At 68.9% G+C, this 111,898-nt stretch carries 118 protein-coding genes and 4 tRNA genes (2 of these 122 running past the window's edge); 38 read left to right on the top strand and 84 right to left on the bottom strand.

The annotated features are described in order from the left end of the window. The 8 genes in view from J4E04_RS03390 to J4E04_RS03355 are tightly spaced (at most 56 nt apart) and all read right to left on the bottom strand, a layout consistent with a single transcriptional unit that may run on beyond the window. Nucleotides 1-746, bottom strand: partial view of an MCE family protein gene (locus tag J4E04_RS03390; protein WP_027504572.1) — the 5' portion only. Its footprint begins 517 nt before the window's first position; 746 of the gene's 1,263 nt are visible here — the first part of the coding sequence; the start codon lies at nucleotides 744-746; the stop codon falls past the left edge of the window. A gap of 2 nt (nucleotides 747-748) precedes the next feature. Continuing rightward, nucleotides 749-1,978, bottom strand: coding sequence for an MCE family protein (locus J4E04_RS03385; protein WP_261781554.1), 1,230 nt, complete (start codon nucleotides 1,976-1,978; stop codon nucleotides 749-751). Between the two features lie 56 nt (nucleotides 1,979-2,034). After that, nucleotides 2,035-3,054: an MCE family protein gene (locus J4E04_RS03380; protein ID WP_490149880.1), complete on the bottom strand. Its 1,020-nt coding sequence runs from the start codon at nucleotides 3,052-3,054 to the stop codon at nucleotides 2,035-2,037. Further along, nucleotides 3,051-4,115 (bottom strand): MCE family protein, encoded by a 1,065-nt coding sequence (locus J4E04_RS03375; protein ID WP_222639268.1) that lies wholly within the window; start codon nucleotides 4,113-4,115, stop codon nucleotides 3,051-3,053. The genes J4E04_RS03380 and J4E04_RS03375 overlap by 4 nt, the downstream gene beginning before the upstream one ends. Continuing rightward, nucleotides 4,112-5,443: an MCE family protein gene (locus J4E04_RS03370; protein ID WP_027504568.1), complete on the bottom strand. Its 1,332-nt coding sequence runs from the start codon at nucleotides 5,441-5,443 to the stop codon at nucleotides 4,112-4,114. The genes J4E04_RS03375 and J4E04_RS03370 overlap by 4 nt, the downstream gene beginning before the upstream one ends. Then, nucleotides 5,440-6,300 (bottom strand): MlaE family ABC transporter permease, encoded by an 861-nt coding sequence (locus J4E04_RS03365; RefSeq protein ID WP_027504567.1) that lies wholly within the window; start codon nucleotides 6,298-6,300, stop codon nucleotides 5,440-5,442. Before J4E04_RS03365 ends, J4E04_RS03370 begins: the two co-directional genes overlap by 4 nt. 3 nt (nucleotides 6,301-6,303) lie before the next feature. Continuing rightward, nucleotides 6,304-7,098, bottom strand: coding sequence for an MlaE family ABC transporter permease (locus J4E04_RS03360; RefSeq protein ID WP_027504566.1), 795 nt, complete (start codon nucleotides 7,096-7,098; stop codon nucleotides 6,304-6,306). Between the two features lie 9 nt (nucleotides 7,099-7,107). Further along, entirely contained in the window at nucleotides 7,108-8,331 is a 1,224-nt protein-coding gene (locus tag J4E04_RS03355) for an ABC transporter ATP-binding protein (protein WP_490149879.1), read from the bottom strand. Nucleotides 8,332-8,786: 455 nt separating this feature from the next. Here J4E04_RS03355 and J4E04_RS03350 point away from each other — a divergent pair, with 455 nt between their 5' ends. Genes J4E04_RS03350 through J4E04_RS03340 form a run of 3 tightly spaced genes read left to right on the top strand, consistent with a single transcriptional unit; the run spans nucleotide 8,787 to nucleotide 13,761 of the window. Then, a complete protein-coding gene (locus tag J4E04_RS03350; protein WP_307108257.1) occupies nucleotides 8,787-10,493 on the top strand; it encodes an MFS transporter in 1,707 nt (568 codons plus the stop codon). Continuing rightward, nucleotides 10,490-12,124: an MFS transporter gene (locus J4E04_RS03345; protein ID WP_056441696.1), complete on the top strand. Its 1,635-nt coding sequence runs from the start codon at nucleotides 10,490-10,492 to the stop codon at nucleotides 12,122-12,124. The genes J4E04_RS03350 and J4E04_RS03345 overlap by 4 nt, the downstream gene beginning before the upstream one ends. After that, nucleotides 12,121-13,761 (top strand): NAD-dependent epimerase/dehydratase family protein, encoded by a 1,641-nt coding sequence (locus J4E04_RS03340; RefSeq protein WP_490149878.1) that lies wholly within the window; start codon nucleotides 12,121-12,123, stop codon nucleotides 13,759-13,761. Before J4E04_RS03345 ends, J4E04_RS03340 begins: the two co-directional genes overlap by 4 nt. A 6-nt stretch (nucleotides 13,762-13,767) precedes the next feature. On the opposite strand, the gene J4E04_RS03335 is transcribed toward J4E04_RS03340, so the two are convergent. Beyond that, nucleotides 13,768-14,274 carry a DUF2505 domain-containing protein gene (locus tag J4E04_RS03335; RefSeq protein WP_307091273.1) on the bottom strand — a complete coding sequence of 169 codons (507 nt, stop codon included), beginning with the start codon at nucleotides 14,272-14,274 and terminating at the stop codon, nucleotides 13,768-13,770. 4 nt (nucleotides 14,275-14,278) lie between these two features. Then, complete coding sequence (locus J4E04_RS03330; RefSeq protein ID WP_261775725.1) at nucleotides 14,279-15,565, bottom strand: aminotransferase class I/II-fold pyridoxal phosphate-dependent enzyme; 1,287 nt, start codon at nucleotides 15,563-15,565, stop codon at nucleotides 14,279-14,281. Nucleotides 15,566-15,864: 299 nt separating this feature from the next. Between J4E04_RS03330 and J4E04_RS03325 the strand changes: the two genes are divergently transcribed. Next, nucleotides 15,865-17,040 carry an acyl-CoA dehydrogenase family protein gene (locus J4E04_RS03325; protein ID WP_231476216.1) on the top strand — a complete coding sequence of 392 codons (1,176 nt, stop codon included), beginning with the start codon at nucleotides 15,865-15,867 and terminating at the stop codon, nucleotides 17,038-17,040. A 9-nt stretch (nucleotides 17,041-17,049) separates the two neighbouring features. Here the strand turns inward: J4E04_RS03325 and J4E04_RS03320 are convergent, their stop codons facing one another. Continuing rightward, nucleotides 17,050-17,649 (bottom strand): class F sortase, encoded by a 600-nt coding sequence (locus tag J4E04_RS03320; protein ID WP_490149877.1) that lies wholly within the window; start codon nucleotides 17,647-17,649, stop codon nucleotides 17,050-17,052. A gap of 13 nt (nucleotides 17,650-17,662) precedes the next feature. Then, on the bottom strand, nucleotides 17,663-18,364 hold the full coding sequence (locus tag J4E04_RS03315; RefSeq protein WP_490149876.1) for a CHRD domain-containing protein: 702 nt from the start codon (nucleotides 18,362-18,364) through the stop codon (nucleotides 17,663-17,665). Nucleotides 18,365-18,423: 59 nt separating this feature from the next. On the opposite strand from J4E04_RS03315, the gene J4E04_RS03310 reads away from it, so the two are divergent. After that, entirely contained in the window at nucleotides 18,424-19,095 is a 672-nt protein-coding gene (locus tag J4E04_RS03310) for a sigma-70 family RNA polymerase sigma factor (protein WP_261782389.1), read from the top strand. Beyond that, nucleotides 19,095-19,793, top strand: a complete 699-nt coding sequence (locus J4E04_RS03305; RefSeq protein WP_490149875.1) for a hypothetical protein — start codon at nucleotides 19,095-19,097, stop codon at nucleotides 19,791-19,793. The genes J4E04_RS03310 and J4E04_RS03305 overlap by 1 nt, the downstream gene beginning before the upstream one ends. A 79-nt stretch (nucleotides 19,794-19,872) precedes the next feature. On the opposite strand, the gene rplL is transcribed toward J4E04_RS03305, so the two are convergent. Together rplL and rplJ are read right to left on the bottom strand one after the other, a co-directional pair. Continuing rightward, nucleotides 19,873-20,259: a 50S ribosomal protein L7/L12 gene (gene rplL, locus J4E04_RS03300; protein ID WP_027504561.1), complete on the bottom strand. Its 387-nt coding sequence runs from the start codon at nucleotides 20,257-20,259 to the stop codon at nucleotides 19,873-19,875. 105 nt (nucleotides 20,260-20,364) lie between these two features. After that, nucleotides 20,365-20,919: a 50S ribosomal protein L10 gene (gene rplJ / locus J4E04_RS03295; RefSeq protein WP_027504560.1), complete on the bottom strand. Its 555-nt coding sequence runs from the start codon at nucleotides 20,917-20,919 to the stop codon at nucleotides 20,365-20,367. A 428-nt stretch (nucleotides 20,920-21,347) separates the two neighbouring features. On the opposite strand from rplJ, the gene J4E04_RS03290 reads away from it, so the two are divergent. The 3 genes from J4E04_RS03290 (at nucleotide 21,348) to J4E04_RS03280 (ending at nucleotide 24,591) form a co-directional block, all read left to right on the top strand. Beyond that, the gene (locus tag J4E04_RS03290; RefSeq protein ID WP_490149874.1) at nucleotides 21,348-21,545 is read left to right on the top strand and encodes a hypothetical protein; all 198 of its coding nucleotides are present in this window, start codon (nucleotides 21,348-21,350) and stop codon (nucleotides 21,543-21,545) included. Nucleotides 21,546-21,657: 112 nt separating this feature from the next. Then, nucleotides 21,658-23,631 carry a CocE/NonD family hydrolase gene (locus tag J4E04_RS03285; protein WP_285184344.1) on the top strand — a complete coding sequence of 658 codons (1,974 nt, stop codon included), beginning with the start codon at nucleotides 21,658-21,660 and terminating at the stop codon, nucleotides 23,629-23,631. A gap of 114 nt (nucleotides 23,632-23,745) precedes the next feature. Next, complete coding sequence (locus J4E04_RS03280; protein WP_374197722.1) at nucleotides 23,746-24,591, top strand: alpha/beta fold hydrolase; 846 nt, start codon at nucleotides 23,746-23,748, stop codon at nucleotides 24,589-24,591. Between the two features lie 60 nt (nucleotides 24,592-24,651). On the opposite strand, the gene rplA is transcribed toward J4E04_RS03280, so the two are convergent. The 11 genes from rplA to J4E04_RS03225 form a co-directional block, all read right to left on the bottom strand. Then, on the bottom strand, nucleotides 24,652-25,371 hold the full coding sequence (rplA, locus tag J4E04_RS03275; protein ID WP_027504557.1) for a 50S ribosomal protein L1: 720 nt from the start codon (nucleotides 25,369-25,371) through the stop codon (nucleotides 24,652-24,654). Nucleotides 25,372-25,457: 86 nt separating this feature from the next. After that, entirely contained in the window at nucleotides 25,458-25,892 is a 435-nt protein-coding gene (rplK, locus tag J4E04_RS03270; protein WP_027504556.1) for a 50S ribosomal protein L11, read from the bottom strand. A gap of 77 nt (nucleotides 25,893-25,969) precedes the next feature. After that, nucleotides 25,970-26,815 (bottom strand): transcription termination/antitermination protein NusG, encoded by an 846-nt coding sequence (gene nusG / locus J4E04_RS03265; protein ID WP_056442340.1) that lies wholly within the window; start codon nucleotides 26,813-26,815, stop codon nucleotides 25,970-25,972. Nucleotides 26,816-26,885: 70 nt separating this feature from the next. Next, entirely contained in the window at nucleotides 26,886-27,344 is a 459-nt protein-coding gene (secE, locus tag J4E04_RS03260) for a preprotein translocase subunit SecE (protein ID WP_027504554.1), read from the bottom strand. Between the two features lie 80 nt (nucleotides 27,345-27,424). Continuing rightward, nucleotides 27,425-27,500: transfer RNA gene (locus J4E04_RS03255), tRNA-Trp, on the bottom strand. 132 nt (nucleotides 27,501-27,632) lie between these two features. After that, on the bottom strand, nucleotides 27,633-28,061 hold the full coding sequence (gene hadB, locus J4E04_RS03250) for a (3R)-hydroxyacyl-ACP dehydratase subunit HadB (RefSeq protein ID WP_027504553.1): 429 nt from the start codon (nucleotides 28,059-28,061) through the stop codon (nucleotides 27,633-27,635). Further along, entirely contained in the window at nucleotides 28,051-28,605 is a 555-nt protein-coding gene (gene hadA, locus J4E04_RS03245) for a (3R)-hydroxyacyl-ACP dehydratase subunit HadA (protein ID WP_051613161.1), read from the bottom strand. The genes hadB and hadA overlap by 11 nt, the downstream gene beginning before the upstream one ends. 190 nt (nucleotides 28,606-28,795) lie before the next feature. Further along, nucleotides 28,796-28,963, bottom strand: a complete 168-nt coding sequence (gene rpmG, locus J4E04_RS03240; RefSeq protein WP_027504552.1) for a 50S ribosomal protein L33 — start codon at nucleotides 28,961-28,963, stop codon at nucleotides 28,796-28,798. Between the two features lie 98 nt (nucleotides 28,964-29,061). Continuing rightward, nucleotides 29,062-29,134 (bottom strand) — tRNA-Met (locus J4E04_RS03235). 35 nt (nucleotides 29,135-29,169) lie between these two features. Beyond that, nucleotides 29,170-29,242 (bottom strand) — tRNA-Thr (locus J4E04_RS03230). 171 nt (nucleotides 29,243-29,413) lie between these two features. Continuing rightward, nucleotides 29,414-29,496, bottom strand: a tRNA-Tyr gene (locus J4E04_RS03225). 144 nt (nucleotides 29,497-29,640) lie between these two features. Between J4E04_RS03225 and J4E04_RS03220 the strand changes: the two genes are divergently transcribed. Next, entirely contained in the window at nucleotides 29,641-30,132 is a 492-nt protein-coding gene (locus tag J4E04_RS03220) for a YajQ family cyclic di-GMP-binding protein (protein ID WP_056441678.1), read from the top strand. Between the two features lies 1 nt (nucleotide 30,133). Here J4E04_RS03220 and htpX read toward each other — a convergent pair whose 3' ends face one another. Both htpX and J4E04_RS03210 read right to left on the bottom strand, forming a co-directional pair. Further along, a complete protein-coding gene (gene htpX / locus J4E04_RS03215) occupies nucleotides 30,134-31,000 on the bottom strand; it encodes a zinc metalloprotease HtpX (protein WP_027504550.1) in 867 nt (288 codons plus the stop codon). A gap of 72 nt (nucleotides 31,001-31,072) precedes the next feature. Further along, the gene (locus J4E04_RS03210; protein ID WP_051613090.1) at nucleotides 31,073-32,107 is read right to left on the bottom strand and encodes a polyprenyl synthetase family protein; all 1,035 of its coding nucleotides are present in this window, start codon (nucleotides 32,105-32,107) and stop codon (nucleotides 31,073-31,075) included. Between the two features lie 82 nt (nucleotides 32,108-32,189). On the opposite strand from J4E04_RS03210, the gene J4E04_RS03205 reads away from it, so the two are divergent. Then, a complete protein-coding gene (locus J4E04_RS03205; protein ID WP_490149873.1) occupies nucleotides 32,190-33,467 on the top strand; it encodes a geranylgeranyl reductase family protein in 1,278 nt (425 codons plus the stop codon). A gap of 32 nt (nucleotides 33,468-33,499) precedes the next feature. Here the strand turns inward: J4E04_RS03205 and J4E04_RS03200 are convergent, their stop codons facing one another. From J4E04_RS03200 to J4E04_RS03185, 4 genes are all read right to left on the bottom strand, one after another. Beyond that, nucleotides 33,500-34,483 carry a hypothetical protein gene (locus J4E04_RS03200; RefSeq protein ID WP_490149872.1) on the bottom strand — a complete coding sequence of 328 codons (984 nt, stop codon included), beginning with the start codon at nucleotides 34,481-34,483 and terminating at the stop codon, nucleotides 33,500-33,502. A 61-nt stretch (nucleotides 34,484-34,544) separates the two neighbouring features. Continuing rightward, on the bottom strand, nucleotides 34,545-35,249 hold the full coding sequence (locus J4E04_RS03195) for a demethylmenaquinone methyltransferase (RefSeq protein ID WP_027504546.1): 705 nt from the start codon (nucleotides 35,247-35,249) through the stop codon (nucleotides 34,545-34,547). A gap of 30 nt (nucleotides 35,250-35,279) precedes the next feature. Beyond that, complete coding sequence (locus J4E04_RS03190; protein WP_027504545.1) at nucleotides 35,280-36,425, bottom strand: glycosyltransferase family 4 protein; 1,146 nt, start codon at nucleotides 36,423-36,425, stop codon at nucleotides 35,280-35,282. 87 nt (nucleotides 36,426-36,512) lie between these two features. Continuing rightward, nucleotides 36,513-36,962, bottom strand: a complete 450-nt coding sequence (locus J4E04_RS03185; protein WP_051613160.1) for a DUF3592 domain-containing protein — start codon at nucleotides 36,960-36,962, stop codon at nucleotides 36,513-36,515. 117 nt (nucleotides 36,963-37,079) lie between these two features. Here J4E04_RS03185 and J4E04_RS03180 point away from each other — a divergent pair, with 117 nt between their 5' ends. Then, nucleotides 37,080-37,580, top strand: a complete 501-nt coding sequence (locus tag J4E04_RS03180; protein ID WP_027504543.1) for a DUF2505 domain-containing protein — start codon at nucleotides 37,080-37,082, stop codon at nucleotides 37,578-37,580. On the opposite strand, the gene menD is transcribed toward J4E04_RS03180, so the two are convergent. Beyond that, nucleotides 37,577-39,187, bottom strand: a complete 1,611-nt coding sequence (gene menD, locus J4E04_RS03175) for a 2-succinyl-5-enolpyruvyl-6-hydroxy-3-cyclohexene-1-carboxylic-acid synthase (protein ID WP_490150496.1) — start codon at nucleotides 39,185-39,187, stop codon at nucleotides 37,577-37,579. The genes J4E04_RS03180 and menD overlap by 4 nt on opposite strands. An 83-nt stretch (nucleotides 39,188-39,270) precedes the next feature. On the opposite strand from menD, the gene J4E04_RS03170 reads away from it, so the two are divergent. Together J4E04_RS03170 and J4E04_RS03165 are read left to right on the top strand one after the other, a co-directional pair. After that, complete coding sequence (locus J4E04_RS03170; protein ID WP_490149871.1) at nucleotides 39,271-39,864, top strand: flavin reductase family protein; 594 nt, start codon at nucleotides 39,271-39,273, stop codon at nucleotides 39,862-39,864. Beyond that, nucleotides 39,861-40,925: an AbrB family transcriptional regulator gene (locus tag J4E04_RS03165; protein ID WP_307108244.1), complete on the top strand. Its 1,065-nt coding sequence runs from the start codon at nucleotides 39,861-39,863 to the stop codon at nucleotides 40,923-40,925. Before J4E04_RS03170 ends, J4E04_RS03165 begins: the two co-directional genes overlap by 4 nt. Here the strand turns inward: J4E04_RS03165 and J4E04_RS03160 are convergent. The 4 genes from J4E04_RS03160 to J4E04_RS03145 form a co-directional block, all read right to left on the bottom strand. Further along, entirely contained in the window at nucleotides 40,922-43,126 is a 2,205-nt protein-coding gene (locus tag J4E04_RS03160) for a glycoside hydrolase family 3 C-terminal domain-containing protein (protein ID WP_490149870.1), read from the bottom strand. The two genes, J4E04_RS03165 and J4E04_RS03160, sit on opposite strands and share 4 nt — an antisense overlap. A 73-nt stretch (nucleotides 43,127-43,199) precedes the next feature. Next, nucleotides 43,200-43,643, bottom strand: coding sequence for a DUF6918 family protein (locus tag J4E04_RS03155; protein ID WP_037184699.1), 444 nt, complete (start codon nucleotides 43,641-43,643; stop codon nucleotides 43,200-43,202). 102 nt (nucleotides 43,644-43,745) lie between these two features. Next, nucleotides 43,746-44,729, bottom strand: a complete 984-nt coding sequence (locus tag J4E04_RS03150) for an o-succinylbenzoate synthase (protein ID WP_490149869.1) — start codon at nucleotides 44,727-44,729, stop codon at nucleotides 43,746-43,748. Continuing rightward, nucleotides 44,726-45,337: a PaaI family thioesterase gene (locus J4E04_RS03145; RefSeq protein ID WP_027504536.1), complete on the bottom strand. Its 612-nt coding sequence runs from the start codon at nucleotides 45,335-45,337 to the stop codon at nucleotides 44,726-44,728. Before J4E04_RS03145 ends, J4E04_RS03150 begins: the two co-directional genes overlap by 4 nt. Before the next feature lie 51 nt (nucleotides 45,338-45,388). Here J4E04_RS03145 and J4E04_RS03140 point away from each other — a divergent pair, with 51 nt between their 5' ends. The 4 genes from J4E04_RS03140 (at nucleotide 45,389) to J4E04_RS03125 (ending at nucleotide 49,101) form a co-directional block, all read left to right on the top strand. Further along, entirely contained in the window at nucleotides 45,389-46,297 is a 909-nt protein-coding gene (locus J4E04_RS03140) for a 1,4-dihydroxy-2-naphthoyl-CoA synthase (protein WP_373425200.1), read from the top strand. Nucleotides 46,298-46,310: 13 nt separating this feature from the next. Next, complete coding sequence (locus J4E04_RS03135; RefSeq protein ID WP_056441662.1) at nucleotides 46,311-46,709, top strand: VOC family protein; 399 nt, start codon at nucleotides 46,311-46,313, stop codon at nucleotides 46,707-46,709. Further along, nucleotides 46,702-47,865, top strand: coding sequence for an o-succinylbenzoate--CoA ligase (gene menE, locus J4E04_RS03130; RefSeq protein WP_490149868.1), 1,164 nt, complete (start codon nucleotides 46,702-46,704; stop codon nucleotides 47,863-47,865). The genes J4E04_RS03135 and menE overlap by 8 nt, the downstream gene beginning before the upstream one ends. A 114-nt stretch (nucleotides 47,866-47,979) precedes the next feature. After that, complete coding sequence (locus J4E04_RS03125; protein ID WP_490149867.1) at nucleotides 47,980-49,101, top strand: GAF domain-containing protein; 1,122 nt, start codon at nucleotides 47,980-47,982, stop codon at nucleotides 49,099-49,101. Between the two features lie 23 nt (nucleotides 49,102-49,124). On the opposite strand, the gene J4E04_RS03120 is transcribed toward J4E04_RS03125, so the two are convergent. Beyond that, nucleotides 49,125-49,319, bottom strand: coding sequence for a hypothetical protein (locus tag J4E04_RS03120; RefSeq protein WP_037184696.1), 195 nt, complete (start codon nucleotides 49,317-49,319; stop codon nucleotides 49,125-49,127). Between the two features lie 199 nt (nucleotides 49,320-49,518). On the opposite strand from J4E04_RS03120, the gene J4E04_RS03115 reads away from it, so the two are divergent. After that, nucleotides 49,519-50,388 (top strand): 1,4-dihydroxy-2-naphthoate polyprenyltransferase, encoded by an 870-nt coding sequence (locus J4E04_RS03115; protein WP_490149866.1) that lies wholly within the window; start codon nucleotides 49,519-49,521, stop codon nucleotides 50,386-50,388. Between the two features lie 59 nt (nucleotides 50,389-50,447). Continuing rightward, on the top strand, nucleotides 50,448-50,930 hold the full coding sequence (locus J4E04_RS03110; protein WP_490149865.1) for an FBP domain-containing protein: 483 nt from the start codon (nucleotides 50,448-50,450) through the stop codon (nucleotides 50,928-50,930). 18 nt (nucleotides 50,931-50,948) lie between these two features. Here the strand turns inward: J4E04_RS03110 and J4E04_RS03105 are convergent, their stop codons facing one another. Beyond that, nucleotides 50,949-51,341, bottom strand: coding sequence for a phage holin family protein (locus J4E04_RS03105; RefSeq protein ID WP_027504529.1), 393 nt, complete (start codon nucleotides 51,339-51,341; stop codon nucleotides 50,949-50,951). A gap of 75 nt (nucleotides 51,342-51,416) precedes the next feature. Between J4E04_RS03105 and pepN the strand changes: the two genes are divergently transcribed. After that, complete coding sequence (gene pepN / locus J4E04_RS03100; protein WP_490149864.1) at nucleotides 51,417-53,894, top strand: aminopeptidase N; 2,478 nt, start codon at nucleotides 51,417-51,419, stop codon at nucleotides 53,892-53,894. Here pepN and J4E04_RS03095 read toward each other — a convergent pair. Further along, the gene (locus tag J4E04_RS03095) at nucleotides 53,874-54,191 is read right to left on the bottom strand and encodes a DUF4229 domain-containing protein (protein WP_027504527.1); all 318 of its coding nucleotides are present in this window, start codon (nucleotides 54,189-54,191) and stop codon (nucleotides 53,874-53,876) included. The genes pepN and J4E04_RS03095 overlap by 21 nt on opposite strands. A 168-nt stretch (nucleotides 54,192-54,359) precedes the next feature. Here J4E04_RS03095 and J4E04_RS03090 point away from each other — a divergent pair, with 168 nt between their 5' ends. Both J4E04_RS03090 and J4E04_RS03085 read left to right on the top strand, forming a co-directional pair. Further along, nucleotides 54,360-54,569 carry a BldC family transcriptional regulator gene (locus J4E04_RS03090; protein ID WP_042574081.1) on the top strand — a complete coding sequence of 70 codons (210 nt, stop codon included), beginning with the start codon at nucleotides 54,360-54,362 and terminating at the stop codon, nucleotides 54,567-54,569. A 172-nt stretch (nucleotides 54,570-54,741) separates the two neighbouring features. Next, entirely contained in the window at nucleotides 54,742-54,951 is a 210-nt protein-coding gene (locus tag J4E04_RS03085) for a hypothetical protein (RefSeq protein WP_490149863.1), read from the top strand. 39 nt (nucleotides 54,952-54,990) lie between these two features. Here the strand turns inward: J4E04_RS03085 and J4E04_RS03080 are convergent, their stop codons facing one another. The 8 genes from J4E04_RS03080 to J4E04_RS03045 form a co-directional block, all read right to left on the bottom strand. Next, complete coding sequence (locus J4E04_RS03080) at nucleotides 54,991-55,986, bottom strand: MinD/ParA family ATP-binding protein (protein WP_490150495.1); 996 nt, start codon at nucleotides 55,984-55,986, stop codon at nucleotides 54,991-54,993. 87 nt (nucleotides 55,987-56,073) lie between these two features. Continuing rightward, nucleotides 56,074-57,051: a c-type cytochrome biogenesis protein CcsB gene (ccsB, locus tag J4E04_RS03075; RefSeq protein WP_056441651.1), complete on the bottom strand. Its 978-nt coding sequence runs from the start codon at nucleotides 57,049-57,051 to the stop codon at nucleotides 56,074-56,076. Nucleotides 57,052-57,053: 2 nt separating this feature from the next. Next, nucleotides 57,054-58,697, bottom strand: coding sequence for a cytochrome c biogenesis protein ResB (gene resB, locus J4E04_RS03070; protein ID WP_490149862.1), 1,644 nt, complete (start codon nucleotides 58,695-58,697; stop codon nucleotides 57,054-57,056). A gap of 16 nt (nucleotides 58,698-58,713) precedes the next feature. Continuing rightward, nucleotides 58,714-59,505 carry a cytochrome c biogenesis CcdA family protein gene (locus J4E04_RS03065; RefSeq protein ID WP_027504522.1) on the bottom strand — a complete coding sequence of 264 codons (792 nt, stop codon included), beginning with the start codon at nucleotides 59,503-59,505 and terminating at the stop codon, nucleotides 58,714-58,716. Then, entirely contained in the window at nucleotides 59,498-60,106 is a 609-nt protein-coding gene (locus J4E04_RS03060) for a TlpA disulfide reductase family protein (protein WP_222638080.1), read from the bottom strand. Before J4E04_RS03060 ends, J4E04_RS03065 begins: the two co-directional genes overlap by 8 nt. Continuing rightward, nucleotides 60,103-60,708 carry a histidine phosphatase family protein gene (locus tag J4E04_RS03055; protein ID WP_051613157.1) on the bottom strand — a complete coding sequence of 202 codons (606 nt, stop codon included), beginning with the start codon at nucleotides 60,706-60,708 and terminating at the stop codon, nucleotides 60,103-60,105. The genes J4E04_RS03060 and J4E04_RS03055 overlap by 4 nt, the downstream gene beginning before the upstream one ends. Before the next feature lie 95 nt (nucleotides 60,709-60,803). After that, entirely contained in the window at nucleotides 60,804-62,141 is a 1,338-nt protein-coding gene (gene hemL, locus J4E04_RS03050) for a glutamate-1-semialdehyde 2,1-aminomutase (RefSeq protein WP_056441647.1), read from the bottom strand. Nucleotides 62,142-62,207: 66 nt separating this feature from the next. Then, nucleotides 62,208-62,702: a GNAT family N-acetyltransferase gene (locus J4E04_RS03045; protein ID WP_056441643.1), complete on the bottom strand. Its 495-nt coding sequence runs from the start codon at nucleotides 62,700-62,702 to the stop codon at nucleotides 62,208-62,210. 96 nt (nucleotides 62,703-62,798) lie between these two features. Between J4E04_RS03045 and J4E04_RS03040 the strand changes: the two genes are divergently transcribed. Both J4E04_RS03040 and J4E04_RS03035 read left to right on the top strand, forming a co-directional pair. Then, entirely contained in the window at nucleotides 62,799-63,056 is a 258-nt protein-coding gene (locus tag J4E04_RS03040) for a hypothetical protein (RefSeq protein WP_027504517.1), read from the top strand. Nucleotides 63,057-63,098: 42 nt separating this feature from the next. Beyond that, nucleotides 63,099-65,108, top strand: a complete 2,010-nt coding sequence (locus J4E04_RS03035; RefSeq protein ID WP_082544307.1) for an acyl-CoA dehydrogenase family protein — start codon at nucleotides 63,099-63,101, stop codon at nucleotides 65,106-65,108. Nucleotides 65,109-65,248: 140 nt separating this feature from the next. Here the strand turns inward: J4E04_RS03035 and J4E04_RS03030 are convergent, their stop codons facing one another. The 14 genes from J4E04_RS03030 to J4E04_RS02965 form a co-directional block, all read right to left on the bottom strand. Beyond that, the gene (locus J4E04_RS03030) at nucleotides 65,249-65,524 is read right to left on the bottom strand and encodes a metal-sensitive transcriptional regulator (RefSeq protein WP_027504515.1); all 276 of its coding nucleotides are present in this window, start codon (nucleotides 65,522-65,524) and stop codon (nucleotides 65,249-65,251) included. Between the two features lie 36 nt (nucleotides 65,525-65,560). Next, nucleotides 65,561-65,800, bottom strand: a complete 240-nt coding sequence (locus J4E04_RS03025) for a hypothetical protein (RefSeq protein ID WP_490149861.1) — start codon at nucleotides 65,798-65,800, stop codon at nucleotides 65,561-65,563. Further along, nucleotides 65,797-66,294, bottom strand: a complete 498-nt coding sequence (locus tag J4E04_RS03020) for a hypothetical protein (RefSeq protein ID WP_027504513.1) — start codon at nucleotides 66,292-66,294, stop codon at nucleotides 65,797-65,799. Before J4E04_RS03020 ends, J4E04_RS03025 begins: the two co-directional genes overlap by 4 nt. Beyond that, complete coding sequence (locus J4E04_RS03015; protein WP_490149860.1) at nucleotides 66,291-66,758, bottom strand: hypothetical protein; 468 nt, start codon at nucleotides 66,756-66,758, stop codon at nucleotides 66,291-66,293. The genes J4E04_RS03020 and J4E04_RS03015 overlap by 4 nt, the downstream gene beginning before the upstream one ends. 52 nt (nucleotides 66,759-66,810) lie before the next feature. Next, nucleotides 66,811-67,020, bottom strand: coding sequence for a hypothetical protein (locus tag J4E04_RS03010; RefSeq protein ID WP_027504511.1), 210 nt, complete (start codon nucleotides 67,018-67,020; stop codon nucleotides 66,811-66,813). 57 nt (nucleotides 67,021-67,077) lie between these two features. Further along, nucleotides 67,078-67,215: a hypothetical protein gene (locus tag J4E04_RS03005; RefSeq protein ID WP_155956937.1), complete on the bottom strand. Its 138-nt coding sequence runs from the start codon at nucleotides 67,213-67,215 to the stop codon at nucleotides 67,078-67,080. A gap of 89 nt (nucleotides 67,216-67,304) precedes the next feature. Further along, nucleotides 67,305-67,970, bottom strand: coding sequence for a DUF5336 domain-containing protein (locus J4E04_RS03000; protein WP_222631898.1), 666 nt, complete (start codon nucleotides 67,968-67,970; stop codon nucleotides 67,305-67,307). Beyond that, nucleotides 67,967-68,941, bottom strand: coding sequence for a porphobilinogen synthase (gene hemB / locus J4E04_RS02995; RefSeq protein WP_490149859.1), 975 nt, complete (start codon nucleotides 68,939-68,941; stop codon nucleotides 67,967-67,969). The genes J4E04_RS03000 and hemB overlap by 4 nt, the downstream gene beginning before the upstream one ends. A 69-nt stretch (nucleotides 68,942-69,010) precedes the next feature. After that, nucleotides 69,011-70,573 carry a bifunctional uroporphyrinogen-III C-methyltransferase/uroporphyrinogen-III synthase gene (locus tag J4E04_RS02990; protein ID WP_027504509.1) on the bottom strand — a complete coding sequence of 521 codons (1,563 nt, stop codon included), beginning with the start codon at nucleotides 70,571-70,573 and terminating at the stop codon, nucleotides 69,011-69,013. Then, a complete protein-coding gene (locus tag J4E04_RS02985; RefSeq protein WP_155956936.1) occupies nucleotides 70,570-70,779 on the bottom strand; it encodes a hypothetical protein in 210 nt (69 codons plus the stop codon). Before J4E04_RS02985 ends, J4E04_RS02990 begins: the two co-directional genes overlap by 4 nt. After that, nucleotides 70,772-71,770, bottom strand: a complete 999-nt coding sequence (hemC, locus tag J4E04_RS02980) for a hydroxymethylbilane synthase (protein ID WP_027504508.1) — start codon at nucleotides 71,768-71,770, stop codon at nucleotides 70,772-70,774. The genes J4E04_RS02985 and hemC overlap by 8 nt, the downstream gene beginning before the upstream one ends. Nucleotides 71,771-71,799: 29 nt before the next feature. Beyond that, a complete protein-coding gene (locus J4E04_RS02975) occupies nucleotides 71,800-73,194 on the bottom strand; it encodes a glutamyl-tRNA reductase (protein WP_056441625.1) in 1,395 nt (464 codons plus the stop codon). Then, entirely contained in the window at nucleotides 73,191-74,072 is an 882-nt protein-coding gene (locus J4E04_RS02970; RefSeq protein WP_037184687.1) for a redox-sensing transcriptional repressor Rex, read from the bottom strand. The genes J4E04_RS02975 and J4E04_RS02970 overlap by 4 nt, the downstream gene beginning before the upstream one ends. Nucleotides 74,073-74,272: 200 nt before the next feature. Further along, the gene (locus J4E04_RS02965; protein ID WP_027504505.1) at nucleotides 74,273-74,533 is read right to left on the bottom strand and encodes a glutaredoxin family protein; all 261 of its coding nucleotides are present in this window, start codon (nucleotides 74,531-74,533) and stop codon (nucleotides 74,273-74,275) included. 180 nt (nucleotides 74,534-74,713) lie between these two features. Between J4E04_RS02965 and J4E04_RS02960 the strand changes: the two genes are divergently transcribed. Beyond that, entirely contained in the window at nucleotides 74,714-75,679 is a 966-nt protein-coding gene (locus J4E04_RS02960; RefSeq protein WP_222631034.1) for an HAD family hydrolase, read from the top strand. Nucleotides 75,680-75,756: 77 nt separating this feature from the next. Continuing rightward, nucleotides 75,757-77,247, top strand: a complete 1,491-nt coding sequence (locus tag J4E04_RS02955; RefSeq protein ID WP_490149858.1) for a phytoene desaturase family protein — start codon at nucleotides 75,757-75,759, stop codon at nucleotides 77,245-77,247. Here J4E04_RS02955 and J4E04_RS02950 read toward each other — a convergent pair. The 10 genes from J4E04_RS02950 to J4E04_RS02905 form a co-directional block, all read right to left on the bottom strand. Then, nucleotides 77,244-78,350: a lysophospholipid acyltransferase family protein gene (locus J4E04_RS02950; RefSeq protein WP_222638074.1), complete on the bottom strand. Its 1,107-nt coding sequence runs from the start codon at nucleotides 78,348-78,350 to the stop codon at nucleotides 77,244-77,246. The two genes, J4E04_RS02955 and J4E04_RS02950, sit on opposite strands and share 4 nt — an antisense overlap. Further along, a complete protein-coding gene (locus J4E04_RS02945) occupies nucleotides 78,347-79,456 on the bottom strand; it encodes an NAD-dependent epimerase/dehydratase family protein (RefSeq protein WP_155956935.1) in 1,110 nt (369 codons plus the stop codon). Before J4E04_RS02945 ends, J4E04_RS02950 begins: the two co-directional genes overlap by 4 nt. Before the next feature lie 193 nt (nucleotides 79,457-79,649). Further along, nucleotides 79,650-79,751 carry a 30S ribosomal protein bS22 gene (locus tag J4E04_RS02940; protein ID WP_003402602.1) on the bottom strand — a complete coding sequence of 34 codons (102 nt, stop codon included), beginning with the start codon at nucleotides 79,749-79,751 and terminating at the stop codon, nucleotides 79,650-79,652. 263 nt (nucleotides 79,752-80,014) lie between these two features. Next, nucleotides 80,015-80,260: a helix-turn-helix domain-containing protein gene (locus J4E04_RS02935; protein ID WP_027504502.1), complete on the bottom strand. Its 246-nt coding sequence runs from the start codon at nucleotides 80,258-80,260 to the stop codon at nucleotides 80,015-80,017. A 123-nt stretch (nucleotides 80,261-80,383) separates the two neighbouring features. Then, complete coding sequence (gene proC / locus J4E04_RS02930) at nucleotides 80,384-81,199, bottom strand: pyrroline-5-carboxylate reductase (RefSeq protein WP_056441616.1); 816 nt, start codon at nucleotides 81,197-81,199, stop codon at nucleotides 80,384-80,386. 61 nt (nucleotides 81,200-81,260) lie between these two features. Further along, nucleotides 81,261-82,112, bottom strand: a complete 852-nt coding sequence (locus tag J4E04_RS02925) for a thioesterase family protein (protein ID WP_027504500.1) — start codon at nucleotides 82,110-82,112, stop codon at nucleotides 81,261-81,263. Further along, entirely contained in the window at nucleotides 82,109-82,783 is a 675-nt protein-coding gene (locus tag J4E04_RS02920) for a MerR family transcriptional regulator (RefSeq protein WP_490150494.1), read from the bottom strand. The genes J4E04_RS02925 and J4E04_RS02920 overlap by 4 nt, the downstream gene beginning before the upstream one ends. Nucleotides 82,784-82,871: 88 nt before the next feature. Then, nucleotides 82,872-83,726, bottom strand: a complete 855-nt coding sequence (locus tag J4E04_RS02915) for a sugar phosphate isomerase/epimerase family protein (protein ID WP_231476212.1) — start codon at nucleotides 83,724-83,726, stop codon at nucleotides 82,872-82,874. Continuing rightward, a complete protein-coding gene (locus J4E04_RS02910) occupies nucleotides 83,723-84,739 on the bottom strand; it encodes a Yip1 family protein (protein ID WP_222649795.1) in 1,017 nt (338 codons plus the stop codon). Before J4E04_RS02910 ends, J4E04_RS02915 begins: the two co-directional genes overlap by 4 nt. After that, complete coding sequence (locus tag J4E04_RS02905) at nucleotides 84,736-85,692, bottom strand: Ppx/GppA family phosphatase (protein WP_027504497.1); 957 nt, start codon at nucleotides 85,690-85,692, stop codon at nucleotides 84,736-84,738. Before J4E04_RS02905 ends, J4E04_RS02910 begins: the two co-directional genes overlap by 4 nt. A gap of 154 nt (nucleotides 85,693-85,846) precedes the next feature. On the opposite strand from J4E04_RS02905, the gene J4E04_RS02900 reads away from it, so the two are divergent. Both J4E04_RS02900 and J4E04_RS02895 read left to right on the top strand, forming a co-directional pair. Beyond that, nucleotides 85,847-86,647: a DUF3109 family protein gene (locus J4E04_RS02900; protein WP_027504496.1), complete on the top strand. Its 801-nt coding sequence runs from the start codon at nucleotides 85,847-85,849 to the stop codon at nucleotides 86,645-86,647. Between the two features lie 182 nt (nucleotides 86,648-86,829). After that, entirely contained in the window at nucleotides 86,830-87,699 is an 870-nt protein-coding gene (locus J4E04_RS02895) for a type IV toxin-antitoxin system AbiEi family antitoxin (protein ID WP_490149857.1), read from the top strand. 80 nt (nucleotides 87,700-87,779) lie between these two features. Here the strand turns inward: J4E04_RS02895 and J4E04_RS02890 are convergent, their stop codons facing one another. The 3 genes from J4E04_RS02890 to J4E04_RS02880 all read right to left on the bottom strand — a co-directional run bounded on the left by J4E04_RS02890 (nucleotide 87,780) and on the right by J4E04_RS02880 (nucleotide 90,510). After that, complete coding sequence (locus tag J4E04_RS02890) at nucleotides 87,780-88,463, bottom strand: response regulator transcription factor (protein ID WP_027504494.1); 684 nt, start codon at nucleotides 88,461-88,463, stop codon at nucleotides 87,780-87,782. A 16-nt stretch (nucleotides 88,464-88,479) separates the two neighbouring features. After that, entirely contained in the window at nucleotides 88,480-89,649 is a 1,170-nt protein-coding gene (locus J4E04_RS02885) for a sensor histidine kinase (RefSeq protein ID WP_027504493.1), read from the bottom strand. Nucleotides 89,650-89,754: 105 nt separating this feature from the next. Further along, nucleotides 89,755-90,510, bottom strand: a complete 756-nt coding sequence (locus tag J4E04_RS02880) for a phosphoglyceromutase (protein WP_027504492.1) — start codon at nucleotides 90,508-90,510, stop codon at nucleotides 89,755-89,757. A 125-nt stretch (nucleotides 90,511-90,635) separates the two neighbouring features. Here J4E04_RS02880 and J4E04_RS02875 point away from each other — a divergent pair, with 125 nt between their 5' ends. Continuing rightward, nucleotides 90,636-91,454 (top strand): esterase/lipase family protein, encoded by an 819-nt coding sequence (locus tag J4E04_RS02875; RefSeq protein ID WP_222631915.1) that lies wholly within the window; start codon nucleotides 90,636-90,638, stop codon nucleotides 91,452-91,454. On the opposite strand, the gene J4E04_RS02870 is transcribed toward J4E04_RS02875, so the two are convergent. The 4 genes from J4E04_RS02870 to mshA form a co-directional block, all read right to left on the bottom strand. Then, nucleotides 91,451-92,917, bottom strand: coding sequence for a carboxylesterase/lipase family protein (locus tag J4E04_RS02870; RefSeq protein ID WP_490149856.1), 1,467 nt, complete (start codon nucleotides 92,915-92,917; stop codon nucleotides 91,451-91,453). The genes J4E04_RS02875 and J4E04_RS02870 overlap by 4 nt on opposite strands. Nucleotides 92,918-93,015: 98 nt before the next feature. Further along, entirely contained in the window at nucleotides 93,016-94,617 is a 1,602-nt protein-coding gene (locus J4E04_RS02865) for an AMP-binding protein (protein ID WP_027506349.1), read from the bottom strand. Between the two features lie 130 nt (nucleotides 94,618-94,747). After that, on the bottom strand, nucleotides 94,748-95,302 hold the full coding sequence (locus J4E04_RS02860; protein WP_490149855.1) for a type III secretion system chaperone family protein: 555 nt from the start codon (nucleotides 95,300-95,302) through the stop codon (nucleotides 94,748-94,750). Further along, nucleotides 95,299-96,678 carry a D-inositol-3-phosphate glycosyltransferase gene (gene mshA / locus J4E04_RS02855; RefSeq protein ID WP_490150493.1) on the bottom strand — a complete coding sequence of 460 codons (1,380 nt, stop codon included), beginning with the start codon at nucleotides 96,676-96,678 and terminating at the stop codon, nucleotides 95,299-95,301. The genes J4E04_RS02860 and mshA overlap by 4 nt, the downstream gene beginning before the upstream one ends. A gap of 144 nt (nucleotides 96,679-96,822) precedes the next feature. Here mshA and J4E04_RS02850 point away from each other — a divergent pair, with 144 nt between their 5' ends. Beyond that, a complete protein-coding gene (locus tag J4E04_RS02850; RefSeq protein ID WP_490149854.1) occupies nucleotides 96,823-98,325 on the top strand; it encodes a DUF222 domain-containing protein in 1,503 nt (500 codons plus the stop codon). A gap of 19 nt (nucleotides 98,326-98,344) precedes the next feature. Here the strand turns inward: J4E04_RS02850 and J4E04_RS02845 are convergent, their stop codons facing one another. Continuing rightward, entirely contained in the window at nucleotides 98,345-99,172 is an 828-nt protein-coding gene (locus J4E04_RS02845; protein ID WP_490149853.1) for an alpha/beta fold hydrolase, read from the bottom strand. Nucleotides 99,173-99,261: 89 nt separating this feature from the next. Between J4E04_RS02845 and J4E04_RS02840 the strand changes: the two genes are divergently transcribed. Further along, nucleotides 99,262-100,485 carry an alkane 1-monooxygenase gene (locus J4E04_RS02840; protein WP_307091186.1) on the top strand — a complete coding sequence of 408 codons (1,224 nt, stop codon included), beginning with the start codon at nucleotides 99,262-99,264 and terminating at the stop codon, nucleotides 100,483-100,485. Here the strand turns inward: J4E04_RS02840 and J4E04_RS02835 are convergent, their stop codons facing one another. Then, complete coding sequence (locus tag J4E04_RS02835) at nucleotides 100,486-101,214, bottom strand: mycothiol-dependent nitroreductase Rv2466c family protein (RefSeq protein WP_056441587.1); 729 nt, start codon at nucleotides 101,212-101,214, stop codon at nucleotides 100,486-100,488. Between the two features lie 22 nt (nucleotides 101,215-101,236). Continuing rightward, nucleotides 101,237-102,565 (bottom strand): ROK family transcriptional regulator, encoded by a 1,329-nt coding sequence (locus J4E04_RS02830; protein WP_307108224.1) that lies wholly within the window; start codon nucleotides 102,563-102,565, stop codon nucleotides 101,237-101,239. 319 nt (nucleotides 102,566-102,884) lie between these two features. Here J4E04_RS02830 and J4E04_RS02825 point away from each other — a divergent pair, with 319 nt between their 5' ends. Continuing rightward, nucleotides 102,885-103,772, top strand: a complete 888-nt coding sequence (locus J4E04_RS02825) for a TauD/TfdA dioxygenase family protein (RefSeq protein WP_307091179.1) — start codon at nucleotides 102,885-102,887, stop codon at nucleotides 103,770-103,772. A gap of 20 nt (nucleotides 103,773-103,792) precedes the next feature. Beyond that, complete coding sequence (locus tag J4E04_RS02820; protein WP_222631935.1) at nucleotides 103,793-104,560, top strand: SDR family NAD(P)-dependent oxidoreductase; 768 nt, start codon at nucleotides 103,793-103,795, stop codon at nucleotides 104,558-104,560. Between the two features lie 22 nt (nucleotides 104,561-104,582). On the opposite strand, the gene J4E04_RS02815 is transcribed toward J4E04_RS02820, so the two are convergent. Both J4E04_RS02815 and J4E04_RS02810 read right to left on the bottom strand, forming a co-directional pair. After that, nucleotides 104,583-105,764, bottom strand: coding sequence for a L,D-transpeptidase (locus J4E04_RS02815; RefSeq protein ID WP_490150492.1), 1,182 nt, complete (start codon nucleotides 105,762-105,764; stop codon nucleotides 104,583-104,585). 37 nt (nucleotides 105,765-105,801) lie between these two features. Continuing rightward, nucleotides 105,802-106,824: a UDP-N-acetylmuramate dehydrogenase gene (locus tag J4E04_RS02810; protein ID WP_490150491.1), complete on the bottom strand. Its 1,023-nt coding sequence runs from the start codon at nucleotides 106,822-106,824 to the stop codon at nucleotides 105,802-105,804. A gap of 169 nt (nucleotides 106,825-106,993) precedes the next feature. Here J4E04_RS02810 and J4E04_RS02805 point away from each other — a divergent pair, with 169 nt between their 5' ends. Genes J4E04_RS02805 through J4E04_RS02790 form a run of 4 tightly spaced genes read left to right on the top strand, consistent with a single transcriptional unit; the run spans nucleotide 106,994 to nucleotide 110,485 of the window. Next, nucleotides 106,994-108,586, top strand: coding sequence for a Rieske 2Fe-2S domain-containing protein (locus J4E04_RS02805; protein ID WP_490149852.1), 1,593 nt, complete (start codon nucleotides 106,994-106,996; stop codon nucleotides 108,584-108,586). A 9-nt stretch (nucleotides 108,587-108,595) separates the two neighbouring features. Next, on the top strand, nucleotides 108,596-109,114 hold the full coding sequence (locus J4E04_RS02800; RefSeq protein ID WP_056441577.1) for a DUF2505 domain-containing protein: 519 nt from the start codon (nucleotides 108,596-108,598) through the stop codon (nucleotides 109,112-109,114). Nucleotides 109,115-109,136: 22 nt separating this feature from the next. Further along, nucleotides 109,137-109,640 carry a DUF2505 domain-containing protein gene (locus J4E04_RS02795; RefSeq protein WP_027506337.1) on the top strand — a complete coding sequence of 168 codons (504 nt, stop codon included), beginning with the start codon at nucleotides 109,137-109,139 and terminating at the stop codon, nucleotides 109,638-109,640. Between the two features lie 53 nt (nucleotides 109,641-109,693). After that, nucleotides 109,694-110,485, top strand: a complete 792-nt coding sequence (locus J4E04_RS02790) for a class I SAM-dependent methyltransferase (protein ID WP_490149851.1) — start codon at nucleotides 109,694-109,696, stop codon at nucleotides 110,483-110,485. On the opposite strand, the gene pabB is transcribed toward J4E04_RS02790, so the two are convergent. After that, nucleotides 110,444-111,898, bottom strand: the 3' portion of a protein-coding gene (gene pabB / locus J4E04_RS02785; protein WP_490149850.1) for an aminodeoxychorismate synthase component I. Its footprint extends 618 nt past the window's final position; the window shows 1,455 of its 2,073 coding nt (coding positions 619-2,073); the start codon falls outside the window, past its right edge — the gene reads right to left on this strand; its stop codon occupies nucleotides 110,444-110,446. The genes J4E04_RS02790 and pabB overlap by 42 nt on opposite strands.

Here is a 111,898-nt window from a genome sequence, read left to right as displayed (position 1 = left end):
TGTGTCAGCTGCGGACGCTGCTGTTCGAGCACCTCGGTGGCGACCGGCAGATCGACGAGGATCCGGTCGATCTTCTCGGTCTGCTGGTTGAGCGTGCCGGTGAGGACGTCGAGACCGTCGATCGCGCGCGTGATGTCGGCCTTCTGATCCTCGAGGCCGCCGATGAGCGAGTTGGCCTCCTCGAGCAGGTTCCGCACCCGGTCCTCGCGGCCGCCGAGCGCGGTGTTCAGCTCCTTGACGATCGGAGCGAGCTGCGCGACGCCGCCGCCGTTGAGCAACATCGACAGCGCGCCGAGCACCTGCTCGATGTCGGTGGCGTGGCGGGTCCGCTCGACGGGGATGGTGTCGCCCGAGGCGAGGCGCGCGGACGCCGCGTCGTCGGCCGGAACGCTGAGCTGGACGAACTTCTCGCCGAGCAGGTTGGTCTGCTGGACGGACGCCATGGCGTTGGCCGGCAGGTCCACGGACGAGTCGACCTCGACCTCGACGTCGGCGATCCACGAGTCGTTCGGCACGGAGACCGAGGTGACTCGGCCGACCTGGACACCGTCGACTTTGACGGTCGACTGCGGAACCAGGTCCAGCACGTCGTCGAACTGCAACGTCAACCGGATCGGATCCGATCCGACGTCGGCACCGCCGGGCAGCGGGATCCCGTAGATACCGCTGGATCCGCAGGCACTGAGCGTCACGGCGACGACGCAGGCACCGGAGGCGGCCATCAGGCCACGCGAGCGCACTCTCATCGTCACTCCCCTTCCGCAGGAATGTTCAGGCCCGGAAGCTGCAGGTCGTCGACCCGCGGCGATTCGACACCGGGCACGGTGCCGGGCTCGACGTTGCGCTGGATGTTGTCCGCGCTGAGCAACCCGAACGGCAGGACCAGCGTCGGCGTCTTCACACCGGCGACGGCCTGGTCGATGATCGCGCCGCAGTTGTCGACGATCGGCTGCATCTGACGGCCGAGCGCCTCGAACTGCGGATCGCCCGGGCGCAGCTTCTGCAGATCGATGAGATTGCAGAAGAACGTCTTCGGATCCTGGAACTCCTGGAAGATCAGGCGCGCGTCCAACGATCCGGACTCGGCGTTGTAGGAGTTCGCGACGTTCGCGACGGCCAGCGGCAGCAGCGTCAACGTGTCCGCCAGGTTCTGGCGGTTGTCGGCGAGCAACTGCGTGGTCGGAGCGAGGTCGTCGAGATCGTTGGACAGCTGGTCCCGGTTGTCCCGCACGAAGGTCGCGACGTCACCGAGCGTGACCGAGAGCTGGTTCAGCGCGAGACCGAGGTTCTCCCGCTCCCCCGCCAGGAAGCTCGTCAGCGAGGACAGCTGATTGTTGAAGGCACGCACCTGCTGGTCGTTCGCCGACAGTGCACTGACGAACGTCTGCAGATTCTGGATCGTGCCGAACAGATCGCCGCGGTACGAGTCGAGCGTCTCGACGGCACCGGAGAGCTGGGTCAGCGAATCGTTCAGCGCCTCGCCGTTTCCGGCCAGGTTCTGCGCGCCGGTGGTCACGAGGTCGGAGACGGCGCCGTTCTGGTTGGCACCGTTCGGTCCCAGCGCGGCCGACAGCTCGTCGATGCTCTTGTACAGCTCGTCGACCTCGACGGGAGTGGCCGTGCGCTCGCGTGGGATCACGGCACCGGACTCCATCTTCTCGCCGCCGGTGTACGCCGGCGCGAGCTGGACGTAGCGGTCCGCGACGACGGACGGCGCGAGCTGGACGGCGCGGGCATCGGCGGGGATGTCGACGCCGCGATCGACGCGCATGTCGACCTGCACCTGATCGCCCAGGCCCTCGACCTTGGTGACGGTGCCGACCTTGACGCCGAGGACGCGAACCTCGGTGCCCTCGTACACGCCGACCGTCTTGTCGAAGTACGACGTGATGGTGGTGGTGCCGAGGCGGGTGAAGGCCCACCACAGCGCGAACACGACCAGCACCACGACAGCGACGACGGCAGCGATGATTCCCAGGTTGCGCTTGCTGAAGAAGCCGCCGTTCGACGGGGCTTCCTGGTCGGTGGATGCGGTCACTGGCCTGCTCCCGGACTACGGACGGGATCCACACCGAGGGTGCGAATCGGCTCACGGTATCCCGGAATGTCCGGGAGACCGGGCGGGAAGGTGTTGACGATGACCTGATCGAACCAGCGGCCGTTACCGACGATGTTGGTGTACAGCCGGACGAACGGCGAGTACAGCTTGATCGCCTCGGCGATGTTCTGGTTGTTGGTCTTCAGGGTGTCGATGACCTGACCCAGCGACTGGAGCGCGGGCCCGATCTGTGCCTCGTTGTCGCGGATCAGACCGGTCAGCTGAGAGGACACCCGCTGCGTGCCGATGAGCAGCTGCGAGATGGACTGCTGCCGATTGTTCAACTCCTGCAACAGGACCGAGGCGTCACCGATCAGCTTGGTGAACTCCTGGTTGCGGTCGGCGAGGACCTGCGTCGTCTTGTCGGTCGCGGCGAAGAGCTTGCTCAGCTCGTCGTCACGCGAGGAGATGGTCTCGGACAACCGCGTGACGCCGTCGAGCGAGGCGCGGATGTTCTCCGGCGTCTCGGAGAACGCCTGCGACAGCGTCTCCATGCTCGTCGCGAGCTGCGTCGTGTCGATGTCGCCGGTGGTGCGGGCGGCGTCGGAGAACGCGTCGATGACGTCGTAGGGGGCCGTCGTGCGGTCGATCGGGATCGCGTCGCGCGGGTTCAGCCGCTCCTCGCCCTTGGGCTCGAGCGAGAGGAACTTCTGGCCGAGCAGCGTCTTGATCTGGATGGACGCCGACGTCTTGTCGCCGACCCACGCGTCACTGACCGTGAACTCGACCTTCACCTTGTCGCCGTCGAGGGCGACGTCGGTGACCTTGCCGACCTTCACGCCGGCGATCCGCACCTCGTTGCTGGCGCGCAGACCGGCCGCTTCGGAGAAGTTCGCGGTGTACTTCGATCCGGCACCGATGATCGGCAGCGAGTCGAGGAAGAACGCGGACAGCGTCGCCATCAGGATGATGAAGATGCCGAGGGCACCCAGCACCGCGGGCTTGCGTTTCGTCACGAGATACCTCCCGCGGCGCAACGCTTCGCGGAGTTGGTGTACAGCGGCTGATTGATGGTGGGCAGTCCTGTCGGGAGGTTGAGCTGCGGCGCGTAGCCCGGCCCGGCGACGATGTCGATGCCGCACAGGTAGAACTGGAACCACGAGCCGTAGCTGGCGACGCGGATCAGCTTCTCGAGCTTGACCGGAAAGTTCGACAGGATGTTGTCGAAGTCCTGCTGCCGGTTGTTGATCTTGGTCGACAGTCCGTCGATCGACGAGATGGCCGACTGGATGGACGGACGGGTCGGCTCGAGCAGATCCGCTGTCGCGTCTGTCAGACCGGCCAGCGAGGTGACCGCCGAGCCGACGGTGTCACGATCCGCCGACAGCCCCGACACCAGCGCCTGGGTGTTCACGATCAACTGGTCGAGTTCCTTGTCGTGCTGGTTCACCGTGTCGAGGACCCCGTTGAGGTTGTCGATGACCGCCCCGATGACCTGATCCTTGTCCGCGACCGTGTTGGTCAGGCTCGCGGTGTCGCGCACCAGATCGCCGATGGTGCCCGACTCACCCTGGAAGACCTGGATGATCTCGTAGGACAGCTTGTTCACGTCGTCGGCCGTCAGCGTCTGGAACAGCGGACGGAAGCCGTTGAACAGTGTCGTCAGGTTCACCGCGGGGGACGTCCGATCGAGCGGGATGGTGGCTCCGCTGGTGATCTTCTCGCCCTGGTCGCCCGTGCCCTGCTCGAGCGCGATGTAGCGCTGCCCGATCAAATTCCGGTAGCGGATGGTCGCGGTGGTGGAGGCCGGCAGCCATTCACGCTCGGTCAGCGCGAAGTCCACCTGAGCCAGGTCACGCTCGTGGATCTCGATCTTCTCCACCTGGCCGACGCGCACGCCGGCGATGCGCACCTCGTCGCCCTCGTTGAGCGAGGAGACGTCGGTGAAGATGGCCGAGAACTTGGTCTTGCCGGACCCGGCCCCGTTGGCGATGGTCAACGCCAGGGCGGCCGTCGCCAGAATGGTCACCACCGCGAAGATGATCAGCTTGATCAGCGGTGCCGCTAGGCCTCTCATCGCACACTCACTTCCGTGCCGCGGAGCGCCGGAGCGCCCACCAGGGTGGTCCACGCGGGAACCTGGTCCGGGGAGATGCCGGAGCCTCCGCCGTAGACCACGGCCAGCGTGTCCCGTTCGATGTCCGATCCGGCGTAGGCCGCCGGGACGGGCGACTGCAGCGGGTTGGGCAGCGCGCCGGGGTCGACCGCGGGGCCCGGGTTGCGCGACGGCACCTGGTAGGAGCCGTCGTTGACGCCGCTGCCCGGGTACTGCGGGAAGAACTTGCCGGGTGTGGTCACGTTCTCGAAGCACGACGGGCCACGGGTGTCGAACAGTCGCGGCTCGTCCTGGTTGGGGATGTAGCGCCCCTTGGGGTTGACGAAGTTGATCGATGCGCGGACGCCGGGATACGCGTCGTCGACCGAGAGGATCTTCTTCGCCTCGTCGGCGACACGGACGAACTCGGTGAACGTGCAGCCGAACGACGGGGAGAACTCGGCGAGCAGTTCGAGCGCCTCGCGGGAGTCCGCCGCGATGGACACGATGGACTCGGCGTTGGTCTGCACCAGGTCGGCCAGCGAGCCCGACGACGCGGTGGCGCTCGCCAGGAGCGTGGTGACGTCGTTCTGCTTCTCCACCACCGTGTTCCCGGTGACGCGTAGGTTGTCGAGCGCGTCGATCAGATCCGGAGCGGCGGTCGAGTACGTCTCCGACAGGTCCGCGATGCCGACGAGATCCTGCTGGATGTTCGGCAGCTCGTCGTTCAGACCCGAGAAGATCTCCTCGAGCCGGTCGAGAGTCAGACCGAGCCGCTCGCCGTTGCCCTCGAGAGCCTGCGACAGCGCACCGAGCGTGTTGGCGAGATCCTGAGGCGGGATGGCGTCGAGGAGCGGGAGCAGCGAGTCGAGCAGCTGCCCGACCTCGACCGCGTTGCCGCTGGTGTCCTGACGGATCACCGCGCCCTCGGCGAGAGGGCTGGCGCCGGCGGAGTTCTCGGGGATCTGGAGCGCGACGTAGCGCTCGCCGAAGAGCGTCTTCGGCAGCAACCGGGCGGTGACGTTGGAGGGGATGGTGCCCACGAGACCGGGATCGAGTGCCAGCTCGGACGTGACCTCACCGTTCTCGGTGGTGGCGGACCGCACCTCGCCGACGATCATCCCGCGCGCCTTCACGTCCGCGTTGGCGGGCAGCGCGTTGCCGACGGTGTCGGTGATCAGGTCGACCATGACGACGTCCTTGAACGTCTTGTTGAAGGTCGTGATGCTCCAGGCGACGAAGAGAACGACGACGAGCAGGAATCCGATTCCGAGGAGGCGACGACGTGTCGCCGACGGAGCGTGGTTCATCCGGCGACCCTCACCGTCGTCGTGGTGCCCCAGATGGCGAGGCTCAGGAAGAAGTTCAGCACCGCGACCGTGACCAGTGCGGCACGCACGGCACGACCGACGGCCACCCCGACGCCGGCGGGTCCGCCCGACGCGGTGTAGCCGTAGTAGCAGTGGATCATGATGAGCACGAAGGCGAAGACCAGCACCTTGGCAAAGGAGTAGAGCACGTCCTCCGGGGGCAGGAAGAGCGTGAAGTAATGGTCGTACGAGCCCGGTGACTGACCGTTGAAGACGGTGCTCACCAAGCGGGACGCGAGATAGGCGGACAGCAGGCCGACGATGTACAGCGGAATGACGGCGATGAATCCGGCGATCATGCGCGTCGACACCAGGAACGGCACGGACGGAACGGCCATGACCTCGAGTGCGTCGATCTCCTCGGAGATGCGCATGGCGCCGAGCTGGGCGGTGAAGCCGCAGCCGACGGTCGCGGACAGCGCGAGGGACGCCACGATGGGCGCGATCTCACGGGTGTTCACGTACGCCGACAGGAAGCCCGTCAGCACCTGGCTGCCGAGCTGTTCGAGCGCCGCGAAGCCCTGCAGACCGACGACGACACCGGTGAACCCGGACATCATCAGGATGACGCCGATGGTGCCGCCGATGACGGCGAGAGCGCCGGAACCGAACGTCACCTCCGCGAGCAGGCGGAGGGTCTCCTTCTTGTAGTGCACGGCCGTCTTCGGGATCCACCCGATCGCGCGTCCGTAGAACGACATCTGTTCACCGGCACGGTCCAGCACACCGAGCGGAGCCGAGGCCGCGCTACGGAGCCGGAGCAGGGTGCGGTCTCCACGACCACGAGCGATGGTCATCGCTCACCCTCCCTTCGCAGGGACGACCTGCAGGTAGACCAACGTCATGATCAGGTTGGCGAAGAACAGGATCAGGAACGTGATGACGACGGTCTGGTTCACCGCTTCACCCACGCCCTTCGGACCGGGATTGGGATGCAGCCCCTTGTAGGACGCGATGACGCCGGCGATGAGACCGAACACGACGGCCTTGAGCTCACCGACCCACAGGTCGGGCAGCTGCGCCAACGTCGAGAACGACGCCAGGTACGCGCCGGGCGTTCCGTCCTGCAGGATCACGTTGAAGAAGTAACCACCGGCGATGCCGATGACCGACACCAGGCCGTTCAGCAGCAGCGCGACGAGAATCATCGCGAGCACGCGGGGAACGACCAGGCGCTGCACCGGATCGATGCCGAGCACCCGCATGGCGTCGATCTCCTCGCGGATGGTGCGTGAACCGAGGTCGGCCGTCACGGCCGATCCCGCCGCACCCGCGATGAGCAACGCCACCACGATGGGACTGCCCTGCTGGACCACCGCCAGCACGCTGGCGGCACCGGTGAAGGACTCGGCGCCGAGCTGCTTGATCAGCGACCCGGTCTGCAGGGAGACCACCGCGCCGAACGGAATGGCGACCAGCGCGGTCGGAAGAATGGTGACGCTGGCGATGAACCAGGCCTGTTCGATGAATTCGCGGAATTGGAAGGGGCGCCGGAAGGTGTTGCGCGCGACATCGACGAGAAGTTCGACGATGTTTCCTGCCTGGGCCAGCGCTGCAGTGCCCGACTTGAGAATCGGGTTCTTCGTTTTAGCCATTGTTTTCGGTCAGCCCCGCGAGCCACTGGAAGGGAGACCGTCGTTCCGGTCCTGGCCGGGCTCACTCCACCCCTGGTTGCTGTAGCCCTGATTCTGGTCGTACGTCTGACCCTGGTCGTAGCTCTGGCCCTGGTCGTAGCTCTGGTTGCCGTAGGCCGGCTGCTGGTCGTGGCCCGACTGCTGACCGTACGACTCCTGGTAGCCCTGCTGAGCACCCGCGTACGCCGGCTCCGCCTGACGGCCGTCCTGGCCGTCCGCCTCGTCGAGGCTCTGCTGGATGGCGTGCTGTGCGTGCTCGGGCAGTGTGTGCATGATGCTGCGCACCCGGTCGCGACGACGATCCACGGCCTGACGACGCGGCATGCCGGGCGTGGGATCCATCTGCGGCATGATGCCCTCCACGTCCTCGACACCGCCGAGGTTGTGGCCGGCATCGGAGAGGGCCTGCTCCTGGCGCATCTGCGCCTCGTCCTTCTCCTCGCTCATGCCGATCGGCCCGATCATCGTGCCGTTCAGGAACTGCTTCACGGCGGGCTCGTCGGAGGTGAGCAGCACCTCGCGCGGACCGAACATGACGAGGTTCTTGCGGAACAGCATGCCGATGTTGTCCGGCACCGTGCGCGCGAGATTGATGTTGTGCGTGACGATCAGCATCGTCGCGTCGATCTGGGCGTTGATGTTGAGCAGCAGCTGGCTGATGTAGGTGGTGCGCACCGGGTCGAGGCCCGAGTCGGGCTCGTCCACCAGGATGATCTCGGGGTCGAGGACGAGCGCACGCGCCAGACCGGCACGCTTGCGCATACCGCCCGAGATCTCGCCGGGGAGCTTGTTCTCGGCACCGGTCAGACCGACCAGCTCGAGCTTCTCCATGACGATGCTGCGGATCTCGTCCTCCTTCTTCTTCGTGTGCTCACGAAGCGGGAAGGCGGTGTTGTCGTACAGGTTCATGGAGCCGAAGAGGGCGCCGTCCTGGAAGAGCACGCCGAACAACTTGCGGATTTCGTAGAGCTCCTTGGACGAGCACTCCATGATGTCCGTGCCGTCGACGACGATCGAACCCTCCTCCGGTCGGAGAAGGCCGATGAGCGACTTGAGGAAGACGGACTTACCGGTACCGGACGGCCCCAGGAGAGCACTGACCTCACCCTTCGGGAGCGTCAACGTGACGTCCTGCCAGATCTTCTGCACACCGAACGACTTGGTCAATCCCTCGACCGAAACCTCGACACCCATGTGGATCCCTCCCACTGCTCGTCGCACACGACGCGAACGCGTCGACACCTGTGTGCGTCGCGTCACTCTAACTTAGCCGAGTGGTCGCAACGACCACGGACCTTACCGCCCAGTAACACGTCCCCCGACCTGGCCGCAGTCTCCGGATAGAAGTGTGGCCCATGAACGCCCGATTCACGAGGGAACGGAGCCGACAAGGCCGAAATTGGTGGCGGCGGTGCACGCGCGGGTGGCCCGGGCTCACGCCGCGTGGCGCGGGACGGGCGCTCCCACCTGCAGCGTCGTACGGCGTCACCGGCTCGCTGACGCAACTCTGTGACGTCACACCGACTTCTCCCGCGCTCCCGCCGTTAGCGTCGACAGTGCCGTCGTGACACCTAGCGTTGCGCTCGCGCACGACACTCGCCGCGCTGCATCCGCGGGCGGGGTCCGGGGGGAATACGGGGGATCACGCCATGGGCAGCAGCTCGAGGGACGACACGGGCACGCCCGGGTCGAGGGGGCACTCGACGTTCGGGGTCCGCACCGAGATCGGTCGGCGTCGCCAACTCGCGGCCTTCGGCGTCATCTGCATAGCCGAACTCCTCATCGTGCTCGACATGACCATCATCAACGTGGCGCTGCCGTCCATCGGCATCGAGTTGGCGACGGGCATCTCGGGCCTGCAGTGGGTCGTCGACGCGTACACCCTCACCTTCTCCGGCCTGCTCCTGGCGTTCGGCAACCTCGGTGACCGGTACGGGCGCAAGCTGTTCCTCGTCGTCGGCCTCACGGGCCTGGGCACCGCGTCGGTGATCGGTGCGCTCGGCGACTCCCTCGCCCACGTCCTGACCTCACGCTCGGTCATGGGCGTCTTCGCCGCGATGGTCCTGCCCGCCACCCTGGCCGTCATCACCAACCTGTTCCCGAAACCGCAGGAGCGTGCTCTCGCCATCGGCGTGTGGTCGTCCATCGCCGGCGTGGCCGTCGCGATCGGACCGGTGTCGGGCGGCTGGCTGCTCGAACACTTCTCCTGGCACTCGGTGTTCTGGATGAACGTCCCCGTCGCCCTCGTCGCCGTCGTGCTCGTGGTGCTGATCGTCCCCGAGTCGAAGGCCTCGGCGGTGGGCCCGCTCGACGTGCCCGGCGTGATCCTGTCGATCGCCGGCGTCACCCTGCTGGTGTTCGTGGTCATCGAGGCACCGAACTTCGGCTGGACGTCGTGGCGGACGATCGGCGGTCTCGTGCTCGCCGCGGTGTTCCTCGTGCTGTTCGTCCAGCGGGAGCGACGCATCTCGTCCCCCGTGCTCGACGTGTCGCTCTTCCGCATCCGTCCGTTCGCGTGGCCGGCCGTGTCGATCGCGGTGGGATTCTTCAGTCTCTTCGGCTTCCTGTTCCTCATCACCCAGTACTTCCAGGGAGTGCGCGAGTACTCACCTCTCGCATTCGGCATCGCGACACTGCCCTTCGCCGCCGCGCTGGCCGTCAGCTCCCCGGTGTCGACGATCGTCGCGCAGAAGATCGGCACGATGCCGGTTCTCGTGACCGGGCTCGTCCTCATCGGCGCGGGACTGCTCGTCGCGGGCCGCGTCGAGATCGACAGCTCCTACCTGACGCTCGTCCTGCCCGCGATGCTGTTGCTCGCGGTGGGCATCGCGATCATCCAGGGCCCCGCGACGGAATCCATCATGTCCTCGCTCCCCCTCGACGAGGCCGGAGCCGGTGCCGCAGTGAACGACACCACCCGCGAGATCGGCGGCACTCTCGGTGTCGCGGTGCTCGGGTCGATCGTCGCCTCCTACTACGTGTCGACGGTGCGGCCGCTCGTCGAACGGATCCCCACCGCCATCATGAGCGAGACCGAGAAGGGCTACGCGCAGTCCAGCGTGCTCAGTGTCATCGAGATCCAGAAGCGAGACCTGCCCGCGATGTTCGAACCGCAACGCGCACAGTTGATCCTGGAGATGAAGGAAGCCGCTCTGCGCGGATCGTCCATCGCCGCGTACGTGGCGGCCGGAGCCGTGTTCGTCTGTGCCGCACTGGTCTTCTTCTTCTTCCCCGCCTCGTACCGCACCACGGGCATGCTGGCACCGCAGACCTCGGACGAGCGCGCGGTGGACCGTCTCGCCGCAACGAAGGACGTCGGCTCCGCACCGGGCGGCGGCCCGGACTCGCCGTCATGACCGGCCGACACGCCGCGCCGCCGCCGCGGTCGTCGTCCCACCTCCTCTCGTCACCGCGGCGGATGATCGCCTTCCTCGTCATCTGTCTCGTCGAGCTGCTGGTCGTGCTCGACAACACCGTCGTCAACGTCGCTCTGCCCGACATCTCCACCGACCTCCGCGCCGGCTTCACGGGGCTGCAGTGGATCGTCGACGCGTACATCCTCACGTTCTGCGGTCTGCTGCTGGCGTTCGGCAACATCACCGACCGCATCGGGCGGCGCCGCATGCTGCTGATCGGCGTCGTGGGTCTCGCCGCGATGTCGGTGGTGGGCGCGGTGGCCGACGACCTGCCGCAACTGATCGCCTCGCGCGCACTGATGGGGGTCTTCGCCGCCGCCGCGCTGCCCGCGACCCTGGCGGTGATCATCGACCTGTTCCGTACTCCCGCGGACCGCGCCGTGGCCATCGGGGTGTGGGCCTCGATCGCCGGTGTCGCCATCGCGATCGGGCCGGTCTCGGGTGGGTGGCTCATCGAACACTTCACCTGGCACTCCGTGTTCTGGCTGAACGTGCCGGTCGCCGTCGTCGCGGTGATCGGCATCGTCGCCGTGGTGCCCGAATCACGTGCTGCGGCCACCGGTCCGCTCGATCTGCCCGGTGTCGCCCTGTCCTTCTCGGGGGTCTCGCTCCTGGTGTACGCACTCATCGAAGCGCCGGGTCACGGTTGGGTGACCGTGCCCACGCTCGGCGGGATCGCGGTGTCCCTGGTTCTGTTGTCCGCCTTCGTCGTACGCCAGTCGCGCGTGTCCAGCCCGATCCTCGACGTGCGCCTGTTCCGGTTGCGACCCTTCGCGATGCCGGCGCTCGCGATCTCGGTCGCCTACTTCTCGCTCTTCGGGTACGTCTTCCTCATCACCCAGTACTTCCAGGGCGTCCGCGGCTACTCGCCGCTCGAGTTCGGTGTCGCCACACTGCCGTTCGCGGTGGCCCTCGCGGTGAGCGCACCGACCGCGACCTCGCTGGCACAGCGGATCGGCACCATGCCGGTGATCGTCGCGGGCCTGCTGTTGGTGGGCATCGGCATGATCATGGCGGGTCAGGTCGGCATCGACAGCTCGTACGTCGGGCTGTTGCTGCCCACGATGATCGTGCTCGCAGTCGGCATCGCCGTGATCCAGGGTCCCGCGACCGAGTCCATCATGTCCTCCGTGCCCATCGACGAGGCCGGCGCCGGCTCGGCCGTGAACGACACGACGCGGGAACTCGGCGGCACTCTCGGTGTCGCGGTGCTCGGATCCGTGACCGCGTCGTACTACAACACCACCGTCGGCCCACTCGTCGCGACCATTCCGTCGGAGATCCTCTCGGACCGCGACCGGGAGTACGTGAACGGCAGCTTCCTCAGCGTGCAGCAGATCCAGCAGTACCCGCTCCCCGAGATGTTCTCCGCGGTGCGCGACAACCTCGTCCTGTCCATGAAGGAAGCCGCGATGGCCGGGTCCGAGGTGGCGTCCTACCTCGCCGCCGCGGCCGTCTTCGCCTGCGCCGTCGTCGTCGCGGTCCTGCTTCCCCGCCACCACCGCACCACAGGAGTCGTCATGACGGACCCACAGGACACAACCCGACAATTCAGCTCGGACGAACGGTGAGCGGCCTGACCGTCGCCGTCACCGGTGCGACGAGCGATTTCGGTGCCGTCATTCTCCCTGTGCTGCTGGATGATCCGGAGATCGACCGGGTCATCGGGCTGGGTCGCCGGGCACCGCGCGTGCGGCACCCGAAACTCCGCTCGATCGCGATGGACATCCGCTCCCCCGAACTCGAGACGGCCTTCGCCGGCTGTGACGTGGTGATCCACCTGGCTTTCGTCGTGGAGGAGCAGCGCGACAAGGCCGCGATCCACGAGACCAATCTGGAGGGCTCGCGCAACGCCGTCGAGTGCGCGCACCGGGCCGGTGTGCGGTCGATGGTCATCGCCTCGAGTGTCAGCGCGTACGGACGCGAGGACCTTCCGGTGCCCGTCACCGAGGAGGAGTTCCCGACGTCGGATCCGTTGCGCTACTACTTCTTCGACAAGGCAGAGGTGGAACACTTCGTCGAGTGGTGGCTGCGCCGGCACGAGGGCGGCATGACCATCTCGATGCTGCGCCCCACCTACATCGTGGGCACCCACTTCTCGAACGACGGCATCGACACCCTCACGCAGTCCGTGGTGGCCTTCCCCGATCCGGCGCAGTCCCGCTACCAGTTCCTGCACGAGGACGACCTGGCCGACGCCTTCCACCGGGCCGTCCGGACACCCGTGAACGGCCCCTTCAACCTGGGTCCGCGCGACTGGCTCGGGGTGCGCGAACTCGGTGCGATGCAGGGCCAGTTGGTGCTGCCGATCCCGCTTCGAGTCCTACGCACCGTGGTCGATCTCGCGTACGCGCTCCGCATCCTGCCGTTCTCCAGCCACTGGATCTCCTCGGGCGAGGCGGCCGTCGACTCGACGGCCTTCGAACGCGCCACCGGGTGGACCCCGACGATGTCGTCCGCCGAGGCCGCGGCCGTCATGGTGTTGCTCAACGGGCGCCCCATCCTGTCGACCCGCCACGCGCCGGTCCGTCATCACGTGTGCGAGGCGGCCCTGGACGGCGCCACTCGCCGCGTGCGGACGTGGGGCGACGTGGACCCGGACATGAAGCCCTTCAGCGCCGAGCTCGATCGCGCGGTCACCTCGTGCGAGCACCGCCAGATCCGCACGTCGACGGGCTCGGTGCACGCCGAGATCCACGAGGGGACCGACACCTCGGCCCCGACGGTCGTTCTCGCGCTGCCCCGCGGCTCCCATGCGCGATACGCCACCGGTCTGGCACGGACACTGGCCGATCACGGCCCGCGGGTGGTGCTGCTCGACGCCCCCGGCCACGGTCTCGGTACCGGCATCCGCGGGCGCGCCGGACGCCGGGCACGAGCCGAGGCGATCGACGCTGCGGCCGGTGAGTTCGCGGGGACCGACGTTCTCCTCGTGCGGGTTCCGCGCACCAGGACCCGACGGACGGCCGCGGCCCTCCGCCGGGGAGACGACACGCTGACGGCGGTACCGGGCACGGACGGTCTGCTCGCCGCACGGAACGGACCGCGCCTGCCCCGACGTCTACGAGCAGTCGAACACCAGGCACCACAGCCGGTCTCGGGTTCCTACCGGACCGTGTCGGTGCCGCGCGGAACGACCGTCACGTCCGGCCGTGGTCAGCGCCAGGTGCTGGAGGCGATCCTGCGCGCACTCCCGCGCCGCAGATGAGAGGGCTCAGGTCCGGAGGGCGAGCCACGACTGGGTGAACTCGCGCTCGGCGGAGAAACTCTTGTCGATCTCGCCGACCATGATCTTCTCGACCACCGGACCCATCACCGGGATCGACGCGTCGACCGTACCGACGAACTGGAGCACACACTGCTGCGCTCCGGTCGCGAGAAGTTCGAGTTCCCCGTCGATCACCACGGGCATCCGGGCGACCCGCAGGGTGTAGTGGCCCTGCGCGGACCCGTCCTCGCGCACCGACTGCCACGACTCGGTGCACCGTGCCGACATCGACGCTCCGGCGAAGCGCTGCAACGCCTTCGGTAGTGCCGCGGCCTCGAGGTCCTGGTCGACCACCGAGGTGGTCAGGCCCTCCTCGACGCGATGCTCCACCACTCGACTGCCGCCACCGATCTCGGCGATCCGGTCCTGCCAGTATCTCTCGTCGGTGAGGGTCGCGTGCAGCACCGCGGCGGCACAGTCGTACGTCGTACGCTGGTCGACCTGTGTCACCACCGGGTCAGACCGATGCCGGCGCCGGCGCGGCGAGCGCTGCCCCCACCTCGGCCGACGCCGCCTCGGACGTGGACGAGTTCTCGCCGAGGAACAGGCCCATCTGCTCCACCACGTAGTCGAGCTGGGTGGTGGTGTGATCGGGTTGGACGCACAGACGCAGGAGTGCACCGTCGCGGGCCACCGCCGGGAACATGGCGGCGGACGCGAAGATGCCCGCGTCCCACAGCTTCCGCCACGTGTTGACGGTGCGCAGGTCGTCACGGACGTTCACGGGCACGATGGGCGAGACCATGTCCGTACCGTCCGGGAGGGGGCTCGGCGCGTGCACGTCGACACCGGCCGCCACGAGCCCGTCGTGCAGGTACCGCGCGTTCGCGAGTGTGCGGGTGGCGCGCTCGGCGCCCTCCTCGGTCTGCATGAGCTGCACGGAGGCGAGCGCCGCGCCGAGGGCAGCAGGCACGCCCGCGGTGGTGAACAGGAACGTGCGCGCATGCACGCGCATGGCGTCCACGATGTCCTTCGAGCCGGCCACGAAACCACCCGAGGACCCGAGTCCCTTGGAGAGGCAGCCCATCCGGGCGTCGATGTCGTCCTCGATACCGAACAGCTCGGCGGCACCGGTGCGCTTCGCGCCCATGACCGCGACGCTGTGCGCCTCGTCGACGAACAGTGCCGCGTCGTACTTCTCGCAGACCGCGGCGATCTCGTCGAGCGGGGCCAGGTCGCCGTGCATCGAGTAGAGGCCGTCCACCACCACCATGACGACGCCGGTGGAGCGGGAGAGCTTCTCCTCCAACAGGTCCACCCGGTTGTGACGGAAGGCGCGGATGGTGGCACGTGAGAGGCGGCAGGCATCGTAGATGGACGCGTGCGCGGCCGAGTCGACGATGATGGTGTCACCGACACCGCACAGCGCGCTGATACCGCCCAGGTTCGCCTGGTAGCCGGTCGTGAAGACCAGCGCCTGCTCGGTCCCGTGCCAGTCGGCGAGTGCTTCCTCGAGTTCCGTGTGCAGCGAGATGGTGCCGTTGAGCAACCGGCTGCCCGTGACCGTTGCGCCGTATTTGTCCAGTGCCGCAGCGGCTCCCGCGCGCACCAGCGGGTGGTCGGCGAGGCCGAGGTAATTGTTGGAACCGAGCATGATGACGCTGCGGTCCTCCACGTCGACGACCGGCGCGTTGACCGATTTCATGACGCGGAAGAACGGGTTCTGGTCGTGCTTCGTCAGCACACGATGGGCCCAGATCCTCTTGTCGTGGCGGATTCGGTCGAGCATTCTCTGCGAGCTCATGTTCGCTCCAAGATTGGGGGATCGGTACGTGACGCGAGTGCGCTCGCCGGTCCGGGAGACCCGTGCGACGGGAGACGTCTGTGATTCGAGCCTACGGTCAGCACAGGCGGCCCGAGGGTGCCGCGACCTGTGAGTAGTTGCCAACGAACACGACTGCACTTGTGTCATGCAACAGCAGTTGAGACGGGCGCCATCGAGGCCGTCGCCGACCCCGAATACTGCGGTATCGAGTGACGTGCTGGCACGTGTCCCACACCCGTCCCAGCCACGGTCACCCTTCTTCGACGAAAGGCCGGTACGTGTCCGTTCTCGCTGACAGAGCAGCTCTCGCGTCCGACGGGACCGCGCAGCCGTCGCGGCTCATGTCCACCGAACGCGCCACGCTCCGTCGCCTGCTGCCCGCCCTCGCCACCTACCTCGAGGCCACGCCGCTGTCCGTGCTCGAAGCGCCCGGCAGCGACGCCATCGCGACGTTCCGCGACGCGGGCGGATGCGGACTCATCGCACCCACCTCGCTCGGCGGACTCGGCGCGACCGCCGTCGAGGCACTGCGTGTCCACCGGGCCATCGGCGCGGCCTCCCCGTCGCTCGCCGCCGCCGTCACGATGCACCACCTGTCGATCGCCACGATCATCGAGATCGCCATGGCGGGTCCCGAGGAGGAGCTGCCGCTCGTCGCCGGCCTCATCGAACAGAAGTCGATCATCGCGTCCGGCTTCGCGGAGGGCGTGGGCAGCACACTGGTGCCGTCCGTGGACGCCTACTACGACGACGGCGACTACGTCGTCAACGGCAGCAAGAAGCCGTGCAGCCTGTCGGCCTCGATGGACTTCCTCGCCGCCAGCGTCGCGACACGCGAGAAGAAGGGCGGCAAGACACGCAAGGCGGTCGCCCTCATCCCCGCGTCGATGCCCGGTGTCTCGGTGCGTCCGTTCTGGACGACGCCCGTTCTCGCGGGTGCGGAGAGCGAGGAGGTCGTCCTCGAGGACGTGCGCGTGCCGGTGTCGCTGACCATGGTCGGCGCGCTGGACGATCCGGAGGGCATGCACGAGCTCACCGGGTTCCTGTGGTTCGGCATCCTCGCCTCCGCCGGGTACATCGGCGCGGCCACCGCGCTCGTGGAGCGTCTCGTGGGACACCCGAAGGTCAGCGACAGCGTCTACACCTCGGCGGCCGCCGAACTCGAAGCGGCGATCGCGGGCCTCGAGGCCGTCGCCGCAGCGATGGACTCGGGTGAGCGCGGCGCCGACATCTCGGCTCGACTGTTGTTCTGCCGCATCGCGCTTCGAGGCGCACTGCGGCGCGCGGTCGACGCCGCCGTGACAGCGCTGGGCGGCATCGCGTTCATCACCGACCCGGACATCGCGTACCTGCAGTCCGTCGTGTCGGCGTTCGCGTTCCACCCGCCGTCGATCCGCGAGACCGAGTCGTCCCTCGCGGCCTACCACCGCGGCGAGAACTTCTCCCTCGCCTGAGGTGTCGCATCACCCCACTCGGGTGCCGAAGACGACGAGGTTGTTCTCGTAGGACCCCGCGTCGTCGTCGAACACTCCGGCACACGTGATCAGTCGGATCTCGTCACGCGGGACGGCACCGAACACGCGTGCCGTCGGGAACTCGGATTTTGCGTAGTCGCCGATGTCCGTCACCCGGTACCTGGCCTCGATGCCCTCTGTCGTGGTGACCGTGACGTCGTCTCCCACCACGAGGTCGCGGAGTCGGAAGAACACGGAGGGACCCGTGGTCGAGTCGACGTGACCGGCCAGCACCGTGGGTCCGACCTGATCGGCCGCACCGGGACGCCCGGGCCGCCCGCCGCCGGTGAACCATCCGACGTCGTCGTGGTTCTCGGGAACCGCCATGGTGTTGTCCGGGTTCAGACCCAGCTCGATCAACGGTTCGTCCAGACCCATCGCGGGGGCCGACACCCGCGCCGGGACGAGATCCCCCGTCTCGGACACGGTCGCGGCAGCAGGAGACGTGACGGACACCGCCGTCTCGGTGGGCGGTACGGCCGGTGGTCGCGCGCAGGCGACCACCAGCCCCACCAGGAGGAACGCACTCGCGCGCGTCGACCATCTCATCCGCGTCGGTCGATCAGGAGTTCCGCCGACGGGCGACGCCCAGCCCGACGAGGGCCGCCACGCCCAGAACAGCGGCACCGGCACCCGCGACGGTCGCGGTCGAACTGTCGGCGACGGATCCACCGGCGCCCGTCTCCACACCGCCGACGGGAATCGGGGTCAGCTGTCCGCGCACCGCGCCGGCGGCGAAGGCGGTGGTGTGACTGTCCGCGGCGAACCCGGCGGCGTTCGCCTCGATGGCCGCGAGGTCGAAGTTCGTTCCGGTGTCGGCACCGTTCGCCATCACGCCGGTCGTGAACGGCCCCTGCAGGCAGCCGCTGCTGGTGCGAGGTCCGTCGCCGACCGGGGACGGGTTCGGGAACGCGATGCGCGGCGGGCCCGCGGCACCCACTGCTGCCTGATGAATGTGCGTCGCCGTCTTCGCCGGCGACATGTAGTCGCCGGTGACGCCCTCGAGGGTGATGTCGTAGCAGATGATGTTCTCGTCCGAGTTGATGCGGAACGTGAACGTTCCGGTCGCGCCGGGCTCACCCGGCGTCGCGACGCCGTCCGCGTTCAGGACCTGGTCCGGAGTCGCCATGGCCGTGAAGGCACTGGTGAACGACGACGGTTCGCCGACCGGCGTCTCTGCTGCCGCGGGAGCAGCGGTGAGCGCGAGGAACGCCGCGGCGCCTCCCGCAACGATGATCGTTCCTCGTGCAGTGCGTGTCGTCATGGTGGTCGTACCTTCCGATCGGGATGCGCGGACGTCCTTCGAGAGGGGATACGTCCGGAATGACCGAAACGTTCACCACGGTCGAACGTCGTCGCACTTCTCGACGTACACCCACCATGGAGGTCGGAGCGGCGTCGACGGTGAGTAGGGTTCGTCCTGCACGGGCACCGGCGGGGTACACCCCTCCCCCGACATCGAGGGGGCAGACGCTGGCGATCTTCCGGTCGCGCGAGAGCGGGACGTTCGATCTCACGGCCGCCTACGACGCCCACGCGTCGTCGCTGCTGGGTTTCGCCGTGAATGTGTTGCACGATCGTGTCGCCGCCGAGGACTGCGTGCAGGAGACCTTCGTACGTGCGTGGCGAGCGCGGGACAGGTTCGACGAGTCCCGGGGTGGAACTCGGACCTGGCTCTTCGCCATCGCACGCAACGTCGTCGCGGATGCTCAGCGGTCGCGAGGCCGTACTCCGCTGGTCGCGTCCTCCCCCGTCGCGGAAGGCGACGCCGTGGAACCCGATCGAAGCGATCACGTCCTGACCCGGATGCGGGTGGTGGAGGGTCTGGCCACCCTGTCCCCCGAACATCGACAGGTGGTGGTGGCCATCCACCTGACCGGCCTGTCCTACGCGGAGCTGTCGGCCGGCACCGGCGTCGCGATCGGCACCCTGCGCACCCGCGCGTACTACGCACTGCGCGCCCTGCGCGTTCACTTCGACGGTCAGGAGACCTGATGACTCCGGGACATCCGCGACGAGAGGAGTTGATCGCGGCTGCGGTGGCCGGCGACCTGACCGACGCCGAGCGGCGCGAGCTTCGCATTCTGGAGGCCGAGGACACCTCGGTCGCCGACGAGATCCGTGAGATGCGCGAGACGGTCGCGTCGCTGGGGTCGGCAGCGGGACTGACCTGGGTCGATGCGGAACCCGGTGACCTGCTTCGACGACGCATCGTCAGACCGTCCGCACGCGGTCGCCTCGTCCCGGCCGCTGCAGCTGTCGCCGGAATCGCGGTGGGCGTCGCGGCGGTGCTCGGTGTGCAGACGGTCGGCACCGGGGGTGGCGAGACGCCCGCCGACAGCACGATCGCGGCCCCCGTGGTCGAGGGACCACCGGGCGAGCTGGGCGCGTTCGAGGCGATCGACTTCACTGGGACGGCGCCCGACGTGAGCGTCGACGGTGGTCTCGTCGCCCACACCTGGGGAACGGAGACCGTCCTGGAGATGGAGGGGGTCCCGCAGAACGCGGCCTTCGAGGTGGTGTTGGTGGATCGGGCCGGAGCGGAGCGATCGTCGGGCAGCTTCCTCGGCTCCGCCGTGACCATCGACTGCCGCATGAACGCGGCGGTGCTGCGTCCCGACGTCGCGGAGATCGAGATCCGGGCTGCGGGTGGAGACCTTCTCGCCCACGCCGCACTGCCCACCGTGGGCTGACTCCGCGCACCGTCGCCAGACACGAGAAAAGCGGCCGTACCCCGAGGGGTACGGCCGCTTCTCGCGCTGTGGGGCTAGATCACTTGATGGAGATCTTCGCGCCGGCAGCTTCGAGCTTCTCCTTGGCGGCGTCGGCCGAAGCCTTGTCCACCTTCTCCAGGATGGCCTTCGGAGCGCTCTCGACGAGGTCCTTGGCTTCCTTCAGGCCCAGGCCGGAGACGACCTCACGGACGACCTTGATGACCTGGATCTTCTTGTCGCCGGCGCCCTCGAGGACGACGTCGAACTCGTCCTGCTCCTCAGCGGCCTCGGCGGGAGCAGCTGCTCCGCCTGCGGCAGCAACGGCGACGGGGGCAGCTGCGGTGACCTCGAAGGTCTCCTCGAATGCCTTCACGAACTCGGAGAGCTCGAGGAGGGTGAGCTCCTTGAACTGGTCGAGCAATTCTTCAGTGCTGAGCTTCGCCATGGTGGCGGTCCTCTCTGTAAGTCCTTGTCGCCGATCCGGGGACAGGAGATTGCGTGCAGGCCGGAGGCCGGCCGCACGGGGTGGTGTGCAGTCCTTGCGGATCAGCTAGTCGGCAGCTGCGGCTTCCGGCGCCGAGGCGCCCTCTTCTGCAGCCTTCTTCTCCTGCAGCGCAGCCGCGAGACGCGCGACCTGCGAAGCGGGAGCGTTGAACAGGCCTGCGGCCTTTGCCAAGTTGCCCTTCATCGCGCCGGCGAGCTTGGCCAGCAGGACCTCGCGGGATTCGAGATCCGCGATCCTGTTGACCTCGTCCACGGACAGCGCGCGGCCGTCCATGTAGCCGCCCTTGATGACGAGCGCCTTGTTGTCCTTGGCGAACTGCTTGATCGCCTTGGCAGCGTCGACCGGCTCACCATCGATGAATGCGATGGCGGTCGGACCGACGAACAAGTCGTCGAGGCCTTCGATGCCCGCATCAGCTGCGGCACGCTTGACCAGGGTGTTCTTGGCGACGGAGTACGTAGCTCCGGTACCGAGGGCCCGACGGAGCTCCGTCAGACGGGTGACCGACAAGCCACGGTATTCCGTGACGACGGCCGCCGTGGCGCCCTTGAACTGCTCGGAGATCTCCGCGACCGCGGATACCTTCTCAGCCTTTGCCATACTTCGCCTCCTCTCGTTGCGTCGAGTCGGCCCGGCCCGAACAAGCAGAAACGCCCCGGTGCAGGGCACACGGGGCGTCGGAATGCGGGCGGCGCGACTCGGAGAGAGTCAGCAACACGTATCCCTGGTCCTCGTCCTCCTGCGTGGGTCGCCGGCTCGGCCGGACCTTCAATCGCCATCTCCGACGAGGCGAACCTCTTCGGAGACCACGATGACCAACGGTCTTGGGTGGAACAGATCAGGTGAACATCGCACGATCGCAGACGCGACCGCACGGTGTCCGAAGAGAAGAGTACCCCGGGGCCGCCGGAGACACCAAAAGGGCTCCGCCCCTGTGCGCCTTGTGCGCATCCCCGGGTACGCAAAGGGCGCACGGGGGCGGAGCCCCCTCGGTTTGAGAGGTGCTCTCCCGAGGGAACACGGTGCTCATGGCCAATTATCGCGTACTCGACCCCACCGGATCCGTCGTCGCCACCAAGGAGATCCCCAACTCCACCGACGCCCACACCTGGTTCAAGGAGAGCAAGTCCGACGACGCCGAGCTCGGCTGGCGTCTCGAAGTGGAGCACGACGGCCAGTGGGCCTTCTTCAGCGACAGCGAGGGAACCCCCGAGGGCGGCAAGTAGCAGCGCACTCACCTGGTGACATCGAACGACGACGTGCCCTCGTCGTTGTCGAAGGGCCGGGAATGGCGTGTTGTGTACCGCGTGTCACAGCAATGAGGTTGACTCGACGTTCATGACGACGACATCGGCCCATGCACTGGTGCAACCCGAGCACGTCGTCTCGCCCTTCCACCGTGATCCCACCGGCGGCGCCGACGGCCGAGCATGGGCAGAACTCGTGGAGTCCGCTCCCGAGTTCCCCCGTGTGCACATCGACCGCGGCGCCGCCGTCACGATGACGGACGGAGCCGTTCTCCGCGCCATCGTCGTGTCCCCTGCTGACGCGAGTGGACGATCCGTCTCCTCTCGCTTCCCCGTCGTCCTCAACATCACCCCGTACAACTCGGTCCTGCTCGACTCGATCGACGCACTCCTCGCCGCACCCGTGCTCGGGCCGGCGCTGCGTCGCGTGTCCCGCTCCGTCGACCTCTCGGGAACCCCGTTCGACGGCATCTCCGAGATCACCCGCGTCGTCGCCGGCGGTGCGGCGGATCTGCTCACCGTGAACCGCCATCTCGTCCGTAGCGGCTACGTGCAGGTCATCATCGACGCGCGCGGCACCGGTTCCTCGTCCGGCGTGTGGGACACCCTCGGCCCGCGTGAACAACTCGACACCCTGGAGATCCTCGAGTGGATCCGGGCGTCGCCGTGGTGCGACGGGCGCGTCGGCATGGCCGGCATCTCCTACTCCGCCATCAACTCCCTGCAGGCCGCCGCCGCGGGCAGCGCGGGACCGGACGCCGTGTTCGCCGTCGAGGGATCCGAGGACATCGTCCGCGAGATCTTCGCCACCGGCGGCGCACCGTCGCTCTTCATCCCCCTGTGGCTCACCGCCGTGAACACCCTCAAATGGGTTCCGGCAGTACAGATCCTGCGACGCGGCGGAGTCGGCTGGCTCGCGGATCGCGTACGGTCCCCCGCCACGAACATCAGCAATCTGGTGAACGGGTTCCTCACCGGTTCGGACCCGCGCATCTACGACGACCCGTCCTTCGACACCATCGATCCCACCATCGAGGACATCGCGGTCCCCACGTTCCTCTACGGCTGCTGGCACGACATCTTCGGCGGCGCGGCACCCGACATGTACAACCGACTCACCGTCGAACGCGGGCGCAAGCAACTTCTGGTGGGCGACGGGTACCACGGCAACCCCGGGATCGGCTTCGGTGAACCCGGGTTCCCGCCGCGACTCGACGTGCTCGAACGCGCCTGGTTCGACAAGTGGCTGCGCGGCATCGACAACGGTATCGACCGCTACGGACCGGTCACGCTGCGTCAGCAGGGCGGCGGGTGGGAAGCGCACGGCCGATTCCCCGCGCCCGCCGCCGTGGCTCGGCGCCTCTACCTGAGCGCCGACTCGTCCGGTACCGCGTCGCACAGTCGGCACGACGGGTCCCTGCACTTCGAGGCGCCGACCGACACGGCCCGTCTGACGGTGAAGCCCGGGTTCCGCACCGTCGTCTCCCGCGACACCACGCAGGTGCTGGCCGGTGTTCCGGCCGTTCTCGGCGGCGGCTTCACCTACGACAACCGCTTCGCGGAGGGTGACGCGCTCACGTTCACGACGCCTCCCGTCATGACCACCGTCGTCTACTCGGGCCCCGCCAACGTCCACGTCCGCACCGTCGCGCGCGCCCGCGAGTCGATGTGGGCCGTGATGCTGTGCGACGTCGCTCCAGACGGCACTCCCACCGTGCTCACCAACGGTGCGCTGCTGGCGTCGCGCCGCGCGATCGACGACGAGGAGAGCATCCGCACCGAGTCGGGTGACTACCTGGTGGCCCACCACCCGCTCACGCGCGAGTCACTGCTCCCCGTGGTCCCCGGCGAACCGATCGTCCTCGACATCGAACTACTCTCGACCGAGGCGGTCCTGCACCCCGGACACCGCCTGCGACTCGACATCTTCGCGGCCGACGCGCCTCGATTCGTGCCGATCCTGCCCGATCGCCTCCGCACCCGATGGCGAGCGCAGGACGTCGACCTCGACCCGACGGACCCCAGTTTCATCACGTTGCCGCTGCTCGGTGAGCCCGGCTGGTAAGGAGATCCACGTATGACAGGCACACCCGAGACCGGCCGTTCCGAGACCGAGGTCGAGGTCGAGGTCCGTACCGGCACCGCCTCGGTCGGCGCGGTCGACATCGCCTACGAGGACATGGGCGACATCGAGAACCCGCCGATCCTGCTCGTCATGGGACTGGGCTGCCAGCTGCTCACGTGGTCGATGCCGTTCTGCCGCAAGCTGATCGACGCCGGCTATCGCGTGATCCGCTTCGACAACCGAGACATCGGACTCTCGGGCAAGCTCGACGGGCAGCGCGTCACGGGGAACATCCTGCTGCGACTGGTCCGCCACGAACTCGGGCAGTCGAGCTCGGTTCCGTACACGGTGGTGGACATGGCCGAGGACACCGTCGGCCTGCTCGACCACCTGGGCATCGAGTCGGCCCACATCGTCGGCGCCTCGATGGGCGGCATGATCACGCAGGTGGTCGCGGGGTCGCACCCGGAGCGCATCCGCTCGGTCTCCATCCTCTTCTCCAGCACCAACGAGGCGTTCCTGCCGCCGCCGGACGTCCGCGCGCTCGCGCCGCTGCTCAAGCCGCCGCCCAAGAACGCGACGCGCGAGCAGATCATCGAACACCAGGCGACGACGTTCCAAACGATCGGCAGCAAGCAGTTCCCCACCACGCGGGACGAACGTGTCGCCGACGCGACCGAGGCGTACGACCGCGGCTACTACCCGGCCGGCATCGTCCGTCAGCTCGCGGCGATCACCGGAACCGGGAGCCTCGCGAAGTACACGAAGCGGATCACGGCGCCGACGGTCGTCATCCACGGCACGGCGGATCCCCTCGTGCGTCCCGCCGGCGGGAAGGCCATCGCGCGCCACGTGGTCGGATCCGAGCTGGTGCTCGTCGACGGCATGGCGCACGACATCCCGAACGCCCTGGTGGACCGCGTGGTCGACACGATTCTCACGAACGTCGCCAAGGCCTGAGAACGCGACGAAGGCCGGCACCCCCACGGGGTGCCGGCCTTCTTCGGTCCTGCGAGTGACTCAGGCGGTCGCGTCGTCCTCGAGGAGGTTCCGAGTACGGTTCGGGTCCACCGGGATGCCCGGTCCGGTGGTGGTCGAGACCGTGATCTTCTTGACGTAACGGCCCTTGGCCGACGACGGCTTCGCACGCAGGATCTCGTCCAGGGCTGCGCCGTAGTTCTCCACCAGCTTGGCGTCGTCGAACGACGCCTTGCCGATGACGAAGTGCAGGTTGGCCTGCTTGTCGACGCGGAAGTTGATCTTGCCGCCCTTGATGTCGCCGACGGCCTTGGTCACGTCGTTGGTGACCGTGCCCGTCTTCGGGTTCGGCATCAGGCCACGCGGTCCGAGAACGCGGGCGATGCGGCCGACCTTGGCCATCTGGTCAGGGGTGGCGATCGCTGCGTCGAACTCCAGCCATCCGCCCTGGATCCGCTCGATCAGGTCCTCTGCGCCGACCTCGTCCGCACCGGCGGCGACGGCCTCGTCGGCCTTCGCGCCTGCGGCGAAGACGATGACGCGGGCGGTCTTACCGGTGCCGTGGGGCAGGTTGACGGTGCCGCGCACCATCTGGTCCGCCTTGCGGGGATCGACGCCGAGGCGCATCGCGACCTCGACGGTCGGATCGAACTTGCTCGACGCGGTGTCCTTGGCCAGCTTCGCCGCCGAGAGCGGCGAGTAGAGCTGGTCCTGATCGATCTTCGCTGCTGCGGCCTCGTAGGCCTTGCTGCGCTTTGCCATGATGATGTCCGTTCGTTGTTCGGAGCGTGGTTGACGAGCCTGGCCGGCTCTCCCACGTGATGCTGTGGAGCTGGTGAGCCGGTGGCTCAGCCTTCGACCGTGATACCCATCGAGCGAGCAGTGCCGGCGATGATCTTCGCGGCCTGGTCGATGTCGTTGGCGTTCAGATCCTCGGCCTTGGTCTTGGCGATCTCGCGCACCTGGTCCATGGTCACCGTGGCGACCTTGGTCTTGTGCGGCTCGCCCGAACCCTTGGCGACGCCGGCTGCCTTGAGCAGCAGCTTGGCGGCAGGCGGGGTCTTCAACTTGAAGTCGAAGGTCCGGTCCTCGTAGACCGAGATCTCCACCGGCACGACGTTGCCACGCTGCGACTCGGTCGCGGCGTTGTACGCCTTGCAGAACTCCATGATGTTGACGCCGTGCTGACCGAGGGCGGGGCCCACGGGCGGTGCCGGGTTGGCCTGACCGGCCTGGATCTGAAGCTTGATGATCCCGGCTAGCTTCTTCTTCTTGGGGGGCATCTGTGATTCCTAGGTTGTTGCGTGGTTCTCGGATGTCTTGCGGTACTGCCTGCAAGTTGTGGGGGGTTCTGAGCGCCCTAGATCTTCGCGACCTGAGTGAAGCCCAGCTCGACCGGAGTCTCGCGGCCGAAGATGGACACCAGCACCTTGAGCTTCTGCTGCTCGGCGTTGACCTCGCTGATGCTGGCGGGAAGCGTGGCGAAGGGGCCGTCCATGACGGTGACGGACTCGCCGACCTCGAAGTCGACCTCGATGGTCGGCTTCGACGACGTCTCGCCCGCACCCTCGGCACCGGTGGTGGCGCCCGCGGTGGCCTTCTTCTTGTCCTCCTGCGGCATGAGGAACTTGACGACCTCGTTGATGGTCAACGGGGACGGGCGCGACGTGGCGCCGACGAAGCCGGTGACACCGGGAGTGTTGCGGACAGCACCCCAGGACTCGTCGTTCAGTTCCATGCGCACCAGGATGTAGCCCGGCAGCACCTTGCGGTTGACCTGCTTGCGCTGGCCGTTCTTGATCTCGGTGACCTCCTCGGTGGGAACTTCCACCTGGAAGATGTAGTCACCGACGTCGAGGTTCTGGACGCGGGTCTCGAGGTTGGTCTTCACCTTGTTCTCGTATCCGGCGTACGAGTGGATGACGTACCAGTCGCCGGGGGCGCGCCGCAGCGCAGCCTTCATCTCGGCGACGGGGTCGACCGGCTCCGCGTCGATGGGAGCGTCGTCGGCGACGACGGCGTCCGCATCGGCGTCGACGGTCTCCGACTCGTCGGTGTCACCGGTGGCGGCAGCGACGTCGGCCGCGATGGCCTCGTCGGTCTCGCGGTCCTGTGCGGCCTGCTCCGCTTCGAGGCCCTGCTTGGTCGCCTCGACCTGAGCGTCGTAGGCGGCCACTTCGGTGGCGTCGTTATGGGGCGTGCTCACGAAAGGCACTCGCTTCCTGTAATCGTTCCGGTCGTACTCGGGGTGGTCGTGCGGACCTGTGTGTCCGGCGTCAGCCGAACAGCCACTGCACTCCCCTGATGAACGCCAGGTCCAGCCCACTGATGTAGGCCACCATGAACGTCACGAACACCAACACCACAGCGGTGTAGGTGACCATCTGCTTGCGGTTGGGCCAGATGACCTTGCGCAGCTCGGCGACGACCTCGCGCAGAAACTTGCGGAGCCGCTTGAAGATGTTCATCTTCGGCGTCGCTTCGGCGCGGGTGCGGCCCTCGACACGAGAGGCGGTGGCGACGGACTTGCCGGCGGTGGTCTTGGCACCATCCTTGATCAGCGACGGAGCATCGTCCGCGGACCGGGTCCGGCGGGCTGCGCGCTTGCCGGAGGGCCGGCTCGACCCGGCGGCATCGTGGGCGGCAGCAGCATCGTCGGCGACGACAGCATCGTCCGCACCGAGATCCTCGGAACCGTCGGAGCTGCTGTCGCGCGCGCCGCGCTGATCGCTCACGTCGTTCCTCTCGGTCGTCGGCAGGGTGTCTGCACTCGAATGCTCTGCATGACCACTGTCCGAAGCACCGCTTTCGAACGTGGCAGGGGCGACAGGACTTGAACCTGCAACCTACGGTTTTGGAGACCGTTGCTCTACCAATTGAGCTACGCCCCTTCGGCCGGATCGAAATCCGGTCGTACCGGCGACGGACAGCGCACAGCGCTGTACGACCCCGGAGATCTCAGTGTACTGCACTCACGGACGCCCCCGAAATCGCTGACTCGAGTCGGCGATCGGAGAGCCGGATCACGCGAGCTGGACGGTCGCGACGGCGCGACCGAAGATCTTCTTGCCCTCGTACTTCGCGGTGATGGCGACGACGGCCTTGCGGGTGTCCGCGTCGACCGACTTGATGCGACCCGTGAAGTCGACCTTGGCCGGCTCGGTCTCCTTGACCAGCACGGGGCTGGTGAAGCGCACGTTGTACTCGGTGATGGCGCCCGGATCACCCGACCAGTCGGTGACGAAACCGGCGCCGAGTCCCATGGTGAGCATGCCGTGAGCGACGACGTCCGAGAGTCCGGCGAGCGTGCGCGCGACCGGATCACTCCAGTGGATCGGGTTCGGGTCGCCGGAGACGCCCGAGTAGTTCACGAGGTCACCGCGGGTGAGCTCGTAGGTGCGCTCGGGAAGGTCGTCGCCGACGGTGACCTGGTCGAACTGCTTACGAGTCATGTTTCATGACACCTTTCGCCATCTCCAGCGCGTCCTGATCGGAACCGCCGCCGGTCTTCGCCACGAGTGTCGTCCAGGACGTCATGACGTCCTCGCCGGCCTCGTCCGTGACCATGTTCTTCGTGATGATGATGTCGCTTCCACCCATCTGGCGGAAGGACTCCAGGCTCACGTCGACGGTCAGGCGGTCCCCCGCCACGATCGGACGGTGGAACTCGAGACGCTGATCCGCCTGCATGATCTGCGACAGGTCGTACCCGGTGATGACCTCGTCGAACATGGCCTTCTGCGCGATGATGCCGACGACCGAGATGAAGGTGGCCGGTGCGACGAGATGCTCGTACCCGAGCTCGGCCGCGGCGTCCTCCGAGGAGTGCGCGGGATGATCGTTCTGCACGGCCCGTGAGTACTCGCGCACCTTCTCGCGCCCGATCTCGTAGAAGTCGGGCATGCGGTAGTGGTGCCCGACCATGCTGGCGGTGTGCACCGCCGGGTCGACGGCAGGCGTGTCGCCCCGGTCGGTTGCGGTTGCGGTGACTGTCACGTCGTCGACTCCCCCGAGAATGATGTGGAACTCACCACGGGACACCCGAGCGTGGGACGAGAGACAGTCCGGACGGCTCTGTCGGGCGAGTTCGAGACGGACGGCGCCGAGCCGACTGGGTCACCGGCACCTGGACACACGTCAGCGCTGCCACGGCGACTGTGCCGGGGCAGCGCTGCTGTGCGAATGATCAGCGAGATTCGCGGTGCGCGCGATGAGTTCCGCAGTTCGGGCAGAACTTCTTGATCTCGAGGCGATCGGGATCGTTGCGGCGATTCTTCTTGGTGATGTAGTTACGGTGCTTGCACACCTCGCACGCCAAGGTGATCTTGGGCCGAACGTCAGTGGAGGAGGCCACGTCGATGCCTGCTTTCGGGTAGAGCGCGATACGGGTGCTGCGTCGGTCATGAATACCGGACCCCACTGCGCGCAGCAGCGGCGGAGTCCTCTGTCGAGTAGCGATGGCCGGACTTGAACCGGCGACACAACGATTATGAGTCGTTTGCTCTACCGACTGAGCTACACCGCCTCGGTGCCGGACGCCGGCCGGCGCTCGGTCCCGCGAGCCCCCTAACGGAATCGAACCGTTGACCTTTTCCTTACCATGGAAACGCTCTACCGACTGAGCTAAGGGGGCAGGATCGGCGCACACGAGGTGCACGTCGAAGCCTTCGAAGACATTACACAGGGGTCAGACCGCTCGCCAAATTGCCTGGTGAACGAGTTGCAGGCGGCGTTTCGCGTGCCGCCTGCCCCCACCCCGACGACGAGACCCCGGCGAGGATTCTCGCCGGGGTCTCGTCGGGTGTGGCAGATGTAGGATTCGAACCTACGTAGGCATAAGCCGACGGATTTACAGTCCGCTCCCATTGGCCGCTCGGGCAATCTGCCGGGATGCTCCATGGCGCCGGACACTCGTCGAGTGACCGCTCCAGGTGCGATACGCAGAATACAACGACCGCACCCCTCGATGGCAAACCGGCTGGACACGCTACCGTCGGCACCGTACCGATCACGCACGAAGGAGTGTTGTCAGTGGCTGATTCGTCGTTCGACGTCGTGAGCAAGGTGGACCGCCAGGAGGTCGACAACGCTCTGAACCAGGCCGGCAAGGAGCTGTCGACCCGCTTCGACTTCCGCGGCACCGGCGCGAGCATCGAGTGGTCCGGAGACGAGGCCATCGTCATCACCGCCGAGGCCGAGGAACGCGCGAAGGCCGCCCTGGACGTCTTCAAGGAGAAGCTCATCCGACGCGACATCTCGCTCAAGGCCTTCGACGCCGGCGATCCCGTGCAGTCGGGCAAGACCTACAAGATCACCGGCACGCTGGTGCAGGGCATCACCACCGAGAACGCCAAGAAGATCTCGAAGAAGATCCGCGACGAGGGCCCCAAGGGCGTCAAAGCGCAGATCCAGGGCGAGGAACTGCGGGTGAGCAGCAAGAAGCGTGACGACCTCCAGGCCGTTCAGCAGCTGCTCAAGGGCGAGGACTTCGGCATCGCCCTGCAGTTCGTCAACTACCGCTGACTCAGCGGTAGGGCCCCGCCATGCGCTCGAGGCGGGCGATGCGCTCCTCCATCGGCGGGTGCGTGGAGAACAGCTTGCTCGCCCGGTCACCCGCCCGGAACGGGTTGGCGATCATCAGGTGCGACTGGGCCGTGAGGCGCGGCTCGGGGGGCAGCGGGGCGGCCTGGGTGCCGCTCTGCAGCTTGCGGAGCGCGGAGGCCAGCGCCAGGGGATCGCCGGTGAGCTCGGCACCCGACTGGTCCGCCTGGTACTCCCGCGAGCGCGACACGGCCAGCTTCACCAGGGACGCCGCGATCGGTCCGAGCATCGACACCAGCAGCAGGGCCAGCGGGTTGGCGCCCTGCCCGTTCCCGCGCCCGCCGAAGACGTTCGCGAAGAACGCGAAGTTCGCGAGTCCGGACACCACGGCCGCCATGGCGCCAGCCACGGACGAGATGAGGATGTCGCGGTTGTAGACGTGCGAGAGCTCGTGGCCGAGGACCGCGCGCAGCTCACGCTCGTTCAGCAGCGCCAGGATTCCGCTGGTGCAACACACCGCCGCGTTGCGCGGGTTGCGTCCCGTGGCGAACGCGTTGGGGGCGTTGGTGGGGCTGATGTAGAGCCGCGGCATGGGCTGATGCGCCGCGGTGGCCAGCTCGCGGACGATCGCGAAGATGCGCGGGTACTCGACCTCGGTGATCGGCTGGGCGTGCATCGACTTCAGCGCCAGCTTGTCGCTGTTGAAGTAGGCGTACCCGTTCATGCCGACGGCCAGGACGACCGCGACCACCAGGATGGTCGAGTTCTGGAACAGAGCGCCGATGAAGACGATCAGAGCCGACATCCCGACCATCAGGCCGAACGTCTTCATGCCGTTCGCGAACTTCATCGTGTGTCGCCGATCCTCTCGCCGCAGTGCTTACTGCACGAACAACGACCGAGGTGACGCGGGTAGTTCCCGTCAGCTGATGCGGGCGACCGTGTACTCGACCAGCTTGCGCAGCGCGTCGTTGGCCGGGCCCTGCGGCAGAGCGTCCAGCTCGGTGCGCGCCCGCTGGGCGTAGGTGTCGAGCGTCTCGCGTGCCTTGGCCATGCCCGGCGAACGACCCAGCAGAGTCAACGCCTCCGCCACGTCCGCGTCGTCGGTGATGGGACCGCGCAGCAGGTGGCGGAGCCGGTCGCCGTCCGCACCCTCGTCGCGCAGCGCGAACAGCACGGGCAGCGTGTGGACGCCCTCGCGCAGGTCGGTGCCCGGCGTCTTGCCGGAGTCCGACGCGGCGGACGAGATGTCGATGATGTCGTCGGAGATCTGGAACGCGGTGCCCACCGCGTCGCCGAGACGCTCGAGCCGCTCGATGTGCTCGTCGTCGCCCCCGGAGAACGTGCCGCCGAAGCGACCGCTCGTCGCGATCAGCGAACCCGTCTTCTCCCACACCGTGGTGAGGTAGTGATCGACCGGATCCTGATCGGGCTTGCTGCCGATCGTCTCGCGCATCTGGCCCGTGACCAGCGCGGCGAACGTCTCGGCGATCGTACGCACGGCGGAGGGGCCCAGCGTCGAGACCAGGCGCGACGCGTGTGCGAAGAGATAGTCGCCCGCGAGGATGGCGACGCTGTTGCCCCAGCGCGCATTGGCGGACTCCACGCCGCGGCGCATGGCGGCCTCGTCCATGACGTCGTCGTGATACAGCGTCGCGAGGTGCACCATCTCGAGCACGGTGGCCGCGGTGACGATGTCCGGGCTGGACGCCTTGGGACCGAGCTGACCGGTGAGAATGGTGAACAGCGGGCGGAACCGCTTGCCGCCGGCCTTGGCGAGGTGCAGCGCCGCCTCGGTGAGGAAGTCCTCACCGTCGGACAGCTCGGTCACGAGCAGGCTCTCGACCTCGGCCATCGCCGCGCGCACGATCTCCGCGAACTCCGCGTTCCCGAGATCCACGCCCGCCACCACGGTGGCCCCACTCGCACTCGTCTCGGTCACCGCGCTCGCACCCATTTCTCGTCGTCGAACACCTCGCGCGGCTCCGGGCCTCGGCGCCGCGTCTGCCTCCAACCTATCGTGCCTGCAAGATGGAACGATGACGGATGGACGCGCACAGGGTGTGACACCGGGAACTCGACGCGTGACCGACGTTCTCGTCGTCGGAGCGGGACCCGCGGGCAGCGCCGCCGCGGCCTGGTCCGTACGAGCTGGTCACGACACGATTCTCGCGGACGCCGCCACGTTCCCGCGCGACAAGACCTGCGGTGACGGACTCACACCGCGTGCCGTGGCCGAGCTCGACGAGCTGGGACTCGGTGACTGGGTGCGCTCGCGGGCGATCAATCGTGGCCTACGCCTCACCGGATTCGGTCAGGAACTCACGCTGCCGTGGCCGGGTGGCTCCCTCCCCGACATCGGTTCCGCGGTACCGCGTACCGAGTTGGACGACCGGATCCGCCGGGTGGCCGTCGACGACGGCGCGGTGATGATGGAGAACGCCAAGGCCGTCGATGCGGTGCTGGTGAGCGGGCGGGTCACCGAGGTGATGTTCGACACCGCCGACGGCTCTGTCGCCGTGGCCTGCCGCACGCTGATCGTGGCCGACGGGGTGCGCTCGCCGCTCGGCAAGATCCTCGGCCGTACGTGGCACCGCGACACCGCCTTCGGGGTCGCGGCACGGGCGTACGTCACGAGTGACCGCAGTGAGGACGAGTGGATCACCTCGCACCTCGAGCTCCGCGACGGGGAGGGCACCCTGCAGGCCGGCTACGGGTGGGTGTTCCCGCTGGGCGTGAACGACGAGGGCACCGGCGAGGTGAACGTGGGGGTGGGGACGCTCGCAACCTCGAAGCGCCCGGCTGCCGGCGCGCTGCGACCTCTCCTGAATCTCTATGCGTCACAACGGGAGTCCGAGTGGGGTCTGAGCGGCGGCGTGCGCCGCGTGCAGTCCGCCCTGCTGCCGATGGGCGGCGCGGTCTCGGACGTGGCGGGCCCCAACTGGGCGCTCGTCGGCGATGCGGCGGCCTGCGTGAATCCGCTCAACGGTGAGGGCATCGACTACGGACTCGAGGGTGGTCGACTGATCGCCGAACACCTGGACGGCGCAGACCTGACGCAGGTGTGGCCGGCGGTACTCCGCGAGCACTACGGGCAGAGCTTCTCGGTCGCTCGTCGCCTCGCGGGACTGCTGACGGTGCCGCGGTTCCTGCCCGCCACGGGGCCGATCGGCATGCGGTCGCGCGCGATCATGACCGTCGCCGTGCGGGTGATGGGCAACCTCATCACCGACGAGGATCGCGACGTGGTCGCGCGCGCCTGGCGGGCCGCGGGATCGACGTCACTGAAGGTGGACGACCGGCCACCGTTCTCCTGAGAGTGCCCGGCTGCCTCGGGAGCCGGGCCCGGTCAGCGCCCCGGTCGGAAGGCGTACACGGTGGTGCCGTCCGGCAGAAGTATCCCGTCGCGATCGCGGAAGCCGCACTCGAGAGACGCCACGACGCGTTGCAGCACGGGGAGCCGTGCCTGCTCGTCGAGTCCGGCGTGGACGGCGAGGGACAGTTCGGCTCCGTACAGCGCCAGGATGGCCTCGACCGCGCCGGCGAGCGCCGGGTCCTTGGCCTGGTAGAACGCGAAACGGTCCGCTTCCATCGTGTAGTCGCGCTCGTTGCCGCCCGCCAGTACCCGCACCCCGAACTCGGCCAGGTACTCCACCATGCGGCGCTCGGTGGCGCCGAAGCCGATCGACCGGCGGTCCGGCGAGAGGGTGTCGACGACGCGCTTGGTGTCCATGATCAACAGGCCCAGGTCGTTGGCGTCGAGCAGACCGAGGTCGGCGCGCATGGCGTCGCGCAGCAGACGCTGGATCTCGATCAGGAACCCGTGCTCACGGTTCAGCCGCTCGACGGCCGGACCCGGCATCGCGCCCGTCGTGGAGTAGGGCACCAGCACCCGGAGATCGAGCGACATGAGCATCTCGAGCAGCGGCGCGACGCGCTGGCGGGCCACGACGACGGTGATCGTCGAGATGCGCAGCAGTTCCTGATAGGCGGCGTCGACGTCGGCCTGCAGGTCGTCGGCACCCGGCGGCAGTGCGGTCGCGTCGGGGGCGGTCCGGCGACGTACGGCGTCGATCCAGACCCGCTGGAAGGTGGTCAGCGCGACCGACAACTCCTGGTAGCGCTCGGTGACCTGGTCGCGTACCAGCGACGTCTCGACGGCCTGGCGACCGGAATCGTGGGTCAGCTCGGCGCGGATGGTGCGCAGCTCGCGCGCGCGGCGCGTCTCCCTGGTGAGGTGTATGCGCGTGGTGCTGACGGCCCAACCGGCCCCGCCGGCGGCGACGGCCGAGGCAGCGAGGGTGGCATAGGGCAGCCAATCCGGTACGGGCATGCGCAGATCATGCCGTATCCGGACACGGTACGAACACCGATAGGTGCGTTCTCCGTATCTTTCAGTACACCGGTTTCACGGCGCTGTGCAAGGTGACGATGCCGCCCGTGAGATTGCGCCACTGCACGCGGCCCCATCCCGCGGACTGCATGCGCCGCGCGAGCTCCGCCTGGTCCGGCCAGGCGCGAATGGATTCCGCCAGGTAGACGTAGGCGTCGGGATTGCTGCTGACGGTGCGGGCCACGGCCGGGAGCGCCTTCATCAGGTACTCCATGTAGACGGTGCGGAACGCCGGGAAGACCGGTGTGGAGAACTCGCACACCACCAACCGTCCGCCGGGCCGGACCACCCGCAGGATCTCGGCGAGGCCGGCGTTGTGATCGGCCACATTGCGGAGACCGAACGAGATGGTGGCGGCGTCGAACACGTCGTCGCCGTAGGGCAGGTGCATCGCGTCGCCCGCGATCATCGGGACGCCGCGCGAGAGGCCCGCGCGGAGCATGCCCTTGGAGAAGTCGGTGGCGACGCACCAGGCGCCGGACCGGCCCAGTTCCTCCGTGGACACTCCGGTCCCGGCCGCGAGATCGAGCACCGCTTCCCCGGGCTTCAGCGCGAGCGCGTCGCGCGTCGCGCGCCGCCAGCCGCGGTCCTGCCCGAAGGACAGGACGGTGTTGGTCAGGTCGTACCGCTTCGCGACTCCGTCGAACATGGACGCGACGTCGTGCGGTTGCTTGTCCAGTTGCGCTCTGGAGCCGTGTGCTGCCACACCTGAACAGTACGTGGGCCGCGCACTCACCTAGGCCGCCGTCGTCCGCCGTCCGACGTCCGAGGTGCCGATGACCGCCTCGTAGTGGCCGATCAACTGGCTGCACAGCGCGGGCCAGGTGCGATGCAGGACGGACTTGCGCGCGGACGTGGCGAACCTCGCACGCGTGGTGGGGTCGGCGAGGGCCTGCACGGCGCTCGGCAGCAACTCCTCGTACCGATCCACGGGCAGCAGGTACCCGTTGCGGCAGTGGCTCACCAGATCGCGGGGACCGCCGGCGTCGGGTCCGATCACGGGGACACCGCTCGCGAGCGCCTCCTGGACGGTCTGGCAGAACGTCTCGTGCTCACCGGGGTGCGCGAACACGTCGAAGGACGCGTAGGCCTCCGACAGGGCCTGCCCGCCCAGCTGACCGGTGAACACCGCGGACGGCATGAGCGCCTCGAGCCGCGCGCGCTCCGGACCGTCACCGACGATCACCACACGCACGCCCGGTGTCCGCTCGAGTACCGCGAGGCGTTCCACGTGCTTCTCCGGTGCCAACCGGCCGACGAAGCCCACCACCAGCGCGTCGCCCGCGTCCCACTGCGCACGACGCTCCGCGTTCCGCGACGACGGCGCGAAGCGCACGGTGTCCACTCCCCGACCCCAGCGATGCACGCGGGGGATGCCGTGCGCGGCGAGTGCGTCCATCGCCGACGTAGACGGTGCGAGGGTGCGGGCACTGCCCTTGTGGATCCGGCGGGTCCACGCCCAGCAGGCACGCGAGGTCAACCCGAGACCGTAACTCTCGGCGAACCCGGCGACATCGGTCTGATAGACGGCGACGGCCGGGACGTCCAGCCTCCGCGCGGCCGCGAGGCCACCGGCACCGAGCGAGAACGGCGATGCCAGGTGCACCACGTCGGGCGCGAACGAGCGCAGCGCGGCGGTCATACCGGGGCTCGGCACGCCGACGGGCAGCGAACTCACCTTGGGGACCATCACCGACGGCACTCGCAGAACCGGGAACGAGCCGTGTGAGGTCGGTGCCGCGGGCACCCCGGCCGGCGTGTCCGGCGCGACGATCATGGCGTCGTGACCTGCGGACTCCGCATGCTCGAGCACACGGAGAATCGAGTTGGTGACACCGTTGACGTGAGGCAGGAACGATTCGGCGACCACGGCTATGCGCACACCGTGAACTGTTCCGCGCCGCGACGACCGCGATGCGAGGGCGACGTGACCAGCGGGCGAACCCCGGGCGAACCCTCCGGTACCGGGTCAGACGCGCGCGTCGCGGCGCCGCAGGTAGAGGATCGACGGGCCGGCGATCAGCCACGTGACGACGATGACGGAGAGCGCGGGCACGACGGCCACCGAGGCGTCGCGGCCGGCGACCCGCACCAGGTCGGGATCGCTGCGGGAGTACTCGACGTCGATGCGCTGACCGGCGACGAGGTTGGTCGGGTACAGCACTCCGAGCTTGGGATTGTGCATCTCGCCGTCGGGAGTCACGAAGCTCACCGCCGAGCGCAGACGTCCGGCCGACAGCACCTCGGCCGTGGCGACGCCCTCGTCCGAGGAGATGGTGTGGTCGTTGCGCCACGCCGCGAGGACCAACAGGACCGCGAGCACCGAGACGACGGTGGCGATCACCAGGAGAACGGTGGGAACGCGCGAGCGGCGCCGCACGGGGGCCTCGTCCGCCTCGGAGTTCTCGACAGCAGGCATGTCGCCACCGGACATCTCGGCACCGGCCGGACTCGGGACGACGGGGTTCACCAGAACAGGCTAGCGACCGCACCACGCAGGACGTCGGCAGCGGTACGCCGAGTAACGTCTCCCGCCATGGGGCGGAAATTCAGTTACACCGAGGACTTCGACGTGACACCGGCGCAGGCGCACTCCGCCTTGACGGACGAAGCGTTGTGGGACAAGCGAACCAAGGAGGTCTCCGACCGGGCCAGCGTGGAGTACTCGCACCGGCCCGACGGCGGCTTCGACGTGGTGATCTCCGAGGGGGTCGGCGCGTCCGTGCTGCCGGGGTTCGTCCGGAAGGTGATTCGCGGCGACCTGGTGATCACGCGGAAGGACAGCTGGGGACCGCTCGAAGGCGACCGTGCGAACGGCACGCTCGAGGGCGGATCGACGGGCTTGACCTCGAAGGTGCGCGGAACGTTCGAACTGGTGCCTCATGGCACCGGATCGCGCCTGACCCTGAAGGGGACGGCCGAGGTGAAGGTCCCGTTCGTCGGCGGCAAGATCGAGGGCATGGTCACCGAGATGATCGGCAAGATGGTGCACTCCGAGAGCAAGCAGGCCCGGGAGTACCTCGCCGACAGGGCCTAGAGGGCAGCGCGGATCGAAGCATGCAGATCGCGTAGACCGGACCGATCGGTGGTCACCTCGAGCACCCGGGTGCCCTCGGCGTGACCCGTGAGCAGCTTCGCGAGCTCGTCGGGATCGACCCGCCGGTGCGGGATCCGGTACGCGGCACACAGCGCCGCGAGGTCCATGCCGTGCGGAGTGCCGAACACGCGCTCGAAGACGCCCGCGTACTGGGGATCACCCTGCTCGAGCAGTTCGAAGATGCCGCCACCGTCGTCGTTCGCGACGACGATGGTGAGGTCCCGCGGTCGGGGCTCCCCGGTGCCGATGAGCAATCCGGACGCGTCGTGCAGGAACGTCAGGTCCCCCATCAACGCGATGGTGCGGCCGTCGTGTGCCAGCGCAGCGCCCACCGCGGTGGAGACGGTGCCGTCGATGCCCGCCACACCGCGATTGGACAGCACCCGGACGTCCTCCGCCGGGTAGCCGACCAGCGCCATGTCGCGCACCGGGTTGGAGGCGCCGAGCACGAGCAGGTCACCCGGCCGACGTGCCGACGACACGGCGGCGGCGACGTGCAGACCCGTTGGAATCGAGAGCGAGTCGAGCTGCCCGCGGACCGCGGCATCGGCCGACTCCGAGGCGTCGGCACAGCGACGCAGCCACTCGGGTGACGGTGTCCCGGTGACCAGCGCGCGCGTTCCGGTCGCCACGACGTTGCCCGAGACGTCGGGCCAGCGGGGTCCGGTGGTGAGTGCGATGACGGAGACGGCCGGATCGGCCAGCACCTTCGAGACCTGACGATGCAGCGTGGGACGCCCGGTGATGATGGCCTGGCGCGGCGACAGCGCACCGAGCGCGAGCGGGTTGAGCGGGTGGCCGTGCAGGGGCGCGGTCGGCTCGGCGACCGTCGGCAGCCCGGCGAGTTCCGGCCGATAGGCGGCGCCGTGTCCGGAGATGACGACGGTGTCCACCGAGAGGTCCAGGTCCACCGGAACGTCGAGCGTCGCGTACTGCGTGGTGGTCCACGGGGAGCCGTCGGGACGTCCCTCCGGGGCGGGGCGGGAGTCGGCCGGGTCGGGCGTGAGGGGCTCGCGCAGCGGCATGTCGAAGTGGACCGGGCCGGCGTTGCCCGAGCGCGTACCGCGTGCGGCAGCCAGGACGCGGCACACTGCCGACCGCCACTGGCTGTTGACCTGGTCGGACTCCTCGGCGAGACCGAGGCTGATGGTCGCGCGCACCTGACCCGCGAACAGGCCGAGTTGCTCGACCGTCTGGTTGGCGCCGGTGCCGAGCATCTCGTAGGGGCGGTTGGCGCTGAGCACGACCAGCGGAATGCGGGCGTAGTTGGCCTCGAGCACGGCGGGTCCGAGATTGGCGACGGCGGTTCCGGACGTCATCACGACAGGGACGGGTCGGCGGCCGGACACGGCCAGTCCGATGGCGAGGAAGCCGGCGGTGCGTTCGTCGATGCGCATGTGCAGGCGGACGCGACCGGCGCGGTCGGCGGCCTCGAGCGCGAACGCGAGCGGCGCGTTACGCGAGCCAGGGCACAGCACGACGTCCTGGACGCCGCCGCGGATCATCTCGTCGACGACGACGACGGCTTGAGAGGTGGACGGATTCACCATTTCAGAGTGTCACAGATGCCGGACCTGCCTGAATGATCGGCCGGCCTCCAGGGCGCGCGTGGCCCTGGCACGATGAACCGGTGCGCACACACTTCGATCCGCAGACCATGGACGCCGGCGACTACTACAAGCTTCTCACCACGTCAGTGGTGCCCAGACCCATCGCGTGGGTGTCGACGGTCTCCGCGGACGGCGTACCGAACCTGGCGCCGTACAGCTTCTTCTCCGTCTCCTCCAGCGCACCCGCCGTGGTGCAGTTCACGTCGGTCGGCCGCAAGGACAGCCTGCGGAACATCGAGGAGACGGGCGAGTTCGTCGTCAACCTCGCCACCGAGTCGTTGTTCGAGCAGATCAATCAGACGTCCGCGAACTACGACGCCTCGGTGAGCGAGTACACCGCGGTCGACCTCGAGAGCGAGCCCAGTGAGACCGTCCGCCCGCCGCGCGTCGTCGCGTCCCCGCTCTCGATCGAGGCGACGCTCCATCAGGTGGTCGAGGTGGGCAACTCGTTCGTCGTCATGGGCGCGGTCACGATGATCACGGTGCGTCCGGAGTTCCTCGCGGAGGACGGGTTGCCCGACTTCAGCGCCCTCGCACCGCTGAGCCGGCTCGGCCGCGACGAGTGGGGCATGCCCCCGGCCGTGCGACGAATCCAGCGCCCCGACAGGCCTTGAGTCCGGATCGGGTCCCGTTCGACCGCTCGCGCACGGTGCGCTGGGCCTCGCTCGCTCTGGCGACCGTCGTCGTCGCCGTCCTGGCGGAGCGGGTCGGCGTTCCGTCGGCCGCTCTGTTCGTCGCGCTCGCCGTGGCGACGGTGTTCGCGTTGTGCGGATGGGGCCCGGGGAAGGTTCCGCGCACCGCGTCGATGGGCGCGCAGGCCGTGCTCGGCGTCGAGATCGGCACCCTGCTCGATCGGGACACGATGTCCTCGCTGGGGTCCGACTGGATCTGGGTGGTGGTCGTCTCGCTCGGCACCCTGGTGCTGTCCATCGCGGCCGGCGCTCTCCTCGGACTGCATCGTGACCTCGACGCCACCACCGGCGCCCTCGCACTCGTGGCCGGGGGTGCGTCCGGCATGGTCGCGATCGCCCGTGATCTGGGCGGCGACGAGCGGGTGGTCGCCGTGGTGCAGTACGTCCGGGTGCTGCTGGTCACCGCGTCGCTACCGTTCGTCGCCACGGTGGTCTTCTCGGCGGACACCGGACAGGGCGGATCACTCGACACCGCCTCCGCCCCGCTCTGGACGGACGCGCTCTTCATCGCGGTGTGCCTGCTGGTGGGCATCCCGCTGGGCCGACTGATCCGCCTGCCAGCACCCGCCCTGCTCGGACCGCTGCTGATCTCCGGTGCCGCGGACCTGCTGGGGTGGACGGGCGACGCCGGCGTGCCGATCCTGGCGCTCCAGCTCGTCTACATCGTCATCGGGTGGCAGGCAGGCCTGCAGTTCACCCTCGACAGCCTGAAGTCCATCGGCCGCATCATCCCGTGGGCAGTACTGCTGATCATCGCCATCGCGGTGGGCTGCGCGCTGCTCGGCCTGATCCTGGTGGGCACCACCGGTATCACCCCGTACGAGGCCTACCTCGCCACGACGCCGGGCGGTATCTACGCGGTGCTCGCGCTGGCGGCGGCGAGCAGCGTGAACGTGACCTTCGTCGTGGCGGCCCAGGTGCTCCGGGTGTTCATGATGCTGCTGGTGGTCCCGCTGTTCACCCGGGCACGCGGGCGCGGTTAGCCGTTCGCGTCCTGCACGAGCCGCGCGACGACATCGGGTGTCAGGGTTCCGTCGCCGAAGGCCACCATGCGGGCGAGCGGGACGCTCGACAGGAAGACTGCCGTCTCCGGATTGCCCATCATCGCCTGTGCCACCGACGGTCCGTCGCCGTCCTCGATGGCCGCCCGCAGCAGGTCACCGCCGCGCGGATCGTCCAGCCACTCGGTAACGGTCGACTCGGCCGTCAACGGCAGGCGGACGTCGTCGCCCGTCACGGAGACGATCGCGACGCTCCGGAGATCGCGCGACGATGCCGCCGCGGCCACGACGTACTCGCCCGGCGCCACGATCCAGGACGACACCCGGGTGTCCCAGTACGCCAGGTCGGCCCGCCGGACGGTGAGAGTCACGGTCTCGGTCGCACCCGCGGCGATCTCGACCGACTCGAACGCCGCGAGCTCACGCGGAACACGGTGCGCGTCCTCGTCGGGCGCGGACACGTAGATCTGCACGACCTCCCGGCCGTCCCGGTCCCCGGTGTTGGTCACCGGCACCGTGACGTCGATGCCGTGCTCCCCCACCGTCGCGGTCACGTCGCCGTACTCGAACGTCGTGTACGACAGGCCCCACCCGAAGGGGTACGACACGTCGGTCTCGCGCGCATCGAAGCCGCGGTAGCCCACGTGGATGCCCTCGCCGTAGCGGACGACCCCGTGCTCACCGGGGAAGTCCAGGTAGGACGGGTGGTCCTCGAGCCGGAGCGGAACGGTCTCGGCGAGCCGTCCCGACGGGTTCACGACGCCGAACAGCACGTCGGCGATCGCTCCGCCGCCGGCCTGTCCCAGCAGCCACGTCTCGAGGATCGCGGGGACGTCGGTGTCCCACGGAGACGTCAGGACCACGCCGCCGTTCGACAGCACCACCACGGTGTTCTCGTTCACCGCGCGCACTCGCTCGACCAGGGCCAGATGGCCTTCCGGCAGCGCCAGCGTGGTGCGGTCCATGCCCTCGGTCTCGGGATCGTTGCCGACGAAGACGAGGGCGATGTCGTGCGTGCGAGCGAGTTCGACGGCCTCGTTCAGCAGTCCGTCGTCGGCGCCGGTCTCCTCGGTCGACGCGTGGTCGGCGTCGTACCCGGGCGCGAACGCCACCTCACCCTGCGCGGCAGCGGTGATCGCCGACAGCGCGTCGTCCAACCGGGTCGGGGTGATCTGCGAACTACCGCCGCCCTGGTAGCGCGGGGTGCGGGCGATCTCGCCGAGCACGGCGATCGATCCGGAACCCGGTGCGAGGGGCAGCAGACCGTCGTTCTTCAGCAGGACGATCGCCCGGCTCGCGATCTCTCGGGCCAGCGCGTGGTGGGCATCGTGATCGACGTCCACGGAACCGCTCGCGTCCTGCGCGCGCTCGACCAGTGCGCGTACGCGGGCCGCCGCCGTCTCCAGAGCGCCCGGATCGAGCGCACCGGACTCCGCCGCGTCGGCGACCCGCTGGTCACCGTCAGCGTCGGGTCCGGGCATCGTCAGGTCGAGGCCCGCGGCGATCGAGTCGACCCGGTCCACGACGGCGCCCCAGTCGGAGACGACGGCGCCCTCGAAACCCCACTCGCCGCGCAGCACGTCCGTCAGGAGCCACCGGTTCCGCGAGGCGTGGACGCCGTTGATGCGGTTGTAGGAGCACATGACGGTCCACGGCTGCGCCTGCTCCACCACACGCTGGAACGCCCGGAGGTAGATCTCGCGCAGGGTGCGTTCGTCCACCTCGGCGCTCACGCGCATGCGGTCGGTCTCCTGGCTGTTGACCGCGAAGTGCTTGAGCGAGGTGCCGACACCCCGGCTCTGCACGCCCTGCACGTAGGCGGCGGCGAGCGTGCCCGTGAGCAACGGGTCCTCCGAGAAGTATTCGAAGTTGCGGCCACCGAGCGGGCTGCGCTTGATGTTGATGCCGGGGCCCAGCAGGACGGACACGTCCATCGACCGGGCCTCGGTGGCCAGCGCCTCTCCCATCCGCCGCAGCAGGTCGGGATCCCAGGTACTCGCGGTGGCGGTGGCCGGCGGGAAGCACGTCGCGGGTCGTCCGGAGAACATGTCGCTGTCGCTCGCCTGCATCCGCACGCCGTGCGGGCCGTCGGTCAGCGTGATCGCCGGGAGCCCGTCCTGCTGCTCGGTGCTCCAGAAGTTGCGTCCACTGGTGAGGGCTGCGAGATCGTTGCGTGGAGTCATGGCTCCATCATCGACGATCCGGCCCTCCGTGCGCCTTTCGCGCATCCGGGGACACGCGAAAGGCGCACGGGGGTCAGGCTGCGTACTTCTGCACCAGGGCGCCGACGCGCGGGAGAGCCTCGGTGACGTTCTTCTTCGCCGAGGGGCGGAGCGAGGAGTACGCCTTCTTGATGGTCGACTTGCTGGTCTCGTCGATGCGCGCGTCGGTGACGGACAGCAGCGCGTCGGACGCCTCGTCACCGTTCGCGGCGAGGAACTCACCGAACGTGCCGGTCGGCGCGGCCTGGTACCGCTGCCAGAACGGGTCGAGCTTCTCGACGAAGCTCGGCCACAGCTTGGCGACCGCATCGTCGACGACGCTGGGGCTCACCTTCTTCACGGCGCCGTATCCGCCCTTGACCGCCAGGCCGGAGGCGCCCTTCTTGTCGGAGACCTCGGCGTCGATCAGCGCGCGGACGTCCGCGCGCACGGCCGGTGCGGTGTTCTCGTCGAGGAGGGTGGTCTGCAGTGATGCCACGGGAAACAATCCTGTCGTCGGGAGTCAGGCCGGAGGCCGTTCTCTTGGTTGAGAGTCGGGCGCAAACGCCGTTCTCGGAGAAGGTTTCTGGTCGGCGCGACCCTACAACAGAGCGAGGGGATGGCACCGGGCGAGACGCTCCAGCCACCACGTCCGCCGATCGTCCGGGGCGGCGAGCTCGCGGAGTCGATCCGGATCGGGGACGACGGTGTCGACCCGCAGACGACCGTCGACGAGTGCTCGCGGCTCGGCCACGTCGGTGACGAACAGTGCGCCGGTGCCCAGGCCGCACGCGGCACTCGACGGCAGGGCCGCCGCCGCGGCGAGTCCCGCGGACATGCCGATCGCCGAGTCGAGGGCGCTCGACACGACCACGGGGACGCCGTACTGCGCCAATTCCTCGGCGAGCCGCAGCACCGCCCGCACCCCGCCCAGCGGCGGCACCTTGACGACGGCCACGTCGGCGGCCCCGGCCCGCACCACGCGCAGCGGGTCCTCGGCTCGCCGGATGCTCTCGTCGGCGGCGATCGACACTCCGCGCACGCGTCTGCGCACCTCGGCGAGTTCCTCGACCGTCGCGCAGGGCTGCTCCGCGTACTCGAGGTCACCGTTCTCGGTGAGGGCGCGCAAGGCCGTCTCGGCCTCGTCGACCGTCCAGCCCCCGTTGGCGTCGACACGCACGGTGGGGACGAGCGCCCGGACCGCCTCGACTCGTGCGACGTCGTCGTCGAGGGTCTGGCCCTTCTCGGCGACCTTGACCTTCGCCGTACGCGTGCCGGGATAGCGCGCGAGCACGGCGGGCACCTCGGCGGCGGGCACCGCGGGCACGGTGGCGTTGACCTCGACGTGGTCCCGCACCGGATCGGGCGCGCCCTGCCAGGCCATCTCGATGCCGGCACGCAGCCATGCCGACGCCTCGGCGTCGTCGTACTCGGGGAAGGCGCCGAACTCGCCCCATCCGGCGGGTCCGGAGAACACCAGTACCTCCCGCGTCGTGATGCCGCGGAACCGGGTGCGCATGGGCAGCGACAGCACGTGGGCCGACGCGACGATCTCGTCGAGCCCGGGAGCGGGTGCCGCCGTCACTGCTGGCCGGGGAGCAACTGCACCATGAGGGCGTTGCTCTCGGCGACGAGCGTGCCGTCCTGCTTGGTCAACCGGGCCTCGATGAACGTCTTGCGGCCCTCGACCTTCGTCACGTGCCCCTCGGCAACGAGCTGCTCGTTCAACGGGGTCACGGCGCGGTAGTCGATGTGCAGGAAGGCGGTGCGGCTGATCGGGCGACCGTACGCGTGCTGGATCAGCCCGAAGAGGTCGTCGAACAGCAACGGCAGCGTGCCGCCGTGGGCTGCGCCGTTGCCGCCGAGATGGAACCGGCGGAACACACCGGTGGACCGTACGCCCTCGGCGCCGTACTTCTCGATGGTCCACGGCAGCATCAGCAGACTGCCGCGACCCGGGAGCTCCAGCGCGCGGCCCGCCGGTGACAGACCCTCCGGCACCACGTACGGCGCCATGGTCGCGGCGAGTTTCTCCGCCTGGTCGGCGGCCAGGGCGAGCTGGTCGTCCGGCAGGTCCGTGGACACCGCGAGGTCCTGGACGGTGCGCAACGCCTCGATCAACCGGCCGTAGTCCGGCGGCGGCGTGGCCCTGGTGAACTTCGGGAATCCGCCGTGGGGGGAATCGTCGGTCATCGGACGACGGTAACGCGGAGTCCGATTCGGTCCGTCGTTAGGCTGTCGAGGGTGACCGATCAGACCTCGCCGTTCCAGCCCGAGCAGTGGACCGCGGTCCCCGGCTTCGAGGACCTGGTGGACATCACGTACCACCGCCACGTCACCGACGGCACCGTGCGCATCGCGTTCGATCGCCCCGAGGTACGCAACGCCTTCCGCCCCGGCACCGTCGACGAGCTGTACCGCACGCTCGACCACGCCCGGATGACCTCCGACGTCGGCGCCGTCCTCCTCACGGGCAACGGGCCCAGCGAGAAGGACGGCGGGTGGGCCTTCTGTTCCGGCGGCGACCAGCGCATCCGGGGGCGGTCCGGCTACCAGTACGCCAGCGGCGACACGGCCGAGACCGTGGACCGGGCGCGCGCGGGACGCCTGCACATCCTCGAGGTGCAGCGCCTGATCCGCACGATGCCCAAGGTCGTGATCTGCCTCGTCAACGGGTGGGCCGCGGGCGGCGGACACAGCCTGCACGTGGTCTGCGACCTGACTCTGGCGAGCCGGGAACACGCCCGCTTCAAGCAGACCGACGCCGACGTGGGCAGCTTCGACGGCGGATACGGCAGCGCGTACCTGGCGAAGATGGTGGGGCAGAAGTTCGCTCGCGAGATCTTCTTCCTCGGTGACACCTACACCGCCGAGGACATGCACCGGATGGGTGCTGTGAACAAGGTGGTCGATCACGCCGACCTCGAGACCGTCGCCATCGAGTGGGGGCGCACGATCAACGGCAAGTCCCCGCAGGCGCAGCGAATGCTCAAGTACGCGTTCAATCTTCAGGACGACGGGCTGGTGGGGCAGCAGCTGTTCGCGGGCGAGGCGACGCGGTTGGCCTACATGACCGACGAGGCCGTGGAGGGTCGCGACTCGTTCCTCGAGAAGCGTGAGCCGGACTGGTCTCCCTACCCCTGGTACTTCTGAGAGGCGACCGACGATGGAGGTGCTGGCGAGCCGGATCATTCTGCGGCCGAAAAACGTCGACGAGACACTGAGCTTCTATCGGGACCGGTTGCGGCTCGGCATCTTCCGCGAGTATCCCGGTGGCGTGGTGTTCTTCGCGGGGCAGTCGCTGATCGAGGTGGCCGGACACGGGCAGGCCGGAGGCCGGTCGACAGCTGACGGCGAGCCGACGGCGGGTGCGATGGCGACGATCCTGCTGCAGGTGCGTGACGTCGAGGCGGCACGCGCCGAGCTCGAGGCGGCGGGCGTCGAAGTCGTGCGGCCTCCGCAGACCGAGCCCTGGGGACTGACGGAGATGTGGATCGCCGACCCCGACGGCACACGCATCGTCGTGGTCGAGGTTCCGCCCGACCATCCGCAACGCCGTGGCTGATCTGACCGTCCTCCCGGTGCCCAGCGGAGACGCGGTGCTGAGTCTGCTGCCGCGACTGCGCGCCGTGCTCGACGGTACCGCCGAGCCGGTCCTGCCGGTCCCCGCCGACGACGATCGTGAGCGTCGACGCCTCGCCGACGCGCTGTCACCGGGCACTCCCGCGGAGCCGGGTACCGCGATGGTGCTCGCCACGTCCGGGTCGACGGGAACCCCGAAGGGAGCCCTGCTCGGGGCGGCCGCACTCCGGGCCAGCGCCGCCGCCACCCATACCCGGCTGGGTGGGCCGGGACAGTGGTTGCTCGCGCTGCCGGCCCATCACATCGCCGGGATGCAGGTGGTGCTGCGCTCCCTCGCCGCCGGCCACGAACCCGCGGTGGTGGACGTGTCGACGGGATTCGACCCCGCGCACCTCGTCCGCGCGGTCGCGTCGATGATCGGGCCCCGGCGCTACACCTCCCTCGTCCCCACCCAGATGGTGAAGGCGCTCGATCGTCCGGACGCCGTCGCGGCGCTCGCGTCCCTCGACGCCGTTCTGCTCGGCGGGGCCGCGACCCCGGCTCCCGTGCTCGACCGCGCACTCGCTGCGGGGATCACCGTGGTCCGCACCTACGGGATGAGCGAGACCTGCGGCGGGTGCGTCTACGACGGCGTTCCCCTGGACGGCGTGACCGTCGGCCTCGAGGCGGACGGCCGGGTGCGCCTCGGCGGACCCACACTGGCGAACGGTTACCGCGGAATGCCTGATCACCCGGCGTTCGCCGAGGCGGGGTGGTTCCGCACCGATGATCTCGGACGCCTGCAGGGCGACCGTCTGCAGATTCTCGGGAGGGCCGACGACGCCATCACCACGGGCGGACTCACCGTCGTACCGCGAGTGGTGGAAGACGCCGTCGCGGGGATCGACGGGGTCGCCGAGTGCGTCGTGGTCGGCGTTCCCGATCCGCGCCTGGGCGAACGGGTGGGCGCACTGGTGGTGCTGCGGCCCGGTGTCGAGCTGTCGCCGGAGTCTCTCCGGGCGGCCGTCGCCGACGCGCTCGGCCCTGCCGCGGCACCCCGGCAGGTGCTGTTCGTGGACGCGCTCCCGGCCCGCGGCCCGGGCAAGGTGGACCGCGCGGCGGCGCGAACGACGCTGGTCGCGTGTGGTCCGACCGAATGACATCTCCCCCGCACGCCGAGGGGCGAGCCGCCCGAGACCGTGACGGTGAGTAAGGTCCTCCCGGTACATCCGGGTCGGGGGCTTGGTTGTTCGTGGGTTCGGAGGACAGTGACGATGGCGAGGCAGGCGACGGGAGCAGCTCCCGACGCGCACGACGGCTGGATCGTCGTGGAGACACTCGCCGAACCGCCCGACGGCAATGCCGGTCCCGTGGGGACCGTCGTCGCCAAGGACGGTCGGGCGAAGGACTGGACGGCGCTCTCCCGCGCGGTCGGCAGCAAGCGCATCGCGGACGCGGCGCGTGCGATGACCGCGTTCGTCGCGACCAGCGGCGAGGACGCGGCCGAGACCGTGCCGGGACTGCACAGTCCGCTGCGGGCCGTCGCGGTACCGGGTCCCCGGAAGGCCGTCCACGGTGTGATGCTGTACGCCGGTGACGATTCCGACGCACCGCCGCCCCTCGTCGTCGGCTACGACTGGTCCTCGTCACGTCGACAGTTCGCGTTCACGCCCGGCATCGCCGGCGTCACGGGCCGGGAGCCGGCATCGAAGCTCGCCGCACCGGCATTCGAGCTGTTCGACCACGCGGACGACGCCGACAGCGCGATGTATCTCCTCGTCGCTCTGCTCGACGCGGAACCCGGAACCCGCTGGGACGGCACCGTGGCGCTGCGTACCCCGCGCGGTGCCCGGCCCCTGCGCAATGCGGTGCGGACGGTGCTCGACACCTCGTCCGCCGACGACGCCAGCCGGTACGTCGACACCGTGTCGCACGCGTTGGCGATCTCGCTCCGCGCGGACGAACTCGTGGTGGCCGGACCGTCGGTCGAGGCGTTCGCGCTGCGGTCGCTGACGCGCAACTCCCCCACCGCGATCGCACTCATCGACACCGAGCGCGTGCGCGTCGTGCGGTGGCTGACAGATCCGGTGGAGAACATCCTGTGGAAGGGGCAGGTCGATCAGCGCGACACCCCGCACCCCTCGGACATCGCGCGCATCGTGTCGGCCTATCGCCGGATGCACGAGTGGGCGGACCATCGCACCGAGATCCCCGGCGTGCGACTGCGCCGTGTCGACGGCGGGTGGACAGTCGTCGACCTACGGGCGACACGTGTTCCGGGACAACGCTTCCTGATGGTGGAATTCCAACCGGTCGGATTCTCCGACGAGGACGATCCCGTCCCGCCCACCGACACCGGATACCCGGGTCGTGGGCCGCGCAGACGGTCCAGCTGAGCCTCTTCTCGGGCTCGAGCGTGTCAGGTTCGCGGCATACCGCACCGGGCCGCGAGGCAGCGCTCGAGATCCTCGGTGACCGCCCAGGCCGTGTCGAGGTCACCGCCGAGCAGCAGGGACCGCTGACGCAGTGTGAGCGCGCGGATGGCGCGGTCGAGTTCGACGTCCGTCATGGCCGCGACGGCGTCGTCGATGGTGGAACTGGTGATGTCGTCCATCGTTCATCCCCGGGGGTGCGACAGGTGAACCGATCGAAGGACCGGTTCCGCATTCGTGTGCCACGTTCACGGCCGACGGCGACAAGCCTGTGAGAAACCCCCGAGGTCGAGGGCGCACCCGGAGTGTACGCCGGGAGCGGTGGGCCTCACAACACGACCGCGCGGGGCCGCATCGGCACGCGTAGGCAATGATCCACACATGGCGACAGCATCCCAGTGGCTCGAAGGCGCACGGCCGCGCACACTTCCGAACGCGATCGCACCGGTCGTGGCCGCGGCGGGTGCGGCAGCGGCGGCCGGCGACGTGACGTGGTGGAAGGCCCCGGTGGCACTGCTCGTGTCGGTCGCCCTCATCGTCGGCGTGAACTTCTCCAACGACTACTCCGACGGCATCCGCGGAACCGACGACGACCGCGTCGGACCGATCCGCCTCGTCGGCTCCCGGCTGGCGACGCCGGCGGCCGTCCGCGGCGCGGCCGTGGCGTGCTTCGCACTCGCTGCCGTCGCGGGGCTCGTCCTCGCCCTGACGACGGCCTGGTGGCTGGTTCTCGTCGGTGTCGTGTGCATCGCAGGAGCCTGGTACTACACGGGCGGATCGAAGCCCTACGGCTACAGCGGCCTCGGAGAGATCGCCGTCTTCGTCTTCTTCGGCCTCGTCGCCGTGCTCGGCACCCAGTTCGTGCTCACCGATCGCGTCGACCTCGTGGGACTCGCGTGCGCCGTCGCGATGGGCTGCTTCTCGAGCGCCGTCCTGGTGGCCAACAACATCCGCGACATTCCCACCGACACCGAGGCGGGCAAGCTCACCCTCGCGGTCCGGCTGGGCGACGCCCGGAGCCGCGGTCTGCACGCCGCGCTGATCGGCGTGCCGTTCCTCGTCAGCCTGCTGCTGCTCCTGCACTCGCCGTGGGCCGTGCTGGGCGTCGTCGCCTTCCCGTTGGCCTGGCGTGCCAACGCCCCCGTCCGCACCCGGCAGCAGGGTCTCGCGCTCATTCCGGCGCTGCGCGACTCGGGTCTCGCGATGCTCGTCTGGGCGGTGGCGACCACCGTCGGCCTGCTGCTCGGATAGTCGCCGCGCGACGGATAATTCCGTTGCCGACGGTCATGATCTCCCTCTACGGTCGTCCCATGGACCCCGTGACCGAACCCGAGATCCGGACATCGTTCGTCAACTGCTCGAAGGGCGAGGCGAAGCGCATCCCGGTCCCCACCGATCTGGACGGTCGCCCGTGGGACGACCTGGACTTCCTCGGCTGGAGCGACCCCGCGTATCCGGGCCGCAGCTTCCTCGTCGTGCCGACCGCGGATCGGCTCGTCGGAGTCGCCCTGCGTTCGGAGAGCAGTTCTCGCCGATCTCAGATGTGCAGCATCTGCACCACCGGGCATCAGAACGGCGGTGTCACGCTGATGGTGGCCCGCAAGACCGGTGAGTCCGGCCGCCGCGGCAACACCGTCGGCACCTACCTGTGCTCGGATCTGGCCTGCTCCCTGTACGCGCGGCGGATCAAGACCCCGACGCTGGGACGGCAGTACCGCGACGACACCCCGGTCGAGGAGCGCGTCGGCAAGCTTCGCGAGACCATCACGGCATTCGTGGCGCGGCTGGACTGACCGCGGTCGGCGGCAGCCTCAGCGGCGCGCCGATCGCCGGTCCGGCACCAGTCCACCGAGAACCCAGTTGACGATGGACACGATCACCGCGCCCCAGAAGGCGGACCCGAAACCGTCGACGGTGAGCCCGTACCCGGTGCTCTCGGTGATGGCGGCGGTGAGCAGCAGCATCAACGCGTTGATCACCAACAGGAACAGCCCGAGGGTCAGCACGATGAGGGGCAGCGACAACAACTGCACGATCGGCTTGACCAAGGCGTTGATCACGGTGAACACGGCGGCGATCCCGATCAGCACCACCAGGTCCCAGCCCTGCCCGCGCCCCGAACTCGCGATCGAGATGCCGTCCACCCAGGACGCCGCCAGCCAGATCGCGAACGCCGTGACGATCAATCTGAGCACCAGAATCATGCGCCCCATGATGGCACGGGTCGCCGCGACGGTGGTGTGTCGCGAGCCGCGCCTCCGGTGGTGTTGCATGAAGGTGTGAGTACCGCGAACCTGACCCGCGCCGAGACCGCCGACCGCGCCCGGGTGGTGTCCGACGTGCGATACGACGTGGCGCTGGACCTGACCGAGGCACGGACCCGAGCCGAGTTCGGCACCGTCACCACCGTGAGCTTCGCGGCCACCGCGTCGTCGACGTGGATGGACTTCCTCGGTGCCGGCGTGGACCGCGTGATCGTCAACGACCACGAACAGGAGGTGCAGTACGACGGTGCGCGGGTGCTGCTGCGTGATCTCGGGAGCCACAACACCGTGCGCATCCACGCCCGCGGCTCGTACAGCCGCACCGGTGAGGGCCTGCACCGATTCGTCGATCCGGCGGACGGCGAGACCTACCTCTACACGCAGTACGAGCCCGCCGACGCGCGGCGCGTCTTCGTGAACTTCGAGCAGCCGGACCTCAAGGGACCGTTCGTCTTGCGGGTGAGCGCACCGGACGAGTGGACGGTGCTGTCGAACGAGCGGGTGGAGGAGACCACCACCGACGACGCAGGGTCGTCCACCCGTGTCTTCGCCGCCACGCAGCCGATCTCCACGTACATCACGGCCGTCGTCGCGGGCCCGTACCACAGCGCCACGTCGGAGTACCGCCGCGGCGACCTCACCATCGAACTCGGCGCGTGGTGCCGTGCGTCGCTCGGCGAGTACCTCGACCACGACGACATCTTCGACGTCACGCGCGCCGGGCTCGACTTCTTCCACGACGCGTTCGAGTTCCCCTACCCCTTCGGGAAGTACGACCAGGTGTTCGTGCCGGAGTACAACCTCGGCGCCATGGAGAACCCCGGCTGCGTCACGTTCACGGAGTCGTACGTGTTCCGCAGCGCGGCCACCCGAGCGCAGTACGCACGGCGCGCGAACACGATCCTGCACGAGATGGCGCACATGTGGTTCGGCGATCTGGTGACCATGCAGTGGTGGGACGACCTGTGGCTCAAGGAGTCCCTCGCCGACTACCTGGGCGCGTACGCCTCGGTCGCGGCCACCCGGTTCACCGACGCGTGGGTGTCGTTCGCCCTGCGCCGCAAGGCCTGGGCCTACTCGCAGGACCAGCTCCCGACCACCCACCCCGTCGTCGCCGACATCGTCGACCTCGAGGCGGCCAAGCTCAACTTCGACGGCATCACCTACGCCAAGGGCGCCAGCGTGATCAAACAACTCGGGGCCTTCGTCGGTGACGAGGCCTTCTTCGAGGGCGCCCGCGCGTACTTCCGCGCTCGGGCCTTCGGGACGGCCACCCTGCGCGACCTGCTCGACGCCCTGGCCGCACCGGCCGGTCGGTCGCTCGACGACTGGTCGGCCGCCTGGCTCGAGACCACCGGCGTGTCGACCGTGCTGTACGACCGCACCAGAGGTGTTCTCACGCAGACGGATCCGCGTCCTCAGCGGTTGGACATCGCGTGCTTGTCGCCGGACGAGAACGGCCACCTCGTCGATGCGGAACCGATCTCGGTGCACATCACCGACGCGGAGGCACCGCTCGCGCTGCCCGACGCCGCGGTGATCCTGCCGAACGACGGCGATCTCACGTACGCGAAGGTGCGCCTGGACGCGCGGTCGATGGAGGCGACGATGCAGTCGCTGGACCGCATCCCCGACGACCTGCGCCGCGCGCTGGTGTGGTCCTCCTGGTGGAACGCGACGCGTGATGCCGAACTGCCTGCGCAGACGTACGTCGATCTCGCCGTCCGCTTCGCACCCACCGAGTCGCATCCGGCCGTGCTCGGATCGATTCTCGCGGAGACCGCGGCCGCGGTGGAGCACTACGCCGCGGACCGGGACGGTGTCCGCCAGCGGTGGACCGCGACGGCGGCCGAGCAGCTCGCCGGGGCGCCGGCCGGGTCGGACGCGCAGCTCGAGTGGTTCCGGGCGTTCTCCGCCGCGGCGTCACACGACCCGTCGCACGCCGGAAGGGTGCGCGCGTTGCTCTCCGGCGAGGACTCCGTCGACGGTCTCGAACTGGACGCCGAGCAGCGGTGGGGCCTGTGGTTCGCCCTGTCGGCGACCGGTCACACCGACGAGGCCGAGCTGGCGACGGTGCTCGAGTCCGACCGCACGGGGGCCGGTGAGGTGCAGTACGCCGCCGCGGTGGCGGCGCAGCCCGTCGCGTCGGTCAAGGAGGCGACCTGGGCCGCCCTGACCGGTTCGGACGCCCTGAGCAACGAGCGGGTGGGGGCGCTGATCCGCGGCTTCACCGCCGGACCGTCACGCACGCTGATCGAGCGCTTCGACGAGCAGTACTACGCCCTGCTGGAGACCTTCTGGCGGGAGCGGAGCATCGAGATCGCTCGACGACTCGTCATCGGGCTCTTCCCGTCGGCCGCCCACAGCGAGGACGCCGATCGCTGGCTCTCGGGTCACCCGGACGTACCCGCGGCTCTGCGACGGTGCGTGATAGAGCAGCGCGACCACCTGGCCCGCGCACTCGCCGCACGGTCACTCTCCGCGCAGGCGTGAGTGCAGATCCTCGCGGTCGCGGCGACGCTTCTCGTCGACGGCGGCGATGTCCTCGTTGACGCGTCGGCGCAGTCCCTTGAAGAGCACGAGCGACAGGGGGAACGCGACGACCAGGGCGAACACCATGGCGATCAGCAGCGGCACGGTCACCCCGACCAGCGCGGCACCGAAGTAGATGACGGCCGCGACCACAGCGATGAGACCGAGCCGGGCGGCGGTGTAGAGGCCGAGATCGCGGACCAGTCGGCCCTTTGCCGACCCGCTCGGGGTGCTGCCGGTGGGGATGGGATCGGTCATGGACACAGATTACCGGAGCCGTTCGACGTATCCGATTTGTCCATTACCTCCCCTTTACCAACATTAGAAGAGTCGAGTACCCGGGGGTCTCGGTGCCACCATGGGCAACGGATGCGGACATACAGCCGCATTCGACCGAGATGAAGACTGTGTCCCTGGAGGATCGCGATGAGTGCACCGGCTTACACCCCCACGCAGGAGAACCTGCTCACCCCCGGCCAGGTGGCCGCACTCTTCCATGTCGATCCGAAGACCGTCACGCGCTGGGCCCACGCCGGCCGGCTCGGATCGCTCCGCACTCCCGGCGGCCACCGTCGCTTCCGCGAGTCCGAGGTCATGCAGCTCCTGACCTCGCTCACCACCGAGGCGCACCGCTGATCACGCGTCACCCCTAGAGCGCCACCCACTCGTCACCGAGTCGACCATCGGTCGCCACTCGCGGTGTTCGTGCCGGACACCAGTGCGTGCGAGCAGATTCTCAGGATCTTGCGAGCTCGACTCGAGTGCCCCGGCGCTCCGCCACGACTACGCTCGGTAGTGGAGGTGCGTGATGATCTATGTTCTGGCTCTGATCGGGCTCGTGGTCGTGATCGTGCTCCTCTGGAAGTCTTTCGGCCCCGAGACCGGGGCACCCAGAGGACGCGTCACCGGACCGGACGACGACCCGGAGTTCCTGTGGAAGATCAGGAACAACGCTGCACGTGATCGTGGCAACGGTCCCGAGCGTCCCGATGCGGGAACGCCCGGTTCCGTCGACTGAGTCGCGTCACGCGGTGCGGTGCGGTGCGGCGGACGACCGTCACCGCGTGACGTGGGGCGGGAACTCGGCGGTCATCGCTGCTGCCGTCTCGAGAAGCGCCGTGCGCGTCGCCGGCGCGAGAGCGTCGAGGTCGACCTCCGCCCCCTGAGCGAGATGGTCGTCGTACGGGATGACCCGCACGGCGCGACATCGCTGACCGAAGTGGTCGACGATCTTCGAGACGTCGATGACCTTCGACCCGGGCCGCACCATGTTGACCACTGTCAACGACTGCTCCACCAGATGCCGGTAGCCGTGCGCGTCGAGCCAGTCCATCGTCGCCGATGCACTCCGCGCACCGTCCACCGATCCGCTGCTCACGATCACCAGTCCGTCGGCGCTGCGCAGGATCGCCCGCATCGCCGAGTGCAGAAGTCCCGTTCCGCAGTCGGTCAGCACGATGTTGTAGAACCGCTCCAGCACGGCCACCGTGGTCTCGTAGTCGTACGCGTCGAACGCCTCCGACATGGCCGGATCGGACTCCGACGCCAGCACTTCGAGCCGGTGGTGATTCTGGGACGTGAAGTCGCGGACAGCGCTGTACTTGTCGATGTCGCGGGCGTCTTTCAGCAGGTCGCGCACCGTCTTCTCGGTCTCCAGCGGAACCCGGGAGCTCAGCGTTCCGCGGTCGGGGTTCGCGTCCACGGCGATCACACGGTCGCCCCGGACCGACGAGAACGTCGATCCCAGCGCCGCCGCCACCGTGGTCTTCCCGACGCCTCCCTTGAGGCTCAGGATCGCGATGCGATGACACCCGTGCAACGGGTTGCCGACCTGACGGATCAAGGCGAGCCGCCGCTGCTCCTTGGCACTGTTGCCCACGTTCACCCGGCCACCGGTGACGTCGAAGAGCGTGCGGCGCCAGCCGCCCGTCGGTGGGGGCGGCGAGGTCCGCAGCAGCCGTGACGTCGAGAGGTCGTGCGCCGTGGGCGGTTGCATCGGCGAGGCAGGTACCTGCTGGATCGCCGGATCCGTCGGCGTCGACGCGGACAGGATTCGCCCGTCGTCCTGCGGGCCGGGCGACCACCCGTCCCAACGATCGTCCGTCACCGATTCCCCCCGGCGGTCATGTCGAGCCGACGGTCAGTTCAGACCCGCGTACGAGTGCAGACCGGAGACGACCATGTTGATGATGAAGAGATTGAACAGCATGGCGACGAAGCCCGCGACGTTGATCCACGCCGCGCGGGTGTTCCGCCAGCCCGACGTCGCCCGTGCGTGCAGGTACGCCGCGTAGACGACCCACGCGATGAAGGACACCGTCTCCTTGGGATCCCAGCCCCAGAAGCGTCCCCACGCGGCCTCGGCCCAGATCGCACCGAGGATGACGCCGGCGCCGAACAGCGGGAAGCCGATGATCGTGGTCTTGTAGGCCAGGCGGTCGAGCGTGCGGGCGTCCGGAAGACGCTGGGCGAACCGGGCGAGTGCACCCGTGTTCGCGCCGTCCTCCGTGGCGGGGAAGCGCATCCGCAGCAGGAACAGCAGCGACGCGACGCCGGCCACCAGGAAGATTCCGCTGCCGATGCTGACGATGGTCACGTGGATCGGCAACCAGTACGAGCGCAGGGCCGGGACCACGGGGGCCGCGTCGGCGTAGAGGACCGTCGCCGCGAGGAACATCAGGATCATGACCGGGACGACCACGAAGATCAGCGTCGGGCGCATCTTCCGCAGCGCGATGATCGAGGTCGCCGTCGCGGCGGCCGTGGCCATCGTCACGAACTCGTACATGTTGCCGAGCGGGAACCGGTCGGTGGCGAATCCGCGCAGCACGATCGACGTGACCGTGAGCAGCAGACCGAGCACCACCAGCGCGTAGCCCATGCCGCCGTAGCGCTCGGACGCGGGACGCCGGGGCGCCTCCTCGATCCGACCGGGACCGGTGGGCCGCACAGGCGCCTTGCCCGCCGCGACGAGCTGCCGCTCGGACTTCTGCTCCGCAGCCGTGACGGTCTGCGTGGCGTACTGGGCGATGAGGAACACCGCCGCGAGCAGGTAGACACCGAACGCCGACCGGAAGGACCAGTCGCTGAACTGCGCGAGTGTGGCGTCGATCGGCATGGTCACTCCCTGTTGTTCGAGGTCGGTACGTCATCGGCGTCGGGTCGGTCGAGCACCCGCGCGGTGAGGCGGTCGAACTCGTCACCCCAGCCGGCCTGATCGGTCCGGGCGAGTCCGCCCACTTCTACTACGGTACGTCGTCGGTCGTCGTCCGTGCTCACGCGGACCCAGATGCGACGGCGCTTGATCACCAGGGACACCAGCAGACCGGCCATCATCGACAGCGCGAACATCAGCACCCACGTCTGCGCGGGGTCGTGCGAGACCTGCAGGTTGACGAATTCCTCGGCACCGTCGAATCGCACCTGCGTGCCGTCGGACAGCGTCGTCGACTCCCCCGGTGTCAGGTTGACGCGATCCTGCTTCACCAGCCGGCCCTGCTCCACCAGCACCTGGCTCAGCGAGAACAGCGACTGTGGATTACCGGTGTCGAGGCCGGTGTCGCCCTTGTAGATGTCGACGGCCACCGCCGGATCGTTCGGGGCGGGGAAGCTCGACGACAACAGCGAGCCGTGGAAGAACGCGGTGGGCGCGAACAGCCCCTCGATGGCGATCTGGTTCTGGCGGCGGACATCGGGATCCGGGTACAGACCTCCGGGCGGATCGAAGCGGTGCACTCCGCTGGAGAGGAACGTGGTGCCGTCCGTGGGCTCCCACTGGACCGTCTCGGTACGGGTCTCTCCGTTGGGGAACGTCACCGTGAACGTCGGCGCGTATCCGTGTCCCTGCAGGTAGACGCGGTCACCGGCGACTCGCAGCGGATGGTTGACCTGCAGGGTGTCCGGGCGCCAGGTGTTCGTGACCAGGTCGTCGCCGGCCTGGTACTCGATGTCGGACGTGAACTGCTCTGCCTGCCCGTTCTCGAGGTAGTCGGCCGTGAAGTTCTTCACCCGCACGCAGAGCGGGGTCATGCCCGTGCCGTCCTCGCTGTTGCCGGCGCGGAACGAATCGAACTGGGCGGGCGAGGTGGTGCAGATGCCCGGGCCGTCGTTGGCGATGACGACGACGTTGCCCTCGTAGCTGAAGAGCTTCCCGACGGCGATGGCCACGAGCAGACCGACGAGCGACAGGTGGAACACCAGGTTGCCCGCCTCGCGCAGGTACCCCTTCTCCGCGGACAGCGTCAAGGCGCCGCTCTCCTCGGTGCGCCGCATCTTCCGCCAGCCGCGCATCCGGCCGTCGATCTCGTCGAGGAGAACGTCGGGTGCCGTGTCGACCTCGGTGCGCAGGTGGTGGGGCAGCCGCCCCAGGTTGCGCGGGGTGGCGACCGGCGGAGTGCGCAACGCGCGGGCGTGGTCGACGCAGCGCGGCAGGATGCAGCCGACGAGCGAGACGAACAGCAGGACGTAGATCGCCGTGAACCAGAAGCTGCCGAAGACGTCGAACAACTCCAGCCGGTCCATGACGGGCCCGAGGGACGGGCGGTCCGCGATGTACTGGTCCACCTTCCCCGAGTTGAGGCTGCGCTGCGGCAGCAGCGCGCCCGGGATCGCGGCCAGGGCGAGGAGGAACAGGAGCACGAGTGCCGTGCGCATCGAGGTCAGGCCGCGCCAGGTGTTCCGGACGGCGGCGACGACGCGCCCCGCCGGAGACTGCCGCGGAGGGCGTGCCTCGGCGTCCGGGCGGGCCGACAGGTCAGTGCTCATATCTCTTTCTCGTCCACTAGATCGGCAGGGTCACGCTGGTCACCGCTCCGTCGCGGATCCAGCTGACGAACAGGTCCCAGGCGCCGGTCACCAGGGCGATGCCGACAGCCACCAGCATCAGACCGCCGAACACCTGGATGGCACGGGCGTTGCGGCGCAGCCACCCGACCCCGCGCAACGCGCTGACGGAGCCGAAGGCCAGAACGACGAAGGGCAGTCCCAGTCCCAGGCAGTAGGCGACGATCAGCACCACACCGCGCGCCGCGGTGGTGCCCTCGGTGCCGGCCGTCAGCGAGATGACGCCCGCCAGCGTGGGTCCGAGACACGGGGTCCATCCGAGCGCGAACACGCCACCGAGCAGCGGTGCCCCGAGGATGCTGCCGACGCGGCGCGGTTCGAAGCGCGTGTCGCGCTGCAGGGCGGGGATCAGACCGAGGAAGACGAGACCCATCGCGATGGTGACGACGCCGCCCACACGCTGCAGGATCTCGCGGTTCACCGACAGCACGGAGATGGCGCCGAAGACCGAGGCCGTGGCCAGGACGAACACCACGGTGAATCCGAGAACGAAGAGGGCCGCGGCACCGGCGACGCGGCTGCGACCCCGCACCAGAGTCTTGGTGGCCGCCTCGTCGGCGGTGACGGACGGGGAGTCCGCTCCGACGACTCCGGCCAGGTAGGACAGGTAACCCGGAACCAGGGGGACGACGCAGGGCGATGCGAAGGACACCAGACCGGCGAGCAGGCAGGCGCCGAGAGCCAGGAACAGCGGCCCCGACGCGGCAGCCGACTGGAACGCCTCACCCATCGGACACGTCGAGTGGCTCGGCTGCGATGCGCTCGACCACGGGCTGCAGGTCGCTCGCGAGAAGCTCCGTCAGGAACACCGCGGCGACGCGGTGCTCACGGTCGAGCACGATCGTGGTCGGGATGACGGTGGTCGGGTAGTTCGATCCGAGAGCGAGGAGGGTGCGCAGCGGCGGGTCGTAGATGGACGGGTACGTCACGTTGTTGTCGATGACGAAGTCCTGCGCCTTGTCCTGCTGGTTGTCGCGCACGTTGATGCCCAGGAACTGCACACCCTGGTCCTTCGTCGCCTCGAAGACCTGCTCGAGATCGTCGGCCTCACCGCGACAGGGGCCACACCACTGACCCCAGATGTTGAGGACGACGACCTGGCCCTCGTAGTCGGACAGCGACGTCGTCGTGCCCTCGGTCATGAGGTCGGGTCCGGAGAGGTTCCCCACGGTGCCGCGGTCGGCGGGCGGGTCGTAGAAGATCGACGTCTTGCCGCCGGGTGAGACGAACTCGAAGGTCCCACCCTGTGCCACGGCGTCGGTACCCGTGGCGCACCCGGTGAGAACGGTGGCGGCCACGAGCAGCGGCGCGAGCAGGCGGGCGGGTCTCATGCGCCGGTCTGGAGGGGGTCCGACGCCCCTGCGGGCTCGGAGTAGACGATGTCGACGAGGGTGTCGCCCTCGTAGATCAGCGAGGTGAGCGACGCGAGGCCGCACTGGCGGTTGCGGGGGTCGTGCCACAACCGGTCGCCCTGCAGGAAGCGACGCAGGGTCCACACGGGCAGCTGATGACTCACGCACACAGCCTCGTGGCCCACGGCCGCGACGCGAGCCGCGTTGACGGCGGCCAACATCCGGTGGGCGATCTGCAGGTAGGGCTCGCCCCACGAGGGGGTGAACGGGTCACGCAGCTTGAGCCAGTGGCGGGGCCGGCGCAGCGCACCGTCTCCGACGGCGACCTTCAGACCCTCGAAGTCGTTCCCGGCCTCGATGAGGTTCTCGTCCGTCTCGATGGTGAGCCCGAACGCCGACGCGATGGGCGCCGCCGTCTCCTGCGCGCGCTGCAACGGGGAGGCGACGACGTGCGTGACGTCGTGCCCGGCGAGCACGTTCGCCACCGTGCGCGCCTGGGCCTGACCGTTCACCGACAACCGGAAGTTCGGGAGGCGCCCGTAGAGGATTCCCTTGGGGTTGTGCACCTCGCCGTGCCGCATCACGTGCACGATCGTGCGGGTGTCGGCGTGCGGGTGCCCGGAAGTGTCGATACCGGACGCGTCGCTGTTTGTCGGGTCGGTCGGGGACGACTCGGTCATGACGGTGCTTTCTGCTCGGCAGCGGCTGCTGCGGCGGCGGCGTGGGGAGCGGCCGCCTCGATGATCTCGAACGCGCGGTCGTCGAGCGCCGCGGAGACGAACCAGGCCTCGAACGCGCTCGGCGGCGGGTACACGCCGCGGCTCAGGAGCGCGTGGAAGAACGCGGGGAAGCGCCAGGTGGCGGCCGCCTTGGCGCCCGCGTAGTCGATCACCGGTTCCTCGGAGAAGAAGACGCTGACCATGTTGGCGGCGTACTGCACGCGGTGCGGGACGCCCGCCGCGGTGAGCGCGTCACCGAGGATGCCGCCCAGACGGGTGGAGTTCGCGTCGAGTGCCGCGTAGACGTCGGCGTCCGCCGCGCGCAGCGTCGCCAGACCGGCGGCGACCGCGACGGGGTTACCCGACAGGGTGCCGGCCTGGTAGACGGGGCCCGCGGGGGCGAGGTAGCTCATGATGTCGGACCGGCCACCGAACGCGGCCGCGGGCAGGCCGCCGCTCATGACCTTGCCGAAGGTGTAGAGGTCACCGGCGATGCCGTCGACGCCGTACCACCCCGACGCGCTGACGCGGAAGCCTGTCATGACCTCGTCCATGATCAGCAGTGCGTCGTGCGCACGGGTCAGACGCTGCAGACCCTCGTTGAAGCCGGGCTGCGGCGCCACCGCACCCATGTTGCCCGCCGCGGCCTCGGTGATGACGCACGCGATCTGACCCGGGTGGTCGGCGAACGCCTTCGCGACCGCATCGAGGTCGTTGTAGGGAACGACGATGGTGTCGGCCGCCTGCGCACCCGTCACACCGGGCGACGTCGGCAGCCCGAGGGTGGCGACGCCCGAGCCGGCGTCGGCGAGCAGGGCGTCGACATGGCCGTGGTAGCAGCCGGAGAACTTGACGATCTTGCTGCGACCGGTGAACCCGCGGGCCAGACGCACCGCACTCATGGTCGCCTCTGTGCCCGAATTCACCAGGCGCACCTCGTCGACGGGATCGACGCGGCGCACGATCTCCTCCGCCAACTCGATCTCGCCGAGCGTGGGAGCGCCGAAGGACAGTCCCGTGGAGGCCGCCTTCTGCACCGCCTCGACCACGGCCGGGTGGGCATGACCGAGAATCATCGGTCCCCACGAGGAGATGAGGTCGACGTAGTTGTTGCCGTCGGCGTCGCGCAGGGTGTATCCGCTGGCCTCGGCCATGAACCGCGGGGTTCCGCCCACGGAGTGGAAGGCCCGCACGGGCGAGTTCACGCCACCGGGGATGACGGCGGACGCGCGTGCGAAGAGTTCTGCGGATCGGGCGGTGGGGACGCCGGTGTCGGTTCCGCTCGAAGGAGTCACGCCCTCCAGTGTTTCACAGGACGCGGAGTGCTCTTTCTGATAAGGAGCAGTCTCACACCGGCTGTCTCACGCCTCGATCAGGAGCTGCATCCAGGTCAGGTCGAGCCACCGCCCGAACTTGACGCCGACCTGCGGCATGACACCCACCACCGTGAAGCCGAACTTCGCGTGCAGGGCGATCGAGGTGGTGTTCGAGGACTCGATTCCCGCGACGATCGCGTGGACGTCCCCACGGCGGGCGCGCTCGATCAGTTCCGCCATCAACGCGGTCGCGACGCCGCGCCGATGGAAGCCGTCGGCGACGTACACGGAGTTCTCGACGGTGTGCCGGTAGCCGGACTTCGGACGGAACGGCCCGTAGGACGCGTAGCCCGCGACCCGACCGTCGATCTCGGCGGTGAGGATCGGCAGGCCGGCGCCGGTGCGCTGGTCGAACCAGGCCTGCCGGTCCGCGAGTCCCACCTGCTCCTCGTCCCAGATCGCGGTCGTGTCCGCGATGGCGGCGTTGTGCACGGTGAGGATCTCGGGCAGGTCGGCGGGCACGGCGTCGCGAATCAGCACAGCGACACGGTAGTCGGTTGCAGGCAGGCACGATCGACGAGAATCGACGTGATCGAAAGTGTTAAATCCGTGTTACATCGGGCATATCCTTCTGCCATGACGGCACCACACGAGCCCGACCGGCAGCACCCGGAATCCCGACTGGCCTGGCCGGAGGGGTTCCGCGAGCACCTCGTCGAGCAGTGCGACGGCTTCAGCTCGATCATGTCGCGCGCCATCGCGGACAACGGCGCCTCGCTCTTCCGCGACGGCCCCTACGCCCCGTCGACCCCGCAGGCTGCGTCGATGGACGCCACGAGTGTGATGTTTCGCAAGATTCGCGCGGTGTGGCGTGAATTTCTGTGGCCGCGCTGACAAGTCCCTCCCGGGCACCTCGAGTTTTGGTTACCGTCGAGTATGACCACTACCGAGACCGGCACCACTGACACCGGCACGTCCTCCGACAACGCTGCTCAGCTGGCGAATCACCTGCGCAGGACTCTCGACGGACGGTGGCGCGACGTACGGAACCAGACGCGCGAGCAGCTCGCGCGTCACGAGTTCGCACCGCACTACACACCCAACACCGCGATCGCGCGGACCAAGGCCTTCGAGCAGCTCCGTGTGCTCGCCGCGGCCGGCGCGGCAGAGTCCGGTTTCGCCAAAGAGGTCGGCGGCACGGGCGACATCGGCGCCGCCGTCACGATGATCGAGATGCTCGCCATGTCGGATCTGTCGCTCATGGTGAAAGCCGGCGTGCAGTGGGGCCTCTTCGGTGGCGCGATCGAGAACCTCGGCACCGAAAAGCATCACAAGGAGTTCATCAAGCCCCTGATCGATCTCGAGACGCTCGGCTGTTTCGCGATGTCGGAGACCGGCCACGGCAGCGACGTGCAGTCCATCGGCACCACCGCGACGTACGACCGCGAGACGCAGGAATTCGTGATCCACACGCCGGACAAGTCCTCGCGCAAGGACTACATCGGCGGCGCCGCCGAGTCGGCGAAGTACGCCGCCGTGTTCGCGCAGCTGATCACCGCCGGACCGGGTGAGGAGCCCGAGAGCAAGGGCGTGCACTGCTTCGTCGTCCAGATCCGCGACGAGAACTTCGGCAGCGACCTACCCGGCGTCACCACGTTCGACATCGGCTACAAGGGCGGCCTGCCCGGCGTGGACAACGGCCGCATCATGTTCGACCACGTTCGCATCCCGCGCGAGAACATGCTCAACAAGATCGCGGACGTCGCGGCCGACGGCAGCTACTCCTCGGACATCGACAACCCGAACCGGCGCTTCTTCACCATGCTGGGCACCCTCATCCGCGGCCGCATCACCGTGGGCGGTTCGGCGGGCGCCGCGGCGCGCGTCGCGCTGACCATCGCGACGAAGTACGCGCTGCAGCGCAAGCAGTTCAGCGCGCCCGGGACCGACGACGAGGTCACGATCATGGACTACCTCGTCCACCAGCGTCGGCTGTTCCCGCTCATCGCCAAGTCGTACGCGCTGCAGTTCGCGCAGAACGAGCTCGTCTCGAAGATGCACGACATCCAGAGCGCCGAGGACCCCGACGCCACCGAGCAGCGGGAACTCGAGTCGCGCGCGGCCGGCCTGAAGGCAGCGAACACCTGGCACGCGACGAAGGCGATCCAGGAGTCCCGCGAGGCCTGCGGCGGCGCGGGCTACCTCGCGGAGAACCGACTCATCGCGCTCAAGGCGGACTCGGACGTCTTCACCACCTTCGAGGGCGACAACGTGGTGCTCACGCAGCTCGTCGCGAAGGAGCTGCTCACCGCGTACGCCCACGAGGTCCGCTCGTTCGGTGCGGCCGACTGGGTGAAGTTCGCCGCCGGCACGGTCGGCGACGTGGTGAAGAAGCGCACGGCGGCGGCGCCCATCATCCAGACCCTCGTCGACTCGCGTCAGGACAACGAGGAGGAGGGCAGCCTCTTCAACCGCGGCACCCAGATCTCGATGTTCGAGGAGCGCGAGGAGTACCTCATCTCCACGGCCGCGAAGCGTCTGAACGGGTTGTCCAAGAAGATGAGCCAGTTCGACGCGTTCAACGCGGTGCAGGACCACATCCTGCACGCGGCCACGGCGCACGTCGATCGCGTGGTGCTCGAGGCGTTCGTCGCCGGCATCGACAACTGCGAGGACGACGACGCCAAGGAACTGCTCGGCGAGGTGTGCGACCTCTACGCGCTCACCACGATCGACGCCGACAAGGCCTGGTTCATCGAGCACCGCTACATCTCCACCGAGCGGTCGAAGGCCGTCACGCGCGGGATCAACGAGCGCTGCCGCACGCTGCGCCCGCACGCCCACACGCTGATCGACGCGTTCGGCGTTCCCGAGGCGCTGCTCGGTGCGGCGATGCTCGCCGACGACGAGCCGGGTGAAGTGAAGGAATCCGTCACCGCCGACTAGGCCGGCACCCCTTCGGCCCCCTCGCGAGTACGCCCATGATGTCGTGATTCAGTGCTCCACCCACGGCACTGTGGACGTACTCGCCGGGGGCGGGGGACGTACTCGCCGGGGGCGGGGGACGTACTCGCCGGGGGCGGGGCTCAGGAACGGACGAGGCGAGCGATCGCCTCGGACGCCTCCCTGACCTTCGCGTCCGCTTCGGGTCCGCCCTCGCGGGCCGCGTCCACGACGCAGCCCGCGAGGTGGGCGTCCAGCAACTTCAGCGACACGGACTGCAGCGCCTTGGTGACGGCCGAGACCTGCGTCAACACGTCGATGCAGTACCGGTCGTCGGCCACCATGCGAGAGATGCCCGCCACCTGTCCCTCGATGCGGCGCAGGCGCTTGAGGAGGTCGTCCTGATCGAAACTGCTCATGCGTCCAGAGTACCCCCAGGGGGTAACGGGTAGAGGTCAGCGCCGCCGTACGACGCGCATCACCAGGTACACCGCGACGGCCGCCGCGACCACAGAGAGAGCCGCCCAGGGCCCCGCGACACGGGTCGAGTCGTACGTGACCGAGAACCCCTCGAACGACGACGTGGTGGGGAACTGCTCGGTCACGGTGGTCGTGGTCCTCGACTGCACCCACAGCACCACGGCCACGACGGCGAGGAGGACCGCGACCACCACCGGAGCGAACCGGCGCATCACGCGTCGGGCTCCGCGTCGGTGGCGGGCGCCACGAGTGCGAGCAGTTCCTCGCGGAGCGTCTCGTCGTCCTTCGCCCACGCCTGGACCAGGCCGTTGCCCCGCAGCTTCAGGCCGACGCCGGTCCGCTTGCGCGGCACCCCGGACAGCTCCCCCAGCACTCGCGCGGCCTGCCACTTCTCCAGGGTGTTCCCGTTGGCGTCGTAGTCGGGCTCCGGGTACACCTCGAGGATGTCCGCGATGGCGACGTTCTCCGTGCCCTGGCTCAGCGTCGTCGGCGTCAGGATCACCGTGGCGTGCCGACGGGCGGCCACGATCTGCACGTAGGTGAAGGCCATGAGAACCAGCGCGATCACGACGAGCGCCACGTAGTGCACGACGGGTCCCGTGTAGATCTCGACGCCGAGAGCGATGAGACAGAAGATCGGCCCCCAGGCCAGGGCGCGCCACTTCGCGCCGTACTCGGCGAAGATCACCGGTTCCGTCTCGTCGCTCACGGGGCCTCCGGTGCCGCGAACCACGGCGCCGCGGACGGTCGGTACACGAGCACGCAGGCCACGAAGAAGAGGATCGCCCCGAGCGTCGCCAACAGGGGCACGATGGCGAAGCCGACGGTCACCGAGCCCAGGAGCACCAGCCCGAAGACGATCGACAGGACCGTCAGTGCCCGGCGGAACCGCGGATCGCCGCGTCGACACGCGGGCCCCGCGAGGAATCCGATGGCCAGTCCGACGACGATCTCGAGGACACCGACCGTGCGCAGCACCGTGATGACGCTCTCCACGGCATCCGGCTCGCCCCCGGTCTCGGTCAGCTGGGTCCGCAGCGAGTCGGCCGGGAACGTCAGCGAGATGAGGCCGAGCAGCACGACGAGGACGGCCCCGAGAACCCACACGGCGAACGCGACGGTGACGATCCGGGGACGGGCGGGCGACGCGGGCTCGGGCTTCTCGACGTTCACTCGACCATCCTGCCAAGACGCCTCCACACGGTGGAGTCCAGGCGTCTCTCGATCAGGTGAGGACGGCCGGCAGAAGCACTGCGGCAGCCATGAGGATGCCCGTGATCAGCACGATGGCGAGCAACCACAACTCACGTCGGCCACTGCTGCACTCGACGGTCTGCATACGAGTGCGAGGCGCCGTGGAACCGGCGGAGGTGGAGGAGAAATCGGCGGGCAACACTGTCTCCGTACTGATCAGAATGCTTGTGACAGTGGTCACGATACACCGATCGATGTTTGACGCAAAAAGACAGCCTGACCAGGCAGGACGGGCGTCTCAGGCGCCCGAGAAGCCGCTGGCGACGACGAGGACGACCACCACCACGGCAGACGTCAGGAGCAGCAAGGCGAACACCTCGGCGAGAGGGTTGCGGCGGTCGTTGGCGTCGTGCCCGACCGTCTGTCGTGGGGTCATGAAGATCCTCCGATCAGGGTGTGTCCGATCGTCAGAACCATAACGCCACTTCTGTAACTCAGGTCACATCTGTCACGGCGTGTCGCAGGTCAGCGCGGTGATCTCCGGGAGAGGAAGTACTCCGACGACTCGCGTCGATGCATCAGATACACCGCACCCGCAGCCGCGACGGCCTGCAGGATCCCGAGCACCGCGGTGACCAGGGCGATCGCGCCTCCGGAACCGAGGCCGAACAGCGTGGGAATCGTGGTGACGACGATGACCACGCCGATCGCCGTGAGAACCGCGCGCGCCCAGAGCTTCCCGGCCCGCATCTTTCGCACCACCAGGAGGACGAGCCCAGCGATCAGCACCCCGACGATCAACGACAACACCATGGCCACGACGAGCACGGTGTCCGCGGTCTCGGGCGGCAGTGCCAACGACGGGTCCTGCGCCTCGAGGTCCGTCAGGAACGCGTCGAGAAAAGCGTCACGATCGGTGAACAGGGAGTAGAGCCCGATAAGCATCGAGAGCAGACCGATGCCGATCACGCCGAACCACAGGTGGCGCGCCGTCTCGATGTCGACCGGCGCCTCGCTGTTCTCCGGTGACCGCATCGGCTGCATCGCACTCGGGGGCAGACCCTCGGGGTGCCAGTTGCCCTGCGGCTGCTGACCCCACTGCGGCTGCTGACCCCACTGCGGCTGACCCTGCGGATCGTGGGGGTCGTGGCGAGGGTCCTCCGGGTTGCCGCCCGGGCGCTGGTCGTTCACAGCCGCGTCGCGATCTCGGTGGCCCAGTAGGTGAGGACGATGTCGGCGCCGGCTCGGCGAATACTGGTGACGGACTCCATGATCGCCGCGTCGCGGTCGATCCACCCGTTCTGCGCGGCGGCGGTGATCATCGCGTACTCCCCCGAGATCTGATAGGCGGCGACGGGCACGGGCGACGCGTCGGCCACGTCGCGCAGGATGTCGAGGTAGCTCATCGCGGGCTTCACCATCACCATGTCGGCACCCTCGGCGATGTCGAGGTCGAGTTCGCGCATCGACTCGCGCCGATTGGCCGAATCCTGCTGATAGGTCCGGCGATCGCCGCGCAACGTAGACCCGACGGCCTCGCGGAACGGGCCGTAGAACGCGGAGGCGTACTTCGCCGTGTAGGCCAGCTGGCCCACGTCGGCGAATCCGGCGGTGTCGAGGCCCTCGCGGATCGCGCCGATCTGCCCGTCCATCATGCCGCTCGGGCCGAGCAGGTGAGCGCCCGATTCCGCCTGCGCCACAGCCATGTCCACGTAGCGCACCAGCGTCGCGTCGTTGTCGACGCTGCCGTCCGCGGCGAGGACGCCGCAGTGACCGTGGTCGGTGAACTCGTCGAGGCACGTGTCCGCCATCAGGACGGTGCTGTCGCCGAGGTCGTCTCGGAGCCGACGCAGACCTGTGTTCAAGATGCCGCCGGGATCCGAGGCCATCGACCCCTGTCCGTCCTTGTCCTCCGGACGCGGAACCCCGAAGAGCATCAGACCGCCGACTCCGGCCCGCACGGCCTCGTCGGCAGCGGCTGACAGCGAGTCCAGGGTGTGCTGGACGACGCCCGGCATGGAGCTGATCTCGCGCGGGGCGTCGAGGCCGTCGGCCACGAACATCGGCAGCACCAGGTGCCGCGGTTCGAGCGACGTCTCCGCCACCAACCGGCGGATGGCTGGGGTACGACGCAGTCGCCGGGGACGGTCTACGGGGAACACGGAACCCTCACTTCGTTCGGCCGTGCGCCCTTTGCGTATCCCTGGATGCGCAAAGGGCGCACGGGCGGGTCAGCGCCTACGAGACTTCTTGCGCGGAGGCGGCAGTGCACCCTCGGCGCGCAGTCGTGCAGCGTGCTCGGCCAGTGCCTCGACCAGCGGTCCGACCTGAGCCGTCTCGGGCTGCACGTCGACACGCAGGCCGAACTCGACGGCCGTCTCGGCGGTCTTCGGTCCGATGCACGCCACGAGGGTGCGCGCGTGCGGCTTGCCGGCGATGCCGACGAGGTTGCGCACGGTGGAGCTCGACGTGAAGCACACGGCGTCGAAGCCGCCGGTCTTGATCATCTCGCGGGTCTCGGCGGCCGGCGGCGCAGCGCGCACCGTGCGGTACGCGGTGACGTCGTCGATCTCCCAGCCGCGCTCGCGAAGGCCCTCGGCCAGAGTCTCGGTCGCGATGTCGGCGCGCGGCAGCAGGACCCGGTTGACTGGGTCGAAGACCTCGTCGTACGGCGGGAAGTCCTCGAGCAGCCCGGTGGAACTCTGCTCGCCGGACGGGACGAGCTCGGGGTTGATGCCGAACGAGCGGACCTTCTCGGCCGTCGCTTCGCCGACGCAGGCGATCTTGACGCCGGAGAACGCGCGAGCGTCGAGTCCGAACTCCTCGAACTTCTCCCACACCGCGCGCACCGCGTTGGTGGAGGTGAAGACGACCCACTGGTAGCGGCCGTCCACGAGGCCCTTGACCGAGCGCTCCATCTGCGCGGGGCTGCGCGGCGGCTCGACGGCGATGGTCGGCACCTCGATGGGGATGGCGCCGTGCGTCACCAGACGCTCGCTCATCTCGCCGGCCTGGTCCTTGGTGCGCGGCACGAGGACGGTCCAGCCGTACAGCGCGCGGCTCTCCCACCAGGACATCCGGCTGCGCTGCGAGACGACCTTGCCGACCGTGACGATGAGTGATCCCACAAGCTCGGATCCCGCGTCGTTCAGCGTCGCGAGGGTCGCCTCGACGGTGCGCTGCTGACGCGTCGTACCGCGGACGGTGATGGCGACAGGCGTCTGCGGGGCCAGGCCGTGCTCGACGAGCGCGCTGGCGGTCTCGGCGAGGTGGCCGGACGTCGCGTGCAGGACGAGCGGTCCGGGTGCCGCGGCGAGCGACGCCCAGTCGACGTCGCCCCGGACGTCCGCCTCGGTGTGCTCGGAGCCCAGTGCCATGCCGGCGTAGCTCGGCACCGCGGACCCCGCGGGAAGGCCGGGAACGACCTCGAACTGCACCTGGGTCCGCGCCACGGCGGTGACCTCGGCGATGACGGAGTCTGTGGTCAGCGGGTCACCCGAGACGAGCCGCACCACGTCGTGGCCGTTCTTCGCCTCGGCGACCAGCGTCTTGGCCACCTCGGCGGGCTCGCCGAGCGCCGGACGCACGTCCACGCCGTTCTCACCCGTCTCGGCGTCGGCCGGGACTGCGGTGCCCACCAGGGCGATGACACCCTTGTCGACGTCGGGATCGGTGAAGGCCATCTCGGCGATCGCCAGCGCGTCCCTCGCCCGGACGGTGAGCAGGGCCGGGTCGCCCGGTCCGGAGCCCACGAACAGGATCCGTCCCGGGGTGTTCTTGCGGACTCGGCTCATGATTCGTTCTCCAGTGCAGTCTGTTCCGCGTACTTGTCGCGGAAGCGGATCTCGATCTCGGTGGCGGGACCCCGCTTGGGGATCAACCGCGATGTGGCGATGCGCTCGTACCGTCCCGGACGGGGTGTCACGCGTCGCCCGGGCAGGCCGCCACGTCTGTGTCGGCTCGCGGTCCCGACGACGCTCAGCGCCCTCTGCTCACGCATCGATCGACTCGCCTTTCTCGGTACCGCCCGGTCTCTGGGTCGAGGCGGCGGTGGACGAACTGGAGGGCTCGGTGACGGCGACCAGGTCTCTGGCGCCGAGTTCGAGAAGTTCACGGGCGACACGGCGGCCGATGCCGTCGGCGTCGTCGACGGGCCCCACTGCGGAGGCTCGGATCACGTCGGAGCCGTCCACCGCGGCGGCGCAGCCGCGCAGGGACAGTTCCTCGAAGACTCGGCCGTCCTCGTCGATGGACTCGACGACCTCGGCGATGGCCCCGACCGGAGCGGTGCAGCCGGCCTCGAGCTCGGCGAGCAGGGCCCGCTCCGCCGTCACCGAGGCGCGCGCCGCGGGATCGTCGAGGGTCGCGAGCACGGAGGCCAGATCGTGGTCGTCGGAGCGGCACTCCACTGCGAGTGCCCCCTGAGCGGGAGCCGGCAGGAACTGCACCGGCTCGAGAGCCTCGGTGACGACGTCCAGACGGTCGATCCGCGCCAGTCCGGCACGGGCCACGACGACGGCGTCGAGCTCACCCTTGGTGACCTTGCCGATGCGGGTGTCGAGGTTGCCACGCAGGGGCTGCACGTCCAGGCCGAGGCCGAGTGCGCGCAGCTGGGCGATACGCCGCGGTGCGGACGTGCCGACGGTGGAACCGGCGGGCAGTTCGCCGAGCACCAGTCCGTCGCGCGCCACCAGGGCGTCACGCGCGTCCTCGCGCTGCGGGATCGCGCCGATGGTGAAACGCTCGTCCTCCGCCGTCGGAAGATCCTTGTAGGAGTGCACGGCGACGTCGATGGTCTTGTCCGCCAATGCTTCCCGGAGGGCGGCGGTGAAGACGCCCACGCCGATCTCCTGCACCGGTGCGGCCGACTTGTCGCCCGCGGTGGTCACGACGACCAGCTCGGTGCGGACACCGGCGGCCGTGATGGCAGCGCGGACGGTCTCGGCCTGCGTCGTGGCGAGCAAGCTGCCGCGGGTACCGATACGCACCACGCGATCACCCAGCGCAGCGGCGTTCGCGATCATTCCGTACCCCGCTCGTGGGAGAGGGTGAAGTCGTCCGCGAGGGCGGCGGTGGGATTGTCCGTGTCTACGGCGGTGGCGACCTCCATCGGCGACGCGACGGCCTGCACCGTGCTCGGCGAGAGCTCGAAGAGCTCCCGGAGCGCCTCGGCGTAGGAGTCGCCGCCCGGCGTGGTGGCCAACTGCTTCACGCGCACGGTGGGCGCGTGCAGCAGCTTGTCGACGACGCGGCGCACGGTGCGGGCAACCTCGTCGCGCTGCGGGTCGGCCAGATCGGGCAGTCGCGAGTCGAGCCGCATGAGCTCCGACTCGACGACCTCGGCGGCCCGCTGACGCAGCGCCGTGACGGTCGGGGTGACCTCGGCGAGGCGCTGTCCGGACAGGTAGGAGGCGAGCTCGGCGGCCACGATGTCGCGGGCCGCACGCTCGTCGGACGCCGCGGCGCCGGCCGCGGGATCGTGCTGCAGCGACTCCATGTCCAGGACGGTCACGCCGGGCAGGCCGGCGACGGCGTGCTCGACGTCGCGGGGCAGGCCCAGGTCGCAGATCACCAGCGGGCGAGCCTGCGTGTCGCGCTGCGCGAGCGCACGATGGGCGTCGGCGATGGTCACGACGGCACCCACCGCACCGGTACAGGTGACGAGGATGTCGGCGTCCGCCACCGTCGCGGAGAGCTGGTCGAGTGTGATCGCGAACGACGTCACGCCGCCCGCGGCCGCGGTCTCGGACAGGTGCTGCGCGCGGCTCTGGGTGCGGTTCGCGACCGCGATGCTGCCGATGCCGGTGCGCGTCAGATGAGCGACGGAGAGACCGCCCATCGCGCCGGCGCCGAGCACGACGGCCTTCTTGCCCGCGAGACCACCGAGCACGTCGGAGGCGCGATCGAGCGCGACGGAGACCACGGAGGCTCCCGCCTTGTCGATGCCCGTCTCCGAGTGGACCTTCTTGCCCACGCGCAGCGCCTGCTGCGCCAGCTCGTGGAGCGCGCGGCCGGATGCCTGCTGAGCGTCCGACGCCGCGTAGGCGGCACGGATCTGCCCGAGGATCTGCTGCTCACCGATCACCATCGAGTCGAGTCCGCCGGCGACGGCGAACAGGTGCTCGGCCGCGGCCTCGCTGTAGCGCACATAGGCGTACTTCGTGAGCTCGGCGAGCTCGAGACCAGAGTGCTCGGACAACAGTGCACCGAGATCGGTCAGGGCGCCGTGGAAGGCGTCGACCACCGCGTACACCTCGACGCGGTTGCACGTCGAGACGATCATGACCTCGGAGACATGCGGCGACATCATGATCTCGTCGGTCAGTTTCGGGCGTTCCGTGTCGCTGACGGCGATACGTTCGAGCACCGAGACGGGAGCGCTTCGATGCGAAATCCCGAGGAGAAGGACACTCACGGTGCTATCACCGATCCGTTTCTACTAGCGGGGGTGACCGTCCGGGGATCACGACAGACCGGGCGGGCGGGACGGATGCGCGGTGCCTTGTGGGCGTTCGCGAACGAGAGGACCTGCAGCTCCACGGCGAGATCGACGCGGCGGAGATCGACGTGCGGGGGCGTCACCGGATCGGTGGACGCGAAACTGAGGATGCAGTCGATGTCGGCCTCGACGAGGGCGTCGACGGCGGACTGGGCGGCAGCGTCCGGCGTGGCGACGACGCCGACGGTGGCGCCGAGCTCGGCGGCGACCTCGACCAGCCGATCGACGTGCAGAACGGTGAGCTGCGAGTAGCCGTCGTCGGCGTTGCCGACGGTGATCTCACGGCCCACGACGGCCGGATCGCTGTCGAACAGGGCGACCATCGTGAAACCGCGACGACTGAACCCGTCGTACCCGACCAGTGCGGTGCCGAGGTTGCCGGTGCCCACCAGCACGACGCGGTGACCGCGATCCAGACCGAGCGCCAGCTCGATGCGCGCCCGCAGGCGAGCGACGTCGTATCCCACTCCGCGCACACCCATCGGGCCGAGGAACGAGAGGTCCTTGCGCAGCGTGGCCGAACCGACCCCGGCGGCCGTCGCGAGGTCCTCGCTCGAGACGATCATCACTCGGGTGTCGGTCAGCGAACTCAGTACCCGGAGATACCCCGCGAATCGGGTGACCGTAGCCTGGGGCACAGCGCGAGAGACCGCACCACCGTCACGAGACACAGCACCACCGTCGCGGCCGGAGTCGGACACCGCGCCGGAGCGCGCGATACCGACGCCGGGCAGGCGGCGTTGTGAGGTCACGTCGAAGGCTCCTCGTCCGACGGCACGCCTGATGACAGGCATGCGGTCTCCACGGTCATCCGAGGATCGGCGGGCCACGCACAGGACCGTGGTACCTGTGACGCAGGGTTCGTCGCCGACCCCTTTCTTCTCTCCACGGTAACCTCTCGTGGAGGGATGAACAAAGTCGCCGACCCGTGTAGTACGATCCCGCGCCCGGTGATCCGACGGCCGCGCGCACCGACGGTGACGAGCGGCCCGGGTCAGTTCTCCAGATCGCGCCGCAGCCGGGGCACGTCGACGTCCCAGTAGCTGTGTTCGCGGCCGTCCAGCAGCACCACCGGCAGCCGGTCCCCGTACTCCGCCCGCAGGTCAGGGTCCTGCGCGGCCACCGCGTCGACGTCGACCGACTCGCAGGCCACGCCGTACTCCGCACACAGGGGAACGAGCACGCGCAGGGCGGCGTCGCACGCCCCGCATCCGGCGCGTGTCAGCAACGTCACGGTGCGTACCGGGCTGGTCATGAGTCGAGTGTCTCACCGCCTCGCGCACGCGGTTAGGGTGGATCGGCAGGACCGGGACGGCCCGCGCCCGTGGGACGACCGGTCGAGGTGGGGAGGTGCACCGTGCCCGATCAGCATGATCCGGACGACGCACATGCTGCTGTCACGCCCGATTCGGAACTCACCGAGTCGCCCGAGGTGATGGACGAGTCGCGGGAACGTCGACTCGTCGACCCGGAGGCGGCCGAGAAGCAGGTCCGTCGACGGATCCGCAATCCCCTCGGCCCCACCGCCGCCCAGATCCGCGCCAAGCTCGCCGGCGAGGCGAGCGCCGATGCCGCCATCGCGCTGCAGGCCGAGAGCGCCGAGGCCGCCGACGACCACGTCAGTACGGTTCCGCGTGATCTCACTGCCGCCGCGTTCTTCGACGTCGACAACACGATGGTGCAGGGCGCGTCGATCATCCACTTCGCCCGCGGGCTCGCGGCCCGCAAGTACTTCACGTCCAAGGACGTCTCCGAGTTCGCCTGGCAGCAGATCAAGTTCCGCGTGTCCGGCAAGGAGAACCTGGGCGACGTCAGCACCGGCCGCGAGAAGGCACTGTCCTTCGTCGAGGGCCGCTCGACCGCGGAGATCGTGCGGCTCGGCGAGGAGATCTTCGACGAGATCATCGCCGACCGCATCTGGGCCGGCACCCGTGCTCTCGCGCAGATGCACCTCGACGCCGGCCAGCAGGTGTGGCTCGTCACCGCCACCCCGGTGGAGCTGGCGTCCATCATCGCCAAACGCCTCGGCCTGACCGGCGCGTTGGGCACCGTCGCCGAGAGCAAGGACGGCGTCTTCACCGGGCGCCTCGTCGGCGACATCCTGCACGGTCGCGGCAAGGCCCACGCCGTGCGGACCCTCGCCGTGCGCGAGGGCCTCGACCTGCGACGCTGCACCGCCTACTCCGACAGCCACAACGACGTACCGATGCTGTCCCTCGTCGGGACGGCCGTCGCGGTCAATCCCGACGCGGACCTGCGCGAGCTCGCGAAGAACCGCGGGTGGGAGATCCGCGACTTCCGCACCGGCCGCAAGGCCGCCAAGATCGGCGTCCCCACCGCTCTCGCACTCGGTGCCGTCGGCGGCGGCGTCGCCGCGGTGCTCGGCCGACGCAACGTATGAACCGACCGGCCTCCGGCCTACCCGCCACCCGACCGGCCTCCGGCCTACCCGCCACCCGACCGGCCTCCGGCCTACCTGTGAGAGCAGTCGTCATCGGTGCGGGTGTCGGCGGACTCGCCACCGCCGCCCGCCTGGCCCACCGCGGTGTCGAGACCGTCGTGCTCGAGCAGTCGCACGATCTGGGCGGGAAGCTCGGGATCGTCCGGCGGGACGGCTTCTCGTTCGACACCGGGCCGTCACTGGTCACCATGCCGCACGTGTTCGACGATCTCTTCGCGCAGACCGGTGGGCCGACGGACCTCACGTTCGACCGGCTCCCGGTCGCGTGTCGCTACCGCTTTCCCGACGGCACCGAGCTGGACATGCCCGGTCACGCGGAGGAGATCCCCGCCGCTCTGGACTCGGCGCTCGGAGCCGGTGCCGGTGCGCAGTGGTCCCGGTTCTCCGAGCGTGCCGAGCAGATCTGGGACGCCACCCACGAGGCGTTCCTCGAATCGCCCATCGGCCCCCGCGAACTGGTGTCGTTGTCGCGACGGGTGGGCGACCTCCGCACCATCAGCCCGTGGTCGTCGCTGCGTGATCTGGGTCGGCAGTACCTCACCGATCCGCGACTCGCGATGATGCTCGACCGCTACGCCACCTACACCGGCTCGGATCCGCGGCGCGCCCCGGCGGCCCTGGCCACGGTGCCGCACGTCGAGCAGCGCTGGGGATCGTGGCACGTTCCCGGTGGGCTGCACCGCATCGCCGAGGCGATCGCCGACCGCGCGACATCGCTCGGAGCGGAGATCCGCACGGGTGTCACGGTGACCGGCGTGCGTGTCGAGAACGGACGCACCACCGGCGTCGACACCACACACGGACCCGTCGCGGCCGACATCGTCGTCGCGAACGCCGATGCCGAGCAGGTCTACCGGTCTCTGGTCCCCGCCACGCGGCGCACCGCGCTCGCCCGGCGGCGCCTCGACGCGACCACCGCGAGCCTGTCCGGCTTCGTGATCCTGCTGGCTCTGCGGGGCCGCGACGCCGACACCCCGCACCACCGGGTGCTGTTCCCGGACGACTACGACGCCGAGTTCGACGCCGTCTTCGGCACCCGCACGCGGCCGGCGCACCCCGCCGACGCCCCGACCGTCTATGTCAGCGCCCCCGACGATCCGGCTCTGCGCCCGGACGACGACACCGAGGCCTGGTTCGTCCTGGTGAACGCCGCGCGACACGGCACCGGTTCCTCGGCACTGGTCGACTGGGACGCTCCCGAACTGTCGGAGGGCTACGCCGACCGCATCCTCGACGTCATGGCGGCGCGCGGAGTGGACGTGCGCGAGCGGGTGCTGTGGCGGGAGATCATCTCGCCGGCAGATCTGATGCGCCGCACCATGACTCCGGGCGGGTCCATCTACGGAACGTCGTCCAACGGGGCGACGGCCGCGTTCCTGCGCCCCGCCAATCGCTCGCCGATCCCCGGCCTTTTCCTGGTCGGTGGATCGTCGCATCCCGGCGGCGGACTCCCGTTGGTGACGCTCTCGGCACAGATCGTCGACGAGCTGATCGCCGACGTCCTCTAGCCGAGGAAGACGTTCCGGCGACGGGTCAGCAGCCGGTAGAGCGTCTGCTGGATCGTCTCGCGCACGCGGTCGGTGACCTCGAACAGTTCCATCGGGTCGTCGGCGGCGGACGGCTCGTAGGACGTGGTCTCGATGGGCTCGCCGAACTCGATGTACCACTTCGACGGCAGCGGGACGAGACCCAGCGGACCGAAGTGCGGGAACAGCGGCGTGACCGGGAAGTACGGCATGCCGAGGACTCGTGCGAGCGTCGTCAGGTCACCGATCTTCGGGTAGATCTCCTCGGACCCGACGATCGAGCACGGGATGATGGGCGTCTGGGTGCGCAGCGCGGCGGAGACGAAGCCACCGCGGCCGAAACGCTGCAGCTTGTAGCGCTCACTGAACGGCTTGCCGATGCCCTTGAACCCCTCCGGGAACACCGCCACGACCTCGCCGCCACGCAGCAGTCGCTCGGCGTCGGGTTGGCAGGCCAGGGTGTGGCCGGCGCGGCGCGCGATGCTGCCGACCAGCGGGGTCTCGAACGCGAGGTCCGCGGCGAGCATGCGCAGCGCGCGGTGCTGCGGGTGGTGATCCCGCATGGCGACCGAGGCCATGAGTCCGTCGATCGGGATGACACCCGCGTGGTTCGAGACCACCAGGGCGCCGCCCTCGGCGGGCACGTTCTCGATCCCGCGCACCTCTACGCGGAACCACTTCTCGAACAGCGGTCGCAACGCCGGAAGCCAGACGGAATCGGCGAAGTGGGGATCGTAACCGAACTCGTCGACCTCGTAGTCGCCCGACAGGCGTGTCCGCAGGAAGTCTGCTCCCCCGGCGACACGGTCGACGAGCGCACGCCGTACCGACTCGACGGCCGACGGGAACTCGCCGACGTCCGGCGTCGCATGCGGTGCTGCCGTCTCGGGCACGACCAGAGGCGTCGGCGCCTCGACACTCGGCACCATCGAGGGCGAGGGCGACGGGGACGCGTAGGACGAGGGGTGCCGACCGCGGACGTCCGCCGGGTCACTGCCGGCGCGTGGCCCACCGTCGGGCGTGGACTGCCGGAGGCGATCGAACGACTTACCGTGCAGCGGAATCACTTTGGCCACGTCGTTCACCTTCCCGCTCCGGCCGGCAACGACACGGGCGACGGGTGCGCCCCGGAGGTTGCACCGCCCAACAGTCCGATGACGCGATTCTCGATCGCGTCGACCCATTCACGCCGGATCACCGGCGTCAGCGCGACTCCGCGCACGAAGTCGTCGAACGCCTGCACGGTGGTCCACCGTGGGGTGAATCCGAGGACGTTCTTCATCCGGGTGGTGTCCACCCCGCATCCGAAGTTGAAGTAGTCGAGCTGCTCCGCCGAGAAGTCGCGCATCAGCGATCCCATCACCGCCTTGCCGGTGGTGCGGAACAGGGCCATGGGCACCGGCAGCTCCACGCGGCCGGCTCGGCGGATGGCCTGCGACAGCATGATGATGCCGTCGGCCGCGATGTTGAAGGTGCCCGCGGGGCCGGCCAACGTGGCGCGTTCGAGTGCGGAGAGCGCGTCCTCCTCGTGCAGCAACTGCATGCGCGCATCGCGACCGAGGATCGACGGTGTGACCGGCGAGGTGAGGTAGCGCGAGACGGATCCGTTCAACCGGGGTCCGATCATGGGGGCGTTGCGCAGGATGCTGACGTCGATGTCCGGACGACGACGGCCCAGCCCACGGGCGTAGCCCTCGGTCTCGATGGCGTCGCGGGCGAAGCCGCCCTGCGGACGTGACCGCGCGCCCATCTCCTCGGTGAACTGCGCCGGATCCTTCGCACTGCAGCCGTACACCGCCGTCGACGAGCGCAGCACCACGTGCCGCACCGTCGGCGACTTCTGGCAGACGGCGAACAGCTGCATCGCCCCGAGCACGTTGAGGTCCTTCATCACCGTGCGGCCACCGCCGCTGGGCGGCCGGGACAGCAGCGACGCGTGCACGACGGTGTCGACGCCCGCGCTGCGGATGACCTTGCCGATCAACGGGTTACGGATGTCCGCCCGCACGAATTCGGCGCGACCCATCCGCCGGATCATGTCCTTGGTGGGTGCCACGGCATCGACGGCGACGACCCGCTCGATCGACGGGTTCTGCGCCAGTCGCATGGTGAGGTATCCGCCCAGGAATCGGCTCGCTCCCGTGACGAGCACGACGCGTGGAGCGTCGCGCCCGGTGTCGTCAGAGCTCACCAGACCCCCTCGGTTTCTCCCGTGGCCACCGCTCGCGCGGCGCCGCACACGCCATGGTGTCACGAACCCCGCGTGCGCGCTCCGGCACGAGAAGAACCGGCACGCGACACCCGCGGGACCGGATACGACAACGCCCGCGAGGACGGTCGAAACTCGATCCTCACGGGCGGAAGTCGTCGCGATCCCTAGCGGATCACTTACCCAATTTCCTGCGCTGAACGCGGGTGCGGCGAAGCAGCTTGCGGTGCTTCTTCTTCGACATGCGCTTGCGACGCTTCTTGATCACTGAACCCATGCGGGTGTCCTCGCGTTCTTTCGTCTCTGTACAGCTGCACTGCTGATACCGCTGCTGGTGCTGTTCGGTCGTCGGCGGACACGGCAGTGACGGGACTGCGCGCTCACGCGACTCACCCCCATCATACCCAGCTCACACGACCACCCTCGACCGGCCTCCGCAGCAGCGGCGCACGCCCGAACCGTCCGATTCCGGTGAACCGTGCCGATGCCCTTCCCCGGGCATGCACCGTTCCACGTGGAACAGACGGGACGAGGCGTGCGTCAGCCTGCGTCGAAGTAGGACGTCTCCAGGTAGTCGTGCACCGCCTTCGCATGCACTCGGAACGAACGGCCCACACGAACGGCGGGCAGCTCGCCACCGTGCACCAGGCGGTACACGGTCATCTTGGACACCCTCATCAGTGAGGCAACTTCTGCCACCGTGAGGAACTGGGTTCCGGCCACAGCCGGTTGGCCGTCGTGGGACGAGCTCTTGCTCGACCCGGACGGCTTGTTGACGGATTCCATAAATCCACATACCTCCGGCACGCCCGCGCTGCCGGCTTCCCCTCCGGCAGAACAGACACGCACGTGCTGCAGCGAGCTTAGCGGGACTCGAGTGACAAAAGCGACGGGTGGGGGGACCAATATTTATTCGACCGGTGAACCGAGAGCCGTTCCCCGCGCCTTGGCGGCGTCGATCGCGTCGAGAAGCGCAGCTCGGAAGCCCTTTCGCTCCAGCTGGGCGATGGCCGCCGCCGTGGTGCCGCCGGGAGACGTCACACCGGCGCGGAGCTCCTGCGGTGACTCGTCCGAGCGATCGAGCATCGCCGCGGAGCCCACCATCGTCTGGACGACCAGTGTCGTGGCGGTGTCGCGAGGCAGTCCGAGACCCACGGCGGCGTCGATCATGGCCTCGGCCATGAGGAAGAAGTAGGCGGGTCCGGATCCGGAGACGGCGGTGACCGCGTCGATCTTGTCCTCGGACACGACGGCCGTCTTCCCGACGGTGCCGAGCAGCTTGCGCACCGTCTCGATGTGCTCCGAGCGGGCATGGCGGCCGGGGGCCAGCACGCTCATCGCCTCGCCCACCAACATCGGGGTGTTGGGCATGACACGGACGATCGGGATGCCCGCGGGCAGCTTCGGCTCGTAGCGCGACGCGGTGACGCCGGCGGCCATCGTCACGATGATCTGCTCGCGCTCCCCGTTGAGCTCGGCCTTGGACATCTGGGTGATCACCGAGTCGACGTCGTCGGGCTTCACCGCGACGACGATGACGTCGGCGCCCTCGATCGCGTCGATCACGCTGGTGGTCCGAATGCCGAACTGGGTGGCCACCGCGTCCGCGCGGGCCGGGTACTTCTCCGCCAGCACCACGTTGCCGGTGGGCAACCCGCCCTCGATCAGTCCTGCGATCAACGCCTCACCGATCCGGCCGCCGCCGATCACCGCAATTCTCGTCATGCGCTCAGCGTGCCATGCCGCGGGTGGCGATCGGCAGGGTGTCGCGGTCCCTCGGTCGGGCTCAGGTCGCGAGCGGCACCATGGCCAGCTGTCGGCTCTGCACCACCACGGCACCGGTGGAGTCGACGATGGTGTGGTCCTCCTCGAACCAGGAACCGCCGAGCACGGTGCTCGACGACTTCACGCGCAGCCAGCCGGGTGCCGGGGTGTGACGCAGGTACGTCGTGAGCTGGACCGTCGGAGCCCAGCCGAAGAGGCCGCGATTCATCGTCACAGGCGGGCAGATGTCGCCGGCCATGATGGCGAACAGCGCCGCGGTGACGGGATCGTTCTCGTCGTCGGGCCGCGGCCGGACCCACATGCGGATCTCCGCCGACCCCTGCGCGCCGGTCAGGAAGTGCGCGGCGGTGGGATCGAGACGCATGTCGCAGCCCGTCGCGACGTGGACGACGTCCGCCATCGGGTGACCGGGCGCCACTCGAGCGGCCGAGTCCGGCGGCTCGACGGCCATGTCGAGGACCGACGCCAGGGACGACTCGTGCTCCTGGTGCACGGGCGCTCCGCTGTCCGGCGTGCCGAGCGTGACCACGCTCCGCACCGCGGGACGACCGTTCTGCAGCAACACCGCGTCGACGTGCACCACGCGCCGACCACGCTTGAGCACCGTCGTCTCGACCGTCACCGGGCCGGGATCGGGCGCCGCGAGGTAGCTGGCGCTGACTGCGAGCGGAGTGAGCTCGATCGGGTCGTCGTCCAGCGCGAGACGCTGAGTGGCGGCCGCGGCACAGACACTCATCATGGCGCCGCCGTGCACCTTGGGGCCGATGGTCCACGTCGGGTCGATGCTGCCCTCGAACAGATCCGTGTCGGTGCGATCGAGTGTGGTGAGGGTGCGGAACGGGGCGTCGGTCACTGGTCGCTCGAATCTGTCGTCGGGTGGGGCCGGTCGGGAAGGCCGGTCGGGGCGAAGTGCTGCTGGGCGAGGTCGTGGTGCGCGAGGCGGCGCAGGGCGGTGACCACCGGTTCGTAGAGCACCGTCCCGAGGACGGCGAAGCGCACGGCGGCGCGTGGCTCGGTGTGGTCGAGCACCCGCGCCCACTCCCCCTCCGCGATCACGCGCACGGCACGGGCGTACGCGACGACGTCGTCGTCGGATAGCGGGACGCCCGCAGCGTCGGCGGCGGCGAGGGAGTGGTCGAGCTGACGAGCTGCCGAACTGTCGGTCGGGAGATCGGCGGCGGCGTGGCCGAGCCGTTCCAGGATCCGCGAGGTACGCGGCGCCGGACCCGGGTCGACTCCGTCCTGCCCCGCGTCGTCGAGGTAGGGCGGGAGCGCACCGAGTGCCCGGCTCATCGCGGGATGGACGTCGCCGGTCGCCTCGTCGAGGGCCGCGAGCACCGTCCTGATCCGTCCGAGAGGAAGGGAGGCGCCGGTCAGGGCCTTGATCAACCGGAGGCGGTCGAGGTGTTCGTCGGTGTACTCGGACACCGTCGCCGCGCCGACCCCGGGCATGAGGAGCCCTTCGCGGAGGTAGAACTTGATCGTGGGTCGCGGGACCCCGGATCGTTCGACCAGCTCGGACATGCGCACCGGTCGAACTCTAGACCACAGTGGATAGTGCGACTATCCGGGTGCGAACTTCCGAGAGTGCGAACTTCGGAGGTGAGGGACGTCAGAGGTGCTGCCGGGCGAACGCCAACGATCGTTCGAGTGCGGCCGACCGCTCGGTGGCGGTCCGCGCGTTCTGGGTGTTGATCTCGAGCACGGCCTGACCGTCGAAGCCTCGCGCGACCAGCGCCTGGCAGACCTCCGCGACCGGCTGCGTGCCGTCGCCGGGCACGAGGTGTTCGTCGACGGAGGCGCCGCGGCCGTCCGCGAGATGCAGATGCTTGAGCCCGGCGCCCATGCGCTCGGACAGCGCCACGGCATCGAGCCCGGACGTCGCGGTGTGCGAGAAGTCCAGCGTGTAGTGCTGGTGGCCCACGTCGGTCGGGTCGTAGGACGGCGCGAACGCGGTGAACCCGATGCCCGGCTTCCCTCCGCGCTTCTCGAGCCGCTTCACCGAGCCGGTGCCCGCACCGAAGAGCCGGTCCGCACGCATCGGGAACATGTTCTCGACGGCGACGACCATGCCCTCGTTGTCGGACTCGAGCTCGGCGACCTGGTCGGGAAAACCGTCGGCGTAGATGCGTTGCCAGCGAAACGGCGGGTGCACCACCACGGTGGACGCGCCGAGCGCCTCGGCAGCGTGGACCGAGCGCACCAGCTTCGAGACCGGATCCGAACCCCACACCCGCTGGGTGATCAGCAGGCACGGTGCGTGCAGCGCCAGAACCGGAACGCCGTACGCGCGGCTGAGCTGCTTGATCGCACCGACGTCCTGGCTGATCGGCTCGGCCCACACCATGAGCTCGATCCCGTCGAAGCCGAGCTCCGCGGCGAAGCGGAACGCGGACTCGGTGTTCTGCGGATAGACCGAGGCCGTGGACAACCCCACCGGAACGTGCCGGCGACCGGGCGTCGTCACGTGGTGCTGAGCATGAAGGCCAGCGGGCCCAGAGTGACGAATCCGCCCACGACCACCGCCAGCAGGATCGACACGATGTCGTCGGTGCGGCGCAGCACACGCACCACGGCCACGAGTCCGACGATGACGAAGAACGCGAGGACCAGGGCGACCCAGGGCAGCATCTCCCACAGTCGCTCGAACCCCTTGAACAGGAGCGCGCCGAGCACGATAGCCACGATGCCCTGGCCGATCAGCGACAACCACTGCTTGACCGGGCTGCGGGACTTCGACGGCGCCACCGGTGCGTCCTCGACGGGTTCCGCATCGGTGGGGGTCGCGAGATCGGCGACGTCGGCCGTGTCCGTGGCGATCGTGTCCGGGGTCTCGGAATCCTCGGTCACTGCCGGGACGATCGTGGTCACCGCGTCGTTCTCGGCCGTGACCTCGTCGGCGTCGACCTCCGGCTCGGCCGGCGTCGATCGCTGCTGCTCAGGAGTGCCGGGTCGATCGGAGGCGGGACGCTCCTGCGCCGGCCGCTCGGGTGCGAGCGCACGCTCCTCGGTGGAGGCACGCAGGCGGTCGACCGCCACGGACGGAGCGCCGGAGAACAGCGCGGGTTCGGGCCGAGCGGAACGGGCGGCACCGAACGCAGGGGTCGGGCGGGCCTGCTGCTCACGGCGGCGGTCGTCGATCCGGGGCGTGGTCCGTGTGGGCTCGGGTGCCGGGGCGGGCCGCTCGGGCTCGGCGTCGCGGGTCGACTCCTCGGCCTCGGCCTGCCGCGGCTGGTCCTGCGGCGACTCGGTCTCGGGCGACGCGTCGGTCTCGTCGTCGGGCGCCTCGGCCGGGGTCTCGTCGCGGACGATCGGGATCTCGCCGGTCAGCTCGGCGACGGAGATACCGCCGGCCATGCCGCGTCGACGTCGACCGCCACCGGACTGCGTGTCCACCTTGGCGCCGTTGCGCGCGAGCAGTTCCGCCACCGACACCTGTCCGGTGTCGGCCGCGCCACTTCCGTTGTTGTCGTCACTCATGTCTCTCGAGTCTCCACCACATCGCCGAACGTCTCCGTGTCCAGCTTGCGCAGGATCAATCCCTCACGCAGCGCCCACGGACAGATCTCCAACGAATCGATCGACAGCGCGCGCATGCTCGCCTCGGCGACCAGTGCTCCGGCCACCATCTGTCGTGATCGATCCGCGCTCACGCCTTCCAATTCTGCACGGTCCGCCGAGGTCATCCTCGAGATGAACGAGATGACCTGACGCAGACCGTCGGCCGTCAGGGTCCTGACGACACGGGGGCCGGCAGCCGACGGAGCGGCACCGGTCAATCGAGCCAACGAGCGGAAGGTCTTCGACGTTCCCACCGCCCGGTCGGGCAGCCCCGGCTCGAGCAGCTTCTTCGCCGGTTCGACGAGTTCCGCGTCGAGCCAGTCACGCAGCACGGCGACCCGCCGCTTGCCGGGAGGATCCTCGGCCAGCCAGTCGCGCGTCAGTCGGCCCGCGCCGAGGGGAAGCGACATCGCCACGTCCGGGTTCTCGTCGATCCCGGTGCTGAGCTCGAGGGATCCGCCGCCGATGTCGAGGTCGAGGATGCGCCCGGCACTCCAGCCGTACCACCGACGCACGGCCAGGAACGTCAGTCGCGACTCGTCCTCGCCGGAGAGAACCTGCAGGCTCACGCCGGTCTCGTCACGCACTCGGTTCAGCACGGCGGTCGAGTTGCGTGCGTCGCGGACGGCCGACGTGGCGAAGGCCATGAGCTCGCCGCAGCCCGACGATGTGGCGATCGACGAGAAGTCGGCGACCGTCCGCACCAGTCGATCGGAGCCGGACTGGGTGATGTCACCGGCGTCGTCGGTGTTCTCCGCCAGGCGCAGGGCAGCCTTGGTAGAGCTCATCGGTGTCGGGTGACCGCCGCGGTGAGCGTCGACCACGAGCAGATGAACCGTGTTGCTTCCGACGTCGAGCACCCCTAACCGCACAGGGAACACCGTACTGGGTCTAGCGTCGTGGCTTGTGACACGTGCTGAGAAGGCGGGTAGGCCGGAGGCCGGCCGGGCCGCAAAGCAGACGACGAGCGTGGGCGACGAGGCCGGACGGCGGTCGGGCGAGGCCACCGGACGGCCCGCGGACGTGCTGGAACCCGCGGCGACCCACAAACTCGATCCCGCACCCGAGGTGGCGCCGGACTTCCCGCGCGAGTGGGTCGAGTTCGTCGATCCGACCAACCCCGAGCACGTCGTCCGCGCGGATCTGACGTGGTTGCTGTCGAGTTGGACGTGCGTCTTCGGAACTCCCGCCTGCCAGGGAACGGTCCCCGATCGGCCCGACGACGGGTGCTGCTCGCACGGAGCGTTCCTGTCGGACGACGACGACCACGCCAAGCTCGTCGCCTCCGTCGAGATGCTCACGCCGGACGACTGGCAGTTCTTCGACAAGGGACACGGCAAGAAGGGCTTCGTGGAGGTCGACGATCTCGAGGGCGAGCAGGCGCTGCGCACCCGCAAGTACAAGGGTGCGTGCATCTTCCTCAACCGACCGGGCTTCGAGGGCGGCATCGGGTGCGCACTGCACCGGATGGCGCTGCGCACCGGCGTCGAACCCCTCGAGGTGAAGCCCGACGTCTGCTGGCAGCTGCCCATCCGCCGCACCCAGGACTGGGTGACGCGCCCCGACGGTGTCGAGATCCTGCAGACCGTCGTCGGCGAGTACGACCGACGTGGCTGGGGTGAGGGCGGCGCCGACCTCAGTTGGTACTGCACCGCCTCCCCCGACGCACACGTCGGCTCGAAGGCGGTCTGGCAGTCGTACGCGCCAGAGCTGACGGAGCTGCTCGGCAAGGACGTCTACACCGAACTCGCCGCGCTGTGTCGGCGTCGGCAGGGCTTGGGGTTGATCGCCGTGCACCCCGCGACCCGCGAGGCTCAGCGCACGTAGTCCCGTCAATGCCCCGCGAGTACGTCGAAAGTGCCGTGATCTCGGCGCTCGCCGCAGCACTTTCGACGTACTCGCCGGGGCTTGGTCAAGTTTCATCCACAGGCACCCCGTCATCCCCACGGCACTGGCGAGTTGCTCGATCGACGCGGCGCCTGTCGGTGCAGCTCGTGACGGTCTGCGCCATGGACCCCACACTCGTCGACGCAATGAGAGCCAACGGCGGCTTCCTGCACACGACCGATCTCCTCCGACGCATGTCCCCGAGCCGCGTGCGGTGGCTGGTGCACACTCGTCAGCTGACCCGCGTACGGCACGGGCTGTACGCGGTCGGAACGCTCCCTGTCTCGGCGCGACTCGACGCTCTGAGCATCGAGCTCGGAACGCGGGTCGCCGCATCCATGGACACGGCGGCGGCGATGCACGGTTTCGATCTCGACCAGACGCAGCAATTACATGTGGTGGAGCCGGACGATCGGCGCATCGAGAGCAGACCAGGGGTAGTGGTGCATCAGCGGCGGGGTGCGCCGCTCATGGAGATCGGCACCCGACTCGTCGTGGAGCCCGCCTGGACTGCTGTCGAGGTCGCACGGCAACGTGCCCCTGGTCGCGCGCTCGCCGTTCTCGACGCCGCGGCCCGGGTGGGCCGCGGACCCGGATCGCTGGAACGAGCAGTCGATGCGCAACGGGGGCGGCGGGGCATCGTCGAGGTCCGCCGCCTCGCACCGCTCGTCGACTGCAGATCCGGCTCACCGATGGAGTCGGAGACTCGCCTGGTGCTGCACGACGGCCACCTTCCGGCACCCGAGTTGCAGTGGCCCGTGATGCACGGACTCGGCATCTTCTATCTCGACCTCGCTTGGCCAGCACGACGATTCGCGGTGGAATACGACGGCGACGAATTCCACGGAACGCCCGATAGCATCCGACACGACAAGGCGCGCCTTGCACTGCTCGCAGACGAGGGTTGGCGAGTTCTGCAGATCACGTCGGACGATGTACGGCGCGAACCTGATGTCCTGGTCGGTCGTGTCCGCCGGCTACTTGCCGCCTGATGTCCGCGAATACGCCGAAAGTGTCGTGATCAACGGATCCGCAGCGACACTTTCGACGTACTCGCCGAAACCGAACGGCCTCACTCCTCGAGCTTGTACCCCAGCCCACGCACCGTGACGAGGTGCACGGGCTTCGCGGGGTCCGTCTCGATCTTCGAGCGCAACCGCTTCACGTGGACGTCCAGCGTCTTCGTGTCGCCCACGTAGTCGGCGCCCCACACACGGTCGATCAACTGTCCGCGGGTGAGCACTCGACCAGAGTTGCGGAGCAGGTACTCCAGCAGGTCGAACTCCTTGAGCGGCAACGTGATCTGCTGCCCGCCGACCATGACGACGTGGCGCTCCACGTCCATGCGTACCGGTCCGGCCTCGAGGATGCTGTTGTCGTCGATCTCCTCGGTGTCGGATCCACGCCGCAGGACCGCACGGATGCGCGCGATGAGTTCACGGGAGGAGTACGGCTTGGTGACGTAGTCGTCGGCACCCAGTTCGAGTCCGACCACCTTGTCGATCTCGCTGTCGCGCGCGGTGACCATGATGACCGGCACACCGGAGCGGCTGCGCAGGTGCTTGCACACGTCGGTGCCGCTCATGCCCGGCAGCATGAGGTCGAGCAGGACGATGTCCGCTCCCACGCGATCGAACTCGGCGAGGGCGGAGGGGCCGTCGCCGACGACGGTCGCGTCGAACCCTTCCTTGCGGAGCAGGAACGCCAGCGGGTCGGCCAACGATTCTTCGTCTTCGACGATGAGCACGCTCGTCATGGGGTGTCCTTCTCGGTCATGACGGCTCGCCGTCGTCTTCGATGTGAGCAGGAATGAGGAGCGTGAAGGTCGAGCCCGTCCCGGGCTTGCTCCACAGCTCGATGCGGCCGTTGTGGTTGGCGGCGACGTGCTTGGCGATGGCCAGTCCCAGACCGGTACCGCCGGTGGCCCGCGACCGCGCCTTGTCGACGCGGAAGAAGCGCTCGAACACGCGCTCCTGGTCCTCCTTGGCGATGCCGATGCCGCGGTCGGTGACCGAGAAGGCCACCATGCTCTGTGGGCCCGTCGCATCGTCGTCACGCAGGGACCGCGTCACCGACACGGGAGACCCCTTCGGGGAGTACGCGATGGCGTTCTCGACGAGGTTGGACAGTGCGGTGACCAGCAGGGTCTGATCGCCGAGCACCTCGAGTCCGCTCGGTCGGTCCGTCGTGACGACGATGCCCGTGGCCTCGGCCTTGAGAGCCGAACGCGAGAGCGCGCTCTTGACCACGGTGTCGACGTCGACGACGTCGAGATCGGGGAGCTTCTCGGCACCCTGCAGACGGGACAGCGAGATGAGTTCGCTGACCATGTTGCCCAGGCGCGTGGACTCGTCGAGCATCCGCTCACCGAATCGCTGGACCGACTCGGGATCGTCGCGCGACTGCAGCAGCGCCTCGGCCAGCAGGCTGATGGCGCCGACGGGGGTCTTGAGTTCGTGGCTGACGTTCGCGACGAAGTCCCGCCGCGTGGCCTCCATGCGGACCTGCTCGGAGTCGTCGTCGGCGAACAGGACGACGAACCGGCGATCCTCCTGGGAGAGCAGCTGCGCGTGCCCCTTCACGGCGATGCCGGCGCGCCCGCGGGCGTCGAGAACCGTAAGGTCGACCTCGACGTGGTCACCGGTCTCGAGGACCCTGGTGGCGGCCTTCCAGGCCCGATCGTCGAGCGACCGACCGCGGACGAGACCGAGCTCCTCGGCGCGCGGATTGAACAGCACGACGTCGTGGAACTGGTCGACGACGGCGATACCGCTGTGCGCGGCCAGCACGATGAGGTCGAGGACCTGGGACATCGTCAGCCCGTTGTCGCGGGTCTGACGCAGGACGTGGCGGGAGTTCAGATACGGGATCAGCACTCCACCGACGAGGTACCCACCGAACGCCGCGACGGCGGCGATCAGTACGACGGTCGGAGTGGTCACGGGCCGATCGTACGGTCACACGACCGTGCACCGACGCACGGTGGGCCGGGTTTTCCGGCCGTCACCGCAAGTCCGGCGCACGTTCGCACCGCGTTCATCGAGTCGTTACTTCTTGCCCTGGTTCGCCACTGCCGCGGCTCCGGCCGCAGCGGCCTCCGGGTCGAGGTAGGTGCCGCCCGGCACGGTGGGAACGAGCTTGTCGCCCGACTCCGTGAGGTCGTACTGCAGCGGGATGCCGGTGGGGATGTTGAGCCCCGCGATGTCCGCGTCGGAGATGCCGTCGAGGTACTTGACGAGGGCGCGCAGCGAGTTGCCGTGGGCGGCGATCATGACCGTCTTCCCTGCCCGCAGCTCGGGGACGATGACGTCCTCGTAGTACGGAACGAAGCGTTCGACGACGTCCTTCAGGCACTCGGTCAGCGGCACGCTGTCGAGATCGGCGTAGCGCGGATCGGCGTCCTGGCTGTACTCGGAGCCGACCTCGATGGGGGGCGGCGGGGTGTCGTAGCTACGACGCCACAGCATGAACTGCTCGTCGCCGTACTTCTCCTTGGTCGCTGCCTTGTCGAGACCTTGCAGTGCACCGTAGTGCCGCTCGTTCAGACGCCAGTCGCGGACGACCGGGATCCAGTGCCGATCGGCAGCGTCGAGCGCGAGGTTCGCAGTGCTGATGGCGCGACGCAGAAGCGAGGTGTACAGCACGTCGGGAAGGACACCGGCCTCCTTGATCAGCTCGCCGGCACGCTTCCCCTCCGCCTCACCCTTGGCGGTCAGGCGCACGTCCTGCCATCCGGTGAACTGGTTGGACGCGTTCCACTCGCTCTCGCCGTGGCGGAGAAGGATCAGGGTTCCGATGCTCATGCCGCCCAGTTTCTCACGATGCCGTCGGCGGGACGACCGGTCGGGCGCGCCGCAGGTCGTGCGGGGTGCGCAGCGGGAACTGCGCTTCCGCCGGGCCGAGCTGGCGTGACCGCTAGCCTCTGCAGATGAGAACCCGCTGGACAGTGGCGCTCGCGGCGTGCGCGTGGCTCGCGTGCGCCCCGACCGCAACGGCCGATCCCCTCCCCGTCGACTACAACTTCTTCAGCGGCTTCCCGGCGGAGATCGCGAACCCGGGCGGATCGCTGCCCGGAACCAACGACTTCTCGTGCGCGCCGACGGCGGAGCACCCGAATCCGGTGATCCTGGTGCACGGCACGGGGACCGGGCAGCAGACAGGATGGGGCGTGTACGCGCCGCTGCTGAAGAACGAGGGGTACTGCGTCTTCGCTCCGACGTACGGTGCGCTGCCGGGTGCGTGGCCGATCAGCGCGATCGGTGGCCTCGGGCCGGTTCCCGAGAAGGGAGCACAGTTCGCGGCGTTCGTCGACGAGGTACTGTCCGCGACGGGCGCCGAGAAGGTCGACATCGTCGGACACTCGCAGGGCACGGTGCTGCCCAACTACTACGCGCAGGTGCTCGGCGGAGCGGACGATATCGACAGGTACGTCTCGCTGGCCCCGCTGTGGAAGGGGTCGGGCCCGTCGCAGTTCGCGTGGCCCGACGCGTCGTACCGCTACGCGCCGGGCATCACGTACACCAACATCATGACGCGGTACGACGAGGTGGTCGTGCCGTACACGGACGGCTACGTCGAGGCTCCGAACGCGACCAACATCGTCGTACAGGACACGTGCGACGTCGACTTCTCCGAGCATGCCGGCATCGTCGGGTCGCCGAGGGCCGCGGCGTTCGTGCTGAACGCTCTCGACCCCGCGCACCCGCGACCCGTGCCCTGCGAGTTCGTCCCGCCCTTCACCGGCTAGCGCGCACCGTCCCACACCGTGCGGGTGTCGGGCCGCGGGTCGTTCACCACGGCCGACTCCGTCCCGAACATCTTCACCGTGCGCTCGGACCCGTACTGCGCCCAGCCGGGATCGCCGTCGCGCACGAAGTCGACCCAGACGCGGTGCATCTCGTCGGCGACCGCCTGCGGCGGGTTCGGCCCCGTGATGCGGGCGGTCTCGGGCTTGCCCAGCATGTCGAAGACGAACGGGATCTCGAGCGCGTGGCACGCGCCGAGGTTCCCGTCGAACAGCGGTGAGCGCCAGGTGAACTCGTAGACGTGGGCCGGGTGCACCTCGGCGACGCGCACGGCGGGGATGCGGAAGAACCAGTCGGTCATGACCGAAATCATGAGTTCGCCGGGCGAGGCGTCCGGATACCGATCGCGGTACGTGTCCAGCACCGACGGGTCCAGTCGATACCCGGCGAGCACCGTCCGCAGGTAGTCCTCGGTGATGTGCGGAACGATGCCGGCGGGCACGAGGAAGAACGCGTGCTCCTCACTGGTGGTGCCGAGCAGGAGTTCGACGTCGGCGCCTGCACCGTCGGCGATGCGCGAATACGGCAGCGCAGGAACGACATCACCGTCGATGCACGGCTCGAACGCCATCATGTTCAGTGCCACCTCACCCCACGCGCCGCTCGATGCCTCCGCGGCGATGCGATCGGACAGGGTGCGCTGGGCGTCGACGAGGGCGTCGACGGGTACCGAGCCGAGGCCCTCTACCGTCGCCGGAACGCCGAGGGCCGATGCCAACGCTGCCGAGATGGTGCCCGCGGTCTCGGCGGAGATGACGTGATGGCCGGCGCCGCTCTGCAGGACCGCGCGGTGGAACAGCCCCTCGGCGCGGGGCATCGACAGCAGCGTGCCGACGCTCATGGCACCCGCGGACTCTCCCGCGACGGTCACCCGCGCCGGGTCGCCGCCGTACGACGCGATGTGGTCCCGGACCCATTCGAGCGCCGCGACCTGGTCCAGCAGACCACGATTGGCGGGAGCGCCCTCGATCTGCGCGAAGCCGTCCACGCCGAGCCGGTAGTTGATCACCACGGCGACGACGCCGTCCCGCGCGAAGGCGGTGCCGTCGTAGGCGGGTACTGCGTTGCTGCCGTTCACGAAGGCGCCGCCGTGGATCCACACGAACACGGGCGCGGAGCCGGCGACGTCCGGCGAGTACACGGCGACGTTCAGGCACTCCTCGCCGGGCACCACGGGCTCGCTGAGGATCTCGCTGGTGGGCGGCCGGTACCCGACCTTCGGGACGGTGGCGCCGTGCTCGAGGGCGTCGCGGGTGTCGGACCAGCGCGGCGGCGCGGTGGGCGCCTGGAACCGGTGCGGGCCGAACGGCGCCTCGGCGTAGGGAACGCCGAGGAACGAGGCGATGCCGTTGTCGGTGCGACCGCGCACCTGGCCCTGGGGTGTATCGACGGTGATCGTGTCCATGGCTCATGAGTACCACCCCGAGTGCCCCCACACCCCTCACATGACGCGAACACCCTCTCCAGCACGCTGGAGAGGGTGTTCGGGCGGTACAGGGAGTGTCAGCCGGCGGCAGGCTCGGCCGCGCGCAGATCCTTGCGCAGGATCTTGCCGGACGCCGACTTCGGCACCGTGTCGATGAACTGCACGCGGCGAACCTTCTTGTGCGGCGACACCTTCTCGGACACGAACGTCATGACGTCGTCCTCGGTGAGCTCGGCGCCCTGCTGCAGCACGACGAACGCCTTCGGTACCTCTTCGCCCTCGTCGTCGAGCACGCCGATGACGGCCGCATCGGCGATCTGCGGGTGCGTGAGCAGCAGCGACTCGAGCTCGGCGGGCGGCACCTGGTAGCCCTTGTACTTGATCAGCTCCTTGAGCCGGTCCACGATGCTGACGCACCCACGACCGTCGACGACGGCGATGTCGCCGGTGTGCAGGTACCCGTCGGCGTCGAGCGTCTCGGCCGTCGCAGCGTCGTTGTTCAGGTAGCCGGCCATGACGTTCGGGCCCTTGATCCACAGCTCACCGGGCTCGCTGACCTTGTCCGAGCCGGGCTCCGGGTAGGCCACCTCCTCGCCGGTGGCCGGATCGACGAGCTTGTTCTCCGAGTTGGCGACGGCGGTGCCGCAGCTGCTCAGCGGCATGTCGTCGCCGTCGAACGGGATGGCGTGCGAGACGGGGCTCAGCTCGCTCATGCCGTAACCCTGACGCACCTTGGTCTTCAGTCGCTTCGCGACGGCGTTGCCCAGGTTCTCGTCGAGGGCGGCGGCACCGGAGAACACCATTCGCACGCTGGAGATGTCGTACTGGTCCACCATCGGGTGCTTGGCCAGTGCGACGGCGACGGGCGGCGCGATGAAGAGGTAGGTGATCTTCTTCTCGGTGGTGAGGCTCAGGAACTGTTCGAGATCGAAGCGCGGCATCGTGACCAGCGACGCGCGCACCTTGAGGCCGAGGTTGAGCAGCACGGTCATGCCGTAGATGTGGAAGAACGGCAGCACGGCGAGCAGGACGTCGTCCCGGTTCGCGCCCATGCGCGGCTCGATCTGCGACACGTTGGCCACCAGGTTGCGGTGCGTGAGCATGACGCCCTTCGGCCGTCCCGTGGTACCCGAGGAGTAGGGCAGCACCGCGAGGTGGGTCGACGGGTCGAAGCTGACGTCGGGCGCCTGTGCACCCTCGGTGAGGAGGTCACGCAGCGACTCGTGGCCCTCCGCGCCGTCGAGCACGACGATGCGATCGGCCGACAGACCGACCTGCTCCGCAGCGGCCTTCGCCTGCGGGAGCAGCGGCGAGACCGTGAAGATCATGGTCGCGGACGAGTCCGTGAGCTGCTTCGCGATGTCCTCGGCGTTGTACAGAGCATTGATCGTCGTGGCGATCGCACCGGCGCGCAGGATGCCGTGGAACACCGACGCGAACGCCGGCACGTTGGGCGAGTGCACCGCGACCACGTCGCCGACCTTCACTCCGCGCGAGGCGAGTGCGCCTGCGACTCCGTTGATCTGACCGACGAGAGTGCGGTAGTCGGTGACGGCGCCGCTGGGCCCGTCGATCAGGGCGGGGCGCGCGAGGTCGTCCTCGGTGAGGTCACCGAAGAGGAACTCGTAGACGCTCTGCTCGGGAATCTCGACGTCGGGGTACGGGCTGCGGAAACTCATGGAACTCCTCATCGGCACAGCAGGGACGACAGAAAGGCAACCTTAATGTGTCGGGCGGTCACATAAACATCCTTCGGACATTCCGGGTGACAGCCATCACACGAGGGAGCCTACCTGCACGGTGTCCGAATCAGTCCCGGTCGTCGTCCGCTCGGTCCGCCGGCTGCACCCAGGACGTGGGCCCGTCGTCCGGCCTGCCGTTCACCAGATGCTCGAATGCCTTCAGGTTGTTCAGCGACTCGCCGCGCGAGACGCGCCACGCCCACTCGCGGCGGATGGACTCGGCGAAGCCCAGTTCGAGCAGCACGTTGAAATCGCCGTCGGCCGCCTCGAGCACCTGCCCGAGGATGCGGTCGATCTCGTCTCCCGTGACCGCGTGCGTCGACATCTTGCCGACGAGGTAGATGTCACCGATCTTGTCGATCGTGTAGTGCACTCCGTACAGACGGCGGTTGCGCCGCAACAGGTATCGGTACACGCCCTCGAAGTTCTCGTCGGGCTTGCGGCACACGAAGGCCTCGATGCGCACGCCGTGGTTGCCGACCGTCAGCATCGTCGAGGTCTTGAGCTTCTTCTCACCGGGAAGGTCCACGACGAACTGCGTGTCGGTGGCCCGGGAGTAGTCCAACTCCCGGTCGGCCAACACCGAGTCGATCAGTTCCGTCACCTGGTCGGTCGTCGTCACAGCGCTCTCACCGGTCCTGTCCGTCGTAGTCGCCACAGACCACGGGGTCTGCGAGGCGAGAACTCACCTGTCGGTCTCTCGACACCCGCGGTACGGCCGAATCTCCACGCCGCGCGGGCGTAGGTGTCCAGCAACGCGTCCGAGGTGTGTTCCCACGAGAAGTTCTCCGCATGTCGTGAGGCATTCGACGCCATCACGGTGCGCAGACGGTCGTCGGCGAGCAACGACTGCACCGCGGTGGCCCAGTCGGCCGGATCGTGGCCCTGCACCAGCACGCCGGTCTCCCCGTCCCGCACGGCCACACCGAGGCCCCCGACGTCCGCGGCGACCACCGGGACACCGCACGCCTGGGCCTCGATGGCCACGAGACCGAAGGACTCCGAATAACTGGGCACCGCAACGAGATCCGACGCGCGGTAGACGTCCGCCAGCCTGTCCGGGGGTTGCGGCGGGAGGAACGTCACCCGATCCTCGATGCCCAGCCGGCGACTCAGCTCGATGAGGGAGTCGGGCCGTTCCAGACCGGTGCCCGACGGGCCACCGACCACCAGCACGCGCACGCGCGACGACGGGTCCCGCCGGTGGATCTCGGCGACGGCCGCGACGAGGACGTCCGGCGCCTTGAGAGGCTGGATCCGTCCCACGAACGTCACGAGGGGGTCGTCGGCGTCCAGCCCCAGGGAGCGTCGAGCGGCGGCGCGATCGCCCGGCCGGAACATGCTCAGGTCCGCTCCCGGCGCGACGACGTCGATCTTGTCCTCGGCCGCGTCGTACAGATCGACGAGGGCCCGGGCCTCGTCGAGAGTGTTGGCCGTGAGCCGATCGGCTTCCTCGACGACCTGCTTCTCACCGATGCGGCGGGCCGCCGGTTCCGGCTTGTCCCCCGCCGCCACCGACAGGTTCTTCACCGCGGCGAGCGTGTGCGCGGTGTGCACCAGGGGGACCTTCCACCGGTCGCGGGCGAGCCAGCCGACCTGCCCCGACAACCAGTAGTGCGAGTGGATCATGTCGTAGTGGCCCGGCTCGTGCCGTGCCTCCTCGCGCAGGACACCCGCGGCGAAGGCGCAGAGCTGGGTGGGCAGGTCGTGCTTGTCGAGACCCTCGAACGGGCCGGCCGCGATGCTGCGCACCAGTACGCCGGGCGCGGCCTCGACCACGGGTTCGTCACGGGAGGACGTGGCCCGGGTGAAGATCTCCACCTCGACTCCGCGCGCCGCCATCTGCACGGCGGTCTGCAGGACGTACACGTTCATGCCGCCCGCGTCCCCCGTGCCGGGCTGCGCCAGCGGAGACGTGTGCAGCGACAACACGGCTACCCGATGCGGGCTGTGACGGCGGACCACACACCCAGTGTGCCCTGTCCGATTGCGCCGCAGGCCCCCGCCTACCCGGCCATCCCCCTACGAGCGTGCCGACACATGCGCGGGAACCCGCCGACATTCACAGCGCCGGGAACACGTACGCCACTGCCCCGCGGGAGTCATGGAAACATGTCGGAGGACCCTGATACCTTCGCACACATGTTCGAACAGGGGTGGGCGACGCAGGATCCGGAGGCCATGGGCCTACCCGGAACGCTCCTCGACGCACCCGTGAACACCCTCCTGTCCACGATGTCCTACGCCTCGGCCGGACTGTCCTATCTCGAATGGACCCGATACCGGGCCGCAGCGGAACTGCACACTCAACTCGTCGTTCCTCACGAGATGTCCGATCACCGCCGGATGGATGCGACGACTCACTGCGCCGCCCGCATCTCGGCCGTCCTGTCCGTCAGCCAGGGTGCCGGAGAAGGCATCCTGACCCGCGCAATTGCACTCCGAGACCGGTTTCCCCGCGTAGCCGAGTGCCTCCGCGACGGCCTCATCGCCCCCAAACACGTCCACACCATCATCGGCCGAACCGACCTCGTCGACGGCACCACGTACGTGCGGGAAGTCGACACCGAGATCGCCGCGGCCCTACAGCGACGCGGCTCGTGGTCGGACAAACGCATGCGGGACATGATCGACCGCATCGTCTACCGCCACGATCCCGACGCCGTCAGGGAACGACGTGTGCTCGCCGAGAACAACCGCAGCTTCTGGATCGACGCGGGACCCGACGGCATGGCATACCTGGGCGCAACCATGACAGCCGACAATGCCGTCGTCGTCGCTGCCGCGGTGGAGGAGTTGGCCGGACGCGTGTGTCGCAAGGATCCTCGCAGCAAGGGCGCCCGTTCCAGCGACGCCCTGTTCGCCCTCGCCACCCGCACAGCGTACGAGTGCCAGTGCGACGATCCGGACTGCTCCGCGCCCGGGCGGACCGGTGAGGACGGCCTGCTCATGTCATTCATCGTGCACGTCGTCACAGACTCCACCACCATGGCCGGCGACACCGCCGCCGACGGCAATCCAGGGTTCCTCGTCGGCCACGGCGTCATCTCGCCCGACCACGTCGCCGACCTCGCCGATCGTGCCGACGCCGTCATCCGCCCCGTCTCGACCACCAACCCCGCATCACAGCCCGCCGATCCGTACCGCCCCTCCAGCGCCCTCGACACGTTCGTGCGCATTCGCGACCAGTACTGCACCTGGCCCGGCTGCAACCGTGGGGTGTGGACCGGCGATCTCGACCACATCGCGGAGTACGACCATGAGAATCCCGACGGCGGCGGCCAGACGACCGACGTCAACCTCGGCGGCAAATGCAGGTTCCACCACAACTTGAAGACGTTCGGCGACTTCGTCGACGATCAGTACACCGAGGACGACACGGGACGCGTCGTCTCCACCGTCACCACGCCCGAGGGCCTCGTCGTCGCGGGGCCGGCGCACAACGGATACGACATCCACCCCGGACTCGCCGACGTCACCTTCAAGACGGCCGATCCTCCACCACCGAGTCCGCCCCGCACTCCCCCCAGCAGACGCCGCACACGTCTGGCGGACAAACATGCCCGCCGGAGGAACGAACGCAACCGCAACCGCAACCGACGGGCCCGGGAAGTCGCCGACACCGACGACCCCCCACCGTTCTGACATGCATCACGTGTGTGGACTAACCCAGAGAGTCGACGAAACCCGCCAGCTCGGACAGGAAGCGGGCCGGGTCCGCGACGAACGGACCGTGATCGACGCCCTCCCACCACGAGGTCGACGCACCGGGCACGACGGAGGCGGTGTGCCGACCCGCGCCGACGTCCACCACCGTGTCCGCCGTGCCGTGCATCACCAGGGTGGGGACGTCCAGCGCCGCCAGCGTCTCGTCGTGTCCCACGTCGCGCCGGAACACCGCGGACCGCACGCGTGGACGCGTCGCCAGGCTGGCGCCGAACAGTGCCTGAGCTGCGGCGCCGTGTCCTTCGCCGGGTCCGGTGAGGGCGTTGCCGAAACTCGCGAGCGCCCTGATGGCCACGCGCGAGTCCGCGCTCATCGCGCCGGGGATCGCCGCACGCATCGCCGTGCCGACGGCGCCGCCGGGTCGGTCCGGACCGATCGCGGTGATCGCCGCGACGAAGACGACACCCGCCACCGCACCGGTGCCGTACACCGACAGGTAGTCGCACAGCACCAGACCGCCGTAGGACCAGCCCAGCAGGACCGCACCCGAGCGGATGCCCTCCTGCTCGAGAACGGCGTGCACGTCCCCGGCCCACAGCGCCGACCGGTCGTAACCGACGTCGGGGGCACCGGACATGCCGTGCCCGCGCAGGTCCACCGCGATGACGCGGTACCGCTCGGACAGGTCGGCGAGGAGGTCGTCGCCCCAGCAGGCTCCGGTCTGGGCCCAGCCGTGCAGCAGCACCAACGGTCGAGCCGAGACGTCTCCCGTGACGCGGTAGACCAGGGATGTTCCGTCGCGCCCGAGCGCCTCTCGTATTGCCATGCCACCAACATATTGGGCGCACGTTGTGGGATGTCAGAAGGGCTCGTGCAGCGGCCTGAGCAGCGTCGACACGTCGGTAAAGTTCCGTCGTGACCGAAACACACCAGCGCTCCATCTCGCCGAAGACGGGCGAATGGCGTGACCTCAACCGGTACTACTGGCCGTGGGCTCTCATCGCTCCGATGCTTCCGCTCATCTCCGTGGGCATCGTCTTCGGGCTGCAGTGGTGGGCACCGGGAGTGTCACAGGTCGCGTGGTGGTCGGGTCCCCTGTTCCTCTACGTCGTGGTCCCCATCGCGGATCGCATCGTCGTCCCGTTCGACGAGAATCCGCCCGAGGATCTGGTCGAGTCTCTCGAGGCCGACTTCTGGTATCGCGGCTGCGTCTACGCCTACATCCCCATGCAGTTCTTCGGCATCGGGCTGTCGTCCCATCTACTGACGGCCGACGACCTCTCGTGGCTCGGGCTCGAGAACGGCCTGTCACTCGCCTCGAAGATCGGCGTGGCGCTGACCATCGGACTCGTCGGCGGCATCGGCATCAACACGGCGCACGAGCTCGGTCACAAGAAGGTCGAGTACGAACAGTGGCTCTCGCGCATCGTGCTCGCGCAGAGCTTCTACGGGCACTTCTACGTCGAACACAATCGCGGGCATCACGTCCGGGTCGCCACTCCGGAGGATCCGGCGAGCTCGCGTCTCGGTGAGACCCTGTGGCAGTTCTACCCCCGCAGCGTTCTCGGCGGATTCCGTTCCGGGTGGGCACTCGAGCGTGATCGTCTGCACCGCACCGGGAAGCGCACCTTCTCCTTCTCGAACGCGAATCTCACCGCCTGGCTCATGAGCCTCGCCCTGTGGGGTGCGCTGGTCGGCGTGTTCGGTGTCGAACTGCTGCCGTTCCTGGTTCTGCAGGCGGTGTACGGGATCTCGCTGCTCGAGGCCGTCAACTACCTCGAGCACTACGGGCTGCTGCGGCGCACCAAGGAGAACGGACGCTACGAGCGCTGCACTCCGGAACACAGCTGGAACAGCGACTACGCCGTCTCCGACATCTTCCTCTACCACCTGCAACGGCACAGCGACCATCACGCCAACCCCACGCGCCGGTACCAGGTGCTGCGGAGCATGCCCGAATCTCCGCAGCTCCCAGCGGGTTACGCGCCCCTGATCCTCGTGTCGTACTTCCCGTTCCTGTGGCGGGCGCTGATGGACAAGCGCGTGGTCGCGCACTACGACGGCGACCTCCGGCGCTCCAACATCCAGCCCGCGAAGCGGGAGAAGTACCTCGCGAAGTACCCCGCGCCGACGCGGTAGCTACTTCTTCCGGCGCCGACTACCGCCGTGCCAGTCCTGCTGCACGCCCGCCTCGTCCTCGCTCACACCGAGAGCCCGCAGCTGGGGTAGCTCCCGCAGACTGCGCTTCAGCTCCGCGAATCCCGGGAACCGTGCCAGTCCCACGACGTGGTCCCACAACTCGACCGCGTCGTCGTCCGACGGGAGCCGGCTGATGACCGGGCCGAAGAACGCCACGCCCTCGGGCGGCTCGACGTGGATGATCGGTGTTCCGACGTCCTTGCCCGTGAGCGACAGCGCCTCGTCGGTCGACGCCTGGATCTCCTCGTCGAACGACGTGTCGTCCAGTGCCCGGACGTGATGCTCGGGCAGGCCGAGGCCGGCGAGGATCGGTGCGAGGAACTCGGCCGTTCCTCGGTGCGCGTGAGCACCGGCCTCGTCGGGCACCGGCTCCGCATCGAAGATCCGCGCGCCGAGCGCGGCGTACAGCGGGCCCATCGCCTCCCGGCCGTGCTCGGCCCGCACGCTCGCGGCAGCCCGGAGCAGCCGGAGCCCCGCAGTGTGTCCCGCCTCGTACTCCGGCGGGAAGTGCGTCGCGTAGTCGATGTGCGCGTTGAGTTGTCGCAGGGAGATGAAGCTCCAGTCGACGGTGTAGTCCCGTTGCGCCTGGACGAGGCGGACCCACCTGCTGGTCATCCAGGCGAACGGGCACACCGGGTCGAAGTAGAACCGGAGATCGGGTGCTGTCATGTCCGCAGTATTCCCCGTGCGATCAGCGCTGAGCGTCGATCTTCCGCATCGTCACCACGGGATCGGCGTAGAGCGAGCCGAGGGACACCGCCGCCGCAGCGTGGTCCTGCACGCGCTTGCCGAAGCTGGTGACCCGCACTCGCCGCGACGTCGCGACCGAACTGGAGGACTCGAACGCGGCCTCGACGCGCTCCATCGCCGCCGGATACGCGGTGAACGCCTGACCGCCCACCTGCACGCTGTCGGGGTTGACGACATCGTGCACCAACGCCAGTGCGCGACCCAGCGCATCGGCGCGGTCGTTCAGAAGTCCCTGTGCCACAGTGGAACCCGTGCGCGCCGCCAGGTACACCGCAGCGATGGAACGCTCCGACTCGTCCAGCAGTCCGGCGCGCTGCGCCGCGGCCACGACGGCCCGATCGCTCACGGTCGCCTCGAGGCATCCCGTACGCCCGCAGTCGCACACGGCGTCCGAGCCGGTCGGTAGATGAGCGATCGACCCCGGGCCGCCCGCGGGGGTGTGCACCCGACCGTCGATGGTCAGCGCCAACCCCGTCATCTCCCGCGCATAGAAGTACAGCGACGTACCCGGCCGGCCGCCGACAGACCCACCGGCCTCCGGCCTTCCCGCATCCTCGGGGGCCGACTCCGTCGCGAGCAGCAACTCCGACGCCGCCATCGCCTCGACGTGGGGTGCCACGGCCACCACGGCACCGAGCCTCTCGCCCAGGACCGCGCCCACCGGGGCGTCGGACCAGGCGAGGCGAGGGTGATCGACGGTGCCCTTCTGCACGTTCACGCGGCCACCGATGGCGACACCCACGAACAGGATGCGGCGCCGGTGCCACCGTGCGGCGAAGGACGCGGCACTCTCCGCGATGGAGCGCAGTGCGCCGGCGTGCGGGCCGGAGGGTGTGGCGATCTCGACGCCGCCGAGCACGGTGCCGCGCAGGTCGACGGCGACGATGCGCGTGGTGGTCGCGCCGATGTGCACCCCGAGGGTGCACTGCCCCTCGTGGTCCACCTCCACCGGAACGCGGGGACGCCCGACGGCGCCGGACGTGGACAGATCGGCACGCTCACGCAGCAGCCCTGCGGCGATGAGCGCACTGACGTGGCGGTTGACGGTGGCGGTGCTGATGCCGGTGGCCGAGACGATGACGTCGCGCGACACGGGGCCGCGCTGCACCACGGCGCGCAGGACGACGGCGGCCGGAGTGTCGCTGACGCGCAGTTCGGGCGCGACGACGCGCGCCGGCCTCGGCCGGTGGGGACGTCCGTACGGGGACCGCGTGGCGGAACCCGGCGTACGAGAAGCAGAACTCTGAGCGAGAACGGTGGGGGCAGACATGGGAATCCCTCGAGAGCGAGACGGATGGGCCGGGAGCCTGGGAACGAGGCCGGTCACACCCGATCGTCGGACCTCACATGGAGGTCGTCCGTCGACGCGCGATCAGACTCGTGAGAGACCGCGTCGACAACAGAGTTCGCGAGCGAGAGGCAGACGGGAACCGAGCGCGGCGGTCACATACGTGACCCGCGGTGCGGACTTCCTCGCTGGTGCCATGACCGAAAAGTAGCACCGATGTCGCCGCGCTGCAGAATCGCCTGTTTCGCTCGAGGTGATTCGAAGGGTGGACAACCTGCGACTTCGGCATCACAGTGAGCCCATGAAGACCGTGAAACTGGGCGCGAACATCGGCGCACGCATCGACGACGTGCGGATCGGCGGCGATCTCCCGGACGAGATCGTGCACGAGATCAACGAGGCGCTGCTCGAGCACGAGGTCGTGTTCTTCCGCGGCCAGCATCACGTGGACGAGAAGGTGCAGTACGCGTTCGCCGAGCGGCTCGGGATCCCCACCACCCCGCACCCCACGGTCCGGTCGCGCGGAACCCGCACTCTCGCCATCGATTCCACGTACGACAAGGCGGACAGCTGGCACACGGACGTGACGTTCGTCGACCGCGTGCCGAAGGCGTCGATCCTGCGGGCCGTGCACCTGCCCCCGTACGGCGGCACCACCACCTGGGCGTCGGCGACCGCCGGCTACGAGCAGCTGCCGCCCGCGATGAAGGCCCTCGCGGAGTCGCTGTGGGCCGTGCACACCAACATCTACGACTACGCGGCGACCGCTGCCGAGAAGTCCGTCACGTCGACGGCCGAGCGCTACCGCGCGGAGTTCCGCAGCGAGTACTTCGAGGTCGAGCATCCCGTGGTGCGCGTGCATCCCGAGACGGGGAAGCGCGCGATCCTGCTGGGCCACTTCGCCAAGTCGTTCCCGGGCCTCTCCTCCAAGGAGTTCCGCGCACTCTTCGAGCTGCTGCAGGACCGGGTGACCCGCCTGGAGAACACCATCCGGTGGTCGTGGGAGCTCGGCGACATCGCCATCTGGGACAACCGGTCGACCCAGCACTATGCCGTCTCAGACTACGACGACCAGTACCGCCGCCTCGAGCGCATCACCCTCGCGGGCGACGTTCCCGTCAGCGTGCAGGGCGAGTACTCGCGCGTCGTCGCCGGCGACGCGTCGGGCTACAGCGCGATCGCGAGCTGACGCGATCTAGCCTGGTTCCCATGACCAGCGTTCCGACGACACCGTCGACCCAGACCGACCGCCCCACCGCCGTCGTCACCGGAGCCAGCTCCGGGATCGGCGCCGCCACCGCGCGGACACTCGCCGCCGGCGGCTATCACGTGGTCGTGGGCGCCCGCCGCGTCGACCGCCTCGAGGCACTGGCCGAGGAGATCGACGGCACCGCCCTCGCCCTCGACGTGACCGACGAGGACTCCGTCGCGGCCTTCACCTCGGTGCTGCCCCGTGTGGACGTCCTGGTGAACAACGCGGGCGGCGCGAAGGGCCTCGCCCCGATCCTCGAGGCGGACCTCGACGACTGGCAGTGGATGTGGGAGACCAACGTCGTCGGCACGCTGCGCATGACCAAGGCGCTGCTGCCCAAGCTGATCGAGTCCGGTAACGGTCTCGTCGTGACCATCACGTCCATCGCCGCGTTCGAGACGTACGACAACGGCGCCGGGTACACCACGGCCAAGCACGCACAGGGCGTGCTGCACCGGACGCTCCGCGGCGAACTGCTGGGCACGCCCGTGCGTCTGACCGAGATCGCTCCGGGCGCGGTGGAGACGGAGTTCTCCCTCGTCCGCTTCGACGGTGACGAGGAGAAGGCCGCGAAGGTCTACGAGGGCATCGACCCGTTGGTGGCCGCCGACATCGCCGAGATCATCGGCTTCGTGGCGTCCCGCCCCTCGCACGTGAACCTCGACACCATCGTCGTGCGCCCGCGCGATCAGGCCCCGAACGGCCGTTTCAGCCGCCGGACCTGATTCTCACGCGGCAGTCCGACTCTCACGCGGCGGTCAGGGCGCTCATGCTCTGCCATGTGGGCCAGTCGATCGCCCAGTCGTAGATGTCGCCGTCCGCCGCCGAGAGATCGATGCGCGTGCCGGTGACCTCGACGGGGTCACCGTAGACGGCCATCTGGAAGTACGTCTGCGCGTCCTCGGTGGAGAGGTTGATGCAGCCGTTGGTCACGTTGGACGAGCCCTGCACTCCCGTGGTCAGCGGGTTGGCGTGGATGAACTCGCCGTTGTTCGAGATGCGGGTGGCCCACCGTTCCCGCACGTTCTCGTAGTACGGCGGGTTGGACATCAGGAAGTCCTCGTACTTCTCGGTGACGACGTGGATGCCGCTGCGCGTGACGTTGCGGTCCTCGTTGCCCTCGCCGTAACTCACCGGGATGTCCATGACGGTCTGGCCGTCGCGGACCACCTGCATGCGGTGGCTGGTCGCATCGGCGACGACGACCTGGCTCCGACCGATGGTGAAGTTCACCGTGACGTCCGAGTCGCCGTAGGCGCCGCCGCCGTAGTTCACGCCGTAGAGCTTCGCCGACACGTCGACGGTGGTGCCGGGGGCCCAGTAGTTCTGCGGACGCCAGTGCACGCGGGACCCGCCGTCGTCGGGCAGCCAGGCCCACGAGCCGGCCGTCGGCGGGTTCGTGGTCACCGTCAGCGCCTTTTCGACCGCCTTCTTGTCGACGATCGCGTCGTCGAACTTCAGGATGATCGGCGCCGCGACACCGACCTCCTGGCCGTCACCGATGTTGGTGGAGACCGACGTGATCGACTGCGGCGCCACCGTGCCGAGAGTGCTCTCGACCGGCACCGGCTTGCCGTCGCTGCCGACTGCCGTCCCTGCCCACGTGTAGACCGCGTCGTACCCGAGGGGCTCGGTGACGGTGAACGTCGTCTTCGCCGGGTCCAGCGTTCCCGCGACGGCGCGGCCGTCGGCGGTGGTGAGCGACACGGCCTCGAAGGTGCCGTTCGCGACCGAGACGGAGATCGGAGCGGTGGGTGAGACGTCGGTCGCACCGGCCGCCGGTGCGTAGGTCACCGCCGCCACGGGCGCGGCCTCGGTGGTCGGCGCGGCGCTCTCCGAGGACCCGGGTGTGCCGGAGCACCCCGCGACCAGCGCGATCACGAGTGCCAGCACGGCCAGGACGGCTGCGTACGGTGTTCTCCCCTGCATCTTCACGGGGACGACGTTACCTGTGGCAACAGACCGATCAGTCGAGCGTGCAGTTCACCAGGCGGCACTCGGGGGTCAGCGTGATGCCGTACTTCTCCTGCACACCCGCGCGCACGTGTGACGCGAGGGCGGTGACGTCCGCTGCACTCGCGCCGCCCCGATTGGTGACGGCCAGGACGTGGCGGGTGGAGAGGGTGGCCCGTCCGGTGCCGACGCGCTCGCCGTACCCGCGGGAGAACCCGGCGTGCTCGATGAGCCAGGCAGCACTGAGCTTGATGCCCTTCGGGTCCGTGAACTGCGGCGATCCGAGTGCCTCGGGCGGTACGGACGACACGATCGGGTTCAGGAAGAAGGACCCGACACTCCACGAGTCGTGCTCCGCCTCGTCCCACACCATGCCGCGATCGGTCCGCAGAGCGATCACGGCATCGCGCACCTCGCGCGCCGAGACGCTCTCTCCGATGCGCACGCCGAGCCGCTCGGCGAGCGCCGCGTACCGCACCGGCGCCGACACGTCGCTGCGTCGGAGCGCGAACGTGACATCCACCACGACGTAGCGATCGGTGTGCTTGAAGGCCGACGACCGGTGCGAGCCGAAGCCGCAGCGTGCGTTGTCCCACACCTCGACCTCCCCGCTCTCCCGGTCGAGCACCGTCACCGACTCGAGCCAGTCCGAGGTGGAGGCGCCGTACGCGCCGACGTTCTGCACGGGCGTTCCGCCGGTGCTGCCCGGGATGCCGGAGAGTGCCTCGATGCCGGCGAGCCCGTGATCGAGCGCGGTGCGGACGACCAGATCCCACTCGACTCCGGCGTCCACGTGCATCCTGGTGCCCTCGACCCGGAGCCCGGACGTCGCGACGCGGACGACGGTGCCGTCGAAACCGTCGTCTCCGACCAGCAGGTTCGAGCCGCCGCCGATGACGAGCACCGGAGTTCCGGCCGCGTCGGCGCTGCGTACGGCGTCGACGAGCTCCTGCGAGGTGGTCGCCTCGACGAGACGTCCGACGGGGCCACCGACGTGGATCGTGGTGAGGTCGGCGAAGGACACGGGGCGGTGCACGGCCGTCGCGGAGCCGGGATCGCCGGTCTCCGGAGCCGTCGCGGACTGGAGGGGACTGCTCGTCACGGGGGTGAACGCTACCCGGCGCTGCCCCCGCCTCGTCGTGAGCACCGGGTGTGCACGCCTACCATGGTCACCGAACCAGGTTCCATATTTCGGGAGGATTCACGTGCAGGTCACCAGTGTCGGACACGCGGGATTTCACATCCAGACGTCTGCGGGGTCCATCCTGTGCGATCCGTGGGTCAACCCCGCGTACTTCACGTCCTGGTTCCCGTTCCCCGACAACTCCCAGCTCGACTGGGACGAGCTCGGCAACTGCGACTACCTGTACGTCTCGCATCTGCACAAGGACCACTTCGATCCGAAGCACCTGGCGAAGCACGTCAACAAGGACGCGGTCGTGCTGCTCCCCGACTACCCGGTGCCGGACCTGCGCACGGAGCTGGAGAAGCTCGGTTTCACCACGTTCTTCGAGACGACCGACTCGGTCAAGCACACGGTGTCCGGCCCCAAGGGCGACCTCGACGTCATGATCGTGGCGCTTCGCGCTCCTGCCGACGGACCCATCGGCGACTCGGGTCTGGTGGTGAGCGACGGTGAGACCACCGCGTTCAACATGAACGACGCCCGGCCGGTCGACCTGGACATGATGACCGAGGCCTTCGGACACATCGACGTCCACATGCTGCAGTACTCCGGCGCCATCTGGTACCCGATGGTCTACGACATGCCGCAGCGCGCCAAGGACGCGTTCGGGACGCAGAAGCGGCAGCGTCAGATGGACCGGTGTCGGCAGTACATCGAGCAGGTCGGCGCCACGTGGGTCATTCCGTCCGCAGGTCCCCCGTGCTTCCTCGACGACGAGCTGCGCTCGCTCAACGACGTCTACGGCGATCCGGCGAACATCTTCCCCGACCAGATGGTGTTCCTCGACCAGATGCGCCGCCACGGCCACGACAAGGGCCTGCTGATGATGCCGGGAACCACGGCGGACTTCTCGGGTTCCGACCTGAACGAGCTGGCGCACCCGCTGCCCACCGACGAGGTGGAGGCCATCTTCACCACCGGCAAGGCCGACTACATCGAGGCGTACGCGCAGCGCCAGGCCGACGTCATCGCGGCCGAGAAGGCATCGTGGGCGACCGCGGCGGGCGAGCCGCTGCTGGGGCCGTTGCGCGCACTGTTCGAGCCGATCATGGCGCAGACCGACCAGATCTCCGACGGCATCGGCTACCCGGTGGAGCTGAATCTGACGGGCAGGCCGGAGGCCGGTCGACCTCCGGTGGCTGCCGACAGAGTGGTGCTCGATTTTCCGAAACGCATCGTGCGCGAACCGATCCAGGACGAGAAGTTCCGCTACACGTTCGAGATCCCGGCCGAGCTGGTCCGCACGGTGCTGCGGGACGGGGAGTCCGACTGGGTCAACTCGATCTTCCTGTCGACGCGGTTCCGGGCGAAGCGGGTCGGTGGCTACAACGAGTTCCTGTACACGTTCTTCAAGTGCCTCACCGACGAGCGCATCGCCTACGCGGACGGCTGGTTCGCCGAGGCACACGACGACACGGCCACCATCGTCAAGGACGGCTGGGAGATCCAGCGGCGCTGCCCGCATCTCAAGGCGGATCTGTCGAAGTTCGGTGTCATCGAGGGCACCACGCTCACGTGCAATCTGCACGGCTGGGACTGGAACCTCGAGACGGGCAAGTGCCTCACGTCGAAGGGCCACCCGCTGCGGTCCGAGCGCGCCGCACAGAGTTAATCTCAGCTCATGCCACGCAGGTTCGATCACACGGTTCCGTCCACGCTCGCCGCGTCCGACGTCCACGCCGCCCTCACCACCGAGCAGTACTGGACCGATCGGCTCGAGGCCGTCGGCGGCCCCAAGGCACAGCTGAACGACGTGACCGTCGCAGGCGACGACGCGGACAGCCGCACGGTGTCGGTGTCGATGACCCAGGCCATCGCGGAGGAGTTCCTGCCCGGCGCCATCACCAGCATCCGCCCGGGCGATCTGATCATCCACCGGACCGAGTCGTGGGGTTCCCTCGACGCGCAGGGTGCCTCGGGCACATTCGAGGCCAAGGTCGAGGGCGCCCCGGCGTCCATCACGGGCACCCTGGCACTGCGCTCGAAGGGCTCCGCCTCGAGCCTGACGGCGACGGGTCAGGCCGAGGTCAAGGTACCGATCTTCGGCGGCAAGATCGAGCAGGCGGTCATCGAGCAGGTTCTCGCGCTGATCGACGCCGAGCAGGAGTTCACCGACACCTGGGCGCCGGAGCACCTCTGACTCACCGGTAACCTCATCGACCATGGCACGTCGCATGAACTACTCGGCTCGTCTCCCGTTCACCACAGAGCAGGTGTACGGGGCGCTGACGACGCGTGACTACTGGGACGCGGTGATCGAGGAGCTGCGCAAGTACTCGGAGAACGAGCTCACGCGCTTCGAGGTCACGGCGGACGGTGTCGACGTGGTCATGCGGCACATCATTCCGCGCGACACGCTGCCCGACGTCGCGCAGGCGGTGATGAAGAAGGACATGGTCATCACCCGCAACATCCATCACGACGCGTACTCGGAGACCACCGCCGGGAAGTACGACGCGTCGATTCCCGCCGGCCCGGGCAGCCTCACCGGCACGACGTCCCTCTTCGCCACCGAGGCCGGCTCCACGTTGCGCACCACGTCCGAGGCCAAGGTGTACATCCCCTTCATCGGCGGAAAGCTCGAACAGTTGATGCTCGTCAACCTCGTCGATCTGTGGCGGGGCGAGGGCGAGGTCACGCACGACTGGCTCACGAAGAACGCCTGACCGGCGGGTAGGCCGGAGGCGGTCGGGATGAGCGGAACGAACTGCTGGGCACTGTGATCTCCCGGATCGGTCCGGAGGGTGTGGTCACTCGCGGGACGACCAACATCAACCGGTTGCGGCGCAGTGATCGCCGACTGGTGCACGATCCCGACGTCCGAGCGTTGCTCCGCGGCGCGACGCGTCCCCTGGTCGTCGACCTGGGCTACGGCGCCAGTCCGGTCACCACTCTGGAGTTGGCCGCGCGACTGCGCACCGTCCGTGCGGACGTCGCCGTCGTCGGGCTGGAGATCGAGCCGTCCCGCGTCGTCCCCGATCGGGACGGTGTCTCCTTCCGCCGCGGCGGCTTCGAACTCGCGGGACTGCGGCCACACCTGGTGCGCGCGTTCAACGTGCTGCGTCAGTATCCCGAGGACGCGGTACCGGGTGCGTGGGCACGCATCACCTCCGCTCTCGCGGACGGCGGCCTCCTCGTCGACGGCACGTGCGACGAACTGGGGCGTCGGGCCACGTGGGTCACCGTGGACGCGTCGGGACCGCGCAGTCTGACCCTCGCCTGGGATCCGTTCACGGTGGAGCGGCCGTCGGATATCGCGGAGCGGCTGCCGAAGGTCCTGATCCACCGCAACGTCGCGGGCGAGCGCGTGCACGAGGTGCTGCGGGCGGCCGATCGGGCGTGGGACGTGGCGGCGCCGCTGGCACCGTTCGGACCCCGCGTGCGGTGGCGTGCGGCGCTGACAGCCCTGGCGGCGCAGGGACTTCCGGTCACCGTGCCGCGCCGACGACTGCGGGACAACGTGCTCGCGTTACCGTGGTCGGCCGTCGCTCCCGCCGAGGACACGCAGTAGCGCGTCGGCCTTGAGGTGCATCTCGTCCACCTCGTCCTGCGGGTCGGACAGCGAGACGACGGCGCCGCCCGCTCCCACCGACGCCCGGCCGTCCGCGAGCACCACGGTCCGGATGACGATGGACAGGTCCGCCGCGCCGGTGAGCGAGAACCAGCCCAGCGCACCGGAGTACACGCCGCGCGGCCCGCCCTCGAGGCGGTCGATGATCTCCATCGTGCGGCGCTTCGGGGCGCCGGTCATCGATCCGCCCGGGAACGCCGCGCGCACACAGTCGACGGCCGAGAGCCCCGGGCGCACCCGACCCTCGACCGTCGAGACCAGTTGGTGCACATGGGTGTGGCTCTCCACGTCGAAGAGCACCGGCACGTGCACCGACCCGGGCACGCACACCTGATTCAGGTCGTTGCGGACCAGATCGACGATCATGATGTTCTCGGCGCGGTCCTTCTCGCTCGTCGCCAGGTCGAGGCGCGCGGCCGCGTCCTCCGCCGGCGAGCGCCCGCGAGCCCGAGTTCCCTTGATGGGCTTGGAGTCCACGACGCCCGACGCCGTGATCCGCAGGAAGCGCTCCGGTGACGCGCTGAGTATCGCCAGCCCGGGGAAACGCAGGAACGCCGCGTACGGGGCGGGACTGGCGCGCCGCACCGCGAGGTAGAGGTCGGCGGCGTCGCCGTCGAACGGCACGCTCATCTCGTTGGTCAGACAGATCTCGTAGCTCTCCCCCATCGTGATCTGCTCCAGGCAGTCCGCGATCGCCGCGCGATACGCCCCGTCGTCGTGCCGGGTGTCGATCACCGACGGCAGCGCGCCGAGGGGGGTGTCGGACACGGCCGGGCGACCGCGCTCCGAGCGGGGCAGCGCGGTCACGGCCGCGGCGGTCTCGTTCAACCATCCGAGCGCCGCGGTGTCGTCGCCACCGACGAGTGTGAGGGTGAGCAGATAGGTGCACCGATCGCGGTGGTCGAGCGCGATGAGCCTGTCCGCGAACATCATTCGCGCATCGGCCGTCGGCGACGCATGCGCCGCCGCTCCGCCCGTCTCGGCCTTGAGTTCGTAGCCGAGGTGACCGACGTAGCCGAGGGCGAAGTCGAACGGCACCGCGGGCACCCGGTCGACGGCCCGCGCCGCGATCTGTTCCCCGAGGTGGTCGAGGAACGACGTGACCGTCTCCTCGGTCGTGCCGTCGGCGGTCGTCGTCGTCACGCACGAGGTGGCGACGTCGTACGACACGTCCTCCGCCAGTGGGCCGTCACCGGGTCCGAGGTAGGAGAACCGGGCACTGCCGTCGAGCTCGGCGCTCGAGTCGAGCCAGAACGTGGACCGTCCGCGGAGTGGGCGCGCCACCTCCTCGGGGTCCGGTAGCACGTCGAGACGGCGCACGAGCACCCGGTAGCGGGGGTCGCGCACGACCGG

Source organism: Rhodococcus sp. NFXS4, from assembly GCF_058139645.1.
This window is presented reverse-complemented; position numbering and strand designations above follow the sequence as displayed.

Bases quoted from the DNA above. Each gene is read 5' to 3' on its own strand.
- J4E04_RS03375 (WP_222639268.1), bottom strand. From the start codon at position 4,115: ATGAGAGGCCTAGCGGCACCGCTGATCAAGCTGATCATCTTCGCGGTG.
- J4E04_RS03370 (WP_027504568.1), bottom strand. From the start codon at position 5,443: ATGAACCACGCTCCGTCGGCGACACGTCGTCGCCTCCTCGGAATCGGA.
- J4E04_RS03365 (WP_027504567.1), bottom strand. From the start codon at position 6,300: ATGACCATCGCTCGTGGTCGTGGAGACCGCACCCTGCTCCGGCTCCGT.
- J4E04_RS03360 (WP_027504566.1), bottom strand. From the start codon at position 7,098: ATGGCTAAAACGAAGAACCCGATTCTCAAGTCGGGCACTGCAGCGCTG.
- J4E04_RS03355 (WP_490149879.1), bottom strand. From the start codon at position 8,331: ATGGGTGTCGAGGTTTCGGTCGAGGGATTGACCAAGTCGTTCGGTGTG.
- J4E04_RS03350 (WP_307108257.1), top strand. From the start codon at position 8,787: ATGGGCAGCAGCTCGAGGGACGACACGGGCACGCCCGGGTCGAGGGGG.
- J4E04_RS03345 (WP_056441696.1), top strand. From the start codon at position 10,490: ATGACCGGCCGACACGCCGCGCCGCCGCCGCGGTCGTCGTCCCACCTC.
- J4E04_RS03330 (WP_261775725.1), bottom strand. From the start codon at position 15,565: ATGAGCTCGCAGAGAATGCTCGACCGAATCCGCCACGACAAGAGGATC.
- J4E04_RS03320 (WP_490149877.1), bottom strand. From the start codon at position 17,649: ATGAGATGGTCGACGCGCGCGAGTGCGTTCCTCCTGGTGGGGCTGGTG.
- J4E04_RS03315 (WP_490149876.1), bottom strand. From the start codon at position 18,364: ATGACGACACGCACTGCACGAGGAACGATCATCGTTGCGGGAGGCGCC.
- J4E04_RS03310 (WP_261782389.1), top strand. From the start codon at position 18,424: ATGACCGAAACGTTCACCACGGTCGAACGTCGTCGCACTTCTCGACGT.
- J4E04_RS03305 (WP_490149875.1), top strand. From the start codon at position 19,095: ATGACTCCGGGACATCCGCGACGAGAGGAGTTGATCGCGGCTGCGGTG.
- rplL (WP_027504561.1), bottom strand. From the start codon at position 20,259: ATGGCGAAGCTCAGCACTGAAGAATTGCTCGACCAGTTCAAGGAGCTC.
- rplJ (WP_027504560.1), bottom strand. From the start codon at position 20,919: ATGGCAAAGGCTGAGAAGGTATCCGCGGTCGCGGAGATCTCCGAGCAG.
- J4E04_RS03290 (WP_490149874.1), top strand. From the start codon at position 21,348: ATGGCCAATTATCGCGTACTCGACCCCACCGGATCCGTCGTCGCCACC.
- J4E04_RS03285 (WP_285184344.1), top strand. From the start codon at position 21,658: ATGACGACGACATCGGCCCATGCACTGGTGCAACCCGAGCACGTCGTC.
- J4E04_RS03280 (WP_374197722.1), top strand. From the start codon at position 23,746: ATGGGCGACATCGAGAACCCGCCGATCCTGCTCGTCATGGGACTGGGC.
- rplA (WP_027504557.1), bottom strand. From the start codon at position 25,371: ATGGCAAAGCGCAGCAAGGCCTACGAGGCCGCAGCAGCGAAGATCGAT.
- rplK (WP_027504556.1), bottom strand. From the start codon at position 25,892: ATGCCCCCCAAGAAGAAGAAGCTAGCCGGGATCATCAAGCTTCAGATC.
- hadB (WP_027504553.1), bottom strand. From the start codon at position 28,061: ATGACTCGTAAGCAGTTCGACCAGGTCACCGTCGGCGACGACCTTCCC.
- htpX (WP_027504550.1), bottom strand. From the start codon at position 31,000: ATGAAGTTCGCGAACGGCATGAAGACGTTCGGCCTGATGGTCGGGATG.
- J4E04_RS03210 (WP_051613090.1), bottom strand. From the start codon at position 32,107: ATGGGTGCGAGCGCGGTGACCGAGACGAGTGCGAGTGGGGCCACCGTG.
- J4E04_RS03205 (WP_490149873.1), top strand. From the start codon at position 32,190: ATGACGGATGGACGCGCACAGGGTGTGACACCGGGAACTCGACGCGTG.
- J4E04_RS03200 (WP_490149872.1), bottom strand. From the start codon at position 34,483: ATGCCCGTACCGGATTGGCTGCCCTATGCCACCCTCGCTGCCTCGGCC.
- J4E04_RS03185 (WP_051613160.1), bottom strand. From the start codon at position 36,962: ATGCCTGCTGTCGAGAACTCCGAGGCGGACGAGGCCCCCGTGCGGCGC.
- J4E04_RS03180 (WP_027504543.1), top strand. From the start codon at position 37,080: ATGGGGCGGAAATTCAGTTACACCGAGGACTTCGACGTGACACCGGCG.
- J4E04_RS03160 (WP_490149870.1), bottom strand. From the start codon at position 43,126: ATGACTCCACGCAACGATCTCGCAGCCCTCACCAGTGGACGCAACTTC.
- J4E04_RS03145 (WP_027504536.1), bottom strand. From the start codon at position 45,337: ATGACCGACGATTCCCCCCACGGCGGATTCCCGAAGTTCACCAGGGCC.
- J4E04_RS03135 (WP_056441662.1), top strand. From the start codon at position 46,311: ATGGAGGTGCTGGCGAGCCGGATCATTCTGCGGCCGAAAAACGTCGAC.
- J4E04_RS03125 (WP_490149867.1), top strand. From the start codon at position 47,980: ATGGCGAGGCAGGCGACGGGAGCAGCTCCCGACGCGCACGACGGCTGG.
- J4E04_RS03120 (WP_037184696.1), bottom strand. From the start codon at position 49,319: ATGGACGACATCACCAGTTCCACCATCGACGACGCCGTCGCGGCCATG.
- J4E04_RS03115 (WP_490149866.1), top strand. From the start codon at position 49,519: ATGGCGACAGCATCCCAGTGGCTCGAAGGCGCACGGCCGCGCACACTT.
- J4E04_RS03110 (WP_490149865.1), top strand. From the start codon at position 50,448: ATGGACCCCGTGACCGAACCCGAGATCCGGACATCGTTCGTCAACTGC.
- J4E04_RS03105 (WP_027504529.1), bottom strand. From the start codon at position 51,341: ATGATTCTGGTGCTCAGATTGATCGTCACGGCGTTCGCGATCTGGCTG.
- J4E04_RS03095 (WP_027504527.1), bottom strand. From the start codon at position 54,191: ATGACCGATCCCATCCCCACCGGCAGCACCCCGAGCGGGTCGGCAAAG.
- J4E04_RS03090 (WP_042574081.1), top strand. From the start codon at position 54,360: ATGAGTGCACCGGCTTACACCCCCACGCAGGAGAACCTGCTCACCCCC.
- J4E04_RS03085 (WP_490149863.1), top strand. From the start codon at position 54,742: ATGATCTATGTTCTGGCTCTGATCGGGCTCGTGGTCGTGATCGTGCTC.
- ccsB (WP_056441651.1), bottom strand. From the start codon at position 57,051: ATGCCGATCGACGCCACACTCGCGCAGTTCAGCGACTGGTCCTTCCGG.
- resB (WP_490149862.1), bottom strand. From the start codon at position 58,697: ATGAGCACTGACCTGTCGGCCCGCCCGGACGCCGAGGCACGCCCTCCG.
- J4E04_RS03065 (WP_027504522.1), bottom strand. From the start codon at position 59,505: ATGGGTGAGGCGTTCCAGTCGGCTGCCGCGTCGGGGCCGCTGTTCCTG.
- J4E04_RS03060 (WP_222638080.1), bottom strand. From the start codon at position 60,106: ATGAGACCCGCCCGCCTGCTCGCGCCGCTGCTCGTGGCCGCCACCGTT.
- J4E04_RS03055 (WP_051613157.1), bottom strand. From the start codon at position 60,708: ATGCGGCACGGCGAGGTGCACAACCCCAAGGGAATCCTCTACGGGCGC.
- J4E04_RS03040 (WP_027504517.1), top strand. From the start codon at position 62,799: ATGACGGCACCACACGAGCCCGACCGGCAGCACCCGGAATCCCGACTG.
- J4E04_RS03035 (WP_082544307.1), top strand. From the start codon at position 63,099: ATGACCACTACCGAGACCGGCACCACTGACACCGGCACGTCCTCCGAC.
- J4E04_RS03030 (WP_027504515.1), bottom strand. From the start codon at position 65,524: ATGAGCAGTTTCGATCAGGACGACCTCCTCAAGCGCCTGCGCCGCATC.
- J4E04_RS03005 (WP_155956937.1), bottom strand. From the start codon at position 67,215: ATGACCCCACGACAGACGGTCGGGCACGACGCCAACGACCGCCGCAAC.
- J4E04_RS02990 (WP_027504509.1), bottom strand. From the start codon at position 70,573: ATGAGCCGAGTCCGCAAGAACACCCCGGGACGGATCCTGTTCGTGGGC.
- J4E04_RS02985 (WP_155956936.1), bottom strand. From the start codon at position 70,779: ATGCGTGAGCAGAGGGCGCTGAGCGTCGTCGGGACCGCGAGCCGACAC.
- J4E04_RS02970 (WP_037184687.1), bottom strand. From the start codon at position 74,072: ATGCCTGTCATCAGGCGTGCCGTCGGACGAGGAGCCTTCGACGTGACC.
- J4E04_RS02965 (WP_027504505.1), bottom strand. From the start codon at position 74,533: ATGACCAGCCCGGTACGCACCGTGACGTTGCTGACACGCGCCGGATGC.
- J4E04_RS02960 (WP_222631034.1), top strand. From the start codon at position 74,714: ATGGACGAGTCGCGGGAACGTCGACTCGTCGACCCGGAGGCGGCCGAG.
- J4E04_RS02940 (WP_003402602.1), bottom strand. From the start codon at position 79,751: ATGGGTTCAGTGATCAAGAAGCGTCGCAAGCGCATGTCGAAGAAGAAG.
- J4E04_RS02935 (WP_027504502.1), bottom strand. From the start codon at position 80,260: ATGGAATCCGTCAACAAGCCGTCCGGGTCGAGCAAGAGCTCGTCCCAC.
- proC (WP_056441616.1), bottom strand. From the start codon at position 81,199: ATGACGAGAATTGCGGTGATCGGCGGCGGCCGGATCGGTGAGGCGTTG.
- J4E04_RS02920 (WP_490150494.1), bottom strand. From the start codon at position 82,783: ATGTCCGAGCTGGTCGAACGATCCGGGGTCCCGCGACCCACGATCAAG.
- J4E04_RS02910 (WP_222649795.1), bottom strand. From the start codon at position 84,739: ATGAGTGACGACAACAACGGAAGTGGCGCGGCCGACACCGGACAGGTG.
- J4E04_RS02895 (WP_490149857.1), top strand. From the start codon at position 86,830: ATGGACCCCACACTCGTCGACGCAATGAGAGCCAACGGCGGCTTCCTG.
- J4E04_RS02890 (WP_027504494.1), bottom strand. From the start codon at position 88,463: ATGACGAGCGTGCTCATCGTCGAAGACGAAGAATCGTTGGCCGACCCG.
- J4E04_RS02880 (WP_027504492.1), bottom strand. From the start codon at position 90,510: ATGAGCATCGGAACCCTGATCCTTCTCCGCCACGGCGAGAGCGAGTGG.
- J4E04_RS02875 (WP_222631915.1), top strand. From the start codon at position 90,636: ATGAGAACCCGCTGGACAGTGGCGCTCGCGGCGTGCGCGTGGCTCGCG.
- J4E04_RS02870 (WP_490149856.1), bottom strand. From the start codon at position 92,917: ATGGACACGATCACCGTCGATACACCCCAGGGCCAGGTGCGCGGTCGC.
- J4E04_RS02865 (WP_027506349.1), bottom strand. From the start codon at position 94,617: ATGAGTTTCCGCAGCCCGTACCCCGACGTCGAGATTCCCGAGCAGAGC.
- J4E04_RS02850 (WP_490149854.1), top strand. From the start codon at position 96,823: ATGTTCGAACAGGGGTGGGCGACGCAGGATCCGGAGGCCATGGGCCTA.
- J4E04_RS02845 (WP_490149853.1), bottom strand. From the start codon at position 99,172: ATGGCAATACGAGAGGCGCTCGGGCGCGACGGAACATCCCTGGTCTAC.
- J4E04_RS02835 (WP_056441587.1), bottom strand. From the start codon at position 101,214: ATGACAGCACCCGATCTCCGGTTCTACTTCGACCCGGTGTGCCCGTTC.
- J4E04_RS02830 (WP_307108224.1), bottom strand. From the start codon at position 102,565: ATGTCTGCCCCCACCGTTCTCGCTCAGAGTTCTGCTTCTCGTACGCCG.
- J4E04_RS02825 (WP_307091179.1), top strand. From the start codon at position 102,885: ATGAAGACCGTGAAACTGGGCGCGAACATCGGCGCACGCATCGACGAC.
- J4E04_RS02820 (WP_222631935.1), top strand. From the start codon at position 103,793: ATGACCAGCGTTCCGACGACACCGTCGACCCAGACCGACCGCCCCACC.
- J4E04_RS02815 (WP_490150492.1), bottom strand. From the start codon at position 105,764: ATGCAGGGGAGAACACCGTACGCAGCCGTCCTGGCCGTGCTGGCACTC.
- J4E04_RS02800 (WP_056441577.1), top strand. From the start codon at position 108,596: ATGCCACGCAGGTTCGATCACACGGTTCCGTCCACGCTCGCCGCGTCC.
- J4E04_RS02795 (WP_027506337.1), top strand. From the start codon at position 109,137: ATGGCACGTCGCATGAACTACTCGGCTCGTCTCCCGTTCACCACAGAG.